This window comes from Rhizobium mayense, assembly GCF_030272705.1.
Classification (GTDB): Bacteria; Pseudomonadota; Alphaproteobacteria; order Rhizobiales; family Rhizobiaceae; genus Rhizobium; species Rhizobium mayense.
In genome coordinates, this window is the sequence record NZ_JARFYM010000019.1 from 1 (window position 1) to 115,343 (window position 115,343).

Consider the following 115,343-nt stretch of genomic DNA (forward strand, 5'->3'; position numbering starts at 1 on the left):
CAAAAATATACGGAACTCATTAGTAATATTTCCAAATAAAAATAACTGAAAATCAAGTTTTTTATGGTTTTATATGTGTGGGGGATGAGAGCCATGAGGAACTTGCTTTCAGGCTTGCGCCTGCAGAAAGAGAATCCGACGTTTCTGGTGGCGCAATACAAAGCGCTGTCGTCACAGATACCTGTTCTTTATATTCTTCTGATCATCAATGCCCTGGCCGTGGCGATCACCCATATCCGCACCGCGCCGATGTGGCTGGCGCTTTATGTGCCGGTCGGCCTCAGCATATTCTGTGTTTTCCGGATCGCCTGGTGGCAGATACACGGCCAGGACTCCATAACTGCGGATCGGGCCTATAGGGTGATGAACCGAACGATCGTGTTCGGCGGCGTGCTGACCTTTGCTTTCGGCGCCTGGGCCGTCGCACTTTATCAATATGGCAATGCCTATCAGCAGGGTCAGATTGCCTATTTTCTGGTCGTGACGGGCATCTCCTGCGTCTTCTGCCTCATGCATCTGCCGGCCGCCGCATTGCTGACGACGGCGATCACCTTCTCCTTCATGGTCGTCACCTTCATGGTCTCCGGCAATTCCGTGTTCGTGGCAACGGCGACCAGCGTCATTTTCCTCACCTTTCCCTTCATTCGCGTCATCAACAGCTATTTCCGGAACTTTGCCGGTCTGGTGCGGCTGACGGAGGAACTTGTCGACAAGCAGACGGAAGCTGAACGGCTAATTCTCGTCAACAGCCGCAACGCGCTGCAGGATCAGCTCACCGGCCTTGCCAACCGCCGCAGCTTTTTTCGCGAATTGCAGGATCTGTTGCAGCAACGGCCGGAGGAACCGCCGATCGTCGGTCTTGTCGATCTCGATGGCTTCAAACCGGTCAACGACGTCTTTGGCCACGCCGCGGGCGACCTCGTCTTGAAGCAGACTGCCGAACGTTTTGTGGCCCTGATGAGCGGCAAAGGCACCATTGCGCGCCTTGGTGGCGACGAATTCGGCGTGATTTTTCCACGCGATCTCGGCCGCGATTGTGTCTCCGACTTGGGGCAGGCTTTCTGCGCGACGCTGCGCGAACCCTATGATGTGCCCGGTGGCTCCATTCGTATTTCCGGCTCCTGCGGCATCGTCGTGCCGGAGGGCGGCGGCCATACGGCCGAGCAGCTATATGAAAAGGCAGACTTCGCCCTCTATCAGGTCAAGAGCCGCCGCAATGGCAGCGTCGAGTTCTTCTCCCATGATCTTGAAGAGATCCTCCAGCAGCGGCACCTGATCGAGCTGGAATTGCAGAGCGACAATTTCGCCCGGGAATTGTCGCTGGAATACCAACCGATCGTCGATCTCGATGATGGCCATGTCGTCGGCTTCGAAGCCTTGGCGCGCTGGAACAGCGCCCGCCTTGGCCGCGTCAGCCCCGATGCCTTCGTTCCCGCCGCCGAGCGCACGGCGGTGATCGGCAAGATGACCCGCATCCTGTTCGCCGAGGCGCTGCAGGCGTTATCGATCATGCCTTCGGCGTTGCGCATGTCTTTCAACCTGTCGGCGCGCGACATCTGCGACCATGAGACCTCGATGGCCCTGCTGGCCATGATCCATACCGCCAAGATCGATCCGCGCCGCATCGAATTCGAGATCACCGAGACGGCATTGCTGTCGGATTTCGACACGGCCTATGAGGTCATCGGCCTGTTGCGCGCCGCCGGCATTACCATTGCGCTCGACGATTTCGGCACCGGCTTTTCCAGCCTCAGCCATGTTCACCGGCTGGAGTTCGACAAGATCAAGATCGACAAGAGTTTCGTCATGCAGTTCGATCGCGACGTTCGCTGCATGAACATCACCCGCTCGGTTGCCAATCTCAGCCGCAATCTCGGTATTGCTTCGGTCGCCGAAGGCGTCGAAAGTGCTGCGATTGCCGAGGCGCTGCGTGCTTTCGGGGTGCGGTTGGCGCAGGGCTATCATTTTTCCAAACCGCTGCGCCTGCATGATGCGATCGCCTTTGCCGAGGCGAGTGAGACCGACGTTGAGGCGCGGCGCATGGCGAATGCCTAAGCCGACGCGTGTCCAAGAAAAGCCGGCGCGTTGCGGCGTACCGCATCCACCAGAAAATCGATGACAGTGCGCACGCGCGGAGATTGCCGAAGGTCGCGATGGCAGGTGATCCAGTAGTGGCGCTTCAGGTCGACCTCGTCGGGTAGCACCATCTGCAGATCCGGATGCCGGCTGGCGATGAAGAAGGGCAGCACGCAGAGCCCGAGCCCGTTCTTCGTCGCCGTCAACTGCGCAAATATGCTGGAACTCTGGAATTGCGGCTTGATGCGCGGATGGATGTCGCCGAGATAATCAAGGCCCGGCGCGAAGATCATGTCTTCGATGTAGCCGATGAAGGCATGCCCCGGCAGATCGTCGCGGCTCTCGACGCGCGCGTGGCTGGCGAGATACTCCCGCGACCCGTAGACCTGCAGATGGTAGTCAGTCAGTTTTTCGGTGAAATAGGGGCCGGCTTTCGGCGGGTCGAGCACGACGACGATGTCGGCTTCCTTGCGCGATAGCGACATGATCTGCTGGATCGTCACCAACTCCAGCGAAATGTTCGGATACCGCTCGGTGAACTCCGAAAGCATGGTGGTGAAGAAGAAGTTTGAAAAACCCTCCGGCGCGCTGATGCGCACCACGCCGCGCTGAGCGGCTGACCCGACCGTCAGGTCTGACCGCAGCCGCTCGGTTTCCTGCTCCATCCGCTCGGCCGTATCGACGAAGCGCTGGCCCATGCCGGTCAGCATATAGCCGCGTGGATTGCGCTCGAAGAGCTTGACCTGAAGCGAAAATTCCAGCCGGTCGATACGGCGCGAGACGGTGGCGTGGCTGGTGCGCAATTGCCGTGCTGCGGTCGAAAGCTGTCCGGTCCGGGCCACGGCCAGGAAAAACTGCAGATCGTCCCAAGTGAAATGCGGCGCGGTCTTCATGCCTCCCTTTCTGTTCAAAAATGAACAGACACTGTTTGGAATTAATTGTAAACTTCACTTGCGTCAACGCACGATTTCAATGATCTTGAAGGACAGGAAAGTCGTTTTGAGGAGAACGACTGGCCAATTTTGAACAGATTCATTTTTGCCAAATCTCTGGGAGGAGAAGATATGCGAAAGAGTCTTATTGCGTCCCTGGCACTTCTGCTTGCGACTAGCACCGCGGCCTTCGCCGCTGGGGCCTCCGACAATGTAGTGAAGATCGGCATTTTGAACGACCAGTCGGGCGTCTATGCTGACTTCGGCGGCAAGTCCTCCGTGGAAGCCGCCAAGATGGCCGTCGAGGATTTTGGCGGGAAGGTGCTGGGTGTGCCGATCGAGATCGTCGATGCCGACCATCAGAACAAGCCCGATATCGCCTCGAACATCGCCCGCCAATGGTATGACACCGACAAGGTCGACGCCATCATGGAGCTGACGACCTCGTCGGTAGCGCTGGCGGTGCAGGCGATTGCCAAGGAAAAGAAGAAGATCGATATCGTCACCGGCGCAGCCACGACCGACCTCACCGGCAAACAATGCTCGCCCTACGGCTTCCATTGGGCCTATGACACGCACGCTCTGGCCGTCGGTACCGGTGGCGCGCTCGTCAAGCAGGGCGGCGATACATGGTTCTTTCTGACCGCCGATTACGCATTCGGTTACTCGCTGGAGCAGCAGACGACCGATTTCGTCAAGGCAAACGGCGGCAAAATTCTCGGGTCCGTCCGTCATCCGCTGTCGACGAATGATTTCTCGTCCTTCCTGCTGCAGGCGCAATCATCTGGCGCCAAGGTCATCGGCCTTGCCAATGCCGGCCTCGATACATCCAACGCCATCAAGCAGGCCTCGGAATTCGGCATCACCCAGGGCGGCCAGCATCTGGCGGCACTGCTGTTTACGCTCGCCGAAGTTCATGGCCTCGGCCTGCAGGCGGCTCAAGGCTTGACCCTAACCGAGGGCTATTACTGGAATCTCGATGACAAGAGCCGCGAATTCGGCAAACGCTTCTTTGCCCGCACGGGCAGAATGCCGAACATGATCCACGCCGGCACCTATTCCGCCGTCCTGCAATATCTGAAGGCCGTGCAGAAGGCCGGCACGGACGATACCGAAGCGGTCGCGAAGGAGCTGCACGAAATGCCCGTCGACGACTTTTTCGCCCGCGGCGGCACGGTGGGCCCCAACGGCCGCATGTTCCACGACATGTACCTGCTCCAGGTCAAGAAGCCTGAGGAAAGCAAGCAGCCGTGGGATTATTACAATGTGCTGGCAACCATCCCCGGCAAGGAAGCCTACATCGATCCGGCCAAGAGCGGCTGCGATCTCGTCAAACAGTAAGGTTGCGATCAGCCGATGGCGATCTCCGCGACAGAGCAACGCGAAGAGCCGCGGGTGGTCTTATCCGCCCGCGGCCTCCGCCGCGATTTTGGCGGCTTCACGGCCGTCAAGAATGTCGATCTCGACGTGCGTCATGCCCGCGTGCACGCGCTGATCGGCCCGAACGGCGCCGGCAAGACGACCGTCTTCAACCTGCTGACGAAATTCTTGCAGCCGACGCACGGGACGATCACCCTGCTCGGCACCGATATCACCAGGACAAAGCCGGACCGGGTGGCGCGCATGGGGCTGGTGCGTTCCTTCCAGATTTCGGCCGTCTTTCCGCATCTCTCCGTGCTCGACAATGTTCGCGTCGCACTGCAACGGCCGAATAATCTGGCGCATCAATTCTGGCGGCCGATCTCGGCATTGACGAGCCTCAACGAACGCGCCGAGCAATTGCTGGCAGCGGTCGGCCTGGCGAAGGAGCGCAATGCCATCGCCGCCGATCTGTCCTATGGCCGTAAGCGCGTGCTGGAGATCGCGACGACCTTGGCGCTTGATCCCAAGGTGCTCTTGCTCGATGAACCAATGGCCGGCATGGGGCTGGAAGATGTCAACACCGTCTCCGCCATCATCCGCGATGTGGCGCGCGACCGGGCCGTGCTGATGGTGGAGCACAATCTCTCCGTCGTCGCCGATATCTGCCACCACGTCACCGTGCTCCAGCGCGGCGAAATCCTCGCCGAAGGCAACTACGCCACGGTCAGCCAGGACACGCGCGTCCGAGAGGCCTATATGGGCACGGAGGAGGCGTAGGATGGCGGCGCTGCTAGAGGTGCAGGGTCTCAATGCCTGGTATGGCGAAAGCCACATATTGCACGGCGTCGACATGAAAGTCGGCGAGGGCGAGACCATTACCATTCTCGGCCGCAACGGCGTCGGCAAGACGACGACGCTCCGCACAATCGTCGGTATCGTCCGGGCGCGCAAGGGTAAGATCGCCTTTGCCGGCGCCGACATGATGCATGTGCCGCTGCACAAGACCGCGCACCGGGGCATCGGTTTCGTGCCCGAGGAGCGCGGCATCTTTTCGACGCTCAGCGTTCATGAAAATCTGATGCTGCCGCCGGTGGTCGCGCAAGGCGGGATGACGGTCGATGAGATTTTCGAGCTGTTTCCCAATCTGCACGAGCGCCGCAACAGCACCGGCACGAAACTCTCCGGCGGGGAGCAGCAGATGCTCGCCATGGCCCGCATCCTGCGCACCGGTGTGCGCATGCTGCTCCTCGACGAACCCACGGAAGGGTTGGCGCCGGTCATCGTCCAGCGCATCGGTGAGGTGCTGAAAAAGCTGAAGGAGCGCGGCATGACCATTCTGCTGGTCGAGCAGAATTTCCGCTTTGCCAGCCGCATTGCCGATCGCTTCTATCTGATGGATCATGGCCAGATGGTTGCGGAATTTCCGGTCGGCGAATTGCCCGAGCGGATGGGCATGCTGCACAAGGTTCTGGGGGTCTGACGTCATGACCATGATATTCGGTATCCCGCTGCAGGCGCTCCTCGGACAATTGCTGATCGGGCTGATCAACGGCTCCTTCTATGCGCTCCTGAGCCTCGGGCTCGCGATCATCTTCGGCATGCTGCGGGTGATCAATTTCGCCCATGGTGCGCTCTATATGCTCGGTGCTTTTACTGCCTATTTACTGCTCGCCTATGCCGGCATCGGCTATTGGCCCTCACTGGTGCTGGCGCCGCTGATTGTGGGCTTGTTCGGTGCTGTCGTCGAACGCCTGTGCCTGCGCAGGCTCTACAAGGTCGATCCGCTCTACGGCCTGCTTTTCACCTTCGGCATGGCGCTGACCATTGAAGGCACGTTCCGCTATCTCTACGGTTCTTCGGGCCAGCCCTACGCCGTGCCGACCGCGCTGGTGGGCGCCGTCAATCTCGGTTTCATGTTCCTGCCGATCTATCGCGGCTGGGTGATCGCGGTCTCGCTTGTTGTCTGCCTTGGCACCTGGCTGCTGATCGAGAAGACCAAGCTTGGCGCCTATCTGCGTGCCGCGACGGAAAATTCGGTGCTCGTGCAGGTCTTCGGCGTCAATGTGCCGGTGCTTCTGACGCTGACCTATGCCTTCGGCGTCGCGCTCGCCGCCCTTGCCGGCGTGCTGGCCGCGCCGATCTATCAGGTCTCGCCGCTGATGGGATCAAACATGATCATCATCGTCTTTGCCGTCGTTGTCGTCGGCGGCATGGGCTCGATCATGGGCGCCATCATCACCGGCTATGTGCTTGGCGTGGCGGAAGGCCTGACGAAGGTGTTTTATCCGGAAGCATCCAACATCGTCATCTTCGTGATCATGGCGATCGTGCTGCTCCTCAGGCCCGCGGGCCTTTTTGGCCGGGATGCGTGACATGGCCGATATGACCGATACGCTGAAATCCGAAAGCCGTCGCCCTTCGTCAGTCCAGAAGACTTTTCTGATCGTCGGCCTGGTTCTGCTGATCTGGGCGCCGTTTTTTATCTATCCGATCTTTGTCATGAAGGTGCTTTGCTTCGCGCTGTTTGCCTGCGCCTTCAACCTGCTGCTCGGTTATACCGGCCTGCTGTCCTTCGGCCATGCCACCTTCTTTGGCGGAGCCGCCTATTTCACGGCTTATACGGTGAAGGCGTGGGGCGTTCCGCCGGAACTCGGCATCCTTATCGGCGTCGCCGGTGCGGCGCTGCTCGGGCTCGTGATGGGCTTCGTCGCCATCCGCCGGCAGGGTATCTATTTCGCCATGATCACGCTGGCGCTGTCCTACATGTTCTATTTCTTCTGCCTGCAGGCGAGGTTCACGCAGGGCGAAGACGGCATTCAATCGGTGCCGCGTGGCTTTCTCTTCGGCGTCATCGATCTCAATAACCCCTTCAATATGTATTATTTCGTGCTGGCGGTGTTCATCATCGGCGTGCTGATCATCTGGCGCTTCATCAATTCGCCCTTTGGCATGATCCTCAAATCGATCCGGGAAAACGAGCAGCGGGCGATTTCGCTCGGCTATTCCGTCGCCCATTACAAACTCGGCGCTTTCGTCATGTCGGCGGCTCTTTCTGGGCTTGCCGGTGCGGTAAAGGCGCTGGTCTTCCAGTTCGCCACCTTGACCGATGTCGCCTGGCAGATGTCCGGCGAGGTGATCCTGATGACCTTGCTCGGCGGCATCGGCACCTTGATCGGCCCGCTTTTCGGCGCCGGCTTCGTGGCAACGCTGGAAAATTATCTCGCGACCTCTGAATTCCCGGTCACCGTCATCACCGGCATCGTCTTCATGGTCTGCGTCCTGCTCTTCCGCCGCGGCATCATCGGCGAATTCTATGCGTCGCGGCTCGGACGGAAGCTGGGATTTGAGTATCGGCGCTGATTGCTTGACTTTCCTTCTCCCCGTGAGCGGGGAGAAGGTGCCCGAAGGGCGGATGAGGGGCTGCACGGACTTCCAGCGAATACGGAATTTGCAAGGCCTTCCCGCCCCTCACCCTAACCCTCTCCGCGCCCCTTCGACGAGTTCAGGGCGGGGAAAGCGGACGATAGAGTTTCTGGAATGGATCGCTTCGACTACATCATCATCGGCGCCGGCAGTGCAGGCTGTGTGCTTGCCAATCGGCTGTCGGCGGATCGCAACAACAGGGTACTGCTGCTGGAGGCAGGAGGCAGCGACAATTACCACTGGATCCACATCCCGGTCGGCTATCTCTATTGCATCAACAACCCCCGCACGGACTGGTGCTTCACCACCGCGCCGGAAGCCGGGCTGAACGGCCGCTCGCTGAACTATCCGCGCGGCAAGGTGCTCGGCGGCAGCTCCTCGATCAACGGCATGATCTATATGCGTGGCCAGGCACGCGATTATGATCTCTGGCGGCAGCTCGGCTGCTCCGGCTGGGGCTGGGACGATGTGCTGCCCTATTTCGTCAAGTCCGAGGATTACCACAAAGGCAAGGACGAGATGCACGGCGCCGGTGGCGAATGGCGCGTCGAGAAAGCCCGCGTGCGCTGGGCTGTGCTCGATGCCTTTCAGGCGGCCGCACGCGAAGCCGGAATTCCCGAGACGGCGGATTTCAATCGCGGCAACAACGAGGGCTCCGGCTATTTTGATGTCAACCAGCGCTCCGGCGTTCGCTGGAATACCGCAAAGGCTTTCCTGCGGCCGGCTTTGAAACAGGGCAATCTCACTGTCCTCACAAAGGCGCAGGTCCGTCGGCTGCTCGTCGAGGACGAAGCCGTCACTGGTGTCGAATTCCAGCATGACGGCATGGTGAAACGCGCTTATGCCGACAAGGAAACGGTGCTGTCCGCCGGCTCCATCGGCTCGCCGCAGATATTGGAGCTTTCCGGCATCGGCCGCGGCGAGATATTGAGTCAGGCAGGCATCGAGGTGGTGCGGGAGGTCAAGGCGATCGGCGAGAACCTGCAGGATCACCTGCAACTGCGCATGGCCTACAAAGTGACCGGCGTGCCGACCTTGAACGAGAAGGCGACCAAATTGCTCGGCAAGGCGGCGATCGGGCTGGAATATCTTGTGCGCCGCTCGGGGCCGATGGCGATGGCGCCGAGCCAGCTCGGCATCTTCACCCGCTCCGGCCCCGACAAGGAAACGCCGGACCTGCAATATCATGTGCAGCCGGTGTCGCTCGATAAGTTCGGCGATCCCGTCCATCCCTTTCCGGCGATCACCGCCAGCGTTTGCAATCTTAGGCCGGAGAGCCGTGGCTCTGTGCACATCGAGAGTCCCGACTTCACGGCCCAGCCGGTGATCAGCCCAAACTATCTCTCGACACTGCGCGACCGCGAAATCGCCGTGCGCTCCATCCGCTTGACGCGGCGAATCGTGGCGCAGCCGTCTTTTGCCAAATTCCTGCCGGAGGAATTCAAGCCCGGTCCGTCCTATCAGACCGACGCCGATCTGGAGCGTGCGGCCGGCGATATCGGCACGACGATCTTTCATCCGGTCGGCACCTGCCGCATGGGCGGCGATCCGCAAAGCGTGGTCGATCCGCGCCTGCGCTTTCGCGCCTTGGCAAGACTTCGGATCGCCGATGCTTCGGTCATGCCGTCGATCACATCGGGGAACACCAACTCGCCGACCATCATGATCGCCGAGAAAGCCGCCGAGATGATTCTTGCCGACAACCGCTAAGCGCCAATTGATTGAAGAAGGCGGGCAGAGGGAGTTTTCGAATGCATGGCATAGAAGAGGTCATCGTCGGCCGTCAGGGATCGGCGGGTCTTATCCGTCTCAACCGGCCGCAGGCGCTGAACAGCCTGACATTGCCGATGATCCGGGCGATTGCATCGGCTCTTGCTGATTTCGCCGCCGATCCCGCAATCGCCAGCGTTATCGTCAGCGGGGAGGGCGAGCGGGCCTTCTGTGCCGGCGGCGACATCCGTCTCTTGCATGAGAGCGGCAAACGAGGCTCTGCGGAAGCCGAGACCTTCTGGCGCGAAGAGTTTCGCCTCAATCATGCCATTGCCAACTATCCCAAACCCTATGTGGCGCTGATGGACGGCATCACCATGGGCGGCGGCGTCGGGCTTTCTTCCCATGGCAGCCATCGTGTCGTTACGGAACGCACCAGGCTCGCCATGCCGGAAACCGGCATCGGCTATTTTCCCGATGTCGGCGCCACCTGGCTTTTGCCGCGTACGTCGGGCGAAGCCGGCACATGGATGGGCCTGACGGGCCAGGCCATCAATGCCGCCGACGCGATCTACGCGCGGCTGGCCGATCATTGTGTTGCGTCGTCCGATCTACCGGCTCTGATTGAAGCGATCGGTGCGCTGTCCATCGCAGCGTCGCCGGCCGATGTGCACAGGGTGATTTCAGGTATGGCATCCCCTGCGGGCGAAAGTCGGCTCGCCGCCAACCGCGATATGATCGATCGGGCGCTCGCATATGATACCGTCGAGGACATTCAGGAGGCGCTGGCGCGAGAGGCCGGCGATTTCGCCGCCGAAACTCGGCAGATGATCGCCACGCGCTCTCCCACCAGCCTGAAATTAACCCTGAGATTGCTGCGAGCCGGCCGCAAGGGTGCGAGCCTGGCAGAATGCCTGAACCGCGAACTCGGCGCCTGTCTCGGGATATTGTATAATCCCGACTTTTACGAAGGCGTGCGCGCCGCGGTTATCGACAAGGACCGCAATCCAAAATGGTCGCCGGCAAGCCTTGCCGAAGTCGATGATGTCGCCATCGATCGCTTCTTCGTGCCGGCGCGGCCGCCGCTTTTCGAGGCATAAATGATCATGAGAGGAGAGCATCATGACACGGATCGCATTCATTGGGCTCGGCAATATGGGCGGCCCCATGGCCGCCAATCTGGTCAAGGCAGGCCACGACGTCGTCGGCTTCGATCTCGTGCATGATGCGCTGAAGGCTGCGGAGGCGACGGGCGTCAAAGCCGCAAACGTGCTGACCGAGGCCTTGGTGGATGCCGAAGTTGTCATCACCATGTTGCCGAAGGGGCAGCATGTGCTGACGCTCTGGACCGATATCCTGCTCTCCGTGCCGAAGGGTACCTTGCTGATCGACAGCTCGACCATCGATGTCGAAAGCGCCCGCAAAGCCCACGCGATGGCTGACGATGCCGGCTGCCTGTCGCTCGACGCGCCGGTCTCCGGTGGCACCGGGGGCGCTGCGGCCGGAACGCTTACCTTCATGGCCGGCGGGTCGCAGGAGAGTTTTGCAGGCGCCAAGCCGCTGCTCGAAGTCATGGGCAAGAAGATCGTCCATTGCGGCGATGCCGGCGCCGGCCAGGCGGCGAAAATCTGCAACAACATGATCCTCGGCATTTCCATGATCGGCGTCTGTGAGGCCTTCGTGCTCGGCGAAAAGCTCGGCCTGTCGCATCAGGCTCTGTTCGACGTCGCGTCGACGTCCTCCGGTCAATGCTGGTCGATCAACACTTATTGCCCGGTGCCCGGCCCTGTGCCGACCTCGCCGGCCAACAACGACTACAAGCCCGGCTTCATGGCGGCACTGATGCTGAAGGACCTGCGGCTCGCGCAGGAGGCGGCGCTGTCGAGCGGCGCATCGACGCCGCTGGGTGCCGAAGCGGCGCAGCTCTACGCGCTCTTCGAGAAGCTCGGCAATGGCGGCCGCGATTTCTCGGCGATCATCGAGATGTTCCGGGAAGCGAGCTGAAGATTATCGTGACAATCGAGTGAGTTGAGGGGCTCCTCGGCAGGCTGCAAACCTCAACGAATAAGCCGCAACTCACCGCCACATACCGCGCATCCTCGCCCCGACATCGACGCGCACCTGTCGCGCATGGACCGCTGCAGCGCTTTCCGCGCGTGCTTGCGGCCAGCCGCAGACCTCGAAGAACTGCAGCAGGGTTGCCGGGATGAAGCGTGTGCGCGAGGCGAAGACATGCCGGTCGCCTTGGGCATGCTGGCCATGGGTGAAGAAACGCTGCGGGATGACGAGATCGAGGCTGTCCTTGGCGCGAGTCATGGCGACATAAAGCAGCCGCCGTTCCTCCTCGATCTCGGAGGAGGAGCCGACGGCGAGATCGGCCGGAATGCAGCCATCCACGGCATTGAGGACGAAGACTTTCGTCCATTCCTGGCCCTTGGCGGAATGGATGGTCGAAAGGATGAGATAATCCTCGTCGAGCAGCGGCACGCCGGCCTGGTCGCTGGTGGCGTCGGGTGGATCGAGCGTCAATTCGGTGAGGAAGCGCTCGCGCGAACCGTAGCCGCCGGCAATTTGTTCGAGCTGGAGCAAGTCCGCCTGGCGCGTTGCCGCATCCTCGTGCGCTCGCTCCAGATGCGGTTCGTACCATTGCCGCACGAGGCCGATTTCGGCTGGCCATCCGGCCTTGCCGCTCTTCAGCTCCTGCATGGTCGCAACGAAACTCGTCCAGTCCTCTCCGGAGCGCGGCGGCGCCGGAAAATCGGCCAGCGCTGCCATCGGACTGGCCTCGTCCCCGATATGGTCGAGCACGCGCTGCGCGGTCGAGGGGCCGACGCCCGGAAGGAGTTGCATCAGGCGGAAGCCGGCAACGCGGTCGCGCGGGTTCTGGGCAAAGCGAAGGGCGGCGAGCATGTCCTTGACATGGGCGCTGTCGAGAAACTTCAGCCCGCCGAATTTTACGAAGGGGATATTGCGGCGCGTAAGCTCCACCTCCAGCGGCCCGCTATGATGCGAGGTCCGGAAAAGCACGGCCTGCTGCTTGAGCTTCGCACCGCTCTCGCGATTTTCCAGCACCTGATCGGCAACGTAGCGCGCCTGGTCGCTTTCATCGCGCACCGTCACCAGCCGCGGGCGTTGCGCGCTTTGTCGCTCCGTGTGCAGGTTCTTCGTGAAGCGCTCGGAAGCAAGTTCGATCACCGCATTGGCGGCCGCCAGAATCGGCTGCGTCGAGCGGTAATTGCGATCGAGTGTGATGATGTTGGCGGCGGGGGTAAAGGAGGTCGGGAAATCCAGGATGTTGCGTACCGTTGCCGCGCGGAAGGAATAGATCGATTGTGCATCGTCGCCGACGACGGTCAACCCCTGGCCGTCCGGTTTCAATGCCAGCAGGATCGATGACTGCAGCCGGTTGGTATCTTGATATTCGTCGACCAGCATATGGTCGAAGCGGCCGCCGATATCTTTGGCGATCAGCGGCTCGTGCAGCATATGTGCCCAATAGAGCAGCAGATCATCGTAATCGAGCACATTCTGTGCCTGCTTGGCTTCGACATAGGCCGCGAAGAGGTCGCGCAACTGCTTGTCCCAGGCCGCGCACCAGGGGAAGAAATCGCGCAGTATCTCTTCGAGCGGCGTTTCCGAATTGACGGCGCGGGAATAGATGGCAAGGCAGGTCGCCTTGGTCGGAAAGCGGCTTTCCAGCTTGGAGAAGCCAAGCTCATGGCGAATGAGGTTCATCAGGTCGGCACTGTCTTCGCGGTCATGGATCGTGAAGGCCGGATCGAGGCCGATCTGTTCGGCGTAATCGCGCAGGAGCCGCGCACCGATGCCGTGGAATGTGCCGGTCCAGGTGAGCGCGTCGGCAATGATGCCGGCATTGGCGCCAAGCACCTCGCGACAGATGCGCTCGACGCGCCGTCCCATTTCGGTAGCGGCCCGGCGGGAAAAGGTCATCAGCAGGATACGGCGGGGATCGGCGCCTTTGACGATCAGGTGCGCGACGCGATGGGCAAGCGTGTTGGTCTTGCCGGAGCCAGCGCCGGCGATCACCAGCAGCGGTCCGGCGATATGGCTGCCTTCGACCGTCGTGCCGTGCTCCACCGCCATCCGCTGCTCCGGGTTCAGCTTCTCCAGATAGGCAGCGCTCATGGTCTCTCCTGAAGGCTTCGGACGGCAGTCGGCGAACACGGGATCGGTGACGAATCACGTTCGCAATAATATCCGAATGTTCGATGAATGTTCTGAATTGGTGGAAACTGTCAAGATCGACCGCATCTGCACAGAGATGTGACCCTCCCGTCATGAAGATGGTTCAGATTTAATGGAAGCCGGCTCGAAAAAAGCCTTTGGGGTACTTATTTACCAATTGTGACAGATGATTTGGGGTTTCGGTGCGCTGGGTAGGTTTCCCGAATATGAATGAGACGATCGCCACCGGATTGCGCCAGCCCAAGGCGCCGGTTGCCCTGACGGATGGGCGTATCGCGCTTGTGGAGGCAGATGACAGTCGTCGGTGCCTGACGATGATCGCCGCTGGCGGCATCCGTCGTGAAATCTGCCGGCCCGGTGGGCGACCGTCCGGGCTCGCGGTCGATGGCGACAATTGTTTCTGGGTGGCGGGCGGTCCGGAAAACTCCCTTGTTCGGATCTCTCCTGAAGGCCGCACTTTGCAGGTGATCGAAGGCGGCGAAGACGGCCCGTTTCTCTACCCGAACGACCTGGCTTTCGGTCCTGCCGGCCTGCTCTATATGACTGATTCCGGCGTCCGTATCTCCGACCTGATCGAAGGCTCCGACATTAATCCCGATTTTTTTCAGGCGCCCTATAACGGCCGCGTCTATCAGATCGACCCGGCTGAAGGCCGGGTGCAGCGCGTGCTGGCGACCGGCTTGCTCTATGCCAATGGCATAGCGTTCGGGCCGGACGGGCTGCTTTACTACAGCGAGACATTGACCGGGAAAATCTATCGTCAGATCGTCGGCGGACGGCAGGAACTGTTTGCGCAGGTGATGCCGGCGCCGGCTGTGAAGGCGCTGTGCGGGCCGGCTGGCATGGCTTTCGATCGCAACGGCATGCTTTATTGTACGATTTACGGACAGGGCGAGATCTGCATGATCGATCCCACGGGAAAGATTGCCGGCCGTATCCGCACCGATGGCGCGCGGCCGAGCAATATTGCCTTCACCCTCGATGGCAAATTTGCACTCATTACCGAGCAGGAAAATGGTGTTGTGGAGAAAATAACGGCACCGCGCCCGGGACTACCGCTGCACATGCCATCCATCTGATCTGGAGGCGGTGGACATGCCCGGAAGCCGGGCAAGTCCATATTCATGACCATCCGCTGCTTATTCGGCGGCGGGGATCTGCTTGTTGTCCCTGCCGGACTTGTCGTCCGGCTTGGCATCATCGACGGCGGCCTTGGCATGGCGGCGCCGCCAATCACCGAGGAACAGCAAGATTGGAGCGGCGATGAAGACCGACGAGGCGCCAGCGACGAGTATGCCGAACACCATCGGGATCGCGAAGCTGGAGACGGCACTGCCGCCCCAGATCGCCATCGGCACCAGCGCCAGGAAGGCGGTGGCGTTGGTGTAGAGGCTTCGCGCCAGGGTCTCGTTGATCGACTTGTCGATGATCTCGCGCAGCGGCATCGACTTGTAGAGCCGCATGTTTTCACGCATGCGGTCATAGACCACGACCTTGTCGTTCACCGAGTAACCGACCAGCGTCAGGATCGCGGCGATGGCCGTCAGGTTGAAGTCGAGGCCGGTGATCGCGAAGAAGCCGATCGCCTTGGTGACGTCGAGTACCAGCGTGACGATGGCGCCGACCGCGAACGGCCATTCGAAACGAAACCAGATGTAGAACAGCATAGCCAGGCTGGCGATCAGGACCGACAGGATGCCCGCCCAGGCAAGCTCGCCCGAAACCTTCGGACCGATGACATCCGTGCCTTCGATGGTCGCGGATGGGTCGATCTTCATGATTTCTGCCTTGAGCTTGGTGACCGCGGCTGTCTGCGCCTCTTCGCCGCCGTCCTGGCGCTGGGCGCGGACAAGGAGGCTGTTGTTGTCACCGAAAGACTGCAGTGCGATTTCGCCGAGGCCGAGCGTGTTCAGGCCCGCGCGGAACGTCGACAAATCGGCCGCGTCCTTGGTCTTGACCGACATCTGGATGCCGCCACGGAAATCGACGCCGTAGTTGAGGCCCGGATGGACGAACAGGACCACCGAGGCGATCGACAGGATCGCCGAGACGGTGACGCCAAAGAAGCGGGCCTTCATGAACTGGATGTGCTTGTCATAGGGGCTGAAGGGGATCAGCGGCCTGATGTTGATCACCTTCAGCTTGCGGCGACGGGTGATGGCAATCATCACGACGCGCACGAAGGCGACGGAGGTGAACATCGAGATAATGAGGCCGAGACCCATAGTCACGGCAAAGCCGCGAACCGGGCCGGACCCGAAGTAGAACAGGATGGCGGCGGCAATCAGGGCCGTCATGTTGCCATCGATAATTGTCGAATAAGCCTTCTTGAAGCCGTTATCGATAGCAGCGAAGGCGCCGCGGCCCTTGCGGGTTTCTTCGCGGATGCGCTCGTTGATGAGAACGTTGGCATCAACCGCCAGGCCGATACCGAGGACGACACCGGCGATGCCGGGCAGCGTCAGCGTGGCGCCGACAAGCGTCAGCGCCGAGAACGTCAGGATCGTGTGGATGAGCAGTGCAACATTCGCGAGAATCCCCCAGGCGCCGTAGAGCACGAAGATGAAGGCGGCAACCAAGGCGAAGCCGACCAGGCCGCTATAGATACCCTTCTGGATCGCGTCGCTGCCGAGGTCGGCGCCGACGGTGCGTTCTTCGATGACCGTCAGCTTGGCCGGCAGGGCACCGGCGCGCAGGAGCGCTGCGAGGGTCGTTGCGCTGTCAGCTGTGAAGTTGCCCGAGATCTGGCCCGAACCGCCGGTGATCGGCTCACGAATGTTCGGCGCGCTCAGCACCTTGTTGTCGAGAACGATGGCAAAGGGCTTGCCGACATTTTCACGGGTGATTTCAGCGAAGCGGTTGGCACCGGCGCTGTCGAAGCGGAAGGTGACGAGCGGCTCGTGCGTGTTCGGGTCGAAGCTGACGCGAGCGTCGGTGAGACGGTCGCCGGCGAGCTCGATGCGATCGAGAACCGGATAGCTGCGGCCTTCGTCATCCTTCAGGATGGTGACGCCCGGGCCGGGATTGTTCGGATCGACATTGTCGGCGAGCAGATGGAAGGACATCTTCGCGGTGGAACCGAGCAATTCGCGCAGGCGAGACGGGTCCTGTGCGCCCGGAAGCTGCACGAGGACACGGTTGGGGCCGACACGCTGAATGGTCGGTTCGGCGACGCCCACCTGGTCGACGCGCTTGCGAATGACTTCCAAGCTCTGCTGGACGGCGGAATCGACGTTGCTGGCAATGCCGGCCGGCGAGAAGGACATGGCAATCGTGCCGCCATTCGGCGTGATCGTCAGATCAGACTGGCCCGCGGAGAGGCCGGACGAGATCGTGTTGGTGAGGGTTCTGAGCTGGGTCACCGCATCATTGCTCTGCGACGGATCGGTCAGCGTGACGATGATCTGGTCGCCATTGCGGACGATCGAACGGGTCAGGATGTTCTTGTCGCGCAGAACACGGCGCGAGTCTTGCATCAGCGATTGCAGCCGGCCGTTGGTCAAGTCCTTCTCGTCGACTTCGAGGACGAGATAAGAGCCGCCGCGAAGGTCGAGGCCGAGGGAAACCTGGCTATGCGGCAGCCAGGACGGGACCTTGCTGAGAACCGACGGCGGCAGCGCGTTCGGCAGGGCAATGAAAAGGCCAAGCACGATGATCACTGTATAGAGGACCACCAGCCATGGTGAGGTGCGCATGGGTATTATCCTTGGAAATACGCTAATGCCAGCGGAGCCTACCGCTGGCGGACGTGGAGTCATGTCGGAGATGCGCCGTTAAGCGCGCGAACCGGTCAGGCGAAAGCAGCCGGCGGCGCGCGAGCGAGATAGGCGCCAAAAGCGAAGGATTCGTGCCGCGTGATGACGCCACGGTCGCTCGGCCGCCACGGATTGCTCAGAAATCCGAGCGACGGAAGAGCGGCGAGCGTCGCCGGCCCAATATCATGCCAGGTGGCCTTCGGTGTAACCGTGCGGTCGGCGACGACCGTGCCGCGCACCGGATCGCGCAAGGCGAGATAGAGCGGTTGGCTGTCCTTGCCGGAGGAAAAGGCCTCGGCGTCCGCCCGCGCAGCGAGATTGATGCCGCCGCCGAGCGCCAGTCCGACATAGGCGAAGAAAGCGACGAAAAGCGAGGCGATGACACGCGCTCCGGCGCGGCGCGTCATCCTGCTATCGTTCTCTTCGCTGTCGGCGGCGCCGAATTCGAACGGGTCCAACGGTATAAAAGGCCTTCATTCCTTTGCCGGAGCGGATTCCGACGGTTCAATCATGATATCAGCACGCTTCGCGTCTTCATAGTGCGGCTTGTCATGATGCACTTGAGCCAGCCGGTCAACCATGCCCAGTGCAATTTCTCGCTCTCCCATGATGACCGTATCGGCACCATATTGCTTGAGCACGTCGATTTCGGCTTCGGAATGGGCGCGGGCGACGATCAGGATCGGTGGATTGACGGCACGCGCCTGTTCGGCCGCACTGCACGCCTCGAAGGTGTTCGGAATGGCGATGACCAGGCTGCGCGCCCCGGCGATATTGGCATATGCCAGAACCGCCGCGGAGGCCGCATTGCCGTAGATCGCCTCGACTCCCTGCTGTTTGAGTTCGCCGATGCGGTTCTCGGAATCCTCGATGACCACGAAAGGCGTAGCGGAGGATTTGAGGTTTTCGCCGACAATGCTGCCGACGCGGCCGTAGCCGATCAGCACGACATGGCCGGCAAGTGTGGTCGCCCGCAGTCCCTCATCGCCAACGGTCTTGGCCAGTGGATCGACAAGGGCAGGCGAGGCTTTGCCCGTCGCCGACTGTTCCGCTTGCGCAGTAGGTTCTTTACTTTCCGGTGCCTCGCTCTGCCGCTTGGTTTCCAACATCTTTTGCAGCCAGTCACAAGCAATGAAGACAACCGGGTTGAAAATGATCGATATGATCGCGCCGCCGAGGATCAGGTCGCGGCCTTCGGCCGGCAGCAGTCCGAGATCTGCGCCGAGTGCGGCGAGGATGAAGGAGAATTCGCCGATCTGTGCTAGGCTGGCGGAAATGGTCAGTGCCGTGCTCATCGGCTTGCCGAAGGCGAGCACGATGAAGAACGCGGCGACCGACTTGCCGATGATGATGATGAACACGGTCGCCAGCAACGGCAACGGATTGTCGATCAGGATATTCGGATCGAACAGCATACCGACCGAGACGAAGAACAGCACGGCGAAGGCATCGCGCAGCGGCAAGCTTTCCTGCGCGGCCCGGTGGCTGAGCTCGCTTTCCGACAGGATCATGCCGGCGAAAAACGCGCCGAGCGCCAACGATACGCCGAAGAGTTTTGCAGCCCCGAAAGCGACGCCGAGCGCAATGGCGAGGACACCGAGGCGGAAAAGTTCACGCGAGCCGGTATGGGCGATGAGGTGCAGGATCCAGGGAATGATCCGCCGGCCGAAGACCAGCATCAGCCCGACGAAGGCCGCGACCTTGAGCAGCGTCATGGCGATGATGCCGGTGATCCCGAGATCGAGTCCCAACATCCGGTTCAGGCCGGCCGACAATGGCTCGGGCGTGCCATGACCGGAAATGCTGGCGGCGGCCGGAATGAGGACGAGAACCAGCACCATGGCCAAGTCTTCGACGATGAGCCAGCCGACCGCGATCTTGCCGCGGTCGCTCTCGATGAGCCGACGCTCCTGCAAGGCTTTCAGGAGGACGACCGTCGAGGCGACGGAGAGCGCGAGGCCAAAGACCAGGTTGCCGCCGAGCGGCCAGCCCATCAGGGCGCCGAGCCCCCAGCCGAGCAGGGTTGCGAAGCCGATCTGAACGATCGCACCGGGAACCGCTACGCCGCGTACCGACAGGAGATCCTTGAGTGAGAAATGCAGGCCAACGCCGAACATCAACAGGATGACGCCGATTTCGGCGAGTTCCGGCGCCAGGCTCTGGTCGGCGACGAAGCCGGGTGTGTGCGGGCCCGCGAGCACACCTGCAAGAAGATAGCCGACGAGCGGCGGCATCTTGAACCGATTGGCGATGGCGCCGAAGATGAATGCCAGTACGAGGCCCATGACGATCGTCGAAATCAAAGGCGTGTCGTGTGGCATTGCAGTCTCCTCGATACTGGAAATCCCGTGCAGTTTATGACATATTTGGCGTATGTTGACCAATATGGGTGGTTTTTAATCGTGAATCAAGGCGCCAACCCAATGATTCTCACGCCTGCGCTCTGCCGGGCGGCGCGTGGGCTGCTCGATTGGACGCAGTCGGACATAGCCGGAAAAGCCGGCGTGTCACGAAGCACGATCCGCGACTATGAGGGCGGGCACCATGATATTCACCGGGCGACCGAGGCGCAATTGCGCCTGGCTTTCGAAGAGGGTGGCGTCGTCTTCGCGGAAATGCAGGAGCTTGGTTGGGGCGTCTACCTGCGCCGGGCTTCACATCACGATTGAGGTTTGGGGGCCAGGCAGCTTGGCGAAAGACGGTAGGCGTAGAGCGTCCTGCCTTTCATGTTGCCGAAATCCGGCGACCAGCGTTTGACGAGCTCCGACCGGCCTGCGGCGCAATCGAAGGGTTCGTCATCGATGTAAAGCACGTCGCCGGTTACACTGGAAGGCAGCGAAAATTTCTGCTCGTAGTAGCTCTTCGGAAAGCCGCCGTAGTTGCGAGCGTAGATATGAAAAGGCTTGCCCTTTAGCGTGTAGAACAGATCGGCGAGAATATCTCGGTTATCGGCGACGATATCCGGCGTGTTCGCCTGGGCGGCGATATCGGCGATTTCCAGGCTGATGGCGCTGCGGCCGACATAGCGCTGCATGATCAGATTGCCATTCGGCAGCTTGATGTCATAGGCGAACACGGTCAGGACCGGCAAAAGGAAGGCAACGACCGAGCCAATGATCAAAGAGATGACCAGACCCTTTTTCGTCAGGCGGTAAAGCAGCCAGACGGCAAGGATAGTGCCGGCGGCATAGGCCGTGACCGCCCAGTTGGCATAGGCCTTGGCAAACAGCGCCTGCAGCGTGATCAACGCCACGACCGGGATCGACAGCCAGACGAGCAGCTTTTCCCTGTCGTCGCTTTTGCCGCGGATCATCCGCCATGTCGCCCAGAGCATGGCATAGAAAATGATGGGCCCGACGACGCCGAATTGCGCCCCGACGAATCCGAGAGCGCCAAGCAAATGCTTCACCAGCCCGCCGCCGTTTCCGTCGCCATTCCAGTGGGCAATGCTTTCGGTATGGCGCACCGTTGCCGCATCATGGGCGAAATTCCACCAGAGATTCGGGGCGACCACTATGGCGCCGGCTATGGCGGCGATGATCACGTCACGCCAGGCAATGCGCGCCGAACGCAACGTCAGCATGGCAACGCCGACACCCGGCAGCAGGAACAGCACGGAATATTTCGTCAGGAAGGCGACGCCGAGGCTGACACCGAGGATCAGCGCTTCAACGACGGACGAACGCTTGGTCAGGCCGAGAAAGGCCCAGATCGCAATCGTAACGAACAGGATCTGGATCGTGTCCGTCGATACCAGTACGGCCGAAAGTGAGGCGGCCGGCAGGGTGATGAAGATGACGCCGACCCAGGGCGCGATCTCGCGCCCGACGTCCCCCGCAATCAGTCGCCGCGTCGTCCGCATCAGCGTCAGCGCGGTGGCGAGATGGAAGAGCGGCGCGGAAACGCGGATCCAGAAGGTCGAATCCGAACCGGAAATCGCGTTGAAGAAGCGGACGACCCAGGCGATCATTGGCGGCTTGGAATAATAGCCGAAGTCGAGGTTCTGGCCCCAGAACCAATATTGCGCCTCATCGACAAACAGGTCCGTCGTGTTGAAGATCAACATCACCACGCGCCAAAGCGTGATGCCGAAGATGATTGCAAGGGCAAGCCGCAAGGAAAGTGCATGCTGACTTGTTTCAAAATGGGTCGTATCGGACATCAATAGGGTCGATCTCGGTGCCGGGTCGTCCGGCTTCATACGGATTTATCGAGCCCGACGCTAGCTCTGGCGGAGCGAGAAAGACGGTAAGCACGGCCCGATGCCGCGCGCATAAGCTAAGTTGATGTGGGATTTGCGCGCCTATGGGCGTCTGAGGAAATACTCAGAGCACGCGCGGGGCGGCCTTGCCGCGGGTCTCTTCGATGAGGCTCAAAAACACGAAGGCAGCGAGCGTCATGCCGGCCATCAGCGAAGCAGTCAAACCAAGAACAATCATTGCTCTCTCCGTGTCGACATCGAAGGTGTCTCTACTTGCCGGATTAGAATATGAAGCTTGCCTGTGACTTGCGGCTACTTGAGCCTTTACTCAAAATCGCCGTCGGCAAAAATCGAACCCAGGATAGATTAAATCAAAACAGAATAGCTGCCTGGACTTATTAACCTTCAAGCAAGGAATTAACCATAAACATTGAAGCTGCACGTCGGAATGGGAAAACTGTCACTCGTTCTCACCAGGCATGAAGCCGCCCCGTCGTACCGGGTCAGATCCGGTATCCATGTCATCAAACGGTCCGAAAACAGACTTTGATGAACGAGCGAGCTTCAGCGTCCCGGTCAATGGACCGGCGGCGACGTGCGCGTTTCCTCGTCTCTTCGTTGGGTCTGAGCCGGATCATCAATGGTTTTGCCGGCGTCGCTTGCGCCCGGCAGTTCGATGGGGACGATTTTGGCGCAGGATTCGCCGTCAGATCAGGCAGGACGGGCGCAGGCGGGCAGCCTTCGCGACCGCTTGCGTTTTGCTGGTCTCGATGCCGAGCAATGCCAAATCGTGCGCCGCAACCGGCCGATGCTTGAACCGCATCTGAAAGCCGGCCTGCGCGATCTCTTTCACCGTCTCCAGACCTTTCCCGACGCCGCCCGCAATTTTACCAGCGAAAGCCAGCTTGAACGCCTGCAGGACTTGCAATCCTCGCATTGGGACGTGCTGACGGACGCTCGATTCGACAGTCTGTACGCCGAGCGCGTCAAGGTTCTCTCCGATACCGAAAGCAAGATGGGGCTCGACCCGCGCTGGCACGTCGCCGGCCACGGCGTGGTTCTGGAACATGTTCTCTCCGGTATCGTCGAGGAAATGGGTGGCCGTACCATCCTGCCTGGTGCCAAACGTCGTGCCCGTGAACTGAGCGAATTGATCGCCGCCGCCGTTCGCCTCGTCATGGTTGACGTCGAGATCGCCGTGTCGCTGCGCTTCAACGAGCTGCGCCTCAACCACCAGCGGGCACTTGCCGAACAACGCAGTGCGGATCACGCCGAAGCCGCCGGTCTCTTTGCCGATGTCATTCGCAGCCTCGCAGAACGCGATCTGACCGTCCGCCTGCCGGCCGATGGCCCGGAGGCCTATGCCGAACTGGCGCAGACGCTGAATGCCGCCCTGGACGACATCCAGCATCAATTTGCAGCGCTGTCCGCCAGCGTGCAGGCGGCCGAAGCGACAACGGACGCCATCGCCCGCGATTCCCGATTCCTCGCCCAGAATTCTACTGAGCAAGCTCAGGGGCTTGCGATGTCGGCAAAGCAGCTCACCGAACTTGCCGATCAGGTTCGCAACAATGCCGCGAGCACCCGGTCGGCCGAGCGTGCCACCGCCTCCACACGCGTTGCGGCCGAAGACAGCCGCCGCGTCGTCGGCCAGGCCATTTCCGCGATGGCCGATATCGAAAACTCGGCGGAAAAGATCGGCCAGATCATCGGCGTCATCGACGAGATCGCTTTCCAGACCAATCTGCTCGCGCTCAACGCCGGTATCGAGGCCGCTCGCGCCGGTGACAGCGGTCGTGGCTTTGCCGTCGTCGCCCAGGAAGTTCGCGCGCTGGCCCAGCGCTCCGCCGATGCCGCCCGCGAGATCAAGGCGCTGGTGACGGGCACCAAGGCGCAGGTCGATGCCGGCGTGCAGATGGTCGGCCGTACGCAGGAAGCGATCGGCAGCATCGTCCGCCAGGTGACCGATATCAACGATGCCATTTCCGGCATTGCCGCCGCCACCGACGAACAGGCGGCCGGTCTGCGCACGGTAACGACGGACATCGGCAACTTCGGTGAACGCGCCGCCGCCACCGAAAACCTCGCCCGTCGCTCGGACGAAGGCGCCGATCATCTTCACACCGTCATCCTCGAACTTGGCCAGACGATCCGCGAATTCCGCCTTGAGCGCGAGCGTCGCCATGCGGCTGTGTCGCGTCCGCTGGCTGCGGTGCCACGCTCGCCAATCGCTCGGCGCGACGAAGGCGTCGTCCGGCCTGACGAGGGCAATGTAGCCGAATTCGATTTTCCGCTTCGCAGGGCCGGGCTTGGAGGCGAGCGGAATGCTTACTGACATCTCTGTTTTATGCGCATGCGGGCCGTGGGGCCCGATTTCAGTCAACAAGGAATAAAGCGATGGCGAGCAGGAAAGGCGAAAAGACAATCAGTCTGGCCGCGGTGCTGGACCTTAACGAGGCCTCGACGCTTCGCGGCAAGTTAGTGGGGCTGCGCGGCAGCCATATCGTGATCGATGCATCAGGCGTCGAGAGGATCGGGGCCTTGTGCGTTCAGGTCATCATGGCCGCCGCCAAGACTTGGAATGAAGACAAGCTGTCCTTCACCTTTTCCAAGGTGTCGGACGCATTTCAAAAAACGATGCAGTTGATTGGAGTCGACATCGATCATCTGCTTGCCAAGGAGATCCGGCAATGAAGAAAAAAGTGCTGACCGTGGATGATTCACGGACCATCCGAAACATGCTTCTCGTCACCCTCAACAATGCCGGCTTCGAGACCATTCAGGCCGAAGACGGCGTCGAGGGCCTCGAGGTTTTGGAAGAAGCAAACCCCGACGTCATCGTCACGGACATCAACATGCCGCGCCTTGACGGCTTCGGCTTCATCGAGGGCGTGCGCCGCAACGACAAGTATCGCGCCATCCCGATCCTGGTGCTGACGACCGAAAGCGACGCCGAAAAGAAGAACCGTGCCCGCCAGGCCGGTGCGACGGGCTGGATCGTCAAGCCCTTCGATCCCGCCAAGCTGATCGATGCCATCGAGCGTGTAACCGCTTAAACAGGATCTGTTCCTATGGATATGAACGAAATCAAAGAGATTTTCTTCCAGGAGTGCGAGGAGCAGCTCGCCGAACTGGAATCCGGTCTCCTGAAAATGAATGATGGCGACCGCGATCCGGAAACCGTCAATGCCGTCTTCCGTGCCGTTCATTCCATCAAGGGCGGGGCAGGGGCCTTCGGTCTGGACGACCTTGTCTCCTTTGCCCATGTTTTCGAAACCACGCTCGATTGTGTTCGATCCAACAAGCTGGAGCCGACCCAGGATGTCCTGAAGGTCATGCTCAAGGCTGCCGACGTTCTGGCGGACTTGACCAACGCCGCCCGCGACGGCGGCAGCGTCGATCAGGCCCGCAGCAGGGGCCTGGTCAAGGAACTGGAAGCGCTGGCTCACGGCGAATTGCCGTCGGCATCCGCAGCCAGCGAAGTCGCACCGAAGCCTACAAAGGCCACAGCACCCGCGCCGGCCCCTGTCAAAGCCGCGCCCGCCCCAGCTCCCACGGATGATAGCGGCTTTCAGCCGATCCCCTTCAGCTTCGACGATGATTTCGGTAGTGACGAGGCCCTCGTGGCCATGCCGGAATATGAAGTCAGCTTCAAGCCGCGCTCCGATCTCTATGCCAAGGGCAATGATGCGACGCTGCTGCTGCGCGACCTCTCGCGTGTCGGCGAAATGAGCATTCACTGCAATATGGACGCTCTCCCGGGCCTCGATCAGCTCGACCCCGAAGGCGCTTATTTGAAGTGGACGATCTCGATCAAGACGGACAAGGGCGAAGACGCCATTCGCACCGTCTTCGAATTCGCCGAATGGGATTGCGAGCTCGATGTCCGGCTGGTCGAGGATTCGACCTCAGCTGCCGGCGATGATGAGTTGCCGATGGTCCCAGTGCCCTTCGATCTCTCCGTTCTCGACGGAGAGGGTATCGAGCCGGCTGTGGAGGCCGCCGAGGAAGCGCCGAAGCCGAAGAACGACGCGGCCGCCGCCGTTGCCGCTGCTGAAACCGCAAGCAATGTCACGCAGCTTGCCGCCGCTGCCGCCCGCGTCGAAAAGAAGAACGATGCGGCTGCCGCCGCCGCTGCCGCCAGTGCCGCCGCGCAGAACAATGCCGCCGCCGGTGCCGGCCAGACCATCCGTGTCGATCTCGACCGTGTCGACCGACTGATCAACCTCGTCGGCGAGCTTGTCATCAACCAGGCCATGCTCTCGCAGAGCGTCATCGAAAATGACAATAACGGCGCATCCTCGATCAACATGGGCCTCGAGGAGCTGCAGCAGCTCACCCGCGAGATCCAGGACAGCGTCATGGCGATCCGCGCGCAGCCGGTGAAGCCGGTCTTCCAGCGCATGTCGCGCATCGTCCGTGAAATCGCCGATATGACCGGCAAGTCGATCCGTCTGGTCACAGAGGGCGAAAATACCGAAGTCGACAAGACGGTCATCGACAAGCTGGCCGAACCGCTGACCCACATGATCCGCAACGCCGTCGACCACGGCGTCGAAACACCGGAAAAGCGCACGGCGCTCGGCAAGAACCCCGAAGGCACGGTTCGCCTGACGGCAAAGCACCGGTCCGGCCGCATCCTGATCGAACTTGCCGACGACGGCGCCGGCATCAACCGCGAGAAGGTGCGCCAGAAGGCGATCGACAACGACCTGATCCCTGCCGACGCCAATCTCTCGGACGAGGAAATCGACAACCTGATCTTCCTGCCGGGCTTCTCGACCGCCGACAAGATTTCCGACATTTCCGGCCGCGGCGTCGGCATGGACGTGGTCAAGCGTTCGATCCAGGCACTGGGCGGCCGCATCAACATCAGCTCCAAGCCGGGACAGGGCTCGGTCTTCACTATGAGCCTGCCGCTGACGCTCGCCGTCCTCGACGGCATGGTGGTGACGGTTGCCGGTCAGACGCTGGTAGTGCCGTTGACCGCGATCGTCGAGACCCTGCAGCCGGAAGCCGCCGCGATCCATTCCTTCGGCGCCAACCATCGCCTGATCTCGATCCGCAACAGCTTCTGCCCGCTGGTCGATGTCGGTCGCATCCTGAACTTCCGCGCCACGCAGGCCAATCCGGTCGAAGGTGTCGCGTTGCTGGTGGAATCGGAAGGCGGCGGACAGCGCGCTCTGATGGTTGATGCCATCCAGGGTCAGCGCCAGGTCGTGATCAAGAGCCTCGAAGCGAACTACACGCATGTCCCCGGCATTGCCGCCGCGACCATCCTTGGTGACGGGCGCGTCGCTCTCATCCTCGACGTCGATGCCGTGGTCGGCGCCTCGCGCGGCCAGTCGCTGAAGGCTGAAATGTCCTACGCAGCAGCAGGTTGAACCTATGTCCTACGCCGTCAAGAATCTGACCCAGGGTGCCCGTGAGCTGATTGCATTCCGCATCGGCGATCAGGAGTTCTGCGTCGACATCATGTCGGTCCGCGAAATCCGCGGTTGGACGCCGGCGACCGCCATGCCGCATGCGCCGGCCCATGTCCTTGGCATCATCAACCTGCGCGGCGCCGTCTTGCCGATCGTCGATCTCTCGGCCCGCCTCGGCATGAAGCGCGCCGAGCCGACCGCGCGCCATGTGATCATCGTGGCGCAGGTCAAGCGCAAGGTCGTCGGCCTGCTGGTCGACGCCGTGTCCGATATCCTGACGGTGACTGACGACAACATCCAGCCGACGCCGGAAGTCTCTTCCGACTACGAACGGCAGTTTGCGCGCGGCATCCTGGCGATCGACCGCCGTATGATCTGCCTTATCGAACTCGAAACTCTGTTCCCGGACAGCGAAAGCGAAGCTGCATGAGTACGATGGGAGCGACAGATATCAAGGCATCACCGGACGAGGTGCTGGCCAACGGCGAATATCCGCTGACGCGGCGCGATCTCTCCGAAATTGCCGCGATGATCTATTCGGACGCCGGAATTTCCCTCAACGAGACCAAGGCCTCGTTGGTTTATTCGCGGCTTTCGAAGCATATCCGCGCGCTGGGCTTGCCTGGCTTTCGCGACTACTGCGCGCTGGTCTCCTCGCCGGCGGGAGCGGCGGCGCGGCGCGAGATGCTGTCGCATCTGACGACGAATTTCACCCGCTTCTTCCGCGAGAATCACCATTTCGATCACCTGCGCGATGAGGTTCTGCCGGGCCTTCTGGCGCGTGCCAAGAGCGGTGGCCGTGTCCGTATCTGGTCGGCAGCCTGTTCCGACGGGCAGGAGCCCTATTCCATCGCGCTCACGGTTCTGTCGCTGCTGCCAAATGCCGCGGATTTCGATTTCAAGATCCTGGCGACCGATATCGATCCGAAGATCCTGGGTCTTGCCCGTACGGGCGCCTATGACGAGACTTCGCTCGAAACCGTTTCGCCGGCCATGCGTAAGCAATGGTTCCAGGAGGTCGAAATCCAGGGGCGCCGCAAATTCCAGATCGATGACCGCGTCAAGCGACTGATCACCTTCAACGAGCTTAACCTAATGGCGCAATGGCCGTTCAAGGGCACATTCGACGTCATCTTCTGCCGCAATGTCGTCATCTATTTCGACGAACCGACGCAGACGAAGATCTGGTCGCGTTTTGCCGGTCTGCTGCCGGAAAACGGCCATCTCTATATCGGCCATTCCGAGCGCGTCTCCGGTGAGGCCAAGCACCTCTTCGACAATATCGGCATCACCACCTATCGCCGCATTGCGAATTCAATCGGGAGGAAAGCATGACAGCCCCCGCTCGCGTTCTTGTTGTCGACGACTCCGCGACTATGCGCGGCCTGATCACCGCCGTCCTGCGCTCCGATCCGGAGGTGGACGTCATCGGCCAGGCCGGCGATGCTATGGAAGCGCGCGCGGCGATCAAGGCGCTCAATCCCGATGTCGTGACGCTCGATATCGAAATGCCGAACATGAACGGCCTCGATTTTCTCGAGAAGATCATGACGCTCAGGCCCATGCCGGTCATCATGGTCTCGACCATGACGCATCGCGGCGCCGAGGCGACACTAGCCGCCCTTGAAATCGGGGCGTTCGATTGCGTCGGCAAACCGGCTCCCGGCGAGCCGCGCCCCTTCGGGGATCTCGCGGAAAAGGTAAAGGCGGCGGCTCGTTCGCAGCGGCAATATATCAAGCCGGCCGCCAATCATGCTCCGCCGCCTGCGGTCGCGGATTTCCGTGTCGGCCGCAAGATCGTCGCGATCGGCTCGTCCACCGGCGGCGTCGAGGCATTGATCGCGGTCCTGCAGAAGTTCCCGGCCAACTGCCCGCCGACGGTCATCACCCAGCACATGCCGCCGAGCTTCACCCGCAGTTTTGCCGAGCGGCTCAACCGGCTCTGCGCGCCGGTCGTGCAGGAAGCGACGGATGGCGCGCGGCTGGAGATCGGCAAGATCTATCTGGCACCCGGCGGCGAGCGGCATTTGCAGATCGCCAACGTGTCGGCGCCGCATTGCCGTCTGATCGAGCGTGGGCCGGTCAACGGCCATCGCCCCTCCGTCGATGTGCTCTTCGATTCGGTCGCCGAGCTCGCTGGTCGCAACGCCGTTGGCGTCATCCTGACCGGCATGGGGCGTGACGGCGCTGCCGGCCTTCTAAAGATGCGCCATGCTGGCGCGCGGACCATCGGCCAGAACGAAAAGACCTGCGTGGTCTACGGAATGCCGAGGGTCGCATTCGAACTCGGTGCAGTCGAACAGCAGTTTCCGCTGAACGCCATTGGCGAGGAAATATTGAAAGTAACAGCCGCCCGTAAGGAAGGAAGCGAATAATGTCCCTAGCGGAGAAAATCAAAGTTCTGATCGTCGACGACCAGGTCACCAGCCGTCTCTTGTTGAGCGACGCGCTGACGCAATTGGGCTTCAAGCAGATTACCGCTGCCGGTGATGGCGAGCAGGGCATGAAGATCATGGAGCAGCAGCCGCATCATCTGGTGATCTCCGACTTCAACATGCCGAAGATGGATGGCCTCGGCCTGCTTCAGGCCGTCCGCACCAATCCGACGACGAAGAAAGCGGCCTTTATCATTCTGACGGCGCAGGGCGACCGTGCGCTGGTCACGAAGGCTGCGCAGCTCGGCGCCAACAACGTTCTCGCGAAGCCCTTCACCATTGAAAAGATGAAAGCGGCGATCGAGGCCGTGTTCGGAGCGTTGAAATGATCGTCGAGGGTGCTGCCCGTCGCGTGCACATCATTCAGGGTGAGTACAAAGTCATCAGCGACCCGGACGTGGTGCTGTCGACTATTCTCGGCTCGTGCGTGGCAGCATGCCTGCGCGATCCGATCGCTGGCGTCGGCGGCATGAACCACTTTCTCCTGCCGGGAACGGCTGCTTCGCCGATGAGCGGCGGTGACGCAACGCGCTATGGCGTGCATCTGATGGAGCTGCTCATCAACGGTCTCTTGAAGCAGGGCGCGCGTCGTGATCGGCTGGAGGCGAAGGTTTTTGGTGGTGCTAAGACGATTGCCACCTTCTCCAATGTCGGCGAGCAGAATGCTGCCTTCGCCATGCAATTCCTGAGGGATGAAGGTATTCCGGTCGTCGGCTCCAGCACGGGCGGCGAGCATGGACGCAAGATCGAATATTGGCCGATCTCCGGCCGTGCCCGGCAATATCCGCTCACCGGCGCCGAAACGCAGAAGACCGTGGCTCTGGAACAGCGCCCCGTTGCCGCCCCGAAGCCGGTCGACAATACGATCGAATTTTTCTGATCAACGAGGACTACCCGATGACCACCGTCCCGAGCACCGAAGCATCCGCCATGCAGGAGGCGCTCCCCGCCATTCTCATGCGTATCGTCTCGGAATTGCACGATGTCGCTTACCTGATCGAACGCATCGAGCCGCAACTGCTCGATCTCGGCGGCGTCAACGTGCTGGAATCGCCTGACTCGATGAAGGTCATGCAGGGCATCGATCTGGCCGTGCAGAAGACGCGCGGCATCGCCGAGTTCATCGATACCATCACCGGCGATATCCCGGATGGCTGGATGGTCGATGTTGCAACGGCGTTGAGCCTGGTCAAGCTGTCGGAAATGCAGAAGGCGCTTAGCGGCAGCGGTCGCCACGGACACGCTCAGCCCTTGGCGAAGGCCGCCGGCGATTTCGATTTCTTCTGATAGGAAGCGCCGGCGCTTAATATTGTTTTTCCTATATTATCTCGCATAAATTCTTCGACTTTTTGATTTTCCTGCCCAGACGAAACGCTCGCACAAGTTTCGATTTCTATCTTCGCTGCAGGGCACAAAGCCATTAGGTCTTTGACGAATCGTGCGAGAACAGAATGAATCTGTTAAATCAATTAGTTCCCTTGTTCAGGAATCTGCAGAACCTGGGGAGGACGCGCCTGCTGATCATGGCCGGCGTCGGCGTCGTCTCCATGGCGCTCATCCTGTTTGCAGCCCTTTACGTGAACAAGCCTGCCCAGGAGACTCTTTATGTCGGCCTGGATGCAACAGATCTGAACCAGATCAGCATTGCGCTTGCCGAAGCCAACATCAATTTCCAGGTAGGCTCTGATGGCACCAGCCTGACCGTGCCGGCCGGCATGACCGGCAAGGCGCGCCTGCTTCTTGCCGAGCGCGGCCTGCCGAACAGCACCAACGCTGGCTATGAGCTCTTCGACAATGTCGGCTCGCTCGGCCTGACCTCCTTCATGCAGGAAGTGACGCGCGTCCGCGCGCTTGAAGGCGAAATCTCCCGGACGATCACTTCCATCTCGGGTATCAGCGCGGCGCGCGTCCACATCGTCATGCAGGATGTCGGTAACTTCCGAAAAGCGGATCAAAAGCCGACAGCCTCGGTCATGATCCGAGCGAACGCGGAGGCGGCGCGCAAGTCAGCCCAGGCCATCCGCCATCTCGTCGCCTCCGCCGTTCCCGGCCTGGAGGTCGAAGACGTTACGATTCTCGATTCCACCGGACAGTTGCTGGCCTCGGGTGACGATCCGAGCAATGGCGCGCTGAACCGTAATCTCGGTATCGTGCAGAATGTCCAGGATACGGTCGAATCGAACATCGACAAGGCGCTTGCGCCGTTCCTTGGCATGGACAATTTCCGCTCCAGCGTGACGGCACAGCTCAACACCGACAGCCAGCAGGTGCAGGAAACCACCTACGACCCGGATTCGAAGGTCGAACGTTCGGTGCGCACCACCAAGGAAGCGCAGAAATCGCAGCAGCGCCAGTCAGATACGGCGGCGACCGTCGAGCAGAACATTCCGCAGGCCGCCCCGCAGGCCGGTGGCAACGGGCCGACATCGAACGACCAGTCCGACAAGCGCGAAGAGCAGACCAACTACGAAATCAACAGCAAGACGACGGCCACGACCCGCAACAGCTACAGGGTCGAGAAGCTTTCGGTGGCCGTGGTGGTCAACAAGGGCCGCATTGCCCAGATGGTCGGTCAGCCGGCCGATCAGGCCAAGATCGACGCCTATATTGCCGAGATGCAGAAGATCGTCTCGACCGCTGCCGGCCTCGACTCCGGCCGTGGCGATGTCGTGACTGTCACTGCGATGGATTTCCTTGACAACCAACTGCTCGACGACAGCTCTTCGGGCTTCAGCATCATGGACATGCTGAGCCGCAATATGGCCGGCATCATCAATTCGGCTGCTTTCGTCGCGGTTGCCTTCCTCATCGTCTGGATGGGCTTCCGTCCGCTGATCCGCTCGCTCGGTGGCGATGCAGCCGGTGCCGCGGCGCTGCCTGAGGCGGCTGGCCTGGAATTGCCGGATTTCGCGCCGGCCGTCGGCGGGCCGGGGGCTGCGCTAATGGACGGCTTCGGCTCGGACTTCGGCTTCGACAGCACCGACGACCTGCTGACGATGGGCGAAGACGGCGGCACCTTCAATCGCCGCGTCAAGGAAGGGCCGGAACGTCGCCTCTCGCGCATGGTGGAAATCAGCGAAGAACGGGCCGCAAAGATCCTCAGAAAATGGGCCGTCGACAACGCTGCCTGATAATGAGACCGGGAGCTTCTCCCGGTCTTTTCATGTCATCGGAAAGTAGACGGCCGAACTGCGTCAATCTTGGGTTTCAGAAAAATATTCTCTGCAAGCCAACGTAACGAAATGAAGCCGTCAGAGGTGTTTGCGATATCTCGTCCGATCGGAAATTTCGTTGCTGGGTAGAAAGAATCGACTTACAATCATCCTACCTATTCGGAGTAGCGTCGAGGCGCCGCGAATCAGATCATGAAATCCGTGTTTGGTAAATTCAAAGAATTTGGAGATGCCGGTACACTGAAATATCAGTCTATGGTTAGTTGATTGCAGTTTCGGTGATTCGCGCCAATGCGATTGCCGAAACGGAACTAATATTAGAACCGCGCCTGCATCCGCCCGGATGCACATAAGGCGTAGTAACAAGTTGAGTTGGCGCAGACACCCATCTGAAGACCGATGTCGGTTTTCGGGCCTATGCGCTGGGTCCAGACCGAGCAATGCTCTCGTTGGCGTATGATCGCCTAACAGCGGCGGGAAATGCAAAAAATGGACATGCAGATATTGCAGGGTAGCAAGGGCGACAAGGATGTGCGATTGGCCGCGTTCGTCACCGCCATGTCGCGCGATCAGCTCATTCAGCAGCTAAGCGCCATTGCCGGCCCGGCCTATCTTCAGTCCGGTCTGCGCGCGTTGACGGGCTATGTCGGCGCTTCCCATTATCTTCTCGCCCGCTGCGACCTGATCCAGGAAAGCGGGCTCGATTTCGTCGTGTCCTCCGACTGGCCTTTCGATCTCGTTCGGCGCCTTGCTTCAGAGCTCACGAGCGGTTACGGCCGCACCGGCGAGCTGGAAAAATGCATGTCGCTGTTTCAGCCGAATTTTGCGCTCCTGCCCGAAGATGTCGAGCTGCCGGAAGGTGTCGGTCGCCAATATTGCTCGTTGACCTTCAATGTCGGACGCACGCGGTTTTCGCTGATGCTGCTGGCCCCTGATGGTCTGTCGTTGTCGCCGGAGCGCTTGCGCGACGTGGGACTGCTGTCGGGTTACTTCGCCAGCTTCACGCGCTGCGTGGAGGGCAAGTCCGAGCGTGATTTCGATCTCACCGAGCGCGAACTGGAATGCCTGTTCTGGATCGCAGAAGGCAAGACGAGCGATGAAATCGCCATGATCCTCGGCATCTCGCGCAACACCATCAACAACTATATCACCAGCGTCATGCGGAAGACCGCGACGAAGACGCGATCGGAAGCGATCGCCTTTGCTGTCAGAAACAATCTCGTTTGAAGGCCCAATGAATGCGATATCAGCCGGTTAGGACGACGGACGCGCCGAGTGAAACAAGGCTCGGCCGTTCGCATCGGGTGTCCAGTCGCTCCGATCTCTTCCCGAAGCTGGTGTCGATGCAAAAGCTGATCGACGCACAGAATTTCGCGGTTTATCGCGTCAGCGGCTCCGGTTTGCCGAGCAAGCAGCGCCTGGTCTGCGAGCTGGACAACTGGGGTTCGACCAATCCCGGCCTCAACAAGGCCTTCGTCGAAGCCTATGGCGAGGCGATGATCGAGCATATCGACAAGTCGCTGCTGCCGTTGATGTGGAATGGCCGCGACAGCGACAGCACGGCCGAGACGCCGGATTTTGCCTCTTTTACCCAGCGCCTGAAACCGCATCTCTTGCCGTTTGCCGGTGTCGCCTTTCCGGTGCGCCTTGGATCGGTCGGCAACGGCTATGTTGTGTTTGCCGCGAAATTCATGGATCTCACGAGCGACTTGATCGTCGAATTGCATGGCCGCAGCTGCCAGATCATGATGGACCTCCTGTCGCTCGACGAGCGCCGATCGCCGGCAGCCGAGGCTCTGAGCGAACGCGAGATTGCCTGCTTGCAGCTCGCCGGCGATGGCCGGATCAGTGAGGAAATCGCCGAAAAGCTCGGGCTGTCGGTGCATACCGTCAACGCCTATCTCGGCTCGGCCACGATCAAGCTCGATAGCGTCAATCGAATCCAGGCGATCGCAAAAGCGATCCGCTTCGGCTACATCAGCTAAAGCGCATCGCGATCTCTGAGATGCGCTCCCTGCGCTTTAGCCGGGCAGTTTGCGCGACATTTTCTAACGCCGAGACTCCTCAACGGACTTTCATCATGAAATGTGGGATGGATTGAGCCTTCTTCAGGCTGCTTGCGTCGTTCCGCTGACGGCATAGCGCGCATCGCACAGGCTGCGGGCGAGAAGCGCGGTGTTTTCGTCCGGATCGGCCGAGGCCTTCTCGAAGGCGATATGGTTGATCTCGATGCCGGCATGATGTTCGGCAAGCGCAAGCTTGGCGTAGACGGTGACGCCGCGCGGCTTGATTTCGAGGTCGATGGTGACTTCAGCCGGTCCGCCCCATTCGAGCTTGTAGTCGCCACCGAGCCCGAAATTGACGGTACCGGGGTGGAAATAAAGCTCGGCTGCCGAAGCCACCAGGTCGGCTAGATTGCCGTAACGTTCGAAGCGCAGCAGCGAAATCAGATCGGCCGCATCGAGGAGCCGCAGTTCGCTGGCGACCGGGCTGATGGCTTCGGCAAGAATTTGTTCACGTTGGGCAGAGTAGGGGCATTTTTTCATTCGATTTATCGTACCCGTTTTCTATTCGACTGCGCGGCATAGATCCGATGAATCAGTTCTGCGACGGCTTTGTAAAATACTGACGGGATGACACTATCTACCGAGACTTGCGCAAACATGGAGCGCGCGAGCGGCGGGTCTTCGAAGACGGGGATGCCGTTTGCCTCGGCGATCTCCCTGATTTTAAGCGCGATAAGGTCTTGCCCCTTGGCAACGACGATGGGCGCGTCGTTTTCCTCCCTGACATAACGCAACGCCACGGCGAAATGGGTCGGGTTGGCGATGACCAGCGTGGCGCGCGGCACCTGCTTCATCATGCGCCGGCGCGCGCGGTCGCGGGCGATCGAACGCTGGCGCGATTTAACGATTGGGTCGCCCTGCGCCTGCTTGAACTCGTCCTTGACCTCCTGCTTCGTCATTTTCAATTGGTCGACCCAATGATACCGGGTCCACAAGACGTCGGCGATGCCGACGACGGCGGTTGCCAGCAGCACGATGGTCAGAATTCTCTGAACGATGGTCGACAGCCGCACGAAAATCGTCTGCGGATCGGAAACCAGCGAATCGATCGCATGGAAGAACTGGCTGCGCAGTACAAAGAAGATGATGATGCCGACCACCACGATCTTGGCCATCGACTTGCTGAATTCGACAAGCCCTGACGTACTGAAGATGCGTTTCCAACCTGACACCGGCGATATGCGGGAAAACTGCGGTTGGATGCGGTCGAGAACGGGTGTCGGCAGGTTCTGGAACAGCGAGGATCCAATGCCGAAGACGAAGAACAGTGTAACGGCGGGCAAAAGCAAGTTGCCGACTTCCCAGCCGAGGCGGACGAACAAGGAAAGGACGTCCGATCCCGTTTCAAGTTGCCACTGATCGGGCTTTTCGAAAAGGTCGCGCAGCACCTCGCCCATGCGCCCTACGCGCGCTGGCAGGAAGAACGTGACGTAGATGACGGTCGCGAGCATCGACGCGAAGATCGTTGCTTCTCTGGAGTGGGGCACATTGCCCTTCTCCATCGTGTCGCGGAGTTTTTTCTCCGTCGGTTTTTCTGTTTTACTGTCCTTGTCTTCGTCAGCCAAAGCAGCCGTCCTTCATGAAACGGAAAGAGGCCGCGCATCATGCACGGCCTTGTTTGGAGCAGTCTAAGACGATTTAGGTGAGTCGCGCCGAGGTCACGCGGCTTCCTCCACAGGTGTCTTGTCTTTTGCCTTGAGTTCGATCTGGCCGGAGTTGGAAAGCCGGATGGCTTCCTGGGCGATGGCGCGTCGCGCGATGGCGATTTCGCGCGGGTTGATGCCGGTGTTGCCCATCTGCAGGTCGGATTCGATCATGCGGCGCTGGCGCGGGCTGATCGAGCTGAGCACGATCTCGCGGATCTCGGAGGTCGAGCCGCGCAACGCCATGGTGAGGATATCGGCGGCGATGTCGTTGAGCAGCAGGACACGGCTCGGCTGCGGCATGAGCGTGAGGTCGTCGAAGAGGAAGATCTTCGGGCGCACCTTGTCGACCGATTCCTTGTTGAGCGTTTCCAGCGATGTGAGCAGAGTGTCGACCTGCGGCTTGTCCAGCTCGTTCATCAGCTCCGCCACCTTGGTCGAGCCGGAAGCGTTGCGTTCCGCTTCGATTTCCGCCATCAGCGCCAATACGCGGTTTTCGATGATTTGTGCCGCTTTCGGGCTGACGTCCTTGAGATTGACCGTGCGGTTCATGATGTCAGCCCGCTGTTCTTCGGGCAATTGCAGCAGAACCTTGGCGCCGAAGGAGGACGGCATCATGGACAGCACATAGGCGATGGTTTGCGGATGTTCGCGCAGGAAGAACTTGGCCACGAAAGCAGGATCCGCCTCGCCGAGGCGATCCCAGATCGAGGTTTCGTAAGCCTGGAAGGCCGTGCGACGGCCGAGAAGGCTGTCGACCTCGTCAGGCGTCAGGCCTTCTTCGAGGATGCTCTCGATTGCCTTGGCGTTGTCCATCAGACCGGCGCCTTCGGTAAAGAGATCCTCGAATTCCGCCACGAGCTGAGCCAGTTCGTCCGGCGGAATGAGTCTCAGCGATTGCGCAGACGCGATGATGAGCTGCAATTCATGCTGCGTGAAATACTTCAGCAGCCGTCCCGCCACCTGTTTGCCCATGGCAAGAAGAACGGCTGCGGCCTTTTCAGCCTGAGTTAACGGTTTCTCGGTGAGCGCACCGCTGAAATCGTCAAAGTCCATCATGGTCTTCGTCTCCGTCCCAAACAGGGAGTGGGCTTATTCTGAACAGGGTTCAGGCTTTTTTCGCACTCGATACTTCGATGAGCTTGATTCCGAACCGGGTGTCGTCATGTTCCAGCACGGTAATTTCGCCCCGGCCGATCCTGCGGCCGTTGACGGTGATTTCGACAGGCTCGCCGATCTTCTTGTCGAGGGCGATGATCGCACCTTCGGTTAGGTTCATCAGGCCTGAGACCTGCATGCGGCTGCTGCCAAGCACGATCTGAACATCGATCGGGATGTCCATGATCAGGTCGAGATTGGCGGTCAATGCGCTGCCCGGAGCGGCCGGTTCGGCAAAGGAGGAGCCGCCGAAGTCGCCGCCGCCAAAAGCGGAGCCTGCGTTGTCGTCGCCGAAGTCACCGCCAAAGGCCGAAAGATCCGTGCCTGGCTCGCCACCGAAATCCGGTACGCCGCCGTCGCTGTCCTTCTTCAGCACGCCGCGCAGGCCGTCGATGGCCTCGTCCAATGCGGCGTCGCTGCTTTCAACTTCCAGCGAATCCTCGCTGCTTTTCTGTGTCGTCTTCCTAGCCATGAAATCACTATTCCAGTTGAAACTTGCCTCAAGCTGCCGTGGGTGCGCTGCAGCACCCGCATGCCGGTCAATTCATCAGGTGTCGCAGAAGCTCGTCGTCGGAATTCACATTGTCCTTGACGCGCACCGTGTAATTTTCGCCCGAACGGCCGAATTCGCAGATATACAGGTCCTTGCTGTTGGCACTGACCTCGACGCGGACATCGCCCGTGTCCATGAAGGGTATGACGTCGCCGACGGTGAGCTTGGAAATCGTGTTCAGCGTCAGCGATTGCAGCCGGATGCGGGCTTCGAGCGTCACCTGCGAGCGGCGCACCTGTTCGCTCAGCTGTTCCGTCCATGCTTCCGATGCCGCTGAGGGGTTTTTCGCCCGCGGCGCGGTCACCACGGTCCGCAACAGCACCTGTTGCGGTATGATGACGATGATTTCCGAGACGGTCTTGCCGAGCGAGATCGTCATCGTGATGGCCGCGGCAAATTCGTCGGCCTGGCCGGCGACCGGCTTCGGGCGGTTCTCGATATTGTGGGGCGGCTCCAGGTTGGGCTCGAAGCCACCGGACGCGTTGACAGCCGAGCGCAGCACGTTGGCGATCTTGTCGAACACCATGACAGCGAGATCGAGCTCGATGACCGAAAGCGGCCGCGGAGCGGGTGCTTCGATGGTCTCAGGCAGCGCACCCAGCATGTGCTCCATCAGTGTCATGATGAAGCCCGTGCCGCAGCCAAGAACGAACTTCGGCGCCCAGTTGCGCAGAGAACCGTTCACGAGGGCGCAGTTGGTGCCGAGGCCGGCGATGAGGTCGTCCATCAGCCCCGCCTGGCAGCCAGCATAGGCGACGGATACGTCGAGGCCGGTTTCGCTCTTGATGAAGTCGGGGAGGAATTCGCCGTAGACCTGGCCGAAGGCGGCGGCGAGTTTCCCGACGGTTGCCCCGTCGCCGAGGCCGCCGGTCAGCTTGGCGAAGAGAGCGCGATCCATCGTCTGTACCTTGGCTGCTGATTGCTGGCTCATAATCGTCAAGCCGCCTTGCTCTCACCGCCGGGGTTCATCATTTCCTGCTCGACCGCATCGATGGACGGCCGCTCGTAGGAGGAGATGGTCTTGCGGCCGTATTCGAGCGCCACCTGCGGTACGGACCCGTTCATGTAGGCGAGCAGCGTCTGTTTGACGATTACGTAGAGGCGATGCTGCTTGCTGCGCACCACCTTGATCTGCGACACCAGGGGGGCGCAGACGGAGTAGGAAAGGAGAATGCCGAGGAAGGTGCCGACAAGTGCCGAGCCGATGAGGTGGCCGAGCACTTCGGGCGAATCGTTGATGTGGCTCATGGCCTTGATGACGCCGAGAACGGCGGCGACGATACCGATGGCCGGGAAGGAATCGCCCATGATCGTGATGGCATGATAGGGCTTCATCTTGTCATGCAGGATGGTGTTGATTTCTTCGTCCATCAACGCCTCGATTTCATGCGAGCGAGCATTGCCGATGATGATGAGGCGGACATAGTCGCAGATGAAGGCCGTCAGTTCCTTGTTCTTCAGCACCGTCGGGGCGGCCTGGAAGATCACGGATTCGTCCGGGTTGTCGATGTGCGCTTCGATTTCGTTGCGTGACTTGGTGCGCAGGTCTCGCATCAGCGCATAGAGTACGCCGAGCGTATCCAGATAGTTGCGTTCCTTCGGAACCGAATGCTTGAAGGCTTCGCCCAGCGCCTTGCCGGAATCCTTCACGACCTTCATCGGATTGGCCATGATGAAGCCGCCGATGCCGGCACCTGCGATGATGACAAACTCGAAGGGTTGGAACAGCGCGTCCACATGCCCGCCCATCGCCATGAAGCTGCCAATGATGCAGCCGCAGGTCACTACAAATCCGATAATAATATTCATCGCCAGTCCACACCTGAACGTTGCTTCCTCGGATCAAGTAGGGGACTTGCCTTGCGTGAGGCTGTTCGGCGTGCACCGCACAGGCTTTTCGCGTGTCAGCTTCGCACAAGCCAATGCAGGCAGAGTATCGGGTAAGGGCATCCACGCCCGGCTAACGAAATGTTGGAGCGCCGCAAAATCTGGCGTCTCCTTTCCCGTTATTCTCCAATGTCCGGAGGGCGTTGAAAATGCAGTCTGGTATCTATGTGGCGCTGTCATCGCAGATGGCGCTTGAGCGGCGCCTGACAACGATCGCCGACAACATGGCCAACGTGAACACCACGGGTTTTCGTGGCACCGAGGTCAAGTTCAATCAAGTGCTCAGCAATACCGAAAACAAGCTCAACGCCAAGGTCGCCTTCGTCTCGCAAGGCAATGACTATCTCTCCACCGACAACGGCGAATTGCAAAACACCGGCAATCTCTTCGATTTCGCCGTCAAGGGCGATGCCTGGTTCGGTCTCAACACGCCGGCCGGCCTGGTCCTGACGCGCGACGGCCGCTTTACCATGAGCGAGAGCGGAGCCCTGGTCTCCACCCGCGGCTATCCAGTGCTCGATCCCGGCGGCGCGCCGATCCAGCTCGACCCCGGCGGCGGCGCGCCCAGCGTGTCCTCGGACGGCACGATCGCGCAAAACGGCAAGCAAGTCGGCAAGATCGGCCTCTACAGCGCCGATATCAGCAAGGGCTTCCTGCGCTATGACAATAGCGGCGTATTGCCCACAGACCCGCCGCAGTCCGTCGTCGACCGTTCCAATGTCGGTGTTGCCCAGGGCTATCTCGAAAACTCCAACGTCAACGGCATGCGGGAAATGACCCAGCTGATCGAAGTAAGCCGTGCCTTCGACAATATCTCGACGCTCACGAACAATAGTGAAGGCACCCTCACAGACGCGATCAAGACCCTCGGCGGCAGCCAGTAAGAGGGGCGGATCATGTTCGAGGATGGAATGCCGGAAGGCGCGATGTCGCCGAAGCTTTCACATATGGGCGCGTTGGCCGGGCAATATATGATGGCCGAAAACACGGTCGCCGATGGTGGCCATGTGCGCACCATCGCCGCCGGGCACTATACCGTCGCCGGTCTTTCCAGGCACGTGCGCCTCGGCGAATTCGTGGCCCATCGTTCGGCCACCGGCATCCATCTCGGTGAAGTCGTCCGCGTCGAGCCGGAGCTGACCTATGTCTGTCCGATCGAGCCGGGTGAGCCGATCGGCATTCACGACGTCGTCATCCGCAAGGGCGCCTTCCGCATCGCGCCGTCGGATAGCTGGTGCGGGCGCACGATCAACTCGCTGGGCGAGCCGATTGACGGTCTCGGACCACTGACGGCGGGCACGGTTTCGCGTTCGATCTCCAATACCGCACCACCCTCCATGACGCGCAAACGCGTCGAGACAGGTTTCAAGACCGGCGTGCGCGCAATCGACATTTTCTCACCGCTCTGCCTTGGTCAGCGTCTCGGCATCTTCGCCGGTTCCGGCGTCGGCAAGTCGACACTGCTGTCGATGCTGGCCAGGGCCGATGCTTTCGACAAGGTGGTGATCGCACTGGTCGGCGAACGTGGCCGCGAAGTCCGGGAATTCATAGAGGACACGCTCGGGTCTCACATGCAGAAGTCGATCGCCGTCGTCGCGACCAGCGACGAGAGCCCGATGCTGCGCAAGATGGCGCCGCTATCGGCCATCACCATCGCCGAGCATTTCCGCGATCAGGGCGACAATGTGCTGTTGATCGTCGACAGCGTCACGCGCTTCGCCCACGCCATCCGCGAGGTCGCGACCGCCTCCGGCGAGCCACCGATCGCACGCGGTTATCCGGCCTCCGTCTTCACCGAACTGCCGCGCCTTCTGGAGCGCGCGGGTCCGGGGCCGGAAGGCACAGGCACGATCACCGCGATCATCTCCATCCTCGTCGACGGCGACAATCACAACGATCCGATTGCCGATTCCACCCGCGGTATTCTCGACGGCCATATCGTCCTTCAGCGCAGTCTTGCGGAAGAGGGGCGCTATCCGCCGATTGATCCGCTGGCCTCGGTGTCGCGCTTGGCGCGCAAGGCCTGGACGCCGGATCAGGAAAAGCTGGTTTCACGCCTGAAGGCCCTCGTGCACCGTTTTGAGGAAACCCGAGACCTGCGGCTGATCGGCGGATATCGCCAGGGCGCCGACCCCGATCTCGACATGGCCGTCCGTCAGGTGCCGCTTATCTACGAGATACTCAAACAGACCCCCGGCGAGCGGCCTTCGGCCGATGCCTTCACCGATCTCGCGACCGCCTTGAAAAACGGCCAGGTCGCGGCCGCCCAACCTAGAGCGAGATGAGGTTTCGGCCAAACGCCATTCGCTCCAGTGATTTGATTTCACATGATCCTGTCCGAAACCCCTTCATGATTTCGGAACCGTACCCAGAGAGGCTAGACGTGAGAGAATCCGATGCAGACGAACCGGTCGCTCCGCTGAAGCCGGCGAGAAGGCGGACCTTCACCGACAAGGCCCTGGCGGGCACCGGTCTGCTGCTGGCCGGCATCTCGGCCTTCTTCCCCTGGTATGTATTTTTGAACCCCGACAAATTCGGCATTCATGTTGCCGAGGGCGATCATACCCGTGATCTGCCGAATTGGCCCGGGCGCGAGATCGTCAACGTATCGCCGCTCGCGATGGTCAACAAGAACCCGAATGCGCCTAAGGAGATGATTCCCGATCCGCTGACGACGGCAACGACCAGCAGTCTCGGGGCTGAGGACGACAAGGGCCCGGCGGCAGAGGATCAGCCGTTCCCCGGCAAATCACCGTTCCATCTGCTGCACGTCGCAAACGGCCGGGCGCTGATCGAGGATGACACCGGCATGTATGTCGTGCGGGTCGGCTCGATCCTTCCAGATAACAGCCGTCTGGCGACGATCGAGCAGCGTGACGGAAAGTGGGTCATCGTCACGTCGACGGGCGATGTCTACGGCCATGACTGAGTGCCCGCAATCGCCTGTGTACCAAGCTTCTTAAAGACTTTAGCAAGAACGCATTCCCCGCAAGTCCCACGCAAGATTATCCCTCTAGGGTCCCTGCTGTAAGAACGGAGAGAAGCCTATGCAACCCATTCAGCTCTTTGACCTGGCCTCGCGGCAAGCCGAGTGGCTCCAGGTTCGTCAGGAGGTCGTTGCCGGCAACATCGCCAATGCCAATACACCGAAGTACCGCTCCAAGGACGTCACGCCGTTTCAAGCCGTTCTCGATAACCAGAATATCGGCATGGCGAAGACCAACCCGGCGCATTTCTCGGGCAATGAATTCAGTGAGACCGGCGACGTCAATGTCGAAGAGGCCTCGCTCAACCAGGAAATCGGCGTCCAGGAGTCGGGTAACACCGTCGGCCTGGAAGACGAGCTCTCCAAATCCGGCGACATTCAGCGCCAGTACGGTTTGAACACCGCGCTGGTCAGCTCCTTTCATCGCATGATGTTGATGACCGTAAAACAATAGATGAAGTGAAGATGTTATGGATCCTTTATCAGCCGCATTGAAGATTGCGGGCTCCGGCCTTGAGGCGCAATCGACCCGCCTGCGTGTTGTCTCCGAAAATATTGCCAATGCCCGCTCGACCGGCGACACTCCCGGCTCCGATCCCTATCGCCGCAAGACCGTGACCTTCGGCGCCGAGGTCGATCGCGCCAATGGCGTGACCACGGTCGGGGTGAAGAAGATGGGCGAAGACACCGGCAAGTTCATCGAGGAATACGACCCAGACAATCCGGCGGCGGACACGAAGGGCTACGTCAAGATGCCCAACGTCAACATTCTCGTCGAAATGGCCGATATGCGCGAAGCCAATCGTTCCTACGAAGCCAATCTGCAAACAGTCAAGCAGTCGCGCGATCTCATCAACTCCACCATTGATCTCTTGAAGAATGCACAATGATTGACGCTATCAAGAATGTCGCCTCTCTCTCAGCAGTCCGCGGTCTCGGCAGCATCGCCACGGACCAGAGCTCCTCTTCGACCAACGCACTGGCGCCGACGCCGGGAACGACGCTTGGGAACGCGACGGGAGCCAGCTTCGCCTCGGTCATGTCAAACGTGGCGAAAGACTCCATCAACACGCTGAAGGAAGCCGAAAGCGCCTCCTTCGCCGGCATCAAGGGCACGATGAGCACCCGCGAAGTGGTCGACAAGGTCATGCAGGCGGATCAGACGCTGCAGACGGCGATTGCGCTGCGCGACAAGGTGGTCAGCGCCTTTCTCGATATTACGAAAATGCAGATTTAGGGCGGGTTGCCTCGCTCCCGCTCCCATTATTTGATTTGGCATGATCTTATTGAAAAGCTGCTTGGCGGCTTTCGAGGTTATGCCCTAGCTCGAAGGACGAAGGCATGAGAGCGCTCGCTATTGCCGCGACAGGCATGGACGCCCAGCAGACCAATCTCGAAGTGATCGCGAACAACATCGCGAACATCAATACGACGGGCTACAAGCGTTCCCGCGCTGAGTTCTCCGACCTTTTGTACCAGACCGAACGCGCCAAAGGCATTTCCAACCGACCGAACCAGGCGGTGGTCCCGGAAGGTGCCAATATCGGCCTCGGCGTACAGACGACGGCGGTCCGCAACATCCAGATCCAGGGCGAACTGTCGCAGACGCAGAACGATCTCGACGTTGCGCTGGTCGGCCGCGGCTGGTTCCAGATCCAGATGCCGGACGGCACGACGGCCTATACGCGGGCAGGCTCGTTCAACAAGAGCGACACCGGCCAGATCGTCACGGCCGACGGCAATGTATTGCAGCCGGGCATCACGATCCCGCCCAACGCCAGCAACATCGTCATCAACGAATCCGGCCAGGTTTCGGCAACGATCGGCACCGCGACAACGCCGACCGTTCTCGGGCAGCTTCAGATCGCCAACTTCGTCAACGAAGCCGGTTTGCAGCCGATGGGAAGCAACCTCTTCACCCAGACGCCGGCCTCCGGCGATCCCGTCGTGTCCGATCCCAATACGAACGGCTACGCATACATGAAGCAAGGCTATCTGGAATCGTCGAACGTCGATCCGGTCAAGGAAATCACCGACCTGATCAGCGCGCAGCGTGCCTATGAGATGAATTCCAAGGTCATCACCACCGCCGACGACATGGCGCAGATCGTCAGCAAAGATCTGAAGTAAACGAGAGGACGGGCCGAACATGAGGTTTCGCCGGATGAAAAGCTTAGCAATGGCCTGGCTCGCCGCAGCGAGCCTCTCCGTCATGTTCGTGTCGGCCGCGCCCGCCGGTGCAACGGGTGCCGACGCAACGAGTCTCGGGACCGCCGTCGTGCCGACCGAGGTGATCTATCCCGGCGATATCATCAGCAGCGGCCAGCTCGAAGAGGTCGACGTCACCAATCCGAACCTCACCGGCGACTACGCCAAGGCGATCCGGGAGGTGACGGGCATGGTGTCGAAACGCACGCTTCTGCCAGGCCGAACCATCTCGATTTCCGCTCTGCGCGAACCCTATGCGGTGACGCGCGGCTCCAATGTCCGCCTGGTCATGAACATGGGCAGCATGACGATCACCGCGGCCGGGACGCCGCTGGATGACGGGGCTGTCGGCGACAGCGTGCGTGCCCGCAATCTGGACTCCGGCATCATCGTCAACGGCACTGTTCTCGAAAACGGCACCATCCGAGTGGTCGCAAAATGAGAAGACTTCGTCATCTTCTTGCCGTCTTGCTGGCGTTGCCCAGCTTGGTCGTCGGCAATCCAGCCCTGGCGATGCAGTCGCGCATCAAGGACATCGCCTCATTGCAGGCCGGACGCGACAACCAGTTGATCGGTTATGGTCTGATCGTCGGCCTCCAGGGGACCGGCGATGGTCTGCGTTCCTCGCCATTTACCGAACAGTCCATGCGCGCGATGCTGCAGAATCTCGGCATTTCGACGCAGGGCGGCCAGTCTGCCGCCAAGAATACCGCCGCCGTCATGGTGACCACCAACCTGCCGCCCTTCGCAAGCCCCGGCAGCCGCATCGACGTCACGGTCAGTTCGCTGGGCGACGCAACGTCGCTGCGAGGCGGCACGTTGATCATGACTTCGCTCAGCGGTGCCGACGGACAGATCTATGCCGTGGCGCAGGGGTCGGTCATCGTCTCGGGCTTCCAGGCACAAGGGGCGGCCGCCAGCGTTACCGAAGGCACCACGACCGCCGGCCGCGTGCCGGGCGGCGCCATCATCGAGCGCGAACTGCCCTCGCGCTTCAAGGATTCCGTCAATCTCGTCCTGCAGTTGCGCAATCCGGATTTCTCTACATCGATCCGCATCGCCGATACCGTCAATGCCTGGGCAACCTCCCATTACGGCGCTCCGATCGCCGAAGCCAAGGATTCGCAGGAGGTCGCGATCGCAAAGCCGAAAATGGCGGACCTGACACGGCTGATGGCGGATCTCGAAAATCTCGACGTCCAGACCGATACCCCGGCCAAGGTGGTTATCAACGAACGCACCGGAACGATCGTCATCGGCGCCGATGTCCGTGTTTCGCCGGTCGCTGTCAGTTACGGAACTCTGACGGTGCAGGTCAGCGAGAACCCGCAGGTGATCCAGCCGGAACCCTTCTCGAATGGGCAGACCGCCATTCAAGACCAGACGGATATCACGGCAACCAAGAGCGGTGGCCGCGTCGCCGTGCTCGAAGGGCCTGACTTGAAAACGCTGGTCTCCGGGCTGAACAATATCGGCGTCAAGCCCGACGGCATCATCGCAATCCTGCAAGGCATCAAATCGGCCGGCGCGCTGCAAGCGGAGCTCGTTCTGCAATGATATCGATCGTTATCGCCAAGAAAATGTTGACGTCCTGCCGTGTTGCGGCGGTGCCCGCCATGACTGCATTGCTGCTGTCGGCCTATGCCACGGCGGCGCAGGAGGCGCCGAAGCCGGTCGTCGACCCTGCATCCAGCCAGGATGAAATCAGACAGTTCTGCACCAATATCGCCGATCCTGCCCGCGACCAGCGCTATCTGTTGCAGAAGCAGGAACTTGAAAAGTTGCAGGCCGATGTCAATCAACGCATCGCCACCATGGATCAGCGCAAGGCGGAATACGAAGACTGGCTGAAGCGGCGCGACGATTTCCTGAAGACCGCCGATTCCGGTCTGGTCGACATCTACAAGAACATGAAGCCGGATGCGGCGGCGGCAAGCCTTGACCAGGTGAAAGTCACCGTGGCCGCCGCGATCATCATGAAGCTCTCGCCGCGCCAGTCGAGTCTTATTCTGGCGGAGATGGATGCGCAGAAAGCCGCTGTTGTCACCAACATCATCTCCAGCGCGTCCGATCCGAATACATCGAAGTCGAAGGACCCCTCATGAACATGCGTCTTACGGCCACGTGCGCAGTCGTCGTTTTCCTCGCCGGTTGTCAGTCGCAGGCTCTTAGGGAAATCGGCAGGGCGCCTGCCATGAGCCCGATCGGCAGCGGCCTGCAATATGCGCAGACGCCGCAGATGCTGCAGTATCCGAAGCGGCCGCATCAGGTGGCGCAAGGCTACTCGCTGTGGAACGATTCGCAGGCGGCCCTTTTCAAGGATGCGCGCGCCCTCAATGTCGGCGATATCCTGACGGTCAATATCTCGATCAACGACAAGGCCAATTGGGATAACGAGACCAATCGCAGTCGCACGAACAAGAGCGACTTGAACTGGAACGTCACGGCCAAGATCTTTGGTTGGCAGCCGAGCACCAATGCCGACGCAACCTCCGGCTCCGACACCAGCACCGACGCCAAGGGCAAAATGCAGCGCTCCGAGCAGATCACTTTGCTTGTCGCTGCCGTCGTCACCGGCGTTCTCGAGAACGGCAATCTGATGATCAGCGGCTCCCAGGAAGTGCGGATGAACCAGGAGATTCGAATCCTGAACGTCGCCGGCATCGTCCGGCCGCAGGACGTCACGTCTGATAACACGATCTCCTACGACAAGATCGCGGAAGCGCGCATCTCCTACGGCGGCCGCGGCCGTCTGACTGAAATACAGCAGCCGCCGCGCGGGCAGCAGGCGGTCGATCTGCTGTCGCCGCTCTGACGGACGGACAGTGCGCGGCATTTTGTTAACAGGCGGATAGAGACATGGCAGCAGCTGCAGACGCACCGGCAAAGGGCAAGGGATCGCCGCTGATCATGATGATTGCCGGCCTGGTGGTCTTGACGGTCCTTGGAGGCGGCGGCGGCTGGTTCCTCGGCACCATGATCACGCCGAAGATCAAGACGGCAACTGCCGCGGTACAGGCCGCTCCGCAGAGCCCAACCGGCGAAAAACAGGCCGCGGCGGCCGCGGAAGCGAACGGCATCGTCCAGCTCGATCCGATCACCACCAATCTTGCCTATCCGTCGCAAAACTGGATCAGGCTGGAAATCGCGTTGATGTTCAAGGGCCCGCCGGACCAGCAGCTCGCGGAGGCCATCCATCAGGATATTCTCGCCTATGTCCGCACCGTCTCCCTGCAACAGATCGAGGGTCCGCGCGGCTTCCAATATCTTCGGGATGACATTCAGGAACGTGTTGACCTCCGCTCGGAAGGACGGGTATCGAAAGTTATGTTCAGAACTTTCGTGATCGAATGATTCGATTATTACTTGCTTTGTTAATATTAGTGTTTGCTGCATTTTCGCCTGAACTGGCGATGGCGCAGCAATTGCCGCAGCAATTCCCGACGGATCTCCTGAACGTCCCGGTGAACGGGTCTGTTGCTGCCTGGATCATTCGCACTTTTGGGCTGCTGACGATCCTGTCGATTGCGCCCGGCATCCTCATCATGGTGACGAGTTTTCCGCGATTCATCATCGCGTTCTCGATCCTGCGTTCGGGCATGGGCCTGTCGACCACGCCGTCGAACATGATCCTGCTCAGCCTCGCCTTGTTCATGACCTTCTACGTCATGTCGCCGACCTTCGATCAGGCCTGGAAAGACGGCGCGCAGCCGCTGCTTGCCAATCAGATTTCGGAAGCAGATGCGGTTCAGCGCATCGCGGAGCCTTTCCGCACCTTCATGTCCAACAACACGCGCGACAAGGACATCAAGCTCTTCGTCGATCTGGCGCAGGAGCGTGGGCAGACGGTGGTGGTCGACAACAAGATCGATTATCGCGTGCTGATCCCCGCCTTCATGATCTCGGAAATCCGCCGCGGTTTTGAAATCGGCTTTCTGGTTGTTCTGCCGTTCCTGGTCATCGACCTGATCGTTTCCACCATCGTCATGGCGATGGGCATGATGATGCTGCCGCCGACATCGATCTCGCTGCCCTTCAAGATCCTGTTCTTCGTGCTGATCGACGGCTGGAACCTGCTGGTCGGCAGCCTTGTGCGCTCGTTCCATTAGAGCGCCGTGCGTTCATTTGAACGCGCAAAGGTCGCTCTAGTCATTTGAATCCAGTGCATCTAATCCGGTTGCAGATGATTCCACCTGAAAGCGGGATACTCTGATCGCCAGCCGCCGGCGTGACAGTCATCGGGAGCGGAGTTCCCGATGACTAGAAATCCTTATTCCGCGGCGATCACCGCTGTATTTTGGCCTTCCATCAGGAATGGTTCGGTACGCGCCGGCAGCGCCGGCACGTCCATGTGATCCGGGCCGAGGCCCTTCCTGGCGCGTCCGACCATCATTTCGTAGGCCGTCTCCAGGTGATGGGTGAAGCGCTCGGCGTCAAAGAGCGGCATTATGTAGCGATTGACGGCCAATGTTTCCTTGAACGCGGCAATGCGCTCCGGCTGGCTGGCGAGTTCCACGGCCATATCTTCATAGGCCTGGACATCGGCGGCCACCAGTTCCGGCACGCCGATGGCGGTAAGCAGGCTTTCGCTGACGCGTGAGGCGAAGTTCGTGCCCCTTATGGTGAGAACCGGCAAACCGCCCCAGAGCTGTTCCGAGGTCGTCGTATGGCCGTTCACGGGGAAGGTATCGAGACCGAGATCGGCAAGTTGCTGGCGATCGATGTGATCCTCGTACTGGATACGGGTCGTGAAGACGATGCGCTTGCGGTTGATGCCGCGCGCCTCGAGGCGTGCCCAGAGATTGGCCTCCGCGCGAGGACCGTTGCAGAGCAGCCAGAGCACACTGTTCTTGGTGCGCTTCAGGATGTTGCACCAGACATCGATCATGTGTGAGGTGATCTTGCGGTTGCCATTGAACGAGGCGAACACGAAGGCATCTTCCGGCAGTTCGTGCTGTGCGCGGGTCGTCGGCCGCGGCTTCGGACGATACAGTGGGTCGTTCGGCTGATAGCATTCGGGCAGGCGGCAAAACTTCTCGTGGAAATGCGGTTTGGAATGGTCCGGCAGGACGTAGGGGTCGCCGATGATGTAGTCGAGGTCGATATTGATCGCCGAGCCTGGAAAACCGAGCCAGGCCGTCTGGATCGGCGCAGCCATATGGTTGAGTATGCGGACGCGGCTATCCTTGGTGTGTCCTTTGAGATCCACCAGGATGTCGATCCCACGGGCGCGAATTGCGTCTGCCGCTGCCTGGTCTGAAAGGCTGCGGATATCGACCATGGTGCCCCACCTCGAATAATCGAATTCTTCCTTGCGCTGTGACGCCAAGGGCGAATGGTCGAAGAGGGTAATCTCGAATCGATTCCTGTCGTGCAGTTCCAATATCCGCTGCAGGAGCTTCATTGTCGCGTGGCTCGGCCAGAAGTCCGATGAGAGATAGCCAATGCGAATCTTGTCGGCCCAGGTATGCGGTGCCTTGCGGCGCGCCACAGCGTGTCCGGCGGGCAGCGACACCGTGTCGTGTACCGCAAACTTGTTGATCGCCTCGTCGCCGCACCAGTGCAGATGGAAGAAGGGATTGTCCGGTCTGACATAGTCAAGGTTGCCCTTGGCGAGCGAAGCGAGAACCGGCGCCATGTGCTTGTCAACCATTGCGAGATCGGAAAATTCGCGGGCAAAGATCAAATAGAGCGTGCGAAAGATGATGTTGTCGGGATGCTTCTTGAACAGCGTGATGACGATGTGCCGATTGCCCTCGTCATAAAGATTGTCGGTCAACAGCTTAGCGGCCATCATCCGATGTTTGAGCTCCGGTCCCTCGACGAGGACCGTCTTGAAGCCGACCAGCAAATCCCTTTGCTGACGGCTCAGAAAGATGCTGGAAAGCGCATAGGCAAGCTCCGGATCCTTGAGCGCCTGAGGCAGGATCAAGTTTCCGATCGAAAGCGTAGCGTCCTCGTCGCCGCTGGCGAAATGCAGCAGCAAGGCTTCCCGCAGGTAGTCTTCACGGTAAGGCTTTTGCCTGCCCGCCAGTTCATACGATTTCGCCGCGTCCGAATTGAAACCGAGCTTGAGCAGCGTCTTTGCGAGCAGCGCATAGGTCTTCGGCGATGTATCGACATTGAGCAACTCGTTCAGTGTTTCGAGCGCGCGCGTATATTGCCCCTTTTGATAGAGGCTGGACGCTGTCGCAAAGGCGTTTTTCGTATTCACGAGCGAGGACTCCGAGCGAACGTTGAACAGCCTCCGGCAAAGGGCCGAGGACCGTCATCATGGATTCGCGGAATAATCGCTTGCGTAGCTTGCCTGAAACCGAAGCACTGGTGACACCATACCTTTACGCCTCGTTAGCTAAGTTCCGGCTGGCTGTTTTCGTGGCGCCTGTGTTTAAGAAATTCGCAAGTAATGCATGCGAGTTTACCTGCGACATGACGGGTTTGGTCCGCTAGGAAATGGGGCCGAGGAGCATGAAGCCGCTCCGTCATCGCCGGTATTTGAAGTCCGGTATGTCCTCCATTTCGTATTCAGTTTCCAGGGGACACACTCATGACCAGCATTGTAACCAACAATTCCGCTATGGCCGCTTTGCAGACGCTGCAAGGCATCCAAAACAACCTCCAGAACACGCAGAACGCCGTTTCGTCCGGCCTGCGCATCTCCAAGGCTTCCGATAACGCCGCCTATTGGTCGATCGCCACCACGATGAAGTCCGACGACAGCGCCCTCGGCGCCGTTTCCGACGCCCTCGGCCTCGGTGCCGCCAAGGTTGACACGGCTTCCACCGCTGTCACCAGCTCAATCGATATCGTCAGCCAGATCAAGTCCAAGCTTGTCACCGCCATGGAAGGCTCGGTTGACAAGGGTCAGGTTCAGGAAGAAATCGGCCAGCTGCAGCAGCAGCTCGAGAGCGTCGCTCAGTCCGCTTCGTTCAACGGCGAAAACTGGGTCATGGCTGCCAGCGGCGACTCCGCCTCGGTCGTTTCGTCCTTCATCCGTGGCACCAACGGCAGCGTTTCGGTCAGCACGACCTCCTACAAATTCGACACCGGCGCAACGGGCAACGTGCTGTTCGGCGCGAATGGAGGTTCGATCACGACCTCTTCGGGTATTCTCGGTACCCAGACGACCATCGGCGGCAGCCAGTTCTCTGTCTTCAGCCTCAACATCACCGGCATGACCTCCGGCGAAATCTCCAGCGCCCTGAACATGGTCCAGACCGCTCTGAACTCCATGACCAGCATGGGTTCGAAGCTCGGCTCGATCTCCAGCCGTATCGATCTGCAGACGAACTTCGCTTCGTCGCTGTCCAGCTCGATCGAATCGGGCGTTGGCAAGCTCGTCGATGCCAACATGGAGCAGGAATCGAGCAAGCTCTCTGCTCTGCAGACGCAGCAGCAGCTGGCTATCCAGTCGCTCTCGATCGCAAACTCCTCGACCCAGTCGATCCTGTCGCTGTTCCGTTAAGAAGAAAGACTGGCGCCCGACGCCGGCCGAATTTCTAAACAATAAGTTAACCGCGCCTCCCTAAGGCGCGGTTTTTTTTATATTTTTATGCCAGGGCCGGTTCAGGTTTTCTTAACTATATTGCTGTTTTCTAAGACCATTGAAACGGCGAGTTAACCTTAACAGATTGGGTTAACAGGCATGATGCTGAGTGCCGTTACCGGTTTTTAGGTCCGGAATGTCCCTTATCAACCGCTGCCAAAGGGGCAAAATATTATGACGAGCATCCTTACCAACAACGCCGCAATGGCCGCCCTGCAGACGCTGCGCGGCATCAGCTCCGACCTGCAGAGCACGCAGAACGCCGTTTCGTCTGGTCTGCGCATCTCCAAGGCTTCCGATAACGCCGCCTATTGGTCGATCGCCACCACGATGAAGTCCGACAACAGCGCTATCGGCGCCGTTTCCGACGCCCTTGGTCTCGGTGCCGCCAAGGTCGACACGGCAACCACCGCTGTCACCAGCGCCCTCGACATCGTCAGCCAGATCAAGTCCAAGCTTGTCACTGCCATGGAAGGCTCGGTTGACAAGGGTCAGGTCCAGGAAGAAATCGGCCAGCTGCAGCAGCAGCTCGAGAGCGTCGCTCAGTCCGCTTCGTTCAACGGCGAAAACTGGGTTGTGGCTGCCAGCGGCGACTCCGCCTCGGTCGTTTCGTCCTTCATCCGCGGCACCAACGGCACCGTTTCGGTCAGCACGACCTCCTACAAGTTCGACTCCAGCGCAACCGGCAACGTTCTGTTCGGCTCGAATTCCGGCACGATCGAAACCACATCCGGCATTCTCGGCACCGTGGATAGCACGGTCGGCGCCTCGGTCTTCAGTCTCGACATCACCGGCATGACCGGCGGGCAGATTTCCAGCGCCCTCAACATGGTTCAGACCGCTCTGAACTCCATGACCAGCATGGGTTCGCGTCTCGGCTCGATCTCGACCCGTATCGACCTGCAGACAACCTTTGCTTCCTCGCTCTCCGATGCGATCCAGTCGGGCGTTGGCAAGCTCGTCGATGCCAACATGGAAGCGGAATCGAGCAAGCTCTCTGCTCTGCAGACGCAGCAGCAGCTGGCCGTCCAGTCGCTCTCGATCGCCAACTCCTCGACCCAGAACATCCTGTCGTTGTTCCGTTAATAGGAAGAACCGGCGCGCGTCGCGCCGGCCGAAATTCCGAACCAGCAGACCAACCGCGCTTTCCCAAGAGGCGCGGTTTTCCTTTTCAACTTGCCTCTGTGTCGGCTTTCTTGTTTCGAACGGCATTGACGAAAGCGTCAAACAACTTGCGCATGGCAACCTGCTTGTAGGGATAAATGTCGGGGCTATCCATGTTGTGGACCACCATCGCCACATCGAGTTCAAAAACCAGAAGGCGTCCGTCGGGAAGTTCCGCACAATCGATGCCGAAATAATCAAGCCCGATGTGACGATAGAGCGCCGCGAAACTCTCCTTGTGGCGGATCGCGAAATCCGTATCGAAATTCTCCATCCAAGCCTGTTCGACCGCGCGCTTCGCTGGGCTTTCCGCCATGCCAGCGCTGAGGTAATGCACGATCCAATGTTCGGAGAGCGCCATATGGCTGGCGAACGCCTTCCCGTTGATAAATACGACGCGTTGCTTGTTGTATAAGCCGTCCGGACCGCAGAAATCGATGAAGGGCGCGACATAGAGTTCGGGCGCAGGCTGTGTGGCAAGCCAGGCAGCCAATCCTGGAATATCGTTGATGCGCTCCATCCCGCTGCCGGCATGGGTGCTGATCGGGCGAACGACCAGCGGAAATGAGAGCCCCGGTGCAGATTCGTCCAAGGCCTTTACGCCCGCACCGACAGCAACGAGATCTTCCCGGGGTACGCGATAGGTGCTCGGCGACAGAATGGAGGGCTCGTTGGCCAGCATGCCGCTGACGCCGTCGCGCGTGAGCCGGCTGATCAGCTCCGGATCGTTGTTCATGATAGGGCCGTCAAAATCGGCCAGCAGCAGCTGCATCCGTGCGAGCACCGGGACATTCTCGGTGGATTCGCCGATCGCCATGAACGCGACGTCGTGGTCCGGCAAATCCTTGAGCTCGGTCGTTTCGGGATCCACATAATGCAACCAAAGAACGCAGTCGCTGCCCTCCAGCAGAAAATCCAGCGGTGTGTTCGCCATGAAATTGCCCTGCGTCACGAAGGCCAGCAGCCGAGGTCCCTGTTCGTTTCCATGGACGACGCAAAAGTCGCGTTTCAATTCCACCGCACCCCGAAGGACGTGCTGCGCCTCATCGGAGCGACCAAGGGTCTGCAGGATCGTCGCCAGGTCGAAAAGCGCCGCCGCATCGGCACTATCAGCGCCGATGCGCTGCATCAGCTCGTTCCAAAGCGGCGTTACGTCCGCGCCGGCATAGATGAGCGACACGATCCTCTGCATGCCCAGGATTCGGCTGGCGCTTTCGATTTCGTCAGGGGTGCGATCGGCAACGAGGCCGGATGTCATCAGCATTGGAGCAAATCCTGTCGAGAACCGAGTTTCAGAACGCCGTTTATCAGCGCATCGATGTCCGCCTGCCGCGTACGGTGGTTTACAATGGCGGCGCGGATTGCCGTCTGCCCGTTCAGATGGGTGAGCGACGGAGCAACGCGGCCTTCCGCGTGGAGGCGCTCCACGATCCGTGCATTGACCTCCGACGACGTATCGCCTGCAAGACCCACATACGCAAAGCAAACGATGTTGAGTGCGACCGGCGCCAGGAGCCGCAAGGCAGGTTCCTGCTCGATCCTGTGGGCCAGGGCCTGCGCCAGCGCGCAGTTGGCGGCCATGGAATCTCCCAAGGCTTTGACGCCATAGGTCTTAAGGGTGAACCAGGTCTTGAGTGCACGAAAACCGCGTGACAGATCCGGGCCGTAGTCGCAGGGCCACCAGTCACCACCCGCGAGGCCCGAGGCAGCGCGGCTCAAATATGCGGCCTCCGAGGCAAATGTCTGGCGCTGCCATGCGCTGTCGCGAACGAGGAGGAAGCCTGCGTCATAGGGCACCTGGCCCCATTTGTGGAAATCGAATGCAAGTGAATCGCAGGACTCGATGCCGGTGAAGAGATGCGCCAGGTCATCGGCCAGGATGCCCAGAGCTCCCAAGGCGCCGTCAACGTGAAAATGAAGATCGTGGGCGTCGGCGATGCCACGCAAGGCGATGAGATCGTCGACCGCGCCGGTATTCACTGTCCCCGCGCTTCCGATGACCAGGAACGGCATATGCCCTTCCTTCTTGTCGCGCAGGATGGCACGTTCGAGAGCCGCAATGTCGATCTGCCCTGCGGCGTTGGCCGGAATGCGTCTTAGCTGATCGCTGCCGATTCCGGACATCTCAAATGCGCGCGGCACGCAACCGTGCACTTCGCTCGACGCGTAGGCCACCAGCCGCGGTTCGTTGGATAGACCTTGCGCGCGGATACTTTGCCCGAGCTTCCTGCTCCTCGCGAGCAGGACGGCGACAAAATTGGCCTGCGAGGTGCCGGTCAGGAACACGCCGCCGGCGGTGTCCGGAAACGAGAATATTTGCTGTGTCCACCTGATAATCTGGCGCTCGACCTCTATCGGCATGTGGTCGCGCCCACCGAGATTGGCGTTAAGGCCGCCGGCCAGCATCTCCGCCAACATACCCGTGACCGTCCCGCCGCCCTGTACCCAGCCCATGAATCCGGAGTGGATATTGCCGCTGCCATACGGAAGGATGTTGTCGCGGAATATGGCATGGACATCCGCGAGATCGGTCGCCTCGACGGGCAACGGTGCGTCGAACAAAGCGCGCGCCGATGATGGCGCTGCTTGCCAGACGGGCTTTTCCGAAAGCGTTTCCAGATGGTCAAACATGTCGTCCAGCATCCGGTGTCCCTGCTTGCGCAAGGTTTGCCAGTCGTCGGGGTCAAGGCCTGTCCGCTGACGGGGGGCATCCCACGGCAATCCGCCGTCCTGTAAACTTAACATGTCGACCCCGTATTGGCTGAATGTACCACTCGCAACCACGCCGATTCTGGCCCGACAGTTGTCGGTTCATGACAATCTTATGCTGCCCAAGATGGCGCGAAGCTGACCTGGTGCGCCGATTGCCCCTCGAAATGTGGGGGTGCAGACGGAGACCTGCCTCCGCTGGTTGAAACGCAAGCCGTGTTCCGAACGCCGCGTAGGTCGCGAGCGCATTCCAAAAGTATGGTTTTGTTAACTTTCCGGCTTCGTCGTTAACTTTTTATTAAGGCTAATGTTGTCATCTGCGACTAACGCAACGGTTGGTTAACCTCTCCTAAGAGCCGGTTAACAGGCATGACGCTGATTGCCGTTCCCGGCCGAAGACCGGAATGTCCCTTCCAATTCAGCCACAAGGGGCACTTCTCCATGACCAGCATTTTGACCAATGACGCGGCAATGTCCGCCCTCCAGACGCTCCGCTCGATCAACAACAATCTGGAAGATACCCAAAACCGCGTCTCCTCAGGCTATCGCGTCGCCAAGGCCTCTGACAATGCCGCCTATTGGTCGATCGCAACCACCATGCGTTCCGATAACAGCGCGCTTTCCGCCGTCTCCGACGCGCTGGGTCTCGGCGCCGCTAAGGTCGACACCGCGTATACGGCAATGGACAACTCCATCAATGTCGTCCAGCAGATCAAGGACAAGCTTGTCGCCGCGACGGAAAACAGCGTCGACAAGGCGGATGTTCAGGAAGAGATCTCGCAGCTTCAGCAGCAGCTTGAGAGCATCGCGCAGTCCGCTTCGTTCTCCGGGCAGAACTGGATGATCGGAGCCAATGGCGCTTCCGCATCGGTCGTGTCCTCCTTTGTCCGCAACAGCGACGGCACGGTCGAGGTCAACAGCACCAGCTACACGTTCGATTCAGGATCGCAAGGCAACGTCATGTTCGGTGCCAATCCGGACGGTACGATCGACACCAGCTCCGGTATTCTCGGGACCACGCAGGACATCAACGGCAGCGCTTATTCCGTCTTCAGTCTTAACATCACCGCTATGACCAGCGGCGACATCGGTAAGTCGATGAACCTGGTGCAATCGGCTCTCAACGCGATGACGAGCACCGCCTCGCAGCTGGGTTCGCTGTCCACCCGCATCGACCTGCAGACCAGCTTCGTTTCGACGCTGAGCGACACGATCGACTCCGGTGTCGGCAAGCTTGTCGATGCGAATATGGAAGAGGAATCGAGCAAGCTATCGGCGCTGCAGACACAGCAGCAATTGGCGATCCAGTCGCTTCAGATCGCCAACAACAGCGCGCAGAACGTTCTTGCGCTCTTTAAGTGAGCCTTGACCGGAGCTTACGTCAGGAGCGCGCGGCGGCATTTCTCTCTTGCCGCCGCGCGTAAGCTTTTGTTAACCTTCCCAAGTAACTGATTTGCAGTATTTGCGCAAAGCCCTGGTGTCTGACAGTTTTCGTTGGAACCGCAGGGCTTTATCTAGCGACGGGCCGCGTTGGGATTATTCCCGCTGGCGGGCATGAGGCCGATCGTTGCTGCCGGATCGGTCCGGTCTGCCGTTTCCCAATAGAATTACGGATTTTCCGATGAGCAATGTGACGACGAATCCCGCCGCCCTGGCCGCGCTGACCGTATTGCGCGGCGTCACTAAAGATCTCGGTGTCGTGCAGGAACAGGTTTCGTCCGGGTATCGCGTCGAGAACGCGAGTGACGATCCGACCTATTGGTCGATGTCGAAGACCATGCAATCGGACCAGAACAGCCTTTCCACCATCACGGACGCGCTCGGTCTCGGCGCCTCAAAGGTCGACACCGCCTCCACCGCCATGGATACGGTTGTCAATCTCCTCACGCAGATCCAGGCCAAATTGGTTTCTGCCAAGGAGCCGGGCACCGATAAGTCCGCGGTCAACGGCGACATTCAGCAGCTCAAAAACCAATTGCAGTCGGTTACCCAGTCCGCGTCCTTCTCCGGTGAGAACTGGCTCTACAACACCAATTCGCAACCCGATACCAAGCAGTCCGTAATCAGCAATTTTACCCGTGGTCCGGGTGGCCAAGTCAATCTGGAAACGGTCAACTACGATAGCACGCAAACCCTGATGATCGACAGCGCCGACGCGAGCCGCGGGTTGCTGACGAAGAATGTTGACGCCAGCACATTTGACGCATCCGGTGGAACGTCGACGCCTCGCGATTACTATCTCTTGGCAGCGGATGCCGGTACGCCGCAGGCCGGTGGTACCGAGATATCCATCTCCGACAGCACGACGGACGCTCAGCTCACCGACATGATCAACGTGACGAATTCGCTTCTGAAGTCGGCGACCTCGGCGGATTCGACGCTGGGTGTGATGAAATCCCGTATCAATGACCAGTCGGACTACATCTCGAAGCTCAGCGATGCCATCAAGACCAGTGTCGGCAATCTGGTCGACACCAATATGGAAGAGGCATCCGCGCGTCAGAGTGCGCTTCAGACGGCACAGCAGATGGGCATTCAGTCGCTGTCGATCGCCAACACCATGGCGAGCAAGGTGTTGATCCTGCTTCAGGCAAAGTGAACTCGGGGCAGCCGCGGCCGAAGGGGTCGCGCCTGCCGCATTCATCCTCGCACAAGTTTGACCCCCTACGGTCCACCGCAATGGCATGGCTGCGCAATTTTTCCGGTGACGTTCGGCGTTGCGCCGGAAAGTGTGGCCGCAGGACGGAACCGGAAGCGTGATGATCTACGTTTTGAGCATTGGAATTCGAGGGACCTGTCGAGATATCAGCTCGCGGCCTTCTGCGGATGAAAACGGGAGAATGTCAGCATGAGCCCGACGCTATCCCGCTATCTCAAGGATTTCAGCGCCGAGACTCCGCCTCCGTCCCCCGGCATACCCGACATGCCGTTCGAGGGGACCTTGGACTTCCCGGAAAGTCCGGCGGCACCTCCGGTCGATATCGAGGCGGAACGTCGCGAAGCCTATGCGGAGGGACACGAAGCCGCGACGCTGGAATTGACGCAAAGCCATCAGGCGGAACTGGATGCGATCGCCACAACGCACCGAGGCGAGATGGAAGCATTGCGCGCCCGCTATGAGGAGCGCGCGGCGGAGAAGATTGCCTCTGGATTGAGAGAGCTCGCCGTGGTGCTCGGACAGGCGATCGGCGCGGAGGCTGCTGCTGCGCTTGCGCCGGTCATGACGGAAGCGCTGGCGGCCAAGGCTGTGGTGGATCTCGCGGAACGAGTGACGGCGGCTATTCTCGACGGCGCGGCGGGCCCGATCACGGTCGGCGGCCCCCGCAATCTCTTCGAGATGCTTCACGCGCAAATCGGCCAAAACGGTGTTTTGCTGCGCCACGTCGAAGGCCGAGACGTCGATCTCACTGTGACCATTGGAGAGAGTGTTCTCGTGACCCGTATGTCCGCCTGGGCCGCTAGTCTGAAAGAGATATTGAAATGAGCGACGGCGATCAAAATCAAGGCAAACACGAGATCATCATCGTCAAGCGGCATGGTGGCGGCGACCATGAAGGCGGCCATGGCGGCGCGTGGAAGATCGCTTACGCCGACTTCATGACGGCAATGATGGCCTTCTTTCTGGTGATGTGGCTGGTCAATGCCGCCAACGAAGAGACGAAGGCCTCGGTCGCCTCCTATTTCAATCCGATCAAGCTCGCCGATGAAAAGCCGACGGAGAAGGGGCTGAAAAAGCCCGTCGACCAGGCCGACGGACAAAAGAACCAGGCGAAGTCGAAGAACAAGGAAGACAATCCGAACGACGGCAAGTCCGCCAAGACCGGCGAGGACCAGACCTCGACATCGGGCGACCAGACCAACTATTCCGAAGCCGATTTCTTCGAAAATCCCTATTCGGTTCTGGCCGAAATCGCGCAGCAGGTCGGTCAGCAAGCCAATGTCAGCGCCAAGGGTGAGGGGGGAGCCGCTCAGTCGGGCCCTGCGACGGGCGCGGATGGCGGCCAAGCCTATCGCGATCCTTTCGATCCGGATTTCTGGACCAAGCAGGTTCAGGTTTCCAGTGCCTCGAAGAAGGCGGAAGAAGAACAGGACGCAAAATCCGACAAGTCGCCGAAGGGCGAGGTGATTGCCCTCTCCAAGGCGACGGCTGCCGATTCCGGTCAGCCGGCCACCCAAGAACAGACGCCGGAAGAACAGCCGACCCTGAGCGATCAGCAGGCGCCGACCGACCAGCAGAATCCGGGTAAGGAACAGCAGGGCAAACAGGCTGCAAAGCAGGCGCAGAACCAGCAGAGTGCCAGCGCTGCCGCCGCCGAGCAAAGTGATGCTTCGACCTTCGAAGACAGCGTCGCGGCAGCGCAGAACAGGGACGTTGCGCCGACAAAAGATCAGCAGCAGGACGCCAAGGACCTGCAGCAGGCGATCCAGCAGCAGATCAGCGGCGTTGCTGGTCAGCTTGCCGAAGGCCTCCAGGTCACGCCGGCCGAGGGCGGTCTTCTCGTGACGATTTCGGATCAATCCAATGACCCGATGTTCAACATCGGATCGTCCGTTCCGCGCCAGGAGATGGTGCTGGCGATGGCGAAGATCGGCAAGATCCTTGCGGATCGCAAAGGCTCGATCCTGATCCGCGGCCATACCGATGGGCGCCCCTATATGGTGGATGGCCACAACGACAACTGGCGCCTGTCGCTCGACCGCGCCCAGAGCGCTTATTACATGCTCACCAACGGCGGGCTGGACGAGAAACGGATTGCGCAGGTTTCCGGCTTCGCTGACCGCCGGCTGAAGCTGCCGAATGATCCCTTCAATGATGCCAACCGCCGCATCGAGATCCTGATTCAGGGCGCCTCAACCCAGGCCGCCAAGGATCAGCCCGATGGCAGCAATCAGGACCCGGTCAAGCCGGCCCAGGGCAAGCCGAGCCAAGGCAAGCAGGGTTCGGGTAAACAAGGCCAAGGCAAGCCGAGCCAAGGCAAACAAGGATAGTCCATGGCGCGCACTCAGCATCGTCATAGCCTCGCGCTCGCTTTGACCCTCGGCATGTTCATGCCGGGGATCGTTCGTGCTGAGGGTCCGGACAACCTGCCGCCCTATAAGATGCTGCGCTCGCTCGAATTCATCCAGGATTCCGTGGTTGCTGGCGATAGCTCGGCTGGCGAGATGCAGCGCTTCATGCTGTCGACCATCGACGAGCGCCTGCGCACCGCCGACAAATCCGTCTTCGACGACAGCCGCAATGTCGATGCCGCGCTGATCTACGCGATGAGCGGCGGCAATCCGGCGACGCTGGAATATCTGATGTCGCGCGACGTCAACGGCAATTTCGACAATCGGGTCGCCGATGTCCTAAGGAAATATTTGAACGGCAAGGGGCTGTTGGTGGTCAATACGCTCGCCGATATCGCCAAGGAATATCGCGACAAGAAGATCGGCCCCTATCTCGCGTTGGTTGCCGCCAATGTTATGTCCGCCAAGAACCCGAAGGCAGCCCTGCAGCTTTACGACTGGGCGCGCCTGACATCTCCGGGCACCATCGTCGAGGAATCGGCGCTGCGTCGCTCCCTTGCTCTGTGCGCCGACATCGGGATGGTGCCGCAGGGCCTGGACTATGCGGAGCGCTATACCAGGCGCTTCCTGCATTCCCCCTATGCCAGCCAGTTCGCCGACCTCTTCGTGCAACTCGTTGTCGATCATGACGCGGACGTCAAGCAACAGGATATTATCGATATCCTGTCCTTCATGGACCCCCCTCGGCAACGGGAGATCTATCTGCGTATGGCGCGCCGTGCAGCGATTGCCGGCAAGGCTGACCTTGCTGCACTCGCCTCCGGCCGTGCCCAGGCGATATCCAACGACAGTGGTGACGCTTTTGGCGCGCTGGCGGGCTTCTACGGCGGTGTTGCCGGCGTGTCGACGCCTGATTTAGGAGCAGCGGTTCGCAACATAGACCAGATGCCGGCCGGCGAATTGAACCAGCAGGATCGTGCCTTGCGCGACGCCGCCAAGGTGGTGGCGGACGAGATCCTGCGTGAGCCGGATCCGGCAAGCCTGACGCAAGTCTCACCCCCTAATCTGCCTAATCAAGAAAGTACTGAACACGATGCTGCTGTGACGAACCAACCTGGGGGCCAGTCCCCCGGCACGGCGGGTGTTGAGGAGGGGGCCACCGCAAAGGCGGCCCACACCCCGGAGGGAGGGAGGCAGGAGGCCGACTCTTCATTCAATGCATTCGTCACGACGAGCCGCTCGAAGCTTGATGCCATCGACGGCCTGTTGAAGCAGGAAAGTCATTGATCATGATGGATATCGGTATCTCCAGTGCCCCGCCCGGGGCCGATCTGGTTGCTGTTGGCAAAGGCGGGCGTTCGGCCAAGCAGGATGATAGTGACGGCAAGGGGTTTCTGGACGCGCTGACCAGCTCGCGCGACAATGGGCGCAAGTCCGACTCGTCCACCAAGGGCAATGCGGACAAAGCCGATACAGGGACAGGGACCGACACCAAAACCGGCAAAGGTAAGGACGCGGTGAAAAGTTCCGCCGACGACACAAAGGGTGTTGCTTTGGCTGAGGATGACAGCGCGGTCGATCCGTCCGCAACCAGTTTCGCTGCGCTGGCTAAGGGCGTCACGCAGACTGGGGGCGCCAAGTTTCCGCAGGGAGCGGACGCGACAAATCTTTCAAAATCGCTGATGGGTCTGCAAGATCCGGTCTCCGCAGTTGCCGCCTCTGGCGACAAGGCCCAGCCGACCGATGCGGCCGGCAATACGGATGCGACCCAAGCCCAAGGCCAGGCTCAAGCTTCGGATCAACTCAATGATATCGCGCCGCAATTGGCGGACGCTATCGCTGGCGATCAGCCTGTGCAGAATGATGGCGACGGTAAGACGCAGGCGCCGGTAGTCAAGAACGGAAAGCCTGCGTCAGCCACCGAAGATGGTAAGTCATCGGTGACGCATAATGCCCAAGCCGCGGGCGCGGCGTCGGATGCGTTGTCGCTTCTGAATGTCCCGCAGGTGGCCGCCACGGTCGCGGGTGCGCCGCAGAGCGTTGCAAGCGTGTTTGCCGGCGCTGACGGAAAGATGCAGGCGCCGGATCAGTCTTTGCCGAAGTTGGCCGATGCCGCGCTGAAGGACACGTCGGCCAACGCCGCGGACGCTAGCACGACAGCTTCCGGCAGTAGTGACGATACAACCGTGGCACAGACCTTTCGGCTGATGCGGGCCGATGGGCGCGGCGGCTCGCTCGATATGTCGATCAGCAAGGGCAGCAACGATACGGCGCAGGTCGACGTCAATGCATCGGGTGGCGGCAGCGTGGAAACCGTTACCGTGCTCGACTCCCGCCGCTACCTCGCTCTTGCGGCCAACTCCAACGCCGCGCTGGTCACCGGCGCTCTTTCGGGGGACGGAGAGTGGTCGGGTGCCATGCAGCCGGGTTCCGCACTCTCCAATGCCGCAAGCTGGACCAGCACCGGCAAGGTCGTCAACACGCTGAAGATTCAATTGCATCCCAACGATCTCGGCGAGGTCACCGCCACCATGCGGCTTCAGGGCGATCAGTTGAGTGTCGATCTCAAAGTGCAGACCAGCGAAGCCTATCGGCAGCTCCATGCCGATCAGAGCCATATGATCGATGCGCTGCGCGCCCAAGGTTATCAGGTCGACTCCATCACCGTGACCCTGGCCCCGAGCGCGGATCAGCAATCGGATAGCGGCAGGCAATCCGGCTTTCAGGGGCAGCCCCAACAGCAGTCCCTGTTGAATCAGGGGCAGGGTGGGGACGCACGACCAAAGGGACAGAGCTATTCAGGGCAGCAGACAAATGGCAATGACGGTAATCGCGGCTCGGGCGAACGCGGCACGGAAGATGGCGCTTCTGGCAGTGCTCAGCGCCAGCGCTCTGGCGCTGTTTACCTCTGACGCATCTGCTTTTGTCAATGGAGCCCCGCCGAATACCGGTGCCACCGGCCTTTGCGAGCGCGAGATCCAGTCTGCTGCGGCGAAATACGGGATACCTGAGGGCATCCTCTATTCCGTCGGTTTGACGGAGACCGGACGCAAGGGCTCGCTCTATCCTTACGCTCTCAATATCGAAGGCAAGCCGGTCTTTCCGCCGTCCGAAAACGCCGCCCTGCAGACCTTCGTCATGGCGAAACAGAGCGGCGCGAAGTTGATCGACATCGGTTGCATGCAGATCAACCAGTATTTTCACGGCGAAAATTTCGCCTCCGTTGCCGATATGTTCGACCCGCATCGCAATGTCGAATATGCCGCCAAGTTCCTCCGCGACCTCCATGACAGGCATGAGACCTGGACGATGGCGGTAGCAAGATACCACGCAGGCCCAAATAATAACCCCGAGCAGAAGGTCTATGTCTGCCGCGTCATCGCCAATCTGGTCGCAACCGGATACGGGAAATGGACGCCCAACGCGGCGACTTTTTGTCGAAACTGAATCAACCGAAAATTGTGCCGCGCTTTGCGTACGTCGCCGCTAACCATTTTGACACGGTTGACAACATTCGAATGGCCTGAACTACGTATATTCGTAATATACTAACTAACTACATTTTTATCGGTGTAAAATGAAGGGCACCCACTATATCTAGTGCAAATCGGCCCCCAATTCTTAATCAATTGTTAATTTCCGTCACTCATTTCCGACAGTTGTTCGTGATTCGCCCGATTCGTACCCATAGTTCATCGAAACACCACACTGATTCGGAGGCGGACGAATGATCGTAGTGGTTGATGAGCGAGAGCTCGTTAAGGACGGATATACTTCTCTCTTTGGGCGCGAGGGCATCCCGTCGACCGGGTTCGACCCCCGGGAATTCGGCGAATGGGTCACGACTGCTGCGGACGGCGATATTGCCGCGGTCGAAGCATTCTTGATCGGACAGGGACAGCATGTGCACGAATTGCCTCGGGCGATTCGCGACCGGTCGGTGGCCCCGGTCATCGCTGTCAGTGATCAGCCCTCGTTGGAATCGACGCTGGCGCTCTTCGACTGCGGCGTCGATGATGTCGTGCGTAAGCCGGTGCATCCGCGCGAGATTCTGGCACGGGCGGCTGCGATCCGCCGCAGGCTGAAGGCGATCACCAGCTATACCGACATCGGTCCGATTCGGGTCTTCGCCGATGGCCGCGACCCGGAGATCAACGGCGATGTCTTCGCCCTGCCGCGGCGCGAACGGCGCATCCTGGAGTATTTGATTTCCAACCGCGGTCGCCGGGTCACCAAGACGCAGATATTCAACGCGATCTACGGCATCTTCGACGAAGAAGTCGAAGAGAATGTCGTTGAAAGCCATATTTCCAAGCTGCGTAAGAAGTTGCGCAAGAAGCTCGGTTTCGATCCGGTCGATTCCAAGCGCTTCCTTGGCTACTGCATCGATTGGAATTGATGCTTCAATCGGGATCTGGCGTAACGGCGCTTGAACCCCGCGTGTAATTCCCTCCCAGAATTCCTCCCAAATTCGCAGAATTATACGCGGGCTCCGAACGTCGATCGCGATGTTCGGATGCGAGGGTGTGCCGATTCTTACCGTTACTGCGACCCTTGTGCGCTTCTATGGCCACGTCGCAGCAACCTCCGAAAAGCTGCTTCATGACGATCGGCTTTTCCTCTTTTCAGACAGCTTCACGCAAGGCCCACTCCCTACTCTCAGCCTTACGAGGAAAACGAGGATTCCAGATGAGCATTTTCGGCAGTATGAAAACCGCGGTTTCGGGGATGAATGCCCAGGCGAACCGTTTGGGCACTGTTTCTGACAACATCGCCAATGCCAACACCACCGGTTACAAGGAAGCATCGACGAGCTTTTCCTCCCTCGTTCTGCCTTCCTCCGCCGGCAGCTACAATTCCGGTGGCGTCGAGACGTCGGTTCACTATGCGATCTCGCAGCAGGGCAATATCTCCTACACCACCTCGAACACCGACCTCGCAATTCAGGGCAACGGCTTCTTCGTCGTCCAGAGCTCGTCCGGACAAACGTTCTTAAGCCGCTCCGGCGACTTTTCGCCGGATCCGTCGGGCAACCTCGTCAATTCCGCCGGCTTCACGCTGATGGGCTATCCCTATGCTTCCGGGGCTCCTTCGGTAGTCGTCAACGGCTTCAGTGGCCTGGTGCCGATTAATGTCAACCAGAACGGCGTGACCGCCGTCGCCACGACGACCGGCGACATGGAAGGTAACCTCAATTCCAACGCCAATATCGCGACCAGCAGCGCCAGCGGTTTCCTGCCGTCCGAAAATCAGGCGCCGGTTACAGGCGACACGAGCAAGAGCTCGATCACCGGTTACGACAGCCAGGGCAATGCGGTTACCTTCGACGTCTACTACACCAAGACGGCGGACAACACGTGGGACGTGTCGGTCTACAATCACGCCGACGCGGCTTCGGGCGACACTCCGTTCCCTTATGGCGGCGATGGCTTGGTCGGCAGCACCACTCTGACCTTCGATGCGAATGGTCAGCAAGACGCTGCTTCAGCCCCTACCTTCCCCATTACCCTCGGGTCTGGGCAAACCATCTCGATGGATTTCTCGGGCTTCACCCAGGTCGCCACTGACTTCAATGCGACCGGCAAGATGAACGGCCAGGCTCCCAACCCGGTGACGAGTGTCACGATCGGCAAGGACGGGACGGTCAACGCGGTCTTCAAAGACAGCTCCACCAAGGCCCTTTATCGTATCCCGCTCGCCACGGTGGCAAGCCCCGACAATCTGACGGTTGAGAGCGGCAACGTCTATTCGGCCAATGGTAATTCGGGCGTTACGGTTACCGGCTTTCCACAAACCGGTGGCTTCGGCTACATCCAATCGGGCGCGCTGGAAGAATCCAACGTCGACCTTGCAACCGAACTGACGAACATGATCGAGGCGCAGAAAAGCTACACCGCGAACTCCAAGGTGTTCCAAGCTGGTTCCGACCTTCTGGACGTTCTCGTCAACCTGCAACGTTAATCAGTACGATAGGGTACCGAGCCAGCCATGTCGCTCACCACAGCACTCAATAACGCGCAAGCGATATTCAACAATACCGGCACGCAGAGCAGTGTCGTATCGAACAATATCGCCAATGCCGGCAACGCGGATTACACCCGCCGCCAGGCGATGCTGACGACCGACATGTCTGGCGCGCAGGTCGTAAAGATCGCTCGCGCCGACGAGCCTTCCTTGCAGAAAGCCTTCCTGGGCAGCACGTCTGACGATGCTGCCCAGCAGCGACTGCTGAAGGGCTACGAGGATATCCAGTCCGGAACGATCGGTGGCAATAACAACGAGATCGCGCCGGCCACCTATCTTGCCGCCCTGCAAACGGCAATGCAGACTTTTGCTGGTTCTCCCTCCAGCATCACTGCGGCACAATCAGCGATCAACGCGGCCCAGGATCTCTCAAACTCGCTGAACAATGCGACGACGGCCGTAAACGGAATACGCACCGACGCCGACAAGGAAATCAGTTCGGACGTCAGTTCGCTGAACAGCCTGCTAGCGCAGTTCGAGCAGGCGAACGATGCGGTCAAAACCGCGACGGCGACCGCTGGCCCCACGTCCTCCGCGCTGTCGGATGCAATGGACCAACGCGACTCGGTCCTGAAACAGATATCGCAGATCGTTGGCGTCACCACGGTGACGCGGCCGAACGGCGACATGGCGCTCTATACCAGCGGCGGCGCGACCCTGTTCGAAACGATACCGCGTCAGGTGACTTTCACGCCGACGAATTCCTATACGGACGGCACCGTCGGCAACAATGTTTACATCGATGGCGTGGTGCTCGATCCCGGCCAGGGTGCGGACACGACGGCGCAGGGCAGCCTTCAAGCGGCACTTCAGGTGCGCGACGACGTTGCTCCGACCTACCAGAAGCAGCTCGATGAGATCTCGCGCGGCCTCGTGACGATGTTTTCGGAGAAGAATCAAGCGGACTCCAGTCAGCCGGCGCTGCCCGGCCTGTTCACCTGGAGCGGCGGTACCGTGCCGACCGATACCACTGCCGTCGCCGGCATGGCAGGTACGATTGCCGTCAATCCGGCGCTAATCACCTCGCAAGGCGGCGATCCCACGCTTTTGCGGGACGGCGGCATCAACGGTTCCGACTACGTCGTCAATTCCAGTGGCGACAGCGGTTATTCGGGGTTGCTCGACTCCTACGTCACCGGCATGGATACGAAGATGAACTTCGATCCCAATGCGGGCTCCGACACGACGGCCAGCATCATGGATTACGCGTCCGCTTCCATCGGCTGGCTGGAAGATCAGCGCAGCTCGGCAAATACAGCGGCGGAAAATACCTCCGCGGCGCTGTCGCGTTCATCGGAAGTCTATTCGAACGAGACCGGCGTCAATCTCGATGAAGAGCTGACACTGATGATGGACATCGAACAGTCCTACAAGGCGGGAACGAAGATATTGAACGCCGTCAACCAGATGCTTCAATCGGTACTGGATATTGCGAGCTAAGCCATGAAACTTTCCTTCATTTCAAGCGCAGCCATTCAGAACGCGATGCGCCAGACGATCCGTCAGGCGCAGAATGAGATGACGGATGCTTCGACCGAAGCGACGACCGGCGTCTATGCCGATATCGGCGTCGCGCTGGGTGGCAACACCGCGCTCAGCGTCAATCTCACGCGGGAAGTGACGCGCATCGATTCGCTGCTCAGCAGCAACTCGATCGCCGACCAACGCATGTCCTCATCGCAGACGGCGCTCGGCGACATGTCGTCCCAAGCCCAAAAGCTGATGGATCAGCTGGTGGCGCTGCGCGGCAATACCGATGGCAGCAGCCTATCGCTGACGCAGCAGACGGCAAGTGCCACGCTGTCGAGCTTCGTCTCCGATGCCAATACTATGGTCAATGGCGAATATCTTTTCGCCGGTACCAATACAGACGTGCAGCCGATAACCGACAATAGCGCCAACGCAACCGCGACTATCCAGGCGGCGTTGACGCAATATGCCAGCGATAACGGCACGACCGTCGACCAGCTCACCGGCGACCAGATGAAGGATTTCATCACCACCCAGGTCGAGCCGATGTTCACTTCGGACAGCGCTCCTGCGCCGGACAACTGGGCAAGCTGGTCGAACGCGTCGGGACAGAACATGTCGAGCCGCATCAGCAACTCGGAAGTGATCGACTCCTCGACCAACGCCAATGAACCCGGCATGCGCTACCTGGCGCTGGCAACCACCGTCGTCAATTCGTTGATGGATTCGAGTTTGGGCTTGAACCAGGACGCGTTGAATGCGGTCAACGACCAGGCGACAAGCTATACGCGTCAGGCGATCGATGGAATCAACAACCAGTCGAGCCAGCTCGGCCTGTCGCAATCGCGTCTCTCAGATGCGAACACATCGCTGAATGCACAGAAAGACATCATTAATACTAATATCGGTGATCTTACCGGAGTCGACCCTTATGAGGCTTCGACCAAGGTCAACAGTCTCGAAACTCAGCTTCAGACGGCCTATACTATCGTCTCGAAGATACAGCAGCTGAGCCTTGTAAATTACCTTTGATGATCAAAGGGATGTAATGACCAGGAAGGATGCATGAATGTATCAGTTCTCATATGCGGAAGTCATGCAGGACGCAGTGGCGGACGCCAAGGAGCGAGAACGTCAAGTTCTGGACCGGTCGATAGCTCTTCTCTCCGCGGCTCGTGACAAGGGGAAGTACGGCCGCGAAGCGATCGAGGCGCTGTTCTACACACGACGTGTTTGGATCAGCTTCATCGAGGATCTGAAAAGTCCAGAGAACCAACTTAATGTCGAACTGCGTGCCAATCTGATCTCGATCGCAATCTGGATCCTGAAGGAATGCGACCGGATCCGGAGGCGGCAGTCGGAAAATTATCAAGGCATCATCGATGTCACCACCATCATCAGGGATGGACTTAAATGAAAAGTACGCTTCGCATATCGCTTAAAGCTGGGGAAAGAATTTTTATCAACGGGGCCGTGCTGCGCGTTGACCGCAAGGTCGCCCTGGAATTCCTGAATGATGTTACCTTCTTGCTCGAGAACCACGTTCTCCAGCCGGAAGATGCGACGACGCCTCTGCGCCAGCTCTATTTTATCGCGCAGATGATCCTCATCAATCCGGAAGGCAAGGAACAATCGACGGCGATGTTCCGTAAGTCGATCGTCATGCTGCTCTCGTGCTTCCATAATGAGGAAGTGCTGGCTGAGCTGAAGCGTATCGACGGCCTTGTTGCGACCGGCCGCGCCTTCGATGCGCTGAAGGCGATCCGCGGGCTTTATCCGATCGAGGACAACATCCTCCACAACCAGGAAATGCCGGCTGCGACGATCGAGCATATTCGCCGGGAGATCGCACCGTGGCGGTAGATCCGGTCAGTCAGATCAACAGCAATAACAGCAGCTCGAGCAGCTCTAGTAGCGCTGCTGCGCAGCAGAGCGCCAGCCTGAATTACAACGATTTCTTGCAACTCCTCATCGCCCAGATGAAGACGCAGGATCCGACCTCCCCGATGGATGCGACCCAGCAGATTTCGCAGCTTGCGAGCTTCTCCCAGGTCGAGCAGCAGATCCAGACGAACTCGCACCTGGAAACGGTTTTGCAGAACCAATGGATTTCGAATGCGTCGGACTATATCGGCAAGCAGATCATGAGTGCCGACGGTACGGTGACCGGCACTATCAAGGAAGTAACCGTCTATTCGGATGGTATTATCGCGCAAACCGATGCGGGCGACAAAGTCCTCCTGCAGGCAGGCGTTACCGTCGCTCCTTCGGGAACGACGATTGATAAGCCGTCGTCGTCGGATAATAGTAGCAGCAGCGATTCGTCTAGCAGCAACTGACAGCGGCGATAGCGCCGCCAGCGGCTCATGAGGAGCCGGCTGAACTAAAGGGTGAGGATATCATGAACGAAGCCGATGCATTGGATATCTTCCAGGCGGCGATCTGGACAGTCCTCGTTTCTGCCGGTCCGGCAATTCTCGCCGCCATGGTCGTCGGCTTGGTCATTGCCTTGATTCAGGCGCTGACCCAGGTGCAGGAGGCCACATTGACCTTCGTGCCAAAGATCGTCGCGGTCATGGTGACTGTCGGCATCACGGCGCCCTTCGTCGGTTCGCAGATCTCGATCTTCACCAACCTCGTCTTTTCTCGAATCCAATCGGGGTTCTAGGGCGCCGGGCGATTCGCGCGAGGCCATTCTCGCGCAAGCTTCGCCTCTTAATGATCTGACCGAATAGGGCAAACGGGTCAGCCGTCTGCCCCCTCTCATGAAGAGACGGAACCGGTCGATGGCGCAACCACCCGCAATAGCACTTCCCAAAGCCAATCCCAGCATGCGTGATATCGGGTTCGCCCTCGGTATCATGGTCATCCTCTGCGTGCTGTTCCTGCCGATCCCTCCATTCCTCATCGACATGGGTCTGGCTTTTTCGATCGCGCTCTCGGTGCTGATCCTGATGGTGGCGCTGTGGATCAAGAAACCGCTGGAATTCTCATCTTTCCCGACCATCCTGCTGATCGCTACCATGACACGCCTGTCGCTGAACATTGCGACGACGCGCGTCATCCTCTCGCATGGCTACGAGGGACATGATGCGGCGGGTGGCGTGATTGCCGGCTTCTCCAGCCTCGTGATGTCCGGCGATTTCGTCATCGGTCTGATCGTCTTCATGATCCTGATCACCATCAATTTCATCGTCATCACCAAGGGTGCGACGCGTATCGCCGAAGTCGGCGCGCGTTTCACCCTCGATGCCATCCCCGGCAAGCAGATGGCGATCGACGCGGATCTGTCGGCGGGCCTGATCGACGAAAAGGAAGCCCAGCGGCGGCGCAAGGAGCTCGAAGAGGAAAGCTCCTTCTTCGGCGCGATGGACGGCGCCTCGAAATTCGTGCGCGGCGATGCCGTTGCCGGGCTTCTCATCACCTGCATCAACATCTTCGGCGGCATCATCATCGGTTATTTCCGCCACGGCATGCAGATCGGCCAGGCGGCCGATGTCTTCGTCAAGCTTTCGGTCGGTGACGGCCTGGTGTCGCAGATGCCGGCGCTCATCGTCTCGCTCGCCGCCGGTCTTCTCGTTTCGCGCGGCGGCACGGCCGGCTCTACCGACCAGGCGGTTATCAATCAGCTGAGCGGCTATCCGCGCGCGCTCGCCGTCGCCGCCATCCTCATGGGCATCCTGGCCATCATGCCGGGCATGCCCTTCCTTCCCTTCCTCATTCTCGGCGGCCTCATGGCAGGCGGCGCCTGGTTCATCCCCCGGCAAGTCGAAGCTGAAAACAAGCTTCGTCGCGACGCCGAGGAAAAGAAGGTGATGCAGACGAAGGAAATGGAAAAGGATTCGGTTAAGTCGGTTCTGACGACCTCGGAAATCGAATTGGCGCTCGGCAAGATCGTCTCCACCCGGCTGCTCGGCGCGCATCAGGAACTGGCCTTCCGTGTCGGCAAGATGCGCAAGAAGTTCGCGACGCAATACGGTTTCGTCGTGCCGGAAATCAAGGTGACCGACGACATCGCCATTGCCGACAAGTCCTATCAGATCCGCATCCATGGCACGACGGTCGCCTCCAATATTCTGCGTGTCGGCGAAGTGCTCGTCGTCACCGGCTCGGGCCGCAAGCCGACCGTTCCGGGCGACGAGATCCGCGAGCCCGCTTTCGGCATGCCCGCCGTGTCCGTCCTCGAAGCCTTCACCGAGGATTTGAAGCGCGAAGGCTTCCAACCGATCGACAATGTCTCCGTCGTGTTGACCCACATGAGCGAAGTGATCCGCAACAACCTGCCGGCACTTCTCTCCTACAAGGACGTGAAGATCCTGATCGAGCGCCTCGATCCGGAATACAAGAAGCTCGCCGACGAAATCTGCTCGTCGCATATGTCCTATTCCGGCCTGCAGGCGGTACTGAAGCTCCTGCTTGCAGAGCGCGTCTCGATCCGCAATCTACATCTCATTCTGGAAGCGGTGGCCGAACTTGCGCCGCATGTGCGCAAGACCGAGCAGATCGTCGAACATGTGCGCGTGCGCATGGCGCAGCAGCTCTGCGGCGACCTGGCCGACAATGGCGTGCTGCGCGTCCTCCGCCTCGGCAGCAAGTGGGATCTCATCTTCCATCAGGCGCTGAAGCGCGATCAGAAGGGTGAGATTGTCGAATTCGACATCGATCCGCGCAACCTGGAAGAATTCAGCGAGCAGGCGGGCAAAGTTATCCGTGAATACATGGACCGCGGCTTGCCCTTCGTGCTTGTCACATCGCCGGAAACACGCTCCTATGTGCGCATGATCATAGAACGCCTGTTCGCGACTCTTCCGGTCCTGTCGCATGTAGAATTGGCCAAGGGGATCGAGATCAAGATTCTAGGTTCCATCTCATGATAACAGACCCCCAGGGCACCGTTCTGGCGTTGTTTCTCGCCTTCTGCCGCGTCGGCGGCTGCATCATGGTGCTACCGGGGTTTTCGTCAGGCCGCGTGCCGCCGCAGATTCGGCTGCTTCTTGCGGCGGCGCTGTCGATGGCGGTCTTGCCGCTGCTTTGGAACACCATCTATCCGGAAGTGTCCAAAAGCGGCGCTATCTATATCGGGCTGATCTTCACCGAAACGGTGATCGGCCTGATGTACGGCATGATGGCGCGGCTTTTTACGCTCGGGCTGCAGTTCACGGGCTCGGCAATATCGATGCTCATCGGCTTCAATGCGCCCGGCGGCATGGACATCATCGAAGACTCGAATGAGACGGCGCTTACCAGCATGATCAGCTTCTGCGGACTGATGATGCTGTTCATTTTGGATTTCCACCATTACGTCCTGCAGGCGCTGGTCGATTCCTATTCCGTCATTCCCTTCGGCGGCCATATCGATGCGCGCACCTCGCTGGTCTCGGCGACGGACACGCTGCAGTCCACCTTTTTCATCATGCTGCGGCTGGCGAGCCCGTTTCTGCTCTACGGTTTGATGTTCCAGATTTCGATCGGCTTCATCAACAAGCTGGCGCCGCAGATTCCGATCTATTTCATCTCCACACCCTATCTGCTGATGGGCGGGCTATTCATGCTCTATCTCAGCATCGCAGCGATGATCAGTCAGTTCGCGGGTGCCTTCCTCGGCGTCTTCAACGGGCATTAGCGGGCGGGGCAAGAGCCGTGGCAGAAAAAAGCCGGTCCGAAAAACTAAAGCGCCTCGTCGCCGTACAGCGCCATCTTGAGCGGATGGCGGAAAACGAGCTTGCGGACACGACCCGCCAGCGCAACGAGGTCAACCAGTCGATGGAAACGCTGATCGATGCGATCAGCTCGGCCGATCCAGTACATATGGCATTTTCGGTCCACTACGCCGAGCGTTATGGCCGCCTGACGCTCAAGGATCAGCAGCTTGACGGCATCCAGAAGCTGATCGAAACGAAGGTCCTGCAAGAGCGCACCAAAGCGGATCGATTGGAAGAGCATATGAAGGACGCGCGCGAGCTGGAAACGCGTGAGGCGGACGACAATGCCGTCTACGACATCATCGATCAGCGCTTCGCGGACGTAACGCCAGCCTCCAGCAAGGTTCAAAAACCATAATCATCCCGATCTTAGAGCAAAATGGCGTGTCGTCGAATTGGCGCGCCTCGCTCTATCAGTTCGATTCTTGCCCGATGGTCGCTTCACGCGTCTCGGGAGCATGCTCAGTGAAAGGAAACGTGACGTGGCTATTTCGCCTCCGAGTGATTTGGTCCTGGATGTCGTTCAGGCCGCCAATCCGGCCGACGTGCAGGCGGCCCAGGAAAAGCTCGCGGCCAACAGGGCTGCCTTCGCCGCTACCAGCCTGGCGGAAAACGGCAATGGTTTCGCCTCGACCGTGGACGCGCTCAACAGCGCCGCAACGCAGGCCGGCCTGAGCAATGCCAACACGCATACCGCGCCGACAAAAGTTCCGCAGGTCTATCGCAAGTTCGAAGCCATGGTGCTGCAGAACTTTGTGAAGAACATGCTGCCGAACAGCGAAACACTCTATGGCAAGGGCTCCGCCGGTGAAATCTGGAAGGGCATGATGGCCGAGCAGCTTGGCAATACCGTCGCCAAGAATGGCGGCGTCGGCATTGCCGAGAAAATGTATCAGGAACAGGTTTCCAAGATGCGCAACACTGGCGCCATAAACTCGGCGACCAATGAGAACGATAAGAAGATGGCCCTGAGCGCAATCACCGATTTCCAGCGAAAGACACTTGCCGCGGCCGAGACCAATGGTGACAGCGATACGACGGTCACCAATCAAGACACGCTGACGTCCAAGAAAGTATGAGCGGGGGGAAAGACATGGAAGTAATTTCGAACGACTACCGGATCAAGACGGTCCTTGGCCGCCTGGAGATGATCATCGACAACGAGAATAACCGGATCGGCACCGACCCGGAATTCGATCTCAAGGTATCGAATGCTCACAAGAGCCGCTGTCTCTACGAATTGTCGATGCTGTTTCGCGATACCAATCCGGCCGAACTCGCCGTCACCCATATCGAACAATTACACGGGCTGAAGAAGAAGCTGGTCTTGAACGCGCGTCGCGTCGAGGCCCATCTCGAAGCGGTCCGCGCCGTCGCCGATATCCTGAAGAATGCGGTGCAGAACGCCGATGCGGACGGCACTTATTCGCAGGAGCAATTCCGCGTCCGTGAGGCCGGATGATCAAGCTCGTCATCACCGGCCTGTGGGTCTGCGCCGTAACATTGGCTTCGGTCTATTTTTCGGTGCAGATGGCGACGGCGCCCGCGACCAATCCCGACGACGCCAAAAAGGCGCAGCAGGAATTCGTCAAGGGCGAATCGATCAACGTGCCCGTCATCGCCAACGGCCAGGTGAACGGCTATTTCATCACCCGCATCTCCTTCATGATGGAGAAGGGCAAGGCGGCCGAGCTGCAGACGCCGCTGACGGAACTGACGACGGACGAGCTCTTTTCGCTGCTGGTGGGCAACAAGGCGATCGATATTAGCCATACGGCCAGCTTTGATGTCGCCAGTTTCCGCAACGACATCAAGAAGAATATGAATGAACGCCTGGGCGGCGACTACATCGCCGACGTGATGGTCGAACAGCTCGACTATCTCTCCAAGGATGAGATCAACAACGGTGGCGGTTCCGGCAAGAGGACCGTCAAGCCCGTAAAGGTCGTCCAGGGCGATCCGACGCCGGACACGGCACCAAAGCCGGCAAATTAGATCTGTTGAAGCTCGGTGATGGCCGCTCCGACTATGGAGCGGCCTACCGCGTTCATCACGCGCAACAGCCTTAACAAATCCTTGCTTCTCTTACGCAATTCCGATCGATTCTCCTAACGGAAGCTTGGGGCGGCCTTGTTATAAGCACTTTCAGCGACGTTTCCGATGGCACCGAATGGACAGGCGGTGGAGGGTTTGCGTCGAGAAATTGCCGCGTCGCGCCTATGAAGCGTCCGTGGTAGGAGGTCTTGGGTGAATCAGGTCGCAAATTTTGCCGTGCTCGCTTCGCGTCGAATGATTTTCGATTTGCCGGTTTGCGACCTAAACTGGGAGGATGCGCTGAACTTCATCAACCAGCTGGCATCCCTTCCGGTCGGCCAGACCGTCATCTCCTTCGTCAATGCCCATAACATGCTGCTGATGCTGCGTGACGGCGACTATCGCGATGTACTGGTGCAAAACCTTGTCCTGCCCGACGGTGTTGGTCTGGATATCGCCTCGCGCGCTGCTCATGGACTTTCCTTTCCGGCCAATTTGAACGGTACCGATTTCGTGCCGGCCCTGCTAACCTTCATGGATCGGCCGAAGCGTATCGGTCTGATCGGTGGCCGCCGCGATGTCGTTGAAAGGGCCGCCGAAAATTTCCACAACCATGCGCCATGGCATGAGTTCATCGTCATTGCGGACGGCTATTTCGACAAGGCGAAAAGCGATCTGGTCACCGCGGAAGTCAACCGCCGGAAAATCGATGTGCTGATCGTCGCAATGGGAACGCCGCTACAGGAAAAATGGGTTGCCGAGCATATCGATGCGCAGCATGCACGGCTGGTGCTGACGGTCGGTGCGCTTTTCGATTTCGTCTCGGGCACGGTGCCGCGCGCGCCGGCCTTGGTGCGCGCATTGCGCTTCGAATGGATGTTCCGCCTGCTCCAGGAGCCGCGCAGGCTGTGGCGTCGCTACGTTCTCGGCGTGCCGCTCTTCTTCTTCCAGGTCATCCGGCATCAGTTCGGCCGCAAGGAGCGCATCCTGCGTGCCGCCGAGCCGCAGCCCATGCCTCTGCCGCAGCTTCCTTCGCGTGACAAGCTTGCCAGCTGATCGCTATCGCAGCGGCTGTTAACCTTTTCTTTGCCATGAAAATTTAAAGTGGGTTAACCATCTGCATCGGTCGCTGACCATGCGCGCGAGACAACCCGCCATGTTCGAAAGCAAGGCCAGGACCAGACTTCATCCGGACGATGCGGAAGCCTTCGACGCCCTCCGCGGCGCTGGGCGCCATGCCCATTTCGATCGCGGCAAGGATGGCTATCTCGTTGCTGCCAATGTCCAGCCGGTCGATCGTCACGCCGCGAACGATGCGGAATTACGGGTCGTCATCCAAAAGATGCTGGATGGCGACCCTTATCCTGTCTCCGGGCAGAAAAAATCTGCGACGGCCGTGGTCGACGAAGCCCAACCGCTGCCTGACCGTATCCGTGATATCCTGCAAAGCCGTCCCGTCGCGCCCGAAACGATCGCTGATCGGCAGCCGGAGCCGGCCGTCACTGAATCATCGGCCTTGCCCCGTTTCGATGACATGGGGATTGACCTGCCACCTCCGGCCGATCTGCCGGCTGTTTCAGTGAATGGGCGTCTGCCCCATCGTCGCTGGACATTCGGGTTCGGCTCCATCGCCTTCGTCGTCGCCGCCTCGCTGGTAGGCGCTTTCTTGCCAGCAATGTTGGCGGAACCGCCGCGATATGCCTCTCATACTGCGCTGCAGATGGAAGGGCAGGGGAGCGCGCGACAGGCGCTTGTGGATGTCACCGCCAAACGCATCGTAACGCCGTCCCTGCTTTCCGATCTCGTTGCCAGGCTGAAACTCGACCGCGATCCGGAATTTACCGGCGCTAAGGCCGGCGCGATCGGAGTTGCCATGGACTTGCTGTCCGGCAACGGCAATGCGTCCGACGCGCCCTCGCGTGCGCAGGCTGCCCTTCGCCGCGATATCACCGTGATCGCCGATGTGACGAGTGGCACCCTGCATCTCACTGTTGCCACAGCCGACCCCGCGAAATCCGCCGAGATCGCCAACCGCCTGGCCGATGCGACCATCTACGATACCACTGTCGCGCAAGGCGTTGGCCTAGCTGGCAAAAGCAGCCCTCTTGCCGACCCCAGCCTAAAGGAGCTCGATCAAGCCAAGGCCGCACTGGCCGCATTCAAGGCGCAATACGGCGACGACAAGATCGAGGCGGCGCTGGATCTTCAGCGGCAGCGCCAGCAATTGGACGGCGAGATCAAAGCCGCTGAAACTGCCGCACAAAACGCAAAGGCACGCGTTGCGGCCGCCAAATCCGCGACACCTGCCAGCGTCATGAGTGGCGCATTGCCGCGTGATCTATCGTCTGCCGGCCTCGACGATCTGCGCAGCCGCTATCGCGCCGCGAAGGTCGTGCTGACCCAGCTCTCCACGCAGCTCGGGCCGCGCCATCCTCGTCTGCTCGCGCAGCAGGCGACGGTCGATGGCCTGGGCGCCGATATCCGCGACCGGCTTCAGCGTCTGGTGGTCAGCGGTGATGCGAACCTGAAAGCGGCACTTGAGAACCAGGCGGCGCTCACCGCGCGGATGACCGCGCTCAGCCAGGAAAGCACCGACATAGACATGGCCCGCTTTGATCAGCTTCAGGACGATGTTGCTGCGGCACAGAGCCGTTATGAGGCTGAGTCTCAAAACACCGATACGCCGCCGGCGGAAGTCCATGTGCCGATCGCTGTTATCGCCCCGGCCGTCGCTGCCAAGGCGCCCCTCGACGACAATCTTGCGGGCAGCCAGACGGCGGGTTTTCTGATGGGTCTCGGCGCAGCGCTTTGTCTGGTCTTCCTGCGGAAATGGATGGGCGGCGCTTTGCTTCCGGACGATCAGATAGCGGCACGCATCGTCGCGCCGGAGCCGGTTTTCAATCGCGACGTGGAGCCGGCCCCGCAGCCTCGACCAAACCTGCCACAGCCGCGCTTCGACGCCGCCATTCCCGTTGCCAATGATCGCCCTGTGGTTACCGAGGAGCTGACGCAGATCCAGCGCGAATTGGCGCTGTTGCGGTCAAAAGTCGAGACCTATGCTTCGCGCCGGCAGACGTTGCGCGGCTGATCTCCCGGCGGATTTCTCCTTGCAATTACCGCTTTCAGACACCATAGGGCGTTGGCAGGCAATTCCGTCGGGCCGATGGCTTGTAGATTGCCGCCGAAACCATATCGGGAGATTGGCGTGACGACGGTGATCGATGGCAAGCAGGTGGCTGCTTCGGTAATTGATGCGGTGAAGACCGCGACCGCAGCACTGGAAAAAGATACGGGCGTGAAGACCGGCCTTGCCGTCGTCATCGTCGGCGATGATCCGGCGAGCCACACCTATGTCGCCTCCAAGAGCCGCATGGCCAAGGAGTGCGGTTTCAATTCCATCCAGCATACGCTGCCCGCCGAGACGACGCAGGATGAGCTGGCAAAACTCGTCCAGTCCCTGAACGAGGATGCCGCCGTCCATGGCATCTTGGTGCAATTGCCACTGCCGAAGCACTTGAATGACGACGCGATCATCCAGTCGATCCGGCCGGACAAGGATGTCGACGGCTTGAATGTCGTCAATGCCGGCAAGTTGGCGACCGGCGATCTCGACACCGGCCTGATCTCCTGCACGCCGGCCGGCGCCATGCTGTTGGTGCGCCGTGTGCATGGCGAAGACCTGTCGGGTCTCAACGCCGTCGTCATCGGCCGCTCCAACCTCTTCGGCAAGCCGATGGCGCAGCTGCTGATTCATGCCAATGCGACCGTAACGACGGCGCATTCGCGCACGAAGGACCTGTCTGCCGTCGCCCGCGGTGCCGATATTCTGGTGGCCGCCGTCGGCCGGCCGGAAATGGTGAAAGCGGATTGGATCAAGCCCGGTGCGACCGTCATCGATGTCGGCATCAACCGCATCGCTGCGCCGGAAAGAGGCGAGGGCAAGAGCCGCTTAGTCGGCGATGTCGCTTTTGCAGAAGCTGCGCAGGCTGCCGCCGCCATCACCCCGGTGCCGGGCGGAGTCGGCCCGATGACCATCGCCATGCTAATGGCCAATACATCCATTGCCGCCCATCGCGCCGCCGGCAAGCCGGCGCCAAAGTTCTGACCACTTAAACGGGTTACTCGGCCGGCGCTACGCCGGTCGAGGCGCGTACGATGAGTTCGGTCTTCCAAAGCTCCTGCTTGGGAAACGTTTCGAGCTGCTTGATCTCGCCGATCAGCCGCTCTGCGACGCGCATGCCGGCGGCGCGTAGCGATGAGCGCGTGGTCGTCAGCGGCACGGTGAAATTCTCCGGCTTCAACAGCGTCAGCACGTCGTCGTGGGCGATCAGCGAAATATCCTCGCCGAGCTTCAGTTTCGCCTGGTTGATGGCGCGCACAGCGCCGAGCGCCAGCACAGTGCTGGAGCAGAGGATGGCGGTTGGCCGCTCATCCAGCTGCAGGATGCGCTCCATGGCAAAGAGGCCCTGTTCATCGGTCATCGGCGTATGGCTAACATAGGTCTCGTCCAGCGTCAGGCCGCGTTCGGCAAGCGCTGCGACCACGCCGTTTTTTCGCCGGATGGCGAAATCGAGATAGATCGGGCCGTTCAGCAGCGCAAAACGTTTGTGGCCGAGTTGCAATAGCAGTTTCGTGGCGTCGTAGAACGCGCCCTCGTTGTCGATGTCGAGATAAGGGTAATCCGCCTCGGTCCCAAAGGACCGTCCATGCACCAGGAAAGGCATGGACAATGATTTCAGCATTTCGACGCGTGGATCGTGGCCGCGCATGTAGGTCACGAACAGGGCGTCGACATTGCCGCTCGCGGCAAGCCGCTTCAGCGCCCCGACTTCGTCGTTCGGGTCGGCCGGCGTCAGAACGAAATGGAAATCATGTCGTAACGCCTCTTCTCCAAGGCCGGTCAGGAACTCGCTGAAATGCACGTCGGAGGGATGGCCGGGCGCCGTCGGCATGACCAGGCCGATCGAGCCGGCCTTTCCGGTCGCCAAACGTTGTGCCGCCTTGTTGGGACGATAACCTGTTTCCCGAACCGCTTTGAGCACGCGCTCGCGGGTTTCGCGGTTGACCTCCGGATATCCGTTCAATGCACGGCTGACCGTGGTCTGCGACAGGCCTAACATTTGCGATAGCTGCTTCAGATTCACGTGGCTCCGCTCCTCCATCTGCTCATTGTCTGCAGTGCAATGGCCTCCTCTTGCCATGCGACTGGCTTCCAAAGCGCTTTTGACTATGTAGCAGGCGGTGCATTCGAAACAAGGCGATTTGCGAAATAATAATGCTCATTTTCATGCTGCGTCGCGAGATTTGGGTGTATATTAGCCGAATTCACAAATTCGCTTGACTTTGCTCTGCCCGCAATGGAATGAGTGAGTAGCCAAAGCGCTTTGAGAAATGGGCGCGCAGCATGCAAAACATGTTCGGGCTCGTGGGATTGATTTGGGAGGACAACCACATGAAGAAATTGCTTTTGATGACCGTTGCCGTTGCAGCCTTGGCGGCCGGTACGGCAATGGCCGCCGATTTGAAATTCCAGCCGGGCCAGGACTCCAAGTTCAACTGGAAAAGCTTGGACGATTTCAAGTCGGCCCATGCGGATTTGAAGGGTGAGACGCTGACCATCTTTGGTCCGTGGCGCGGCGAAGACGAAGCGCTCTTTACCAGCGTTCTGAACTATTTCGTCGAAGCGACCGGGGTGAACGCCAAGTATTCGTCCTCGGAGAACTATGAGCAGCAGATCGTCATCGACACTCAGGCCGGTTCACCGCCGAACGTCGCAATCCTGCCGCAACCGGGCCTGCTCGCAAATCTCGCCAGCAAGGGCTACCTGACGCCGCTCGGCGACGATCTCGCCAACTGGGTCAAGACGAACTACGGCGCGGGCGATAGCTGGGTCGGCTACGGCACCTACAAGGGCAAGGACGGCAAGGACGCCTTCTACGCCTTCCCGTACAAGGCCGACCTGAAGTCGCTCGTCTGGTATGTGCCGGAAAATTTCGAAGAGGCCGGCTATAAGGTCCCCACGACCATGGAAGAGCTGATCAAGCTTTCCGATCAGATCGTCAAGGACGGCGGCACCCCCTGGTGCATCGGCCTCGGCTCCGGCGGCGCTACCGGCTGGCCGGCGACAGACTGGGTCGAAGACCTGATGCTGCGCACCGTCTCGCCGAAAGACTATGACGGCTGGGTCGACAATAGCCTGAAATTCAATGATCCCAAGGTCGTCAACGCCATCGATGAATTCGGCAAGTTCGCCAAGAACGCCAAATACGTCAGCGGCGGGGTCGCCGCCGTAGCTTCGACCGACTTCCGCGATAGCCCGAAGGGTCTCTTTGCGGTTCCGCCCAAGTGCTACATGCACAAGCAGGCGTCTTTCATTCCATCCTTCTTCCCAGAGGGCACCAAGCTCGGCCAGGATGCCGACTTCTTCTACTTCCCGCCCTATGCATCGCATCCGGAATTGGGCAAGCCGGTCCTCGGCGCCGGCACGCTGGCAACGATCACAAAGGACTCGAAGGCCGCCCGCGCCTTCATCGAGTTCTTGCAGACGCCGATCGCCCAGGAAGTCTGGATGGCGCAGTCCGGCTTCCTCACGCCCTATAAGGGCGTCAACACGGCAGCCTACGCCAACGACACACTGAGGAAGGAAGGCGAAATCCTGACGACCGCCACCACCTTCCGCTTCGACGGTTCCGACCTGATGCCGGGCAAGATCGGCGCAGGCTCGTTCTGGACCGGTATGGTGGACTTTGTCGGCGGCAAGTCGGCTCAGGACTCCGCCGACGAAATCCAGAAGACGTGGGATTCCATCAAGTAATCATAACATCGCGGAAGCGCGTCGCCGGCATCTCCCGGCGACGCCGATCTACCCTGTCGCGGCCGACGCCTTGGGGCGCTGACCCGCCGGACGGGCGGCTTCAAGCAAGCAATAATCCGGGAGGGAAGAATGACTACGCAGATACTGACGGCGGTTGGAGCCATGATATTTGGCGTTGCCGTTTGCGCCGCCTATTTTCTCTTTTCCAACAAGCTGCTGGAGTTAATATTCCCGACAAAAGAGGGTGGCGATGTTCACCGGATCGCAGTCAATCTGCGTCGCCGCGGCCTGATCCGCCCCTGGCTTTTCCTCGGACCGGCACTCATCCTTCTCGGCGTCTACCTGATGTATCCGGTCGTTGCGACGCTCATCCTGTCTTTCTATGGTGCTGACGGCAACCATTTCGTCGGCGGCGCCAATTATGTCTGGGCCGTCAACGATTCCGAATTCCGCCGGTCGATCTTCAACAATATCCTCTGGCTTGCCGTGGTGCCGGCTGCCTGCACTTTCTTCGGTCTTGTGATTGCCGTCATGACCGATCGCATCTGGTGGGGCAACATTGCCAAGGCGGTCATCTTCATGCCGATGGCGATCTCCTTCGTCGGCGCATCAGTCATCTGGAAATTCATCTATGAATATCGCGGCGGCACCGACACACAGATCGGGTTGCTGAACGCGATCGTACAGCTCTTCGGCGGCACGCCCCAAGTCTGGATCACCATTCCCCTCTGGAACAATTTCTTCCTGATGATCATGCTGATCTGGATTCAGACCGGCTTCGCCATGGTGATCCTCTCGGCCGCCCTTCGCGGCATTCCGGAGGAAACAATTGAAGCGGCCGTCATCGACGGTGCCAATGGCTGGCAGATTTTCTGGAAGATCATGGTACCGCAGGTCTGGGGTACGATCGCCACGGTCTGGACCACCATCACCATTCTCGTGCTCAAGGTTTTCGACATCGTTCTGACCATGACCAATGGTCAGTGGGATACGATGGTTCTTGCGAACCTGATGTTCAACTGGGCGTTCCGAGGCTTTGATTCCGGCCGTAGTGCCGTAATCGCGCTGGTCATCATGGTCGCGGTCACCCCGATCATGATCTGGAACATCCGTCGTGCAAACGCAGAAACGAAGGGCCGCTAACATGCTCGGAAACCTTGGCCGCATCGGCCCAGCTCGCCTCTTCGTCCATTTCGCGGTGCTGCTCATCGTCGTGATCTGGCTGATCCCGACGCTCGGCATCTTTGTCACGGCCTTGCGTGACAAGGACCAGATTGCCGTTTCCGGCTGGTGGACCGCTTTCGCCGGCTCGTCGCGGACGGTTGCCGTCCGGCTTGCCGGTCCCGACAAGGCAACCCAGGACGGCGCCAACTATGTCATTGCAGGCAATGTCTTCGAAGGCAGCAACAATGGCGGCAGGATCAGGGCGTTTGGCCTGCGTGTCCAGGAACCGGCTGCCTATCAGGCGGGGTCGCAGGCCGACCTCGGCGAAGGCCAAAGCCTGACCATCAATGCCGACGGTACCTATCGCCTCCAGAAGAATGGCGCCTTCGCCCCCGATGAGCGCGCCAGACGCGTGTATCTGACAGTCGCGACGCCGCCAGAATTCACGAAGGACAACTACCGGACGGTATTGACGGGCGAAGGCATTGGCCAATCCTTCATCAACTCGCTGACAGTCACGATTCCGGCGACGATCATCCCGATCCTGATTGCGGCTTTCGCCGCCTATGCGCTTGCCTGGATGGATTTTCGCGGCCGCGCGGTGCTGATCGCGGTAGTTGTCGGCCTCATCGTCGTGCCGTTGCAGATGTCGCTGATCCCGCTGCTGCGCATCTATAACGATATCGGCCAGGCATTCGGCGTACCGTCGAAGACCTATCCCGGCATCTGGATGGCGCATACCGCCTTCGGCCTGCCGCTCGCCATCTATCTGCTGCGCAATTACATTGCCGGCCTGCCGAAGGAAATCATCGAATCCGCCCGCGTCGATGGCGCCAGCGATTTCGACATTTTCGTCAAGATCATCCTGCCGCTGTCTTTCCCGGCGCTTGCCTCCTTCGCGATCTTCCAGTTCCTCTGGGTGTGGAACGACCTTCTGATCGCCATGGTATTCCTGGGCACGGACAAGGATCATCTGGTCCTGACGGCAGCTTTGAACGCCCTGCTTGGTTCGCGCGGCGGCAACTGGGAAATCCTGACGGCCTCCGCCTTCGTCACCATTCTTATTCCGCTCCTCGTCTTCTTCGGTCTGCAGCGCTATCTCGTGCGCGGTCTGCTCGCCGGGTCGGTGAAGGGGGGCTGATCCGATACTTTTGCACCCATACAGGACCTATTCAGAATGAGCACTGCCTCTCAATCGATTTCGACAGTGGATAAAGACTGGTGGCGCGGAGCGGTGATCTACCAGATCTATCCGCGGTCCTATCAGGACTCCAACGGCGACGGCATCGGTGACCTCAAAGGCATCGCCATCCGCCTACCGCATATCGCCGCCCTTGGCGTCGACGCGATCTGGATTTCGCCGTTCTTCACTTCGCCCATGCGCGATTTCGGTTACGACGTTTCCAACTATGAAGATGTCGATCCAATCTTCGGTACGCTGGCCGATTTCGATGTCATGATGACGGAAGCGCACCGCCTCGGCATCAAGGTGATGATCGATCTGGTGCTGTCGCACAGCTCCGACCACCATCCCTGGTTTGTCGAAAGCCGCTCGAGCAAGGACAATCCCAAGGCCGACTGGTATGTCTGGGCCGACGCCAAGCCGGATGGCACGCCGCCCAACAACTGGCTGTCGATCTTCGGCGGCTCTGCCTGGGCTTGGGATCCGACCCGCATGCAATATTACATGCACAACTTCCTGATCTCGCAACCGGACTTGAACCTGCATAATCCCGAGGTTCAGGAACGGCTGCTGGACGTCGTGCGTTTCTGGCTCGACCGGGGCGTTGACGGCTTCCGCCTCGACACCATCAACTTCTATTTCCACGACAGGGAATTGCGCGACAATCCGGCGCTGGAGCCATCGCGCCGCAACGCGTCGACGGCCCCCGCGGTCAATCCCTATAACTTCCAGGAGCATCTTTACGACAAGAACCGCCCGGAGAATCTGAAGTTCCTGCAGCGGTTCCGTGCCGTGCTAGACGAATATCCGGCCATTGCCGCCGTCGGCGAAGTCGGCGACAGCCAGCGCGGTCTTGAGATCGTCGGCGAATATACCTCCGGCAACGACAAGATGCATATGTGCTATGCTTTCGAGTTCCTGGCGCCGGACCCGCTGTCGCCGGAGCGCGTCGAAGATGTGATGGAAGATTTTGCCGAGGCCGCGCCGGACGGTTGGGCATGCTGGGCATTTTCAAACCATGACGTGATGCGCCATGTCAGCCGCTGGGGCAGCCTGGTCGCCGATCGCGACGCGCTTGCCAAGCAATATGCGGCCTTGCTCCTGACACTGCGTGGCTCCGTCTGCCTCTATCAGGGCGAAGAGCTCGGCCTGACGGAAGCCGATCTCGCCTATCAGGATCTGCAGGACCCCTACGGCATCCAGTTCTGGCCGGAATTCAAGGGCCGAGACGGCTGTCGTACGCCGATGGTCTGGGACAGTCAGGTCACCCAGGGCGGCTTCTCGACGGTGAAGCCCTGGCTGCCTGTGCCGGTCGAACATATCCTGCGTGCCGTCAGCGTGCAGCACGGCGATGACAATTCGGTGCTGGAACAATATCGCCGCTTCCTCGCCTTCCGCAAGCAGCACCCGGCTTTTGCCAAGGGTGAGATCGCCTTCACGGAACCGCAGGGGGACGTGCTGCTTTATGTCAGGCACTATGGCGACGAAACCATCCTCTGCATGTTCAACATGAGCGCGACGGAGGCGGCGGCAACCCTGCCTGAGGGGAGCTGGCAGGCCCTTGCCGGTCACGGCTTTACAAGCAACAACTACGGCAATCAGATCGACATTCCGGCCTGGGGCGCATATTTCGCGCGCCTGGCCTGAGCTTTTGGGGAGGAGAGCATAGATGACGGGACTTGTTCTGAAGGACATCCGGAAATCATACGGAAATGTGCATGTTCTGCACGGCATCGATCTGGACATCCAGGAGGGCGAATTCATCGTCTTCGTCGGGCCGTCGGGCTGCGGCAAATCCACATTGCTGCGCATGATCGCCGGGCTCGAAAGCATCACCTCCGGTGACATGCTCATCGCCGGGCAGAAGGTTAACGAGGTGCCGCCGTCCAGGCGCGGCATTGCTATGGTCTTTCAGTCCTATGCTCTCTATCCGCATATGACCGTCTACGACAACATGGCTTTCGGCATGCGAATCGCCAAGGAAAGCAAGAAGGAGATCGACCGTCGCGTCCGCGCCGCTGCGGCGAGCCTGCAACTCACGCAATATCTCGAGCGTCTCCCCAAGGCTCTCTCGGGTGGTCAGCGCCAGCGTGTCGCCATTGGTCGTGCCATCTGCCGAAACCCGAAAGTCTTTCTATTCGACGAACCGCTATCGAACCTCGACGCGGCGTTGCGCGTGGCGACGCGTATCGAGATCGCCAAGCTCAGCGACTCCATGCCCGAGACGACGATGATCTATGTCACCCACGACCAGGTGGAGGCCATGACCTTGGCCGACCGCATCGTCGTGTTGTCGGCCGGTCGCGTGGAGCAAGTCGGCGCGCCGCTCGAGCTCTACGAGCATCCGGCCAACCTCTTCGTGGCGAAGTTCATTGGCTCACCGGCCATGAACATCTTTCCGGCGACGATCACCGGAACAGGGGCGACGACGACCGTAACCTTGGCGGGCAGCAAGGCGGTGACGCTCGATATCGCCACGGCGGCATCCGAGCAGGGCAAGACCGCCAGCTTCGGCGTTCGCCCGGAGGACCTGCGGGTCGCCACCGACGAAAACTATCTCTTCGAAGGCGAGGTTGCCATCGTCGAAGCCCTCGGCGAAGTCACGCAACTTTATATCGAAGGCCTGGCGAACGGTGAGCCGATCATCGTCAAGATCCCAGGCATCGCGGACGTCAAGCGCGGGCAGAAGATGCGCTTTGCGGCCGATAGGCAGAAGCTGCATCTCTTCGATGCTGAAGGCCACACCTATCGCAAGCAATAAGGCATCCTCCCAAAGGCGTGGGAGCGCTAGTCCAAATATTGAAATCCTATAAAATGCACTTGGTCTAGCGCTTCCAAACCTTCTGTTAAATCCCCACTGATAGCCTGCGTTTCGCAGTATACTTTAGGGATTTACGACGATGGCAGCTTCCGGCACGGCTAATTCTGGCCACCATTTTCTCAACAAGGAAGAATCCTTCATGTACGACCGCGAGGTGCGGTACAAAATGGAGGATACGATGAACGCAGCGCGGATCGAATATACCGAAAAAGGCGTCATGAACCTGGCGTCACGCCGCTGCGACATCATCCGAATATCTCAGACCAGCGCTATCCTGGCGATCCTTACCCAATATAATCTGCCGAAGCAATTCTATCTCGATATCCCCGATGCCCGGATCACCAAGGTCGGCTGCATGCTGATGAAGATCTTCCCCAACAACACCATCGAGGTCCGTTTCCTGCGCCTGCTGTCGGAGAAGGAAATGAACAAGATCTTCGTCTACAGCACCCACCCGTCGCATCGCGACCGCGTGCTCGATATCCGCGCCTGATTTGAACGAGAGCAAAAAATGAGCCCCGCGCAGCAAAAGCCGCGCGGGGCTCTTTTTGGGCTATTACCGTCTCAATGGTGAAACAGGACGCTGGCGCCCTGATCGGCAGGGCCGGCGCTGTGGCGGAAGGGGGCGAAGAGCTCGCGGCCCATGCCGAATTCGTTCGCGGAGAGGTCGGCGACGACGGGATCGCGTTCGGCCATGTCGGCGGCGTCTACCAGCACTTCCAACGTACCTGCAATCGCGTCGATGCGGATGATATCACCGTCCTTGATGCGGGCGATGGGGCCGCCGTCCACCGCCTCCGGCGTGACGTGGATCGCGGCCGGGACCTTGCCCGACGCGCCGGACATGCGCCCGTCGGTCAGCAGCGCTACGCGGAAGCCGCGGTCCTGCAGCACGCCGAGCGCAGGCGTCAGCTTGTGCAGCTCCGGCATGCCGTTCGCCTTCGGGCCCTGGAAGCGGACGACCGCGACGAAATCGCGGTTCAGCTTGCCGTCCTTGAAAGCCTGCTGCATTTCAAGCTGGTCGTGGAAGATGACGGCGGGCGCCTCGATGACATGGCGCTCCGGCTTGACGGCGGAAATCTTGATCACCGCCTTGCCGATATTGCCGCGCAGCATCTTCAGGCCGCCAGTGGTGTGGAACGGCGTGTCGATGCCGGCCAGCACCTTGGGATCACCGCTTTTTTCCGGCGCCGGCTCGCGGACGACGCCTCCATCGGAGCCGATCTTCACCTCGATCGAATAGGCGGAAAGCCCCTGGCCGGCGACGGTGCGGACATCGTCGTGCAGCAGCCCCTTCTTCAGGAGTTCCTTGATCAGAAAGCCCATGCCGCCGGCGGCATGGAAATGGTTCACATCGGCAAGCCCGTTCGGATAGACGCGGGCGAGCAACGGGACGATGTCCGAAAGCTCGGAAATGTCCTGCCAGGTCAGCACGATGCCGGCTGCCCGGGCCATGGCGACGAGATGCATCGTATGATTGGTCGAGCCGCCGGTCGCATGCAGGCCGACGACGCCGTTGACGATGGAGCGCTCATCGATCATCTCGCCGGCGGGCGTGAATTCATTGCCCAAGGCGGTAATGGCGAGCGCCCGCTTGGTGGCCTCGCGGGTCAGTGCTTCGCGCAGCGGCGTGCCGGGATTGACGAAAGACGCACCGGGCATATGGAAGCCCATGATCTCCATCAGCATCTGGTTGGAATTGGCCGTGCCGTAGAAGGTGCATGTGCCAGGGCCGTGATAGGACTTCGATTCCGCCTCCAGCAGTTCGTCGCGGCCGACCTTGCCTTCGGCAAAGAGCTGGCGCACGCGCGACTTCTCGTCGTTCGGCAGGCCGGAGGTCATCGGGCCAGCGGGAATGAAGACGGCCGGTAGATGGCCAAAGGAAAGCGCGGCGATGACAAGGCCGGGTACGATCTTGTCGCAGACGCCGAGGAAGACGGCCGCGTCGAACATATTGTGCGACAGGCCGACGCCGGCTGCCATGGCGATCAGGTCGCGCGAGAACAACGACAGTTCCATGCCCGGCTGTCCCTGCGTGACGCCGTCGCACATCGCCGGCACGCCGCCAGCGACCTGGGCGATGCCGCCGGCCTCTGCCGCGGCCTCGCGGATGATCGCGGGATAGGTCTCGAACGGCTGATGTGCCGAGAGCATGTCGTTATAGGAGGTGATGATACCGAGATTGGGCACACGGTCGCCCGCCAGCGCATCCTTCTCGGAGGGGGAACAGATGGCGAAGCCATGCGCGAGGTTGGCGCAGCCGAGCACGGAGCGCTGTACGCCCGCCGTCGCGGCATTGCGCAGGCGGTCCAGATAGCGCTCGCGTGTCGGCTTCGAACGCTCGACGATGCGTGTGGTAATCGCGGAAATGCGGGCGTCAGCGGCCATGGTCGATCTGCCTCCGTCTGTTCTTGCGCATAATCCCGAAGATCGAGTTCGATCTTATCTTGGGAAAGGACTAGGCGCAGGCTTCAAATGTCACTGCATCCCCGGCGCGCCCTCTCGGGCGCACGGCGCAGCAGCGGTTGCTGTGTCTATCAGGGTCCGATGATGGCCGTTCGGCCTGTCAGGGAGCCCAATAAATCTCGACCGGAGAGGCGGCCCGGCGCAGGACGGCGCGGATCGGCATCTCGGTCTCATCGCCCGGCGCTTCGGCCTTGGCGAGAACCTCTTTTTTGCCTTCTCCTTCAATATGGAGCACCAGCAATCGGGCATCCTGAAGGCTGGAGAAGGTGAAGGTCAGCCGGGGTTCGCCGGCCCCTTCGGCTTCCATGGTGATGATGCCGCGCGGGGTCTTCGGATCAAGCGCGGTTGCGAGATTGCTCCCGCCCGGAAAGAAGGAGGCCGTGTGGCCGTCATTGCCCATGCCGAGGATGGCGACGTCAAAGGGAAATCCAATGCTCTTGGTCTTTTCCGTGGCGATGATGGCGGCCTCCTCGACGGAAGCCACAGCCTGGTAGAGCGGAAAGAACTGTGCCGAAGCGGCCTTGTCCTTCAGCAGGTTTTCCTGAACGAGCAGATGGTTCGAGCGCGGATTGTCAGCCGGCACGAACCGTTCGTCAACGAGGGTGATCGTCATCTTGCCCCAGTCGATCGAGCGCGATGACAGCGCCTGGAAGAAGGCCTTCGGCGTCGAACCGCCGGAGACCGCAATGCTTGCGGAGCCACGCGCGGCGATGGCGGCCGAGAGGGTCTCAGCTACCTTGTCCGCGAGCTTGCCGGCGAGTTCTGCACCATTGGCGAAAGCATTCATGTTCGCTGTCATCATCGTCGTCCCAGTTTAGATATCGTCGTGCCAGGTGCGGCCGTCACGCTCGATAAGCGCGATAGCCTGGCTCGGACCCCAGGTGCCGGCGGTATAGCCCTGCACCTGCTGGCCGGCCTCTTCCCACCCCTTGAGGATCGGATCGACCCATTTCCATGCGGCTTCTACTTCGTCACGGCGCATGAAGAGCGTCTGGTTGGAACGGACAACGTCCATCAGCAGGCGTTCGTAGGCGTCAGGATTGCGGACGTTGAAGGCCGAAGCGAAGCTCATGTCGAGCGAGACGTTGCGCAGGCGCATGCCGCCCGGACCGGGGTCCTTGATCATCAGCGACTGCTTGACGCCTTCGTCCGGCTGCAGGCGGATCACCAATTGGTTGGCGACGATGCGGCCGGCAGCCTGATCGAAAATGTTGTGCGGGATGGGCTTGAAGGTGATGACGATTTCCGACATGCGACCGGCGAGGCGCTTGCCGGTGCGAATGTAGAAAGGCACGCCCGCCCAGCGCCAGTTGCCGATTTCGGCCTTGATGGCGACAAAGGTTTCGGTGTTGGAGACTCCGCCTTCCAGTTCGTCGAGGTAGCCCTTGACCGGACCGCCTGCCGAAGCGCCGGCGCGATATTGGCCGCGTACAGTCGACTGTTCGACATTGGAAGCATCGATCGGCTTCAGCGCGCGCAGAACTTTCAGCTTCTCGTCGCGAACGGCTTCGGAATCCATCGAGGAGGGGATTTCCATCGCCGTCAAGCAAAGGAGCTGCAGGATATGGTTCTGCACCATGTCGCGCAGTGCGCCGGCCGTATCGTAGTAGCCGGCGCGGCCTTCCAGGCCGACCGATTCGGCAACCGTGATCTGCACGTGATCGATATGATCGGCGTTCCACAGCGGCTCATACAGCGCGTTGGCAAAGCGCAGCGCCATCAGGTTCTGCACGGTTTCCTTGCCGAGATAGTGGTCGATGCGGAAAATCTGCTCTTCCTTGAAGACCCTGCCGATCGTGTCGTTGAGCTGCAGGGCGGAAGCGAGGTCGCGGCCGATCGGCTTTTCGACGACGATGCGGGTCTGCTTGGTGATCAGCTTGTGATCATGAATTTTCTGCGAGATGTCGCCGAAAATGCCCGGAGCGACGGCGAGGTAGAAGGCGCGCACGCGATCCTTGCCTTCGTCCAGAATCTTCTTGAGCTGATCCCAGCCGGCATCGGTCTTGGCATCGACCGACACGTAGAACAGGCGAGCGCAGAATTTCTTCACTTCGGCTTCGTCGTACTCGCCCTTCTTCAGGTGCTCTTTCAGAGCTGCTTCGGCGAATTTGCGGTATTCTTCATGCGAGAGCGCGCTGCGCGATGCGCCGATGACACGGGTCGGTTCGGAAAATTGACCTTCGATCTGACGGTGATAGAGGGCGGGCAGGAGTTTGCGTTCAGCAAGGTCGCCGCTGCCGCCGAAAACGACATAGTCAAATGGTTCAACGGGAATGATTTGGCTGCTCATGAGCTATCTCTCAATCGGTCTTGGTTAAGGCCCCTTTTAATCTAATCGATTTAAAAAGGCCAGTGTGCATCGCAAAATTCAGACTCGGCTTTTAGAGCGGATTGCCGCAGGAGGAAATCCATTCTGTGTCTAAAACCTGTCGCGCAACGCAAACCACGAGAGCGCCAGGAACAGGAGAGGCGCCCGCATGCGGGCACCGCCGGGAAAGGGCGGGATGTTCAACGCCTTGAAAAGCGCAAGGTCGTCGGCATTCCCGAGGACCGTTTTCGCATAAAGTTTACCGCAATAGTTTGACAGCATGACTCCGTGCCCGGAATAGCCGCCGATGGAGGTGACGCCCGGCATGACCTCGCGCACGAAAGGTTGGCGCGGCATGGTGATGCCGACCGATCCGCCCCAGGCATGGGTAATGGCGACATCGCCGAGCGCAGGGTAGATTTCGGCGATCTGGCGGCGGATGTGCTGCGTTATGTCGCGCGGATTATCGGACGTGTAGGCCTCACGCCCGCCGAACAGCAGACGTCCGTCCTTCGATTTTCGGAAATAGCGCACCACGAATCGCGAATCCGCCACCGCCTCTCCGCCGGGCAGGACATCGGGAAACTTTTCGAGCGGTTCGGTGGCGCCGATGAAGGAGCGAATCGGCATGACATGGCTCGCGGTCACCGGCTCCAGATTGCCGATATAACCGTTGCAGGCAATGAGCACGCGGTCGGCGGTGATCGTGCCGCTTTCGGTCTCGATCAACGTCTTGCCGCCAGATTGGCGGATCGCCTTTGCCGGCGTCATTTCGAAAATCGACGCCCCAGCGGCCTTCGCTACCCGCGCCAGGCCGATGAGCAGTTTCAGCGGATGGATATGGCCCGTACCCACGTCCCTGACGCCATAGAGATAGAACTTCGAGCCAAGCCGCTCCTGGGTTTCCGCTTGATCCATGAAGCTCACATGCGGATAGCCGTAGCGCTTCGCGGCGATTTCGGCGTTCTCGACATAGTCGCGCTTATAGCTCCGCTTGTGCGTGACATTCATCTGGCCGGGCATGAAGTCGATGTCGATGTTATGCTCGGTGGCAAAATCGAGAAGGTAACGCTTGGCATACTCCGCGAGATCGAACAGCGCCTTGGAGCGCTCGTAGCCGATCTTCGCCTCCAGCTCTTCCGGCCATGAGCGCTGGCCGGTGCCGAGCTGGCCGCCATTGCGGCCGGATGCGCCGTCGCCGAAGCGGTTGGCGTCGATGAGCGCGACGTCGACGCCGGCCTTGGCAAGATTGCAGGCGGCCTGCAAGCCGGTATAGCCGCCGCCGATGATGGCAACATCGGCACGGCGGGAGCCGTCGAGCTTGGGATAGGCCGGGCGAGGGCCGACGGTTGCCTGATACCAGGAAAGGCCCGGTGCGATCGGGCTCTGCCATGATTCCTGCAATGTCATGGGCGGGCCTCCCTCACACGTTGAGCAGAAGGAATTCCCGCTCCCACGGGCTGATTACTTGCATGAAAGTTTCGAATTCGCCGCGCTTGACGCCGACATAGATGTCGATGAAGTCCTTGCCCAGAACCTCTTCGAAAGCCGGCTCCCCTTCCAGCAGCGCAATGGCTTCGAGAAGGCCGCGCGGCAGGTCGATCGAGCCCTCATTGGCCGAATCCTCGGTCGGCGGCGTCGGCTCCACCTTCTTCATGATGCCGAGCAGGCCGGAGCCGAGCGAGGCTGCGAGCGCCAGATATGGATTGGCGTCCGAGCTCGGCAACCGGTTCTCGACACGGCGCGCCTGCGGATCGGAGACCGGTACGCGGAAAGCCGTGGTGCGGTTGTCATAGCCCCAGGCATTGTTGACCGGGCAGGACATGTTCGGCGCCAGGCGCCGATAGGAGTTCACATAGGGCGCGAGCATCGCCAGCGCATTCGGCACATAGCGCTGCATGCCGCCGATGAAGTGGAAAAATTCCGGCGCGGGACTGCCGTCAGGATTGGTGAAGACGTTCTTTCCGGTCTCGATGTTGACCACGGACTGGTGAATATGCATGGCCGAGCCCGGCTGGCTCTGGATCGGCTTGGCCATGAAGGTGGCATAGATGCCGTGCTTCATCGCCGCTTCGCGGATGGTGCGCTTGAACATGAACACCTGGTCGGCGAGCTCGATCGGATCGCCATGGCGCAGGTTGATTTCGAGCTGCGCCGGACCCTCTTCATGGATCAGCGTGTCGATCTCCAGGCCCTGTTTCTCGGAGAAGTGATAGATATCGTCGATCAGTTCGTCGAATTCGTTGATGCCGGCGATCGAATAGCCCTGACCCCCAAGGATAGAGCGACCCGAACGGCCCTTCGGCGGATGCAGCGGATAGTCCGGATCGTCGTTCTTGGCGACGAGATAGAATTCGATCTCCGGCGCCACCACCGGCTTCCAGCCGCACTCGCGATAGAGCCCCATGATCCGCTTTAAGAGATTGCGCGGAGTGTAGGACACCGCCACGCCATCCGAATTGACGATGTCGCAGATCACCTGCGCCGTCGGATCGCTTTCCCAGGGCACGACGGAAAGCGTCGAAAGATCAGGCACCAGCTTCAGGTCGCTGTCGCGCGGCTCGTAGCGGAAGCTTTCGGTTTCCTCCGGATATTCGCCCGAAATCGTGTGGCGATAGATTGCCGAGGGCAGGGCCAGCGACGTGTTGGAGGTGAATTTCGACGTCGGCATCATCTTGCCGCGCGGCACGCCCGCTAGGTCCGGCGTGATGCATTCTATGTCTTCGATCCCGCGCGCCCGCAGCCATTGAGCCGCTTCCTTCCAATTTGCCACGCCGCGCGCCGATCTTAAACTCGGGGGAACTGTTGCGACTTTCGAGACCGGCATGGAAGCTTTCAGCGGGGTCTTTCTCGCAGGCATAAAACACCGTATTTGCGTTGATCGGTGATCGCATCATAACCACAGTTTGCCAATTGGCGAGGGGAAAAACCGGTTGGACTTTCGCCATATGATGGAAAAATGACTTTGCAGCGCAGCAATCGATAGAGGAATGAAACGTGGCCGGCAGATATGATGTGATCGTTCTTGGCGCGGGTGCCGCGGGCATGATGTGCGCCATCCGCGCCGGCCAGCGCGGGCGCTCTGTCGCCGTGCTCGACCACGCCGTCGCACCGGGCGAGAAGATCCGCATTTCCGGCGGCGGACGCTGCAATTTCACCAACATCCATGCCGGCCCGAAGAATTTCCTCTCCGCCAATCCGCATTTTGCCAAATCGGCCCTGGGGCGCTTCACGCCGAAGGATTTCCTGGCAATGGTCGAAGGCCATGGCATCGCCTGGCATGAAAAGACGCTCGGTCAACTCTTCTGCGACAACAGCGCCAAGGACATCATCCGCATGCTGACCGACGAGATGCGGTCCGCCGGCGTCGATTTGCGGCTGCGCACCGAAATCGGCGCGATCGAGCCCGTTGCCGGTGGCGGCTATCGCGTCGCCACTTCGGAAGGCGCCTTGGAGGCAACGTCCCTGGTCATTGCCACCGGCGGCAAGTCGATCCCGAAGATGGGCGCCACAGGCTTTGCCTATCGCGTCGCCGAACAGTTCGGCCTGCCGCTCATAGAGACGCGTCCCGGCCTCGTGCCGCTGACCCTCGACCCGCAGCTTCTCCAGCGTTTGGCCCCGCTTGCCGGTATTGCCGCGCCCGCCGAGATCCGCCATGGCAAGACGGCGTTCCGCGAAGCCCTGCTTTTCACCCATCGCGGCTTGAGCGGCCCGGCAATCCTGCAGATCTCCTCCTATTGGCGGGAAGGGGACGAGATCACCGTCGCGATCGAGCCCGATATCGACATTTTTATCACCCTGAAAACAGCCCGGCAGGCCAATGGCCGGCAATCGGCGCAGACGGCCCTGGCGGAGATATTGCCGAAGCGGCTGGCGCAGCATTTCGCCGAAGGAGAGGGCATGTCGGGCAATATGGCCGATCAACCCGACAGGCGCCTGCAGCAGCTCGCCGCCGCCGTCCAAGCCTGGCCGGTCAAACCGTCGGGTTCCGAAGGTTACCGCACCGCAGAAGTCACGCTCGGCGGCGTCGATACCGCCTGTCTCGATTCAAGGACGATGCAAGTCAAAACCATCCCCGGCCTGTTCTTCATCGGCGAATGCGTCGACGTCACCGGCTGGCTCGGCGGCTATAACTTCCAATGGGCCTGGGCTTCCGGCCATGTTGCCGGCGAAGCGGCTTGAAGTTCGCGACGGAATTGGCGATCGCGGTTGTCGTGCCGCCGAAGTAGAACGCCTAACAACGTCCTACGCCTTTCGAGCAAATTTTCGCGACATGCGACAATTACGACTAGGCTCTGGTTCCGGCGTTTTCCATTCCTACATCTTTATTCTACACATTGATGGTTGCCGGAAGGACCTTTTGCCGGTTATCCTGCAAATGCTAAAATGGGATCTAGGCTCATGAACAGAACACAGCGTCGCGGTCGCGCCATTGCAATTGCTCAAACCCGTGACAACGCCAAGTTGGTCGCTATACGGCTGCTGATGCTGGCGACCGGCGCCACGGCTGCCTGCATCGCATACCTCGCGGTACGCAGCTTCTGATATCATCGGCCTGATCGGCCTTGGTCGCCGTTTCCCCGGCGATCGGCATGTGCGCATACGCCGGACCTCTTCCCGGCCGAGCCCTCACATCCCCTGCATTTCAGCGCTGTCCCCTGGCATTGAAGGCCTTGCGCCTTCCCGCCGCAGCCCCTTATCCGAAAATTAATCAATCGGACTCACAATCCGCGAAGATTTTCTGGGGCGTGCTTCTACAACGTAGAGCCGAAAGCAATGATTGCCTCCTGGCGCTGGCCGGGACCCCCGCCTGCGAACATCTCAAGATTGATGGTTGTGCATCCGGTCAGCGCCGAGTGGGCGTCGGCAGGGGGAGCGATGTATGAGAGGCCAGAGCCACCATGTTCATTGACAAGATCCTGTCTCGTTTCAAGATCAAGACGAAAGTCCTGATCTTCGTTCTACCTTTCGTCATCAGCATTTCGGCCGTCGGCCTCACCGGGCTCTACGCTTCGGGCCTGCTGCAGGGGCGTATGGAAATCTCCAACAGCGTGCTGCAATCGCTGACGGGCTTCAAGAATCTCTACGGTTCAATGGATGATTTCCTGCGCATTACCAATGAGCAGCAGCGCGACAAGCTTTATCAGGATATCAATTCGCAGCAGGGCGTTCTGAACGCGACGCTCAACCAACTCGGCAAGGATGCGGAAGGCCGCGACAATCTGACGGATGCGACGACCAAGACCGCCGACATGGCAAACCTCGTCGGCAAGCTCTGGACGCTGCATGAACAGGAAGTCGCATTCCGCAAAGTGATCGACGATGCGCAGAGAGCGCTGATCAGCGCCCGTTTCAATGTCGATTATAATGGCCAGCAGTTGGAAGACCAAATGCGCCAGGACCAGGCCGACGCGACCTCGACGCTGCGTTCGGCCGATCGCTTGCTGAAAGGCGGCGACATGCTGGTTGCCGTCGCGGAAGATTTCAACAAGGCGGCCTCGCCGGCGGACAAGGTCAAGCTTCTGAAGGACCGCTTGCCGGATCTGAACAAGGCAGAGCGCTCCATCGATCTTGCATTGCCGGCGAATCAGAAGAGCGTCGTTCAGTCGCTGGTGGGCACCATCAAGGATCTTACGGCCGTCACCGAAAGCGCCGACACGCCGACGGACGATACCGTGGCCGGTATCAGCCGGCTGCTCTCCCGCTTCCGTCAGACCTCGACCTATACGCAGCTGACTGCAACACAGATGATGCGCCAGGCGACGACGACCTTCGTCGAGCTGGACGCCCGCGTCGTCCAGACCAATTCCGTTCTGCAGGACACCCGCCGTCTCGAAGGCTCGATCTATTCGTTGCAGCTCGTGCTCGCCGATTTCATGTCCAATACCAATAAGGACAATCTCGTTCGCCTGCGTCAGGAAATCGCCAAGCTTGCCGGCGACATGGATACGCTGAACCAGAGCGCCAAGGGGATGGATTTCGCCGGCGATATCGACACCGCCATCCGCCCCGCCATCAAGTCGATGGATGACGCCGGCGGCAAGCTGGTCGACACCATCTCTCAGCGCATCACCGAATATGCCAGCGCCCGCCAGCAGCTCGACCAGGTCTGGGGCCAGCTCACCGCCTTTGCCGAAACGCAGAAGCAGAGTGCCGGCACCGAACGCGATCAGGCAAACTACATCTCGATCCTCGCCACCACGCTCGGCATCATCCTCTCGGTCGCCGGCGGCATCGCCCTGGTCTTGACCCTGCAGCGCCCGATCGGCCAGATCACGGCCGCCATGCGCCGCATTGCCGACGGCATGCTGGAAACCGCGATTTCCGGAGAGCAGCGCCACGACGAAATCGGCGACATGGCCCGCGCGCTCGGCATCTTCAAGGAAAATGCCCTCTCGAAAATCCGCATCGAGGAGCAGAGCGACGAGGAGCGCACTGCTGCCGAGCACGAGCGTCAGCGCAACGACGCTGAAAAGCGCGAGCTCGACCGCCAGATCGATTTTGCTGTCAGCGAACTTGCTGCCGGTCTCGAGCGCCTGGCCCAAGGCGATATCTCTTCGACGATCGAGACGCCTTTCATCGGCCGCCTCGAACAGCTCCGCCAGGATTTCAACAGCTCGTTGTCGCGCCTGCAGCAGACCATCAGCCAGGTGCGCGACAATGTCGAGATGATCCAGAGCAACGGCAGCCAGATGGCGGCCTCCGCCGAGGACCTGTCGAAGCGCACCGAGCAGCAGGCCGCCTCATTGGAGGAGACCGCTGCCGCCGTCGACGAGATCACCGTCACCGTCCGCTCGTCCGCCGAGCGTGCCAAGGATGCGGATGCGATCGTGCGTGAAGCCAAGCGCAGCGCGGACGACAGTTCCGTTGTCGTCGGTAATGCGATCGATGCCATGGCCCGCATCGAGGATGCGTCACGCCAGATCGAGCAGATCATCGGCGTCATCGACGAGATCGCCTTCCAGACGAACCTGCTGGCCCTGAATGCCGGCATCGAAGCCGCCCGCGCCGGCGAGGCCGGCAAGGGCTTTGCGGTCGTCGCGATGGAAGTGCGCGAGCTCGCCCAGCGCTCCGCCGCCGCGGCACAGGAGATCAAGGGGCTGATCAACAAATCGACCCACGAGGTCAATTCCGGGTCGCAATTCGTCCAGGAAGCCGGCACTGTCCTGGCGCAGATCAGCGGCCAGATCGTCACCATCAGCCAGCACGTGGAAATGATCGCGCGCGCCAGCCACGATCAGGCAAGCGCGCTGCAGGAGGTCAACGCCTCCGTCAACCAGATGGACCAGATGACGCAGAAGAATGCGGCCATGGTCGAAGAGACCACGGCGGCCAGCCGCGAACTGGCCTCCGAAGCGGACGCGCTGCTCTATCTCATCCAGCAGTTCAAGATCGAAGGCGGGCAGGGCGCGGGCTATATGCGGGCGGAAGCCGCCTGAGCGCAACAATCGCCACCATCACAGGCGGATCGGTCCATATCGGGCCGGTCCGCCTTTTTCCTTTTGAGCCATGCACAGCCCGTATCGAGAGTGTTCCCGAACCAGGTAAACGGTGCCCAGGCGTCACGGCCGCATTCTCGGTAGAAGGCGTCCTCGTTGCGGCGCCATTGCTTGTAGAGGGCTTCGTTCTGCAGTTGGATAATTCTTGCAAATGCGATGCTGTCGATCACGGGAACTCTCCATGTTGAAAGGCATCCTTTCAATTACACAGAGGAATTTTCTTTATAAACACCCGTTTCCGCCCTATGTTTTTCAGCCATGAAAAATGCGACCTGGGATTCCTATCAGCTTTTCCTCGACGTCGCCCGCGGCGGCGGGCTGACGGGCGCTGCATCTTCGAGCGGTTTGAGCCCGGCCACGATCGGCCGGCGCATGCTGGAATTGGAGAGCCAGATCGGGCGCTCGCTCTTTCAGCGCAGCCAGGTGGGCTACGTGCTGACCGCCGACGGCCAGGAATTGTTCGATCAACTGCTGGAGATGGAAGCGGCAGCGCGCAAAGTCGATACCTGGCAGCGTGATGCCCAGGGCGCGGCAGCGGTCCGGATCGCTGCCGGAACCTGGGTCGGCTGGCTGCTCAGCCAGAACATGCCCTCGATCTGCTCCGAGCGGGATGGCTTCCGCATTGATCTCCATCTCGCCGAGCGTCGAGCCAGCCTCGCCCATCGCGAAAGCGACATCGGCATCCGCGCTTTCGAACCGGAAGAGATCAATCTGGCGGCCGTCAAGACCGGCGATGTTGCCTATGCCGCCTACCAAGCGCGCAACATGCGCTTTGCCGGACCAAGACGCTGGATCGCCGTAGCGGAAGAAGAGGCGATCTCCGCCTATCTGCGCTGGCCGCATCAGAACGAGCGCGAGGCAATCGCGGTGACTGTCAACCGGCCGCGCTCTCTCTACGATCTGGTGCTTGCGGGGTCGGGCGTCGCCGTTCTTCCCTGCTTCGTCGGCGATCTGGAGCCCCGGCTCGAGCGTGTGGGCGAAGAGGTCGCGTCTCTGCGACACGGGCAATGGATCGTCATGAACGACGCCGATCGCCACCGCCGCGAAATCCGCACTGTGGTCGATCGCATGACCCGCCTGCTAAAGAGCCATGCCGACCTCTTCGCCGGCAATCGCCCTACCTACATATGAAAACCGGCAGCCAAGGCGGCTACCGGTATCTTGGTCTCGGATGCTCAGCGAACTGCGTCGCCCCAGCGATATTCCACCGTCGCGTCGTCGAGCTTTGCCTTCAGCTGAGGATCGAGCTTGAGATCGATGGCTGCGAGCGTGTCGGTCAATTGCTCCGGGCGGCTGGCGCCGATAATGGCCGAGGTGATCACCGGATTGGCGGCCACCCAGGCGACGGCGAGCCGGGTGAGCGAATGGCCGGCCTCATCGGCAATACCGCGCAGCTTTTCGATGGTCGCGAATTCGCGTTCGTGCCAGTAGCGCTGCAGATAGTTGGCGCCGGCACTACGCATCTGCGAGCTGAAGCGGCCTTCCGTCGGCGCGACGTCATGCTTGTGCTTGCCGGTCAGGAGGCCGCCGGCGATCGGATTGTAGGGAATGACCGCGATGCGCTGTTCTTCGGCGAGCGGCAACAGTTCGCGTTCGATTTGGCGGAAGAGCAGATTGTAGCGCGGTTGCACCGAGACGAAGCGGGCGGCGCGCAGGAAATCGGCGCGGCCGAGCGCCAGAGCCAGCCGGTAGGCGAGGAAATTCGATACGCCGACATAGCGCGCCTTGCCTGAGCGCACGATGACGTCGAGCGCCTCCAACGTCTCGTCGATCGGTGTTTCCCGATCGTCGGAATGGAGCTGATAGAGGTCGACATAGTCGGTGCCGAGACGTCGTAGCGATGCGTCGATCGCGTCGAGAAGGTGCTTGCGCGATGCGCCCTGATCCCAGGGGGACGGACCGACCTTGCCGACGGCCTTGGTCGCGACGATGAAGCGGTCGCGCTTGCCCTTCAGCCAGCGGCCGACGATCTCTTCGGTGCGCCCGGCAAGCTGCTCGCCGCCGCCGAGAGGATAGACGTCGGCCGTGTCGATGAAGTTGACGCCGGCGTCGATCGCCTTGTCGAGAATGGCATGGGCGATGTCTTCCTGCTCGATCTGCAGGCCGAATGTCATGGTGCCCAGGCAGAGGCGAGAGACGCTGAGACCGGTATTGCCGAATTTTTGATATTGCATGGTGAAACCCTTGGAAAACACGGGTTGAGGTTGCCCTTTGGGCAGGGCGGCGAAAACAGGCGGGAGATTATTCGAGATGAGACGGTAGGATGTTAGCAAAGCTCATCCCGGTATTCACGCGGGAAGCGAGTCTTCCGTTCACAATCGCGTGCGCTCGCGCGCGGCTGTTCCCGTGGCGTGATCCACCGAATTTCAGTGAATCCGCGAAAGCTTATACGCGCTGACTTTTCCCCCTTGTGGCCTTCGGATTTCCTTTCTAGTCTAACGGGAAAAACAGAGGGTTGGGTATCGCCGGGATGCCCTTGAACAAAACAGGAGAGACTATGAAGTCCATGTTCGCGCGGCTCGCAGCAACGGCTTTCGCCGCCGTTTCGCTGGTGACGGCAGCCCAGGCCGAAGACAAGGTCGTCAATATCTATAATTGGTCGGACTATATCGATGATTCGATCCTGGCCGATTTCACGAAGGAAACCGGCATCAAGGTTGTCTACGACACCTTCGACTCCAACGAGACGCTGGAAACCAAGCTCTTGGCGGGCAAGACCGGTTACGACATCGTCGTACCGACGGCAGACTTCATGCAGCGCCAGATCAAGGCCGGTGTGTTCCAGAAGCTCGACAAATCGAAGCTGCCGAACATCTCCAACATGTGGGATATGGTGATGCAGCGCATCTCCACTTACGATCCCGGCAACCAATATGCGATCGACTATATGTGGGGCACCAACGGCATCGGTTATAATGTCGACAAGGTGAAGCAGATCCTCGGCACCGACGACAAGCCGACGCTCGATGTGATCTTCGACCCGAAGGTCGCTGCCAAGTTCAAGGATTGCGGCATCTATATGCTCGATGCGCCGAAGGACGTCATCCCGACGGCGCTGGCCTATCTCGGCCTCGATCCGAACTCGACCAAGCCTGAGGATTTCAAGAAAGCCGAGGCTCTCCTGACGTCGATCCGGCCCTTCATCCGCAAGTTCCACTCGTCCGAATATATCAATGCGCTCGCCAACGGCGATATCTGCATCGCTTTCGGCTATTCCGGCGATGTGCTGCAGGCGCGCAACCGCGCCGAAGAAGCCAAGAACGGCGTGCATGTCGACTATTCGATGCCGAAGCAGGCGCAGATGTGGTTCGACGTCATGGCGATCCCGGCCGATGCGCCGCACGTGGCCGAGGCGCATGAGTTCCTGAACTACATCATGAAGCCGGAAGTCATCGCCAAGGCCAGCAACTTCGTCGCCTACGCCAATGGCAACAAGGCCTCGCAGCAGTTCGTGAACAAGGAGGTTCTAGAGGATCCGGCAGTCTATCCGACCGACGAGATCATGAAAAACCTGTTCACGGTGAAGCCGTGGGATCCGAAAACGCAGCGCCTGGCGACGCGCTTGTGGACCAAGGTCGTTACTGGTCAATAAGTCAACAAAGGCCCGGACGGAAACGCCCGGGCCTTTCCTTAGTAGGATAGCGGTCCAGGACGGCGCTCAGCAGTTTTGGACGGGCTAATATGAAATCTGAAACGCTACCGGATGGGGAAAAGCCGGAGCGGCATCCATTTATTTCGGGGATAGATGATGAAGTCTCTCGGTAACATCCGGCGCTCCTTTGCTCCTTGGAGCGATCCTTCGGCAAAGCCTTACATTTCCTTCAAGAATGTGACGAAGAAGTTCGGCGATTTCACCGCCGTCGACAATCTTTCGCTGGATATCTACAACCGCGAATTCTTTGCGCTGCTCGGCGCCTCGGGCTGCGGAAAATCCACGCTGCTGCGCATGCTGGCGGGCTTCGAGCAGCCGACGACAGGCGAGATCGTCCTCGACGGCCAGAACCTTGCCGGCACGCCACCCTATCGCCGCCCCGTCAACATGATGTTTCAGTCCTACGCGCTCTTCCCGCATATGACGGTGGAAAAGAACGTAGCTTTCGGGCTGCGCCAGGACGGCATGCCGAAAGCCGAGATCGCGGAGCGCGTCGTGCAGATGTTGAAGCTCGTCAAACTGGAGCAATTCGCCAAGCGCAAGCCAAATCAGCTCTCGGGCGGCCAGCGTCAGCGCGTGGCGCTCGCCCGCTCGCTTGCAAAGCGGCCGAAGGTGCTGCTGCTCGACGAACCGCTCGGCGCGCTCGACAAGAAGCTGCGCGAGGAGACCCAGTTCGAGCTGATGGACCTGCAGCAGAGCCTCGGCCTCACCTTCGTCGTTGTCACCCACGATCAGGAAGAGGCGATGACCATGGCCGACCGCATTGCCGTGATGAGCCATGGCAGGGTCGTGCAGGTGGCGACGCCGGCGGAAATCTATGAAGCCCCCAATTCCCGCTTCGTGGCCGACTTCATCGGCGATGTGAACATCCTCGACGGCAATGTCACCCGCGCAAATGGCGGCACGGTCGAGATCGCCGTCGACAACGGTTTCACCTTGCGCACAGCAACCGGCGAGATGCCCGCCGAAGGCAGCCGCGCCGGCTTCGCCATTCGGCCGGAAAAGCTGCGCGTCACGCCGCGCCCGCCGGCTAACGCCTCGATCAATGCCGCCGAGGGCGAGATCTGGGATATCGCCTATCTCGGCGACATGACGGTTCTCCACGTCAAGCTAAAGAGCGGACAGGTCGTGAAGGCCTCGTCGCTGAATGCGGTGCGCGCCGTGGAGGAGCCCTTTGCCTATGATCAGGACGTCTGGGTCTCCTTCGACGAAAATGCCGGTGTGCTGCTGAGGGACTGATCATGAAGACGTTCGGCTCTTCCATCTATCAGCGCCTCGTCATCATCATTCCCTATGCCTGGCTGCTGATTTTCTTTCTCGCGCCCTTCCTGATCGTCTTCCGCATTTCGCTGTCGACGAAGGCGCTCTCCGTTCCGCCCTATGATCCGGCTTTCAGCTGGTCGGACAGTCTCAGTGATTGGTGGGACAAGCTGCAGAGCATGTCCTTCGATAATTACACCTGGTTGGCCGGCGATCCGCTCTATTTCAACGCCTATCTCCAGAGCCTGAAGATAGCGGGCATATCGACGATCCTGACGCTGATCATCGCCTATCCCATTGCCTACGGCATGGCGCAGGCGCCGCGCAGCATCCGCCCGACGCTGTTGATGCTGGTCATCCTGCCGTTCTGGACGAGCTTCCTGATCCGCGTCTATTCCTGGATGGCGATCCTGAGTACGACCGGTTTGCTCAATCAATTGCTGATGGCGCTCGGCATCATCCATCAGCCGCTGGTGATCTTGAACACCAACACCGCGGTCTATATTGGCATGGTCTATTCCTATCTACCTTTCATGGTTCTGCCGCTCTATTCCTCGCTGGAAAAGATGGACGGTACGCTGATCGAGGCGGCTCAGGATCTTGGCTGCACGCCGATTGGCGCCTTCTGGCGCGTCACCTTCCCGTTGTCGATCCCCGGTGTCATCGCCGGCTGCATGCTGGTTTTCATCCCGGCGGTCGGCGAGTTCGTCATCCCCGATCTGCTGGGCGGCTCCGAAACGCTGATGATCGGCAAGGTGCTGTGGAACGAGTTCTACGGCAATACAGACTGGCCGCTGGCCTCTGCGGTGGCGACCATCCTGCTGCTCGTGCTGGTGGTGCCCATCGTCTTCTTCCAACATGTACAGGCGAAAGCCGACGAGAGGGGGAGGTAAGCCATGATCCGTTGGTCCCGCTTCAACATCATCTCCGTCACGCTCGGCCTCGCCTTCCTGTATTTGCCGATCCTGTTGCTGGTAATTTATTCCTTCAACGCCTCGCGGCTCGTCACTGTCTGGGGCGGCTTTTCGACGCAATGGTACGGCCGTCTACTTCGAAACAGCGACATGCTTAACGCTGCCTGGCTGACCGTGCGCATCGCCGTATTCTCGGCGACGATCGCAACTGTGCTCGGCACGCTGGCGGCGTTGACGTTGGTTCGCTACACCCGCTTCCGCGGCCGCATCCTGTTTTCCGGCATGATCTATGCACCGCTCGTCATGCCTGATGTCATCACCGGCCTGTCGCTGCTGCTGCTCTTCGTCACCGTCGGCATCGATCGTGGCTTCTGGACCATCGTCATGGCGCATACGACGCTGACCATGTGCTTCGTCGCCGTAGTCGTACAGTCCAGGCTTCTGAGCTTCGACCGCTCGATCGAGGAGGCGGCGCTCGATCTCGGCGCGCCGCCCGTGCGTACCTTCTTCGAGATCACGTTGCCGATTATCGCGCCGGCCGTCTTCTCCGGCTGGGTACTGGCGCTGACGCTATCGCTGGACGACCTGGTGATTGCGACATTTGCCTCAGGCGCCGGCGCCAAGACATTGCCGATGCTGATCTACAGTCAGGTGAAGCTCGGCGTGACGCCGGAGATCAACGCGATCTGCACCATCCTGATCGGCGTCGTCACCATCGGCGTCATTTGCGCCTCCGTCGTCACGAAGCGCCGCGAAGTGCAGCGCCAGAGGGATGAGCAGGCGGCTGCGGCGGCGTAAGGTCGTAAGGTGAGGTGAAGGCAGCCGCAGGCTGGGAGCTATTGTTGCTGCGGCTGCTGGTCCGACTTTTGCAGCAGCGTCTTGACCGGCGAGATCACGGGGTCTGGCCAGGTACCGCCGATGTAGAAGGGCAGCATCGGCAGCTCCGCCGCATTGGCTGGATCGCTCGCCTGCATCGTGCCAGACAGCGCCAGTCCGTTGCTACGGAAGGGAACGACGCCGTTCAGCATCACCGTTTCGTTGCGCCCGACGATCTTGGCGCTGTGGATCTCGACCGACCCCTTGGCGACGCTTGCATCGACGTTGAGGCTGTCGAAATCGAAGGCCGTGTCGGCGATATCGCTCATTCGGAAAAAGGCCTTGCCGGACGCAAGCGCTCGGAAGGTAGAGATGTTGAACTGCCGGAAGGAACCGGTGGCCGAGCTGAAATGCATGTTGCCGGCGACATCGCCGAGATTGGCAGCCCAGATCGGCTTCGATGTGCTGAGTGAAAGGTCGAGCGATCCCGTCGTCAGCGGTAGTGGTCCCGCAAGATTGAGCCGGGTGAATAATCCACCGAAATCGGCGTTGCGGATGGATATCTGCAATTTGCCGCCGCCCTCGAAGTTGCCTTGCGTCACCTCCAGATGCGAGGTGAGTTCTCCGCCCTCGAAGCCGCTGTCGCCAATATCGAATTTCGCGGTGCCGCCAGCAACCAGCAGGCTGGCGCCGATGTCGTCGAATTGAAATGGGCCGAGCACGGCCTTGTTCGACGAAAGCCGCATATCGACATCGAGCCGCTGCAGCGGATTGCCGTTGAGCAAGGCGTCGATGGCAGTGTCGGCGGCCAGCCGCATGGAAAAGGCCGCCAGGAACGGATTGAGGTTCATCTGGTCGAAGGCAAGCGTGCCGGAAATCTTCGGCTTGCCAGCCTTCGAATAGCTCAGATCCATGACGCCGGACGCAGCGGAGTCGTTGACCTTGAAGTTCAGATTATTGAAGCGCAGGCCATTGGGGATCGTGGCAACGTCGGCATTGAGTGAGACGTTCTGCAACGTGCTCGCCGCTGGCATATGTTCCCCGCTCCAGGCGAGGAACGAGGGCACATTCGGCACGCTCAGGGCCAGATTTCCGGTCAGTGCGGCGAAATTGGAAATGCTGGTGGCGCCGGTATAACTCCAGTTGATCAGCGGCGAGGAGAAGCTTGTTTTCGCATCGACACGCTTGCCGGCAAACAGCAACAGAGGCTGTGCGGAATTGAAATCGATCTTGATGTCCTGACCGTTGAGACGAGCCAGGATGACGGCAGTCATCGCGCGGGATAGCCGCGGCCATGAAATGTCGGCATTGACGCCGTTCATCTTGTAGAGTTTGCCGGTGCGGTCATCCGTCATCTCGACGCTGCCGTCTTCAATGGTCAGCGTGCCGATGGCGGCATCCTGATCCTTGCTCATCGGCATGCTCTGGTTGGAGGATTGCCCCACCCGTTCGATCGCCTTGGACAGCAGTCCTTCATTCGTCCAGTCGATCAGACCGGCCTCGTCACGGCGGATATAGATCACTGGCCGCAGGAAATGGAATTCATGAAAATGCGCGCGTCCGCGCAGCGCGGCAAACAACGAGAAATCGGCCGAGAGGCTGTCGACATGGCCGAGCACCTTGCCGTTTTTTGCCGGTTCGCGAATGGTGACCTGGTTGAGCGTCACGCGCGGCGTCGGCCAGAATTCCAGTGTCGGTGCGCCCTCGATCTGGGCGCGATATCCCGTCCAGTCCGACAGCGCCTTCTCGATACCGGAGCGCACCAGGCCGCTGGAGATCAGGAAGGGAGCCGTTGCCCTGAAAACGGCGAAGATCACAATAATGGTGAAAAGCGCGATGCCCGTGGTGCGTGCAACAGCAGGCAGCCAACGCGAGGCCGATCGCATCGTCAACCACCACTTATTATTCCTCGACGCTCTCATGATCCGCGGAGACTTTCATACTGATAGCGCTGATATGCCTGCGTTTGCCGGATATAGGAAATGATCGGCGGATGCAAACATTGTACAGCAGGAATGCACACAACTCAGTGACTTTATAATGCGCTGCAGCATGGTATATAAGCCGAAACGGGAGGAGATAATATGCGAGATAATCAGCCGCTCTGGACACCATCGGATGAATTTCGCCGGCAAAGCCCGATGTTTGTCTTCATGGATGACTGCAATCGGCGCTTCGGCCTTTCCCTTTCCGATTTCAGCAGCCTGCACGCTTGGTCGATCGCCGACCGCGAAACCTTTTGGACGGCAGTGTGGGATTTCTGTGGCATCAAGGGAAAACGCGGCGAAAGGGCGCTGATCAACGGCGACCTCATGATGGAAGCGCGATTCTTTCCCGATGCCGAGCTGAACTTCGCCGAGAACCTGCTGTCGAATAGCGGCGAGGGGGATGCGCTGGTCTTCTGGGGGGAGGACAAGGTGCGCGATCGCTGGTCGTGGGATCGGCTTTCGACCATGGTGTCACGTCTGCAGCAGGCCTATCGCGCGCTCGGCATCGGCAAGGGCGACCGCGTCGCCGCGATGATGCCGAACATGCCGGAAACCATCGCCTGCATGCTGGCGGCCGCCTCGATCGGTGCCATCTGGTCCTCCTGCTCCCCGGATTTCGGCGAGCAGGGCGTCATGGATCGCTTCGGCCAGATCGAGCCGAAACTGTTTATCGCCTGCAGCGGCTATTGGTATGGCGGCAAATTGCAGGATGTGACGGCGAAGGTCGGCGCCATTGCGCAACGTCTCGGCGCGCCTGCCGTCATCGTTCCCTATGCGGGCGATGCCGATATGGTCGTGGCTGCGACGCCGGATGCAAAGACACTCGCCGCCTTCGTCGCGCCCTTCGAGGAGAGGGCAGTCGAATTCGTGCCCCTGCCGTTTTCGCATCCGCTATTCATTCTGTTTTCTTCAGGTACGACGGGCGTGCCGAAATGCATCGTCCATTCCGCCGGCGGCGCGCTGCTGCAACTCGTCAAGGAGCATCGCCTGCATTGTGGCGTCGTTCCGGGCGAAAAGGTCTTCTATTTCACCACCTGCGGCTGGATGATGTGGAACTGGCTGGTGACCGGGCTTGCCGCCGGCGCCACGCTTTGCCTCTATGACGGTTCCCCCTTCGCACCCGACGGCAATATCCTCTTCGACTACGCGCAGGAGGAGAAATTCGCCCTGTTCGGCACGTCTGCCAAATACATCGACGCGGTGCGCAAGGGCGGCCTGACGCCGAAGACGTCGCACGATCTTTCCAGCCTGCGGCTGATGACCTCCACCGGCTCGCCCCTGTCGCCCGAAGGCTTCTCCTTCGTCTATGAGGGTATCAAGGACGACATCCAGCTCGCCTCCATCTCGGGAGGCACCGACATCGTCTCCTGCTTCGTGCTCGGCAATCCCTTGCAGCCGGTCTGGCGCGGCGAGATCCAGGGGCCGGGCCTCGGCCTTGCCGTCGATGTCTGGAACGAGGACGGCCAGCCGGTGCGTGGCGAAAAGGGCGAGCTTGTCTGCGCCAAAGCTTTTCCCTCGATGCCGGTGATGTTCTGGAATGACCCCGATCGCGTCAAATATCACGCCGCTTATTTCGAGCGTTTCGACAATGTCTGGTGCCATGGCGATTTTGCCGAATGGACGAAGCATGGCGGCCTGATCATTCATGGCCGTTCGGACGCGACGCTCAATCCCGGCGGCGTGCGTATCGGCACGGCGGAGATCTATAATCAGGTTGAACAGATGCCCGAAGTCCTCGAGGCTCTCTGCATCGGCCAGGATTGGGATGATGATGTTCGCGTCGTGCTTTTCGTCCGCCTGGCCGCGGGCGTAGCCCTTACCGAAGACTTGGCCAAAGCGATCAAGACCCGTATTCGTACCGGTGCCTCGCCGCGGCATGTGCCGGCGAAGATCATCGCCGTCACCGATATTCCGCGCACCAAGTCGGGCAAGATCGTGGAACTCGCCGTCCGCGATGTCGTGCATGGCCGTCCGGTGAAGAACAAGGAAGCGCTCGCCAATCCCGAAGCGCTGGATCTTTTTGCCGGGCTGGATGAGCTGAAAAACTAAGCCTCTCTTAAAATTGAGGGGCAAACCATGACCTATGGGTGGTAACCCGGTATTAAGAAACCTTGGTCAAAGGTAAAATCCAACTTGGGGCCGTTCGCATGAGTTAGGAGCGGCTTGGAGCCGCAAGGTTCCCGAAACATGACGTTGATCGACTCGAGCTTTCGTTAGACAGCATCAACTTCAAAGGCAGCGCTCTCAGCTGCCTTTTTTTCATTGTGCGCCGCACAAATTCGCGCTCGCTCTGTACATTGGCCTGCCGACCAAGTATGTGCAAGCCTGAAGAAGAGGCCTGCAACGTGCGGGTCGCGATGATCCGCGCCGGCTGGCGCGCGAAGAATTCCGAAAGACAAGATATGACTGAATTCGAAGGCATCGTTCCGGCGATCGCCCAGGCTTTGGCAAAGCGCGGTTATGACGTGTTGACGCCGGTACAGAAGGCCATGCTTGATCCCGGCCTTGCGGGCAAGGACGCATTGGTTTCGGCCCAGACCGGCTCTGGCAAGACGGTTGCCTTCGGCCTGGCTTTGGCTCCGGGCCTGCTGGAGGGCGCCGAGCGTTTCGGCCCCGCCGGCACGCCGCTGGCATTGGCGATTGCGCCGACGCGCGAACTGGCGCTGCAGGTGCAGCGGGAGCTGGAATGGCTTTATGAGCTGACTGGCGCGACCATTGCCTCCTGTGTCGGTGGCATGGATATGCGCACCGAAAGGCGGGCTTTGGAGCGCGGTGCGCATATCGTCGTCGGCACGCCGGGCCGCTTATGTGACCATATCCGCCGCAACTCGCTCGACATCTCAGAGCTCAAGGCCGTGGTGCTGGACGAGGCCGACGAGATGCTCGACCTAGGCTTCCGTGAAGATCTGGAATTCATCCTGGAAACTGCACCGGCCGAGCGGCGGACGCTGATGTTTTCGGCAACCGTACCGCGTTCGATCGCAAAGCTCGCCGAAAGCTACCAGCGCGATGCCGTGCGTATCGCCACCGCGTCCGAAGCCAAGCAGCATGTCGATATCGATTATCGCGCCCTGACGGTGGTCCCGAGCGACCGGGAAAACGCCATCATCAACGTTCTGCGCTACTACGAAGCGCAGAACGCCATCGTCTTCTGTTCGACACGTGCAGCCGTCAATCATCTGACGGCGCGCTTCAACAACCGAGGCTTCTCTGTCGTCGCCCTTTCGGGTGAACTCAGCCAGAGCGAGCGTACGCATGCGCTGCAGGCCATGCGCGACGGCCGTGCGCGGGTCTGCATCGCCACCGACGTTGCCGCTCGTGGCATCGATCTGCCGGGTCTGGAATTGGTGGTTCACGCCGATCTGCCGACCAATCCGGAAACGCTGCTGCATCGCAGCGGCCGCACGGGCCGCGCCGGCCGCAAGGGCGTCAGCGCCCTGATCGTGCCACTGAGCGCCCGCCGCCGCACCGAACGCTTGCTGGAGAATGCCCGTATCCGCGCCACCTGGGCAAAGCCGCCATCGGCCGAAGAGGTCAATCGCCGCGACGATGAGCGCCTCATCGCCGATCCGATCTTCTCCGCGTCCCTGCGTGATGACGAGCAGTCCCTGGTTCAGCAACTGCTGCAGAGCCATGGTGCCGAGCAGGTCGCCGCCGCCTTCCTGCGCCAATACCGCGCCGGCCATTCCGCGCCGGAAGATCTGCAGGATGTGCCCGCTGAGGGCGAGCGCAGGAAACCCCGCCGCGACGAGTTTTCCGCGCCGCGTGATGATGCGCCTTCCACTGGGCGCAACGACTTCGCTGACGGGGTCTGGGTGTCGCTCTCCGTCGGCCGCAAGCAGAATGCCGAGCCGCGCTGGCTGATCCCGATGCTCTGCCGCAACGGCAATCTCACCAAGCGCGACATCGGCGCGATCAAGATGATGCCGGAAGAAACCTTCGTCGAATTTTCGGCCGAAGGTGCCGAACGCTTCCTGTCGGCCATCGGCCCGGACAAGACGTTGGAACGCGGCATTCGCGTCAAACCACTTGCCGGTGTACCAGATTTTTCACAGGCCAAGCGGGAAGGAACCTACGGCAAGAAGAAACCTTACTCGGAGAAGAGCGCCCGTTCGAGCGACGCCGCCAAGCCGAAATGGAAGTCCGACCGCAAGCCGGAACGGATGCCCACAGGCGAGGGCAGCGTTTCCGAACGTCCGGACAAGAAGCCCTGGGCAAAGAAGCCCGGAAAGCCGAATTTCGCCAAGAACGACGGTCCTCCCAAGGGCGGAAAGCCGAATTCAAGGGCCGCGCGCAAGGCTGCCAAGGCGCGCGGGGAGTAATCTTGTAACTGAGCTCGAGGGGGGCAACAGCCCCCTCGTTGCGATCTCCGCATCTCTCAGCAAGAGAGGATCGGTATTCAGGCGCCGCTACTCGAAGAAGATCACGCTCGCCGGTGATGGCGGCAACGGCTTTACCCTGGCGTCTTGAAAACCGGCACGCCTGGCCATCTCGGCCAGATCCTTCTGCGTGTAGGCCTCGCCCTTCGGCGTGTTGGCGAGCATCTCCCACGAGAAGGCGGCTGCGAAGGGAGGCGAGACGAGATCTTCATTGGGCACGAACTCCACCGCGACCACCCTGCCGTCGCGGCTCAGGCTGGCCCGGGTCTTTACAAGCAATCCGGCGCAGGTTTCCATGTCGAAGTGATGGAGGAAGTTCGGAAGCAGAATAAGATCATAGTCGGTACCCCAGTCGACGTCGAATGCGCTGCCGGGAATGGCCTTGTAGCGCTCTGAAACACCAAACTCCCACGCGTTATGTTTGGCCAGTTGCAGAACAGAATTCCAATCAACCGCGACGATCTCGGCCGAGGGAAACGTCTTCGCCATCTCGATCCCAAAACGCCCGTGTCCTGCGGCGATGTCCAGGATTTTCTTTGGCGGTACGGGCAAGTTGGCCATTTCAGCCGCAAGGCTGACCGCGCTGCCGCCCGTGAACGAACCCATGCCGCGGGCAAACTTCACCCATACGGGATTGTCCGGCGACATGTTTGCCAATCCAATGGACCCACCGTTGCGGACATAGGATGTCGGATCGTCCAGGATCTGCTTGAGGATTTCCGGCGCGGCGAGGAACTCGATGGCTGAGCCCATATAAGCCGGCGAATGCCGGTCGAGGAAAGCGCGGCTGGATGGGGTCAGAGCATATTGATGGCCCGTTTTGGTCAGGAAGCCGTTTACAACGAGAAAGTCGCACAGAATGCGTATGCCGCGTTCGGCAGCATTCGTCGCGACCGCCAGCGATTTTGCAGTCCCGCCGTCACCGATCAACGTAAAAAGATCGAGCTCTATGGCGGCCTTGATCGCAGCCGTCTTCCGGCACGCAAACATCGCATCAACAATCAGATTGGGTGAGATTTCGCCCATGCCTGCTTCTGCTGCAGTCGATGACATTGGAGCCTCCCCATTTGCATCCAACGACCGACCAGGATAGCCGGCCTCGATGGGGGAACTATCCCACGGAAGGCAATGGCGCATAAGTGCGCAATTGTTACTACGCGCTAAACGAGTAATCCATGCCGGTTATGCCGGTAATGCCGCGCCGGCCGTTTACCAGGGGG

General features: G+C 60.1%; 104 protein-coding genes. 79 read left to right on the forward strand and 25 right to left on the reverse strand.

From position 1 onward, the window contains the following. Window positions 1–93 precede the first annotated feature (93 nt). Window positions 94–2,055: a putative bifunctional diguanylate cyclase/phosphodiesterase gene (locus tag PY649_RS21050; RefSeq protein ID WP_285870607.1), complete on the forward strand. Its 1,962-nt coding sequence runs from the start codon at window positions 94–96 to the stop codon at window positions 2,053–2,055. Here the strand turns inward: PY649_RS21050 and PY649_RS21055 are convergent. Next, complete coding sequence (locus PY649_RS21055) at window positions 2,052–2,969, reverse strand: LysR family transcriptional regulator (RefSeq protein ID WP_285870608.1); 918 nt, start codon at window positions 2,967–2,969, stop codon at window positions 2,052–2,054. The genes PY649_RS21050 and PY649_RS21055 overlap by 4 nt on opposite strands. A gap of 171 nt (window positions 2,970–3,140) precedes the next feature. Between PY649_RS21055 and PY649_RS21060 the strand changes: the two genes are divergently transcribed. From PY649_RS21060 to mmsB, 8 genes are all read left to right on the forward strand, one after another. Beyond that, the gene (locus PY649_RS21060) at window positions 3,141–4,349 is read left to right on the forward strand and encodes an ABC transporter substrate-binding protein (protein ID WP_285870609.1); all 1,209 of its coding nucleotides are present in this window, start codon (window positions 3,141–3,143) and stop codon (window positions 4,347–4,349) included. Between the two features lie 15 nt (window positions 4,350–4,364). Next, window positions 4,365–5,147 carry an ABC transporter ATP-binding protein gene (locus PY649_RS21065; protein ID WP_285870610.1) on the forward strand — a complete coding sequence of 261 codons (783 nt, stop codon included), beginning with the start codon at window positions 4,365–4,367 and terminating at the stop codon, window positions 5,145–5,147. Between the two features lies 1 nt (window position 5,148). After that, window positions 5,149–5,850 (forward strand): ABC transporter ATP-binding protein, encoded by a 702-nt coding sequence (locus PY649_RS21070; RefSeq protein ID WP_285870611.1) that lies wholly within the window; start codon window positions 5,149–5,151, stop codon window positions 5,848–5,850. A gap of 4 nt (window positions 5,851–5,854) precedes the next feature. Continuing rightward, a complete protein-coding gene (locus PY649_RS21075; RefSeq protein WP_285870612.1) occupies window positions 5,855–6,742 on the forward strand; it encodes a branched-chain amino acid ABC transporter permease in 888 nt (295 codons plus the stop codon). A 1-nt stretch (window position 6,743) separates the two neighbouring features. Next, the gene (locus tag PY649_RS21080) at window positions 6,744–7,730 is read left to right on the forward strand and encodes a branched-chain amino acid ABC transporter permease (protein WP_285870613.1); all 987 of its coding nucleotides are present in this window, start codon (window positions 6,744–6,746) and stop codon (window positions 7,728–7,730) included. Between the two features lie 177 nt (window positions 7,731–7,907). Further along, window positions 7,908–9,503 (forward strand): GMC family oxidoreductase, encoded by a 1,596-nt coding sequence (locus tag PY649_RS21085; protein ID WP_285870614.1) that lies wholly within the window; start codon window positions 7,908–7,910, stop codon window positions 9,501–9,503. A gap of 41 nt (window positions 9,504–9,544) precedes the next feature. Continuing rightward, window positions 9,545–10,603, forward strand: coding sequence for an enoyl-CoA hydratase/isomerase family protein (locus PY649_RS21090; protein ID WP_285870615.1), 1,059 nt, complete (start codon window positions 9,545–9,547; stop codon window positions 10,601–10,603). Between the two features lie 22 nt (window positions 10,604–10,625). Then, complete coding sequence (gene mmsB / locus PY649_RS21095; protein WP_285870616.1) at window positions 10,626–11,507, forward strand: 3-hydroxyisobutyrate dehydrogenase; 882 nt, start codon at window positions 10,626–10,628, stop codon at window positions 11,505–11,507. A gap of 72 nt (window positions 11,508–11,579) precedes the next feature. Here the strand turns inward: mmsB and PY649_RS21100 are convergent, their stop codons facing one another. Next, complete coding sequence (locus PY649_RS21100; protein ID WP_285870617.1) at window positions 11,580–13,649, reverse strand: ATP-dependent helicase; 2,070 nt, start codon at window positions 13,647–13,649, stop codon at window positions 11,580–11,582. A gap of 266 nt (window positions 13,650–13,915) precedes the next feature. Between PY649_RS21100 and PY649_RS21105 the strand changes: the two genes are divergently transcribed. Then, on the forward strand, window positions 13,916–14,788 hold the full coding sequence (locus PY649_RS21105; RefSeq protein WP_285870618.1) for an SMP-30/gluconolactonase/LRE family protein: 873 nt from the start codon (window positions 13,916–13,918) through the stop codon (window positions 14,786–14,788). A gap of 60 nt (window positions 14,789–14,848) precedes the next feature. Here PY649_RS21105 and secD read toward each other — a convergent pair whose 3' ends face one another. From secD to PY649_RS21120, 3 genes are all read right to left on the reverse strand, one after another. Beyond that, the gene (secD, locus tag PY649_RS21110) at window positions 14,849–17,404 is read right to left on the reverse strand and encodes a protein translocase subunit SecD (RefSeq protein WP_285870619.1); all 2,556 of its coding nucleotides are present in this window, start codon (window positions 17,402–17,404) and stop codon (window positions 14,849–14,851) included. 95 nt (window positions 17,405–17,499) lie between these two features. Next, a complete protein-coding gene (locus PY649_RS21115) occupies window positions 17,500–17,922 on the reverse strand; it encodes a hypothetical protein (RefSeq protein WP_285870620.1) in 423 nt (140 codons plus the stop codon). Between the two features lie 15 nt (window positions 17,923–17,937). Next, the gene (locus PY649_RS21120) at window positions 17,938–19,785 is read right to left on the reverse strand and encodes a cation:proton antiporter domain-containing protein (protein ID WP_285870621.1); all 1,848 of its coding nucleotides are present in this window, start codon (window positions 19,783–19,785) and stop codon (window positions 17,938–17,940) included. Between the two features lie 36 nt (window positions 19,786–19,821). On the opposite strand from PY649_RS21120, the gene PY649_RS21125 reads away from it, so the two are divergent. After that, window positions 19,822–20,133, forward strand: coding sequence for a helix-turn-helix domain-containing protein (locus PY649_RS21125; protein WP_285870622.1), 312 nt, complete (start codon window positions 19,822–19,824; stop codon window positions 20,131–20,133). Here PY649_RS21125 and PY649_RS21130 read toward each other — a convergent pair. Further along, window positions 20,124–21,626: an ArnT family glycosyltransferase gene (locus PY649_RS21130; RefSeq protein ID WP_285870623.1), complete on the reverse strand. Its 1,503-nt coding sequence runs from the start codon at window positions 21,624–21,626 to the stop codon at window positions 20,124–20,126. The two genes, PY649_RS21125 and PY649_RS21130, sit on opposite strands and share 10 nt — an antisense overlap. Before the next feature lie 727 nt (window positions 21,627–22,353). Between PY649_RS21130 and PY649_RS21135 the strand changes: the two genes are divergently transcribed. The 13 genes from PY649_RS21135 (at window position 22,354) to visR (ending at window position 34,684) form a co-directional block, all read left to right on the forward strand. Beyond that, complete coding sequence (locus PY649_RS21135; RefSeq protein ID WP_285870721.1) at window positions 22,354–24,000, forward strand: methyl-accepting chemotaxis protein; 1,647 nt, start codon at window positions 22,354–22,356, stop codon at window positions 23,998–24,000. Window positions 24,001–24,062: 62 nt separating this feature from the next. Next, window positions 24,063–24,359, forward strand: coding sequence for an STAS domain-containing protein (locus tag PY649_RS21140; RefSeq protein WP_285870624.1), 297 nt, complete (start codon window positions 24,063–24,065; stop codon window positions 24,357–24,359). Beyond that, complete coding sequence (cheY1, locus tag PY649_RS21145) at window positions 24,356–24,721, forward strand: chemotaxis response regulator CheY1 (RefSeq protein WP_028751177.1); 366 nt, start codon at window positions 24,356–24,358, stop codon at window positions 24,719–24,721. The genes PY649_RS21140 and cheY1 overlap by 4 nt, the downstream gene beginning before the upstream one ends. Window positions 24,722–24,736: 15 nt before the next feature. Continuing rightward, complete coding sequence (locus PY649_RS21150) at window positions 24,737–27,049, forward strand: chemotaxis protein CheA (protein ID WP_285870625.1); 2,313 nt, start codon at window positions 24,737–24,739, stop codon at window positions 27,047–27,049. A gap of 4 nt (window positions 27,050–27,053) precedes the next feature. Continuing rightward, window positions 27,054–27,521 (forward strand): chemotaxis protein CheW, encoded by a 468-nt coding sequence (locus tag PY649_RS21155; RefSeq protein ID WP_283057086.1) that lies wholly within the window; start codon window positions 27,054–27,056, stop codon window positions 27,519–27,521. After that, on the forward strand, window positions 27,518–28,426 hold the full coding sequence (gene cheR, locus PY649_RS21160) for a protein-glutamate O-methyltransferase CheR (RefSeq protein WP_285870626.1): 909 nt from the start codon (window positions 27,518–27,520) through the stop codon (window positions 28,424–28,426). The genes PY649_RS21155 and cheR overlap by 4 nt, the downstream gene beginning before the upstream one ends. Further along, entirely contained in the window at window positions 28,423–29,466 is a 1,044-nt protein-coding gene (gene cheB / locus PY649_RS21165) for a protein-glutamate O-methylesterase CheB (protein ID WP_120703160.1), read from the forward strand. Before cheR ends, cheB begins: the two co-directional genes overlap by 4 nt. Next, window positions 29,466–29,855, forward strand: a complete 390-nt coding sequence (locus PY649_RS21170) for a response regulator (RefSeq protein WP_285870627.1) — start codon at window positions 29,466–29,468, stop codon at window positions 29,853–29,855. Before cheB ends, PY649_RS21170 begins: the two co-directional genes overlap by 1 nt. Beyond that, window positions 29,852–30,406 (forward strand): chemoreceptor glutamine deamidase CheD, encoded by a 555-nt coding sequence (gene cheD, locus PY649_RS21175; protein ID WP_285870628.1) that lies wholly within the window; start codon window positions 29,852–29,854, stop codon window positions 30,404–30,406. Before PY649_RS21170 ends, cheD begins: the two co-directional genes overlap by 4 nt. Window positions 30,407–30,423: 17 nt before the next feature. Continuing rightward, window positions 30,424–30,813: a chemotaxis protein CheT gene (gene cheT, locus PY649_RS21180; protein WP_285870629.1), complete on the forward strand. Its 390-nt coding sequence runs from the start codon at window positions 30,424–30,426 to the stop codon at window positions 30,811–30,813. Between the two features lie 164 nt (window positions 30,814–30,977). Next, window positions 30,978–32,657, forward strand: coding sequence for a flagellar basal-body MS-ring/collar protein FliF (gene fliF, locus PY649_RS21185; protein ID WP_285870630.1), 1,680 nt, complete (start codon window positions 30,978–30,980; stop codon window positions 32,655–32,657). Window positions 32,658–33,188: 531 nt separating this feature from the next. Beyond that, complete coding sequence (visN, locus tag PY649_RS21190; RefSeq protein WP_285870631.1) at window positions 33,189–33,926, forward strand: transcriptional regulator VisN; 738 nt, start codon at window positions 33,189–33,191, stop codon at window positions 33,924–33,926. Window positions 33,927–33,937: 11 nt separating this feature from the next. Beyond that, a complete protein-coding gene (visR, locus tag PY649_RS21195) occupies window positions 33,938–34,684 on the forward strand; it encodes a transcriptional regulator VisR (protein ID WP_285870632.1) in 747 nt (248 codons plus the stop codon). A gap of 123 nt (window positions 34,685–34,807) precedes the next feature. Here the strand turns inward: visR and PY649_RS21200 are convergent, their stop codons facing one another. The 6 genes from PY649_RS21200 to motA all read right to left on the reverse strand — a co-directional run bounded on the left by PY649_RS21200 (window position 34,808) and on the right by motA (window position 39,928). Beyond that, on the reverse strand, window positions 34,808–35,245 hold the full coding sequence (locus PY649_RS21200; protein ID WP_285870633.1) for a BspJ family T4SS effector nucleomodulin: 438 nt from the start codon (window positions 35,243–35,245) through the stop codon (window positions 34,808–34,810). Between the two features lie 5 nt (window positions 35,246–35,250). Next, window positions 35,251–36,330 (reverse strand): flagellar biosynthesis protein FlhB, encoded by a 1,080-nt coding sequence (gene flhB, locus PY649_RS21205; RefSeq protein ID WP_285870634.1) that lies wholly within the window; start codon window positions 36,328–36,330, stop codon window positions 35,251–35,253. Between the two features lie 93 nt (window positions 36,331–36,423). Beyond that, window positions 36,424–37,467, reverse strand: a complete 1,044-nt coding sequence (fliG, locus tag PY649_RS21210; protein WP_285870635.1) for a flagellar motor switch protein FliG — start codon at window positions 37,465–37,467, stop codon at window positions 36,424–36,426. A 49-nt stretch (window positions 37,468–37,516) separates the two neighbouring features. Next, a complete protein-coding gene (gene fliN, locus PY649_RS21215) occupies window positions 37,517–38,038 on the reverse strand; it encodes a flagellar motor switch protein FliN (RefSeq protein ID WP_285870636.1) in 522 nt (173 codons plus the stop codon). Between the two features lie 67 nt (window positions 38,039–38,105). Next, complete coding sequence (locus PY649_RS21220) at window positions 38,106–39,050, reverse strand: FliM/FliN family flagellar motor switch protein (protein WP_285870637.1); 945 nt, start codon at window positions 39,048–39,050, stop codon at window positions 38,106–38,108. Between the two features lie 5 nt (window positions 39,051–39,055). Further along, window positions 39,056–39,928 carry a flagellar motor stator protein MotA gene (gene motA, locus PY649_RS21225; RefSeq protein WP_107106981.1) on the reverse strand — a complete coding sequence of 291 codons (873 nt, stop codon included), beginning with the start codon at window positions 39,926–39,928 and terminating at the stop codon, window positions 39,056–39,058. Between the two features lie 227 nt (window positions 39,929–40,155). Between motA and flgF the strand changes: the two genes are divergently transcribed. The 13 genes from flgF to fliP all read left to right on the forward strand — a co-directional run bounded on the left by flgF (window position 40,156) and on the right by fliP (window position 49,309). Next, window positions 40,156–40,890 (forward strand): flagellar basal-body rod protein FlgF, encoded by a 735-nt coding sequence (flgF, locus tag PY649_RS21230; protein ID WP_285870638.1) that lies wholly within the window; start codon window positions 40,156–40,158, stop codon window positions 40,888–40,890. Window positions 40,891–40,902: 12 nt separating this feature from the next. Next, window positions 40,903–42,291, forward strand: a complete 1,389-nt coding sequence (gene fliI / locus PY649_RS21235) for a flagellar protein export ATPase FliI (RefSeq protein ID WP_285870639.1) — start codon at window positions 40,903–40,905, stop codon at window positions 42,289–42,291. Window positions 42,292–42,389: 98 nt separating this feature from the next. Then, window positions 42,390–42,935 carry a flagellar protein gene (locus PY649_RS21240; protein ID WP_285870640.1) on the forward strand — a complete coding sequence of 182 codons (546 nt, stop codon included), beginning with the start codon at window positions 42,390–42,392 and terminating at the stop codon, window positions 42,933–42,935. Window positions 42,936–43,053: 118 nt separating this feature from the next. Then, window positions 43,054–43,446 carry a flagellar basal body rod protein FlgB gene (gene flgB / locus PY649_RS21245; protein WP_285870641.1) on the forward strand — a complete coding sequence of 131 codons (393 nt, stop codon included), beginning with the start codon at window positions 43,054–43,056 and terminating at the stop codon, window positions 43,444–43,446. A gap of 16 nt (window positions 43,447–43,462) precedes the next feature. After that, a complete protein-coding gene (gene flgC, locus PY649_RS21250; protein ID WP_285870642.1) occupies window positions 43,463–43,882 on the forward strand; it encodes a flagellar basal body rod protein FlgC in 420 nt (139 codons plus the stop codon). Continuing rightward, a complete protein-coding gene (gene fliE / locus PY649_RS21255) occupies window positions 43,879–44,229 on the forward strand; it encodes a flagellar hook-basal body complex protein FliE (RefSeq protein ID WP_285870643.1) in 351 nt (116 codons plus the stop codon). Before flgC ends, fliE begins: the two co-directional genes overlap by 4 nt. Window positions 44,230–44,333: 104 nt before the next feature. Beyond that, entirely contained in the window at window positions 44,334–45,122 is a 789-nt protein-coding gene (gene flgG, locus PY649_RS21260; protein ID WP_285870644.1) for a flagellar basal-body rod protein FlgG, read from the forward strand. Between the two features lie 34 nt (window positions 45,123–45,156). After that, a complete protein-coding gene (gene flgA, locus PY649_RS21265) occupies window positions 45,157–45,642 on the forward strand; it encodes a flagellar basal body P-ring formation chaperone FlgA (RefSeq protein WP_432761387.1) in 486 nt (161 codons plus the stop codon). Continuing rightward, window positions 45,639–46,757, forward strand: a complete 1,119-nt coding sequence (locus PY649_RS21270; RefSeq protein ID WP_285870646.1) for a flagellar basal body P-ring protein FlgI — start codon at window positions 45,639–45,641, stop codon at window positions 46,755–46,757. The genes flgA and PY649_RS21270 overlap by 4 nt, the downstream gene beginning before the upstream one ends. After that, on the forward strand, window positions 46,754–47,305 hold the full coding sequence (locus PY649_RS21275) for a MotE family protein (RefSeq protein WP_285870647.1): 552 nt from the start codon (window positions 46,754–46,756) through the stop codon (window positions 47,303–47,305). The genes PY649_RS21270 and PY649_RS21275 overlap by 4 nt, the downstream gene beginning before the upstream one ends. Next, window positions 47,302–48,015, forward strand: coding sequence for a flagellar basal body L-ring protein FlgH (gene flgH, locus PY649_RS21280; protein ID WP_285870648.1), 714 nt, complete (start codon window positions 47,302–47,304; stop codon window positions 48,013–48,015). Before PY649_RS21275 ends, flgH begins: the two co-directional genes overlap by 4 nt. Before the next feature lie 44 nt (window positions 48,016–48,059). Continuing rightward, on the forward strand, window positions 48,060–48,554 hold the full coding sequence (locus PY649_RS21285; RefSeq protein WP_285870649.1) for a flagellar basal body-associated FliL family protein: 495 nt from the start codon (window positions 48,060–48,062) through the stop codon (window positions 48,552–48,554). Beyond that, on the forward strand, window positions 48,551–49,309 hold the full coding sequence (fliP, locus tag PY649_RS21290; protein WP_285870650.1) for a flagellar type III secretion system pore protein FliP: 759 nt from the start codon (window positions 48,551–48,553) through the stop codon (window positions 49,307–49,309). The genes PY649_RS21285 and fliP overlap by 4 nt, the downstream gene beginning before the upstream one ends. Before the next feature lie 161 nt (window positions 49,310–49,470). Here fliP and PY649_RS21295 read toward each other — a convergent pair whose 3' ends face one another. Then, on the reverse strand, window positions 49,471–51,414 hold the full coding sequence (locus tag PY649_RS21295) for an O-linked N-acetylglucosamine transferase, SPINDLY family protein (RefSeq protein ID WP_285870651.1): 1,944 nt from the start codon (window positions 51,412–51,414) through the stop codon (window positions 49,471–49,473). Window positions 51,415–51,747: 333 nt separating this feature from the next. On the opposite strand from PY649_RS21295, the gene PY649_RS21300 reads away from it, so the two are divergent. Both PY649_RS21300 and PY649_RS21305 read left to right on the forward strand, forming a co-directional pair. Further along, entirely contained in the window at window positions 51,748–52,665 is a 918-nt protein-coding gene (locus PY649_RS21300; protein ID WP_285870652.1) for a flagellin N-terminal helical domain-containing protein, read from the forward strand. 255 nt (window positions 52,666–52,920) lie between these two features. Further along, window positions 52,921–53,832, forward strand: a complete 912-nt coding sequence (locus PY649_RS21305) for a flagellin N-terminal helical domain-containing protein (protein ID WP_285870653.1) — start codon at window positions 52,921–52,923, stop codon at window positions 53,830–53,832. An 85-nt stretch (window positions 53,833–53,917) separates the two neighbouring features. On the opposite strand, the gene PY649_RS21310 is transcribed toward PY649_RS21305, so the two are convergent. Beyond that, window positions 53,918–55,174: an ATP-grasp domain-containing protein gene (locus PY649_RS21310; RefSeq protein ID WP_285870654.1), complete on the reverse strand. Its 1,257-nt coding sequence runs from the start codon at window positions 55,172–55,174 to the stop codon at window positions 53,918–53,920. Next, entirely contained in the window at window positions 55,168–56,655 is a 1,488-nt protein-coding gene (locus PY649_RS21315) for a pyridoxal phosphate-dependent decarboxylase family protein (RefSeq protein WP_285870655.1), read from the reverse strand. The genes PY649_RS21310 and PY649_RS21315 overlap by 7 nt, the downstream gene beginning before the upstream one ends. Window positions 56,656–57,060: 405 nt before the next feature. On the opposite strand from PY649_RS21315, the gene PY649_RS21320 reads away from it, so the two are divergent. The 24 genes from PY649_RS21320 to PY649_RS21435 all read left to right on the forward strand — a co-directional run bounded on the left by PY649_RS21320 (window position 57,061) and on the right by PY649_RS21435 (window position 80,964). Continuing rightward, on the forward strand, window positions 57,061–57,981 hold the full coding sequence (locus PY649_RS21320) for a flagellin N-terminal helical domain-containing protein (RefSeq protein ID WP_285870656.1): 921 nt from the start codon (window positions 57,061–57,063) through the stop codon (window positions 57,979–57,981). A 259-nt stretch (window positions 57,982–58,240) separates the two neighbouring features. Then, window positions 58,241–59,218, forward strand: a complete 978-nt coding sequence (locus tag PY649_RS21325; protein ID WP_285870657.1) for a flagellin N-terminal helical domain-containing protein — start codon at window positions 58,241–58,243, stop codon at window positions 59,216–59,218. 249 nt (window positions 59,219–59,467) lie between these two features. After that, window positions 59,468–60,103 carry a hypothetical protein gene (locus PY649_RS21330; protein WP_285870658.1) on the forward strand — a complete coding sequence of 212 codons (636 nt, stop codon included), beginning with the start codon at window positions 59,468–59,470 and terminating at the stop codon, window positions 60,101–60,103. Further along, entirely contained in the window at window positions 60,100–61,608 is a 1,509-nt protein-coding gene (locus PY649_RS21335) for a MotB family protein (RefSeq protein WP_285870659.1), read from the forward strand. The genes PY649_RS21330 and PY649_RS21335 overlap by 4 nt, the downstream gene beginning before the upstream one ends. A gap of 3 nt (window positions 61,609–61,611) precedes the next feature. After that, window positions 61,612–62,916: a chemotaxis protein MotC gene (motC, locus tag PY649_RS21340; RefSeq protein ID WP_285870660.1), complete on the forward strand. Its 1,305-nt coding sequence runs from the start codon at window positions 61,612–61,614 to the stop codon at window positions 62,914–62,916. Window positions 62,917–62,918: 2 nt separating this feature from the next. Beyond that, on the forward strand, window positions 62,919–64,541 hold the full coding sequence (gene fliK, locus PY649_RS21345) for a flagellar hook-length control protein FliK (RefSeq protein WP_285870662.1): 1,623 nt from the start codon (window positions 62,919–62,921) through the stop codon (window positions 64,539–64,541). Then, window positions 64,489–65,076, forward strand: a complete 588-nt coding sequence (locus tag PY649_RS21350) for a transglycosylase SLT domain-containing protein (protein ID WP_285870663.1) — start codon at window positions 64,489–64,491, stop codon at window positions 65,074–65,076. The genes fliK and PY649_RS21350 overlap by 53 nt, the downstream gene beginning before the upstream one ends. A 280-nt stretch (window positions 65,077–65,356) precedes the next feature. Next, entirely contained in the window at window positions 65,357–66,028 is a 672-nt protein-coding gene (gene rem, locus PY649_RS21355) for a transcriptional activator Rem (protein ID WP_104822015.1), read from the forward strand. A 290-nt stretch (window positions 66,029–66,318) separates the two neighbouring features. Further along, entirely contained in the window at window positions 66,319–67,590 is a 1,272-nt protein-coding gene (locus PY649_RS21360) for a flagellar hook protein FlgE (protein WP_285870722.1), read from the forward strand. Between the two features lie 27 nt (window positions 67,591–67,617). Continuing rightward, window positions 67,618–69,093 (forward strand): flagellar hook-associated protein FlgK, encoded by a 1,476-nt coding sequence (flgK, locus tag PY649_RS21365; RefSeq protein WP_285870665.1) that lies wholly within the window; start codon window positions 67,618–67,620, stop codon window positions 69,091–69,093. Between the two features lie 3 nt (window positions 69,094–69,096). Next, entirely contained in the window at window positions 69,097–70,155 is a 1,059-nt protein-coding gene (locus tag PY649_RS21370) for a flagellar hook-associated family protein (protein WP_285870667.1), read from the forward strand. A gap of 37 nt (window positions 70,156–70,192) precedes the next feature. Continuing rightward, complete coding sequence (gene flaF, locus PY649_RS21375; RefSeq protein ID WP_028751223.1) at window positions 70,193–70,540, forward strand: flagellar biosynthesis regulator FlaF; 348 nt, start codon at window positions 70,193–70,195, stop codon at window positions 70,538–70,540. Beyond that, the gene (flbT, locus tag PY649_RS21380; protein ID WP_285870672.1) at window positions 70,537–70,986 is read left to right on the forward strand and encodes a flagellar biosynthesis repressor FlbT; all 450 of its coding nucleotides are present in this window, start codon (window positions 70,537–70,539) and stop codon (window positions 70,984–70,986) included. Before flaF ends, flbT begins: the two co-directional genes overlap by 4 nt. Beyond that, window positions 70,977–71,462 carry a flagellar hook assembly protein FlgD gene (flgD, locus tag PY649_RS21385; protein WP_285870673.1) on the forward strand — a complete coding sequence of 162 codons (486 nt, stop codon included), beginning with the start codon at window positions 70,977–70,979 and terminating at the stop codon, window positions 71,460–71,462. The genes flbT and flgD overlap by 10 nt, the downstream gene beginning before the upstream one ends. Window positions 71,463–71,524: 62 nt before the next feature. Next, the gene (fliQ, locus tag PY649_RS21390; RefSeq protein WP_285870674.1) at window positions 71,525–71,791 is read left to right on the forward strand and encodes a flagellar biosynthesis protein FliQ; all 267 of its coding nucleotides are present in this window, start codon (window positions 71,525–71,527) and stop codon (window positions 71,789–71,791) included. A gap of 118 nt (window positions 71,792–71,909) precedes the next feature. After that, on the forward strand, window positions 71,910–73,997 hold the full coding sequence (gene flhA / locus PY649_RS21395) for a flagellar biosynthesis protein FlhA (protein ID WP_285870675.1): 2,088 nt from the start codon (window positions 71,910–71,912) through the stop codon (window positions 73,995–73,997). Then, the gene (gene fliR / locus PY649_RS21400; RefSeq protein ID WP_285870676.1) at window positions 73,994–74,746 is read left to right on the forward strand and encodes a flagellar biosynthetic protein FliR; all 753 of its coding nucleotides are present in this window, start codon (window positions 73,994–73,996) and stop codon (window positions 74,744–74,746) included. The genes flhA and fliR overlap by 4 nt, the downstream gene beginning before the upstream one ends. 17 nt (window positions 74,747–74,763) lie before the next feature. Further along, window positions 74,764–75,183, forward strand: a complete 420-nt coding sequence (locus PY649_RS21405) for a hypothetical protein (RefSeq protein ID WP_285870677.1) — start codon at window positions 74,764–74,766, stop codon at window positions 75,181–75,183. A gap of 124 nt (window positions 75,184–75,307) precedes the next feature. Then, the gene (locus tag PY649_RS21410; RefSeq protein ID WP_285870679.1) at window positions 75,308–75,904 is read left to right on the forward strand and encodes a rod-binding protein; all 597 of its coding nucleotides are present in this window, start codon (window positions 75,308–75,310) and stop codon (window positions 75,902–75,904) included. A gap of 14 nt (window positions 75,905–75,918) precedes the next feature. Then, window positions 75,919–76,287, forward strand: a complete 369-nt coding sequence (locus tag PY649_RS21415; RefSeq protein WP_285870681.1) for a hypothetical protein — start codon at window positions 75,919–75,921, stop codon at window positions 76,285–76,287. Beyond that, a complete protein-coding gene (locus PY649_RS21420) occupies window positions 76,284–76,820 on the forward strand; it encodes a hypothetical protein (RefSeq protein WP_285870682.1) in 537 nt (178 codons plus the stop codon). Before PY649_RS21415 ends, PY649_RS21420 begins: the two co-directional genes overlap by 4 nt. Window positions 76,821–77,072: 252 nt before the next feature. Then, window positions 77,073–77,915: a WecB/TagA/CpsF family glycosyltransferase gene (locus tag PY649_RS21425; protein ID WP_285870683.1), complete on the forward strand. Its 843-nt coding sequence runs from the start codon at window positions 77,073–77,075 to the stop codon at window positions 77,913–77,915. Between the two features lie 100 nt (window positions 77,916–78,015). After that, window positions 78,016–79,947, forward strand: coding sequence for a GumC domain-containing protein (locus PY649_RS21430; RefSeq protein ID WP_285870684.1), 1,932 nt, complete (start codon window positions 78,016–78,018; stop codon window positions 79,945–79,947). Between the two features lie 117 nt (window positions 79,948–80,064). Then, on the forward strand, window positions 80,065–80,964 hold the full coding sequence (locus PY649_RS21435; protein WP_285870685.1) for a bifunctional methylenetetrahydrofolate dehydrogenase/methenyltetrahydrofolate cyclohydrolase: 900 nt from the start codon (window positions 80,065–80,067) through the stop codon (window positions 80,962–80,964). A gap of 13 nt (window positions 80,965–80,977) precedes the next feature. Here the strand turns inward: PY649_RS21435 and PY649_RS21440 are convergent, their stop codons facing one another. After that, the gene (locus PY649_RS21440) at window positions 80,978–82,003 is read right to left on the reverse strand and encodes a substrate-binding domain-containing protein (RefSeq protein WP_285870687.1); all 1,026 of its coding nucleotides are present in this window, start codon (window positions 82,001–82,003) and stop codon (window positions 80,978–80,980) included. Window positions 82,004–82,311: 308 nt separating this feature from the next. Here PY649_RS21440 and PY649_RS21445 point away from each other — a divergent pair, with 308 nt between their 5' ends. From PY649_RS21445 to PY649_RS21470, 6 genes are all read left to right on the forward strand, one after another. After that, window positions 82,312–83,673, forward strand: a complete 1,362-nt coding sequence (locus PY649_RS21445) for an ABC transporter substrate-binding protein (RefSeq protein ID WP_285870688.1) — start codon at window positions 82,312–82,314, stop codon at window positions 83,671–83,673. A 129-nt stretch (window positions 83,674–83,802) separates the two neighbouring features. After that, window positions 83,803–84,816, forward strand: a complete 1,014-nt coding sequence (locus tag PY649_RS21450) for a carbohydrate ABC transporter permease (protein WP_285870690.1) — start codon at window positions 83,803–83,805, stop codon at window positions 84,814–84,816. 1 nt (window position 84,817) lies between these two features. Further along, entirely contained in the window at window positions 84,818–85,978 is a 1,161-nt protein-coding gene (locus PY649_RS21455) for a carbohydrate ABC transporter permease (RefSeq protein WP_285870692.1), read from the forward strand. Between the two features lie 36 nt (window positions 85,979–86,014). Then, on the forward strand, window positions 86,015–87,667 hold the full coding sequence (gene bglA / locus PY649_RS21460; RefSeq protein ID WP_285870694.1) for a beta-galactosidase BglA: 1,653 nt from the start codon (window positions 86,015–86,017) through the stop codon (window positions 87,665–87,667). Between the two features lie 22 nt (window positions 87,668–87,689). Then, window positions 87,690–88,781: an ABC transporter ATP-binding protein gene (locus PY649_RS21465; RefSeq protein ID WP_285870696.1), complete on the forward strand. Its 1,092-nt coding sequence runs from the start codon at window positions 87,690–87,692 to the stop codon at window positions 88,779–88,781. Window positions 88,782–88,920: 139 nt separating this feature from the next. After that, the gene (locus tag PY649_RS21470; RefSeq protein ID WP_432761388.1) at window positions 88,921–89,334 is read left to right on the forward strand and encodes a hypothetical protein; all 414 of its coding nucleotides are present in this window, start codon (window positions 88,921–88,923) and stop codon (window positions 89,332–89,334) included. A gap of 71 nt (window positions 89,335–89,405) precedes the next feature. Here PY649_RS21470 and edd read toward each other — a convergent pair whose 3' ends face one another. The 5 genes from edd to PY649_RS21495 form a co-directional block, all read right to left on the reverse strand. Then, on the reverse strand, window positions 89,406–91,229 hold the full coding sequence (edd, locus tag PY649_RS21475; protein ID WP_285870698.1) for a phosphogluconate dehydratase: 1,824 nt from the start codon (window positions 91,227–91,229) through the stop codon (window positions 89,406–89,408). A gap of 178 nt (window positions 91,230–91,407) precedes the next feature. Beyond that, entirely contained in the window at window positions 91,408–92,106 is a 699-nt protein-coding gene (gene pgl / locus PY649_RS21480) for a 6-phosphogluconolactonase (RefSeq protein ID WP_285870700.1), read from the reverse strand. A 15-nt stretch (window positions 92,107–92,121) separates the two neighbouring features. Then, window positions 92,122–93,597, reverse strand: a complete 1,476-nt coding sequence (gene zwf / locus PY649_RS21485) for a glucose-6-phosphate dehydrogenase (protein ID WP_285870701.1) — start codon at window positions 93,595–93,597, stop codon at window positions 92,122–92,124. A gap of 129 nt (window positions 93,598–93,726) precedes the next feature. Next, window positions 93,727–95,025: an NAD(P)/FAD-dependent oxidoreductase gene (locus PY649_RS21490; RefSeq protein WP_285870703.1), complete on the reverse strand. Its 1,299-nt coding sequence runs from the start codon at window positions 95,023–95,025 to the stop codon at window positions 93,727–93,729. Between the two features lie 13 nt (window positions 95,026–95,038). Then, entirely contained in the window at window positions 95,039–96,475 is a 1,437-nt protein-coding gene (locus PY649_RS21495; protein WP_285870704.1) for a glutamine synthetase family protein, read from the reverse strand. Between the two features lie 137 nt (window positions 96,476–96,612). Between PY649_RS21495 and PY649_RS21500 the strand changes: the two genes are divergently transcribed. The 3 genes from PY649_RS21500 (at window position 96,613) to PY649_RS21510 (ending at window position 101,054) form a co-directional block, all read left to right on the forward strand. Beyond that, on the forward strand, window positions 96,613–97,797 hold the full coding sequence (locus PY649_RS21500; protein ID WP_285870705.1) for a BaiN/RdsA family NAD(P)/FAD-dependent oxidoreductase: 1,185 nt from the start codon (window positions 96,613–96,615) through the stop codon (window positions 97,795–97,797). 219 nt (window positions 97,798–98,016) lie between these two features. Then, window positions 98,017–98,160: a hypothetical protein gene (locus PY649_RS21505; RefSeq protein ID WP_285870706.1), complete on the forward strand. Its 144-nt coding sequence runs from the start codon at window positions 98,017–98,019 to the stop codon at window positions 98,158–98,160. Between the two features lie 356 nt (window positions 98,161–98,516). Continuing rightward, a complete protein-coding gene (locus PY649_RS21510; RefSeq protein ID WP_285870707.1) occupies window positions 98,517–101,054 on the forward strand; it encodes a methyl-accepting chemotaxis protein in 2,538 nt (845 codons plus the stop codon). On the opposite strand, the gene PY649_RS21515 is transcribed toward PY649_RS21510, so the two are convergent. Continuing rightward, window positions 101,030–101,284, reverse strand: coding sequence for a hypothetical protein (locus PY649_RS21515; protein WP_285870708.1), 255 nt, complete (start codon window positions 101,282–101,284; stop codon window positions 101,030–101,032). The genes PY649_RS21510 and PY649_RS21515 overlap by 25 nt on opposite strands. An 88-nt stretch (window positions 101,285–101,372) precedes the next feature. Between PY649_RS21515 and PY649_RS21520 the strand changes: the two genes are divergently transcribed. Next, the gene (locus PY649_RS21520; protein WP_285870709.1) at window positions 101,373–102,245 is read left to right on the forward strand and encodes a LysR family transcriptional regulator; all 873 of its coding nucleotides are present in this window, start codon (window positions 101,373–101,375) and stop codon (window positions 102,243–102,245) included. Window positions 102,246–102,289: 44 nt separating this feature from the next. Here PY649_RS21520 and PY649_RS21525 read toward each other — a convergent pair whose 3' ends face one another. Further along, window positions 102,290–103,288: an aldo/keto reductase gene (locus PY649_RS21525; RefSeq protein WP_285870711.1), complete on the reverse strand. Its 999-nt coding sequence runs from the start codon at window positions 103,286–103,288 to the stop codon at window positions 102,290–102,292. Window positions 103,289–103,620: 332 nt separating this feature from the next. Here PY649_RS21525 and PY649_RS21530 point away from each other — a divergent pair, with 332 nt between their 5' ends. From PY649_RS21530 to PY649_RS21545, 4 genes are all read left to right on the forward strand, one after another. Then, on the forward strand, window positions 103,621–104,706 hold the full coding sequence (locus tag PY649_RS21530) for a polyamine ABC transporter substrate-binding protein (protein WP_285870724.1): 1,086 nt from the start codon (window positions 103,621–103,623) through the stop codon (window positions 104,704–104,706). A 156-nt stretch (window positions 104,707–104,862) separates the two neighbouring features. Next, the gene (locus tag PY649_RS21535) at window positions 104,863–106,005 is read left to right on the forward strand and encodes an ABC transporter ATP-binding protein (protein ID WP_285870712.1); all 1,143 of its coding nucleotides are present in this window, start codon (window positions 104,863–104,865) and stop codon (window positions 106,003–106,005) included. A gap of 2 nt (window positions 106,006–106,007) precedes the next feature. Further along, window positions 106,008–106,919 (forward strand): ABC transporter permease subunit, encoded by a 912-nt coding sequence (locus PY649_RS21540; protein ID WP_285870713.1) that lies wholly within the window; start codon window positions 106,008–106,010, stop codon window positions 106,917–106,919. 3 nt (window positions 106,920–106,922) lie between these two features. Continuing rightward, a complete protein-coding gene (locus tag PY649_RS21545; protein WP_285870714.1) occupies window positions 106,923–107,738 on the forward strand; it encodes an ABC transporter permease subunit in 816 nt (271 codons plus the stop codon). Window positions 107,739–107,776: 38 nt separating this feature from the next. Here PY649_RS21545 and PY649_RS21550 read toward each other — a convergent pair whose 3' ends face one another. Beyond that, window positions 107,777–109,678 carry an AsmA family protein gene (locus PY649_RS21550; protein WP_285870715.1) on the reverse strand — a complete coding sequence of 634 codons (1,902 nt, stop codon included), beginning with the start codon at window positions 109,676–109,678 and terminating at the stop codon, window positions 107,777–107,779. A 162-nt stretch (window positions 109,679–109,840) separates the two neighbouring features. Between PY649_RS21550 and PY649_RS21555 the strand changes: the two genes are divergently transcribed. Together PY649_RS21555 and PY649_RS21560 are read left to right on the forward strand one after the other, a co-directional pair. Continuing rightward, window positions 109,841–111,793: an acetoacetate--CoA ligase gene (locus PY649_RS21555; protein ID WP_285870716.1), complete on the forward strand. Its 1,953-nt coding sequence runs from the start codon at window positions 109,841–109,843 to the stop codon at window positions 111,791–111,793. Window positions 111,794–112,146: 353 nt separating this feature from the next. After that, window positions 112,147–114,066, forward strand: a complete 1,920-nt coding sequence (locus PY649_RS21560; protein WP_285870717.1) for a DEAD/DEAH box helicase — start codon at window positions 112,147–112,149, stop codon at window positions 114,064–114,066. 87 nt (window positions 114,067–114,153) lie between these two features. Here PY649_RS21560 and PY649_RS21565 read toward each other — a convergent pair whose 3' ends face one another. Beyond that, complete coding sequence (locus PY649_RS21565) at window positions 114,154–115,176, reverse strand: class I SAM-dependent methyltransferase (protein ID WP_285870718.1); 1,023 nt, start codon at window positions 115,174–115,176, stop codon at window positions 114,154–114,156. Window positions 115,177–115,343: the final 167 nt, after the last annotated feature.

Bases quoted from the DNA above. Each gene is read 5' to 3' on its own strand.
- PY649_RS21050 (WP_285870607.1), top strand. From the start codon at position 94: ATGAGGAACTTGCTTTCAGGCTTGCGCCTGCAGAAAGAGAATCCGACG.
- PY649_RS21055 (WP_285870608.1), bottom strand. From the start codon at position 2,969: ATGAAGACCGCGCCGCATTTCACTTGGGACGATCTGCAGTTTTTCCTG.
- PY649_RS21060 (WP_285870609.1), top strand. From the start codon at position 3,141: ATGCGAAAGAGTCTTATTGCGTCCCTGGCACTTCTGCTTGCGACTAGC.
- PY649_RS21065 (WP_285870610.1), top strand. From the start codon at position 4,365: ATGGCGATCTCCGCGACAGAGCAACGCGAAGAGCCGCGGGTGGTCTTA.
- PY649_RS21070 (WP_285870611.1), top strand. From the start codon at position 5,149: ATGGCGGCGCTGCTAGAGGTGCAGGGTCTCAATGCCTGGTATGGCGAA.
- PY649_RS21075 (WP_285870612.1), top strand. From the start codon at position 5,855: ATGACCATGATATTCGGTATCCCGCTGCAGGCGCTCCTCGGACAATTG.
- PY649_RS21080 (WP_285870613.1), top strand. From the start codon at position 6,744: ATGGCCGATATGACCGATACGCTGAAATCCGAAAGCCGTCGCCCTTCG.
- PY649_RS21085 (WP_285870614.1), top strand. From the start codon at position 7,908: ATGGATCGCTTCGACTACATCATCATCGGCGCCGGCAGTGCAGGCTGT.
- PY649_RS21090 (WP_285870615.1), top strand. From the start codon at position 9,545: ATGCATGGCATAGAAGAGGTCATCGTCGGCCGTCAGGGATCGGCGGGT.
- mmsB (WP_285870616.1), top strand. From the start codon at position 10,626: ATGACACGGATCGCATTCATTGGGCTCGGCAATATGGGCGGCCCCATG.
- PY649_RS21100 (WP_285870617.1), bottom strand. From the start codon at position 13,649: ATGAGCGCTGCCTATCTGGAGAAGCTGAACCCGGAGCAGCGGATGGCG.
- PY649_RS21105 (WP_285870618.1), top strand. From the start codon at position 13,916: ATGAATGAGACGATCGCCACCGGATTGCGCCAGCCCAAGGCGCCGGTT.
- secD (WP_285870619.1), bottom strand. From the start codon at position 17,404: ATGCGCACCTCACCATGGCTGGTGGTCCTCTATACAGTGATCATCGTG.
- PY649_RS21120 (WP_285870621.1), bottom strand. From the start codon at position 19,785: ATGCCACACGACACGCCTTTGATTTCGACGATCGTCATGGGCCTCGTA.
- PY649_RS21125 (WP_285870622.1), top strand. From the start codon at position 19,822: ATGACATATTTGGCGTATGTTGACCAATATGGGTGGTTTTTAATCGTG.
- PY649_RS21130 (WP_285870623.1), bottom strand. From the start codon at position 21,626: ATGTCCGATACGACCCATTTTGAAACAAGTCAGCATGCACTTTCCTTG.
- PY649_RS21140 (WP_285870624.1), top strand. From the start codon at position 24,063: ATGGCGAGCAGGAAAGGCGAAAAGACAATCAGTCTGGCCGCGGTGCTG.
- cheY1 (WP_028751177.1), top strand. From the start codon at position 24,356: ATGAAGAAAAAAGTGCTGACCGTGGATGATTCACGGACCATCCGAAAC.
- PY649_RS21150 (WP_285870625.1), top strand. From the start codon at position 24,737: ATGGATATGAACGAAATCAAAGAGATTTTCTTCCAGGAGTGCGAGGAG.
- PY649_RS21155 (WP_283057086.1), top strand. From the start codon at position 27,054: ATGTCCTACGCCGTCAAGAATCTGACCCAGGGTGCCCGTGAGCTGATT.
- cheR (WP_285870626.1), top strand. From the start codon at position 27,518: ATGAGTACGATGGGAGCGACAGATATCAAGGCATCACCGGACGAGGTG.
- cheB (WP_120703160.1), top strand. From the start codon at position 28,423: ATGACAGCCCCCGCTCGCGTTCTTGTTGTCGACGACTCCGCGACTATG.
- PY649_RS21170 (WP_285870627.1), top strand. From the start codon at position 29,466: ATGTCCCTAGCGGAGAAAATCAAAGTTCTGATCGTCGACGACCAGGTC.
- cheD (WP_285870628.1), top strand. From the start codon at position 29,852: ATGATCGTCGAGGGTGCTGCCCGTCGCGTGCACATCATTCAGGGTGAG.
- cheT (WP_285870629.1), top strand. From the start codon at position 30,424: ATGACCACCGTCCCGAGCACCGAAGCATCCGCCATGCAGGAGGCGCTC.
- fliF (WP_285870630.1), top strand. From the start codon at position 30,978: ATGAATCTGTTAAATCAATTAGTTCCCTTGTTCAGGAATCTGCAGAAC.
- visN (WP_285870631.1), top strand. From the start codon at position 33,189: ATGGACATGCAGATATTGCAGGGTAGCAAGGGCGACAAGGATGTGCGA.
- visR (WP_285870632.1), top strand. From the start codon at position 33,938: ATGCGATATCAGCCGGTTAGGACGACGGACGCGCCGAGTGAAACAAGG.
- PY649_RS21200 (WP_285870633.1), bottom strand. From the start codon at position 35,245: ATGAAAAAATGCCCCTACTCTGCCCAACGTGAACAAATTCTTGCCGAA.
- fliG (WP_285870635.1), bottom strand. From the start codon at position 37,467: ATGATGGACTTTGACGATTTCAGCGGTGCGCTCACCGAGAAACCGTTA.
- fliN (WP_285870636.1), bottom strand. From the start codon at position 38,038: ATGGCTAGGAAGACGACACAGAAAAGCAGCGAGGATTCGCTGGAAGTT.
- PY649_RS21220 (WP_285870637.1), bottom strand. From the start codon at position 39,050: ATGAGCCAGCAATCAGCAGCCAAGGTACAGACGATGGATCGCGCTCTC.
- motA (WP_107106981.1), bottom strand. From the start codon at position 39,928: ATGAATATTATTATCGGATTTGTAGTGACCTGCGGCTGCATCATTGGC.
- flgF (WP_285870638.1), top strand. From the start codon at position 40,156: ATGCAGTCTGGTATCTATGTGGCGCTGTCATCGCAGATGGCGCTTGAG.
- fliI (WP_285870639.1), top strand. From the start codon at position 40,903: ATGTTCGAGGATGGAATGCCGGAAGGCGCGATGTCGCCGAAGCTTTCA.
- flgB (WP_285870641.1), top strand. From the start codon at position 43,054: ATGCAACCCATTCAGCTCTTTGACCTGGCCTCGCGGCAAGCCGAGTGG.
- flgC (WP_285870642.1), top strand. From the start codon at position 43,463: ATGGATCCTTTATCAGCCGCATTGAAGATTGCGGGCTCCGGCCTTGAG.
- fliE (WP_285870643.1), top strand. From the start codon at position 43,879: ATGATTGACGCTATCAAGAATGTCGCCTCTCTCTCAGCAGTCCGCGGT.
- flgG (WP_285870644.1), top strand. From the start codon at position 44,334: ATGAGAGCGCTCGCTATTGCCGCGACAGGCATGGACGCCCAGCAGACC.
- flgA (WP_432761387.1), top strand. From the start codon at position 45,157: ATGAAAAGCTTAGCAATGGCCTGGCTCGCCGCAGCGAGCCTCTCCGTC.
- PY649_RS21270 (WP_285870646.1), top strand. From the start codon at position 45,639: ATGAGAAGACTTCGTCATCTTCTTGCCGTCTTGCTGGCGTTGCCCAGC.
- PY649_RS21275 (WP_285870647.1), top strand. From the start codon at position 46,754: ATGATATCGATCGTTATCGCCAAGAAAATGTTGACGTCCTGCCGTGTT.
- flgH (WP_285870648.1), top strand. From the start codon at position 47,302: ATGAACATGCGTCTTACGGCCACGTGCGCAGTCGTCGTTTTCCTCGCC.
- PY649_RS21285 (WP_285870649.1), top strand. From the start codon at position 48,060: ATGGCAGCAGCTGCAGACGCACCGGCAAAGGGCAAGGGATCGCCGCTG.
- fliP (WP_285870650.1), top strand. From the start codon at position 48,551: ATGATTCGATTATTACTTGCTTTGTTAATATTAGTGTTTGCTGCATTT.
- PY649_RS21300 (WP_285870652.1), top strand. From the start codon at position 51,748: ATGACCAGCATTGTAACCAACAATTCCGCTATGGCCGCTTTGCAGACG.
- PY649_RS21305 (WP_285870653.1), top strand. From the start codon at position 52,921: ATGACGAGCATCCTTACCAACAACGCCGCAATGGCCGCCCTGCAGACG.
- PY649_RS21310 (WP_285870654.1), bottom strand. From the start codon at position 55,174: ATGCTGATGACATCCGGCCTCGTTGCCGATCGCACCCCTGACGAAATC.
- PY649_RS21315 (WP_285870655.1), bottom strand. From the start codon at position 56,655: ATGTTAAGTTTACAGGACGGCGGATTGCCGTGGGATGCCCCCCGTCAG.
- PY649_RS21320 (WP_285870656.1), top strand. From the start codon at position 57,061: ATGACCAGCATTTTGACCAATGACGCGGCAATGTCCGCCCTCCAGACG.
- PY649_RS21325 (WP_285870657.1), top strand. From the start codon at position 58,241: ATGAGCAATGTGACGACGAATCCCGCCGCCCTGGCCGCGCTGACCGTA.
- PY649_RS21330 (WP_285870658.1), top strand. From the start codon at position 59,468: ATGAGCCCGACGCTATCCCGCTATCTCAAGGATTTCAGCGCCGAGACT.
- PY649_RS21335 (WP_285870659.1), top strand. From the start codon at position 60,100: ATGAGCGACGGCGATCAAAATCAAGGCAAACACGAGATCATCATCGTC.
- motC (WP_285870660.1), top strand. From the start codon at position 61,612: ATGGCGCGCACTCAGCATCGTCATAGCCTCGCGCTCGCTTTGACCCTC.
- fliK (WP_285870662.1), top strand. From the start codon at position 62,919: ATGATGGATATCGGTATCTCCAGTGCCCCGCCCGGGGCCGATCTGGTT.
- PY649_RS21350 (WP_285870663.1), top strand. From the start codon at position 64,489: ATGGCGCTTCTGGCAGTGCTCAGCGCCAGCGCTCTGGCGCTGTTTACC.
- rem (WP_104822015.1), top strand. From the start codon at position 65,357: ATGATCGTAGTGGTTGATGAGCGAGAGCTCGTTAAGGACGGATATACT.
- PY649_RS21360 (WP_285870722.1), top strand. From the start codon at position 66,319: ATGAGCATTTTCGGCAGTATGAAAACCGCGGTTTCGGGGATGAATGCC.
- flgK (WP_285870665.1), top strand. From the start codon at position 67,618: ATGTCGCTCACCACAGCACTCAATAACGCGCAAGCGATATTCAACAAT.
- PY649_RS21370 (WP_285870667.1), top strand. From the start codon at position 69,097: ATGAAACTTTCCTTCATTTCAAGCGCAGCCATTCAGAACGCGATGCGC.
- flaF (WP_028751223.1), top strand. From the start codon at position 70,193: ATGTATCAGTTCTCATATGCGGAAGTCATGCAGGACGCAGTGGCGGAC.
- flbT (WP_285870672.1), top strand. From the start codon at position 70,537: ATGAAAAGTACGCTTCGCATATCGCTTAAAGCTGGGGAAAGAATTTTT.
- fliQ (WP_285870674.1), top strand. From the start codon at position 71,525: ATGAACGAAGCCGATGCATTGGATATCTTCCAGGCGGCGATCTGGACA.
- flhA (WP_285870675.1), top strand. From the start codon at position 71,910: ATGGCGCAACCACCCGCAATAGCACTTCCCAAAGCCAATCCCAGCATG.
- fliR (WP_285870676.1), top strand. From the start codon at position 73,994: ATGATAACAGACCCCCAGGGCACCGTTCTGGCGTTGTTTCTCGCCTTC.
- PY649_RS21415 (WP_285870681.1), top strand. From the start codon at position 75,919: ATGGAAGTAATTTCGAACGACTACCGGATCAAGACGGTCCTTGGCCGC.
- PY649_RS21420 (WP_285870682.1), top strand. From the start codon at position 76,284: ATGATCAAGCTCGTCATCACCGGCCTGTGGGTCTGCGCCGTAACATTG.
- PY649_RS21430 (WP_285870684.1), top strand. From the start codon at position 78,016: ATGTTCGAAAGCAAGGCCAGGACCAGACTTCATCCGGACGATGCGGAA.
- PY649_RS21445 (WP_285870688.1), top strand. From the start codon at position 82,312: ATGAAGAAATTGCTTTTGATGACCGTTGCCGTTGCAGCCTTGGCGGCC.
- PY649_RS21450 (WP_285870690.1), top strand. From the start codon at position 83,803: ATGACTACGCAGATACTGACGGCGGTTGGAGCCATGATATTTGGCGTT.
- PY649_RS21455 (WP_285870692.1), top strand. From the start codon at position 84,818: ATGCTCGGAAACCTTGGCCGCATCGGCCCAGCTCGCCTCTTCGTCCAT.
- bglA (WP_285870694.1), top strand. From the start codon at position 86,015: ATGAGCACTGCCTCTCAATCGATTTCGACAGTGGATAAAGACTGGTGG.
- PY649_RS21465 (WP_285870696.1), top strand. From the start codon at position 87,690: ATGACGGGACTTGTTCTGAAGGACATCCGGAAATCATACGGAAATGTG.
- PY649_RS21470 (WP_432761388.1), top strand. From the start codon at position 88,921: ATGGCAGCTTCCGGCACGGCTAATTCTGGCCACCATTTTCTCAACAAG.
- edd (WP_285870698.1), bottom strand. From the start codon at position 91,229: ATGGCCGCTGACGCCCGCATTTCCGCGATTACCACACGCATCGTCGAG.
- pgl (WP_285870700.1), bottom strand. From the start codon at position 92,106: ATGACAGCGAACATGAATGCTTTCGCCAATGGTGCAGAACTCGCCGGC.
- zwf (WP_285870701.1), bottom strand. From the start codon at position 93,597: ATGAGCAGCCAAATCATTCCCGTTGAACCATTTGACTATGTCGTTTTC.
- PY649_RS21490 (WP_285870703.1), bottom strand. From the start codon at position 95,025: ATGACATTGCAGGAATCATGGCAGAGCCCGATCGCACCGGGCCTTTCC.
- PY649_RS21495 (WP_285870704.1), bottom strand. From the start codon at position 96,475: ATGCCTGCGAGAAAGACCCCGCTGAAAGCTTCCATGCCGGTCTCGAAA.
- PY649_RS21505 (WP_285870706.1), top strand. From the start codon at position 98,017: ATGAACAGAACACAGCGTCGCGGTCGCGCCATTGCAATTGCTCAAACC.
- PY649_RS21510 (WP_285870707.1), top strand. From the start codon at position 98,517: ATGTTCATTGACAAGATCCTGTCTCGTTTCAAGATCAAGACGAAAGTC.
- PY649_RS21520 (WP_285870709.1), top strand. From the start codon at position 101,373: ATGAAAAATGCGACCTGGGATTCCTATCAGCTTTTCCTCGACGTCGCC.
- PY649_RS21525 (WP_285870711.1), bottom strand. From the start codon at position 103,288: ATGCAATATCAAAAATTCGGCAATACCGGTCTCAGCGTCTCTCGCCTC.
- PY649_RS21530 (WP_285870724.1), top strand. From the start codon at position 103,621: ATGTTCGCGCGGCTCGCAGCAACGGCTTTCGCCGCCGTTTCGCTGGTG.
- PY649_RS21535 (WP_285870712.1), top strand. From the start codon at position 104,863: ATGAAGTCTCTCGGTAACATCCGGCGCTCCTTTGCTCCTTGGAGCGAT.
- PY649_RS21540 (WP_285870713.1), top strand. From the start codon at position 106,008: ATGAAGACGTTCGGCTCTTCCATCTATCAGCGCCTCGTCATCATCATT.
- PY649_RS21545 (WP_285870714.1), top strand. From the start codon at position 106,923: ATGATCCGTTGGTCCCGCTTCAACATCATCTCCGTCACGCTCGGCCTC.
- PY649_RS21550 (WP_285870715.1), bottom strand. From the start codon at position 109,678: ATGAGAGCGTCGAGGAATAATAAGTGGTGGTTGACGATGCGATCGGCC.
- PY649_RS21555 (WP_285870716.1), top strand. From the start codon at position 109,841: ATGCGAGATAATCAGCCGCTCTGGACACCATCGGATGAATTTCGCCGG.
- PY649_RS21560 (WP_285870717.1), top strand. From the start codon at position 112,147: ATGACTGAATTCGAAGGCATCGTTCCGGCGATCGCCCAGGCTTTGGCA.
- PY649_RS21565 (WP_285870718.1), bottom strand. From the start codon at position 115,176: ATGTCATCGACTGCAGCAGAAGCAGGCATGGGCGAAATCTCACCCAAT.